The organism is Halomonas sp. CKK8 (assembly GCF_029625235.1).
In the GTDB taxonomy this organism is placed as follows: domain Bacteria; phylum Pseudomonadota; class Gammaproteobacteria; order Pseudomonadales; family Halomonadaceae; genus Halomonas; species Halomonas ventosae.
The window spans coordinates 1466165-1578428 of the sequence record NZ_CP121193.1 but is presented as its reverse complement, the minus strand read 5'-3'; the positions used below and the strand labels follow the sequence as shown (position 1 = coordinate 1578428).

108 protein-coding genes and 2 pseudogenes (2 of these 110 cut by a window edge) are annotated in these 112264 nt (G+C 67.4%); 43 read left to right on the top strand and 67 right to left on the bottom strand.

What is annotated here, in order from left to right:
- Both P8934_RS07450 and P8934_RS07445 read left to right on the top strand, forming a co-directional pair.
- Positions 1-83, top strand: the 3' end of a protein-coding gene (locus P8934_RS07450; protein WP_278033612.1) for an acetyl/propionyl/methylcrotonyl-CoA carboxylase subunit alpha. 1978 nt of this gene lie to the left of the window's left edge; 83 of the gene's 2061 nt are visible here — the last part of the coding sequence; its start codon lies beyond the left edge, outside the window; the stop codon is at positions 81-83.
- Positions 84-331: 248 nt separating this feature from the next.
- Entirely contained in the window at positions 332-1231 is a 900-nt protein-coding gene (locus P8934_RS07445; protein WP_278033611.1) for a hydroxymethylglutaryl-CoA lyase, read from the top strand.
- Positions 1232-1387: 156 nt separating this feature from the next.
- On the opposite strand, the gene P8934_RS07440 is transcribed toward P8934_RS07445, so the two are convergent.
- Positions 1388-1867, bottom strand: coding sequence for a hypothetical protein (locus tag P8934_RS07440; protein WP_278033610.1), 480 nt, complete (start codon positions 1865-1867; stop codon positions 1388-1390).
- Between the two features lie 281 nt (positions 1868-2148).
- Between P8934_RS07440 and P8934_RS07435 the strand changes: the two are divergent.
- Positions 2149-2298 (top strand): annotated as a pseudogene (locus tag P8934_RS07435) (hydroxymethylglutaryl-CoA lyase); the annotation flags it as partial.
- 173 nt (positions 2299-2471) lie between these two features.
- Here P8934_RS07435 and P8934_RS07430 read toward each other — a convergent pair.
- From P8934_RS07430 to P8934_RS07395, 8 genes are all read right to left on the bottom strand, one after another.
- Complete coding sequence (locus P8934_RS07430) at positions 2472-5051, bottom strand: DEAD/DEAH box helicase (RefSeq protein ID WP_278033609.1); 2580 nt, start codon at positions 5049-5051, stop codon at positions 2472-2474.
- Complete coding sequence (locus tag P8934_RS07425; protein ID WP_278033608.1) at positions 5041-5994, bottom strand: DUF1837 domain-containing protein; 954 nt, start codon at positions 5992-5994, stop codon at positions 5041-5043. The genes P8934_RS07430 and P8934_RS07425 overlap by 11 nt, the downstream gene beginning before the upstream one ends.
- A gap of 940 nt (positions 5995-6934) precedes the next feature.
- On the bottom strand, positions 6935-7669 hold the full coding sequence (locus P8934_RS07420) for a hypothetical protein (RefSeq protein WP_278033607.1): 735 nt from the start codon (positions 7667-7669) through the stop codon (positions 6935-6937).
- 76 nt (positions 7670-7745) lie between these two features.
- Positions 7746-8045 carry a YciI-like protein gene (locus P8934_RS07415; RefSeq protein WP_278033606.1) on the bottom strand — a complete coding sequence of 100 codons (300 nt, stop codon included), beginning with the start codon at positions 8043-8045 and terminating at the stop codon, positions 7746-7748.
- Positions 8046-8178: 133 nt separating this feature from the next.
- Positions 8179-8646 (bottom strand): nucleotidyltransferase, encoded by a 468-nt coding sequence (locus P8934_RS07410; protein ID WP_278033605.1) that lies wholly within the window; start codon positions 8644-8646, stop codon positions 8179-8181.
- A 345-nt stretch (positions 8647-8991) separates the two neighbouring features.
- Positions 8992-9492 (bottom strand): VOC family protein, encoded by a 501-nt coding sequence (locus P8934_RS07405; protein WP_278033604.1) that lies wholly within the window; start codon positions 9490-9492, stop codon positions 8992-8994.
- Between the two features lie 202 nt (positions 9493-9694).
- Positions 9695-10396, bottom strand: coding sequence for an aspartate/glutamate racemase family protein (locus P8934_RS07400; RefSeq protein WP_278033603.1), 702 nt, complete (start codon positions 10394-10396; stop codon positions 9695-9697).
- 11 nt (positions 10397-10407) lie between these two features.
- Entirely contained in the window at positions 10408-11013 is a 606-nt protein-coding gene (locus P8934_RS07395; protein ID WP_278033602.1) for a LysE family translocator, read from the bottom strand.
- A gap of 95 nt (positions 11014-11108) precedes the next feature.
- On the opposite strand from P8934_RS07395, the gene P8934_RS07390 reads away from it, so the two are divergent.
- Positions 11109-12506 (top strand): PLP-dependent aminotransferase family protein, encoded by a 1398-nt coding sequence (locus P8934_RS07390; protein WP_278033601.1) that lies wholly within the window; start codon positions 11109-11111, stop codon positions 12504-12506.
- 625 nt (positions 12507-13131) lie between these two features.
- Here P8934_RS07390 and P8934_RS07385 read toward each other — a convergent pair.
- Both P8934_RS07385 and P8934_RS07380 read right to left on the bottom strand, forming a co-directional pair.
- Positions 13132-14664 (bottom strand): C69 family dipeptidase, encoded by a 1533-nt coding sequence (locus P8934_RS07385; protein WP_278033600.1) that lies wholly within the window; start codon positions 14662-14664, stop codon positions 13132-13134.
- A 346-nt stretch (positions 14665-15010) separates the two neighbouring features.
- Positions 15011-15823 carry an alpha/beta fold hydrolase gene (locus P8934_RS07380; protein ID WP_278033599.1) on the bottom strand — a complete coding sequence of 271 codons (813 nt, stop codon included), beginning with the start codon at positions 15821-15823 and terminating at the stop codon, positions 15011-15013.
- A 53-nt stretch (positions 15824-15876) separates the two neighbouring features.
- Between P8934_RS07380 and P8934_RS07375 the strand changes: the two genes are divergently transcribed.
- Both P8934_RS07375 and P8934_RS07370 read left to right on the top strand, forming a co-directional pair.
- Complete coding sequence (locus P8934_RS07375) at positions 15877-17613, top strand: BCCT family transporter (RefSeq protein WP_278033598.1); 1737 nt, start codon at positions 15877-15879, stop codon at positions 17611-17613.
- Positions 17585-18064: a universal stress protein gene (locus tag P8934_RS07370; protein WP_278033597.1), complete on the top strand. Its 480-nt coding sequence runs from the start codon at positions 17585-17587 to the stop codon at positions 18062-18064. The genes P8934_RS07375 and P8934_RS07370 overlap by 29 nt, the downstream gene beginning before the upstream one ends.
- A gap of 99 nt (positions 18065-18163) precedes the next feature.
- Here P8934_RS07370 and P8934_RS07365 read toward each other — a convergent pair.
- The 7 genes and pseudogenes from P8934_RS07365 to P8934_RS07335 form a co-directional block, all read right to left on the bottom strand.
- A pseudogene (locus tag P8934_RS07365) lies at positions 18164-20062 on the bottom strand (ABC transporter ATP-binding protein).
- 40 nt (positions 20063-20102) lie between these two features.
- Positions 20103-20339 carry an SHOCT domain-containing protein gene (locus tag P8934_RS07360; RefSeq protein ID WP_278033596.1) on the bottom strand — a complete coding sequence of 79 codons (237 nt, stop codon included), beginning with the start codon at positions 20337-20339 and terminating at the stop codon, positions 20103-20105.
- 193 nt (positions 20340-20532) lie between these two features.
- Complete coding sequence (locus tag P8934_RS07355) at positions 20533-21405, bottom strand: EamA family transporter (protein ID WP_278033595.1); 873 nt, start codon at positions 21403-21405, stop codon at positions 20533-20535.
- Positions 21406-21519: 114 nt separating this feature from the next.
- Entirely contained in the window at positions 21520-24564 is a 3045-nt protein-coding gene (locus P8934_RS07350; RefSeq protein ID WP_278033594.1) for an efflux RND transporter permease subunit, read from the bottom strand.
- Entirely contained in the window at positions 24561-25625 is a 1065-nt protein-coding gene (locus P8934_RS07345) for an efflux RND transporter periplasmic adaptor subunit (RefSeq protein ID WP_278033593.1), read from the bottom strand. Before P8934_RS07345 ends, P8934_RS07350 begins: the two co-directional genes overlap by 4 nt.
- A gap of 319 nt (positions 25626-25944) precedes the next feature.
- A complete protein-coding gene (locus P8934_RS07340) occupies positions 25945-28158 on the bottom strand; it encodes an OsmC domain/YcaO domain-containing protein (RefSeq protein WP_278033592.1) in 2214 nt (737 codons plus the stop codon).
- Positions 28159-28401: 243 nt separating this feature from the next.
- Complete coding sequence (locus P8934_RS07335; RefSeq protein ID WP_278033591.1) at positions 28402-28980, bottom strand: acyloxyacyl hydrolase; 579 nt, start codon at positions 28978-28980, stop codon at positions 28402-28404.
- 184 nt (positions 28981-29164) lie between these two features.
- Here P8934_RS07335 and P8934_RS07330 point away from each other — a divergent pair, with 184 nt between their 5' ends.
- The gene (locus P8934_RS07330; RefSeq protein WP_278033590.1) at positions 29165-29584 is read left to right on the top strand and encodes a DCC1-like thiol-disulfide oxidoreductase family protein; all 420 of its coding nucleotides are present in this window, start codon (positions 29165-29167) and stop codon (positions 29582-29584) included.
- Positions 29585-29606: 22 nt separating this feature from the next.
- Here the strand turns inward: P8934_RS07330 and P8934_RS07325 are convergent, their stop codons facing one another.
- The 10 genes from P8934_RS07325 to P8934_RS07280 form a co-directional block, all read right to left on the bottom strand.
- Entirely contained in the window at positions 29607-30266 is a 660-nt protein-coding gene (locus P8934_RS07325) for a cation transporting ATPase C-terminal domain-containing protein (protein ID WP_278033589.1), read from the bottom strand.
- Entirely contained in the window at positions 30233-32314 is a 2082-nt protein-coding gene (locus P8934_RS07320; protein WP_278033588.1) for an HAD-IC family P-type ATPase, read from the bottom strand. Before P8934_RS07320 ends, P8934_RS07325 begins: the two co-directional genes overlap by 34 nt.
- A gap of 91 nt (positions 32315-32405) precedes the next feature.
- On the bottom strand, positions 32406-33371 hold the full coding sequence (locus P8934_RS07315) for a universal stress protein (protein ID WP_278033587.1): 966 nt from the start codon (positions 33369-33371) through the stop codon (positions 32406-32408).
- The gene (locus P8934_RS07310) at positions 33368-35032 is read right to left on the bottom strand and encodes a cation:proton antiporter family protein (RefSeq protein ID WP_278033586.1); all 1665 of its coding nucleotides are present in this window, start codon (positions 35030-35032) and stop codon (positions 33368-33370) included. Before P8934_RS07310 ends, P8934_RS07315 begins: the two co-directional genes overlap by 4 nt.
- A gap of 457 nt (positions 35033-35489) precedes the next feature.
- Positions 35490-35780, bottom strand: a complete 291-nt coding sequence (locus P8934_RS07305) for a DUF1330 domain-containing protein (RefSeq protein WP_278033585.1) — start codon at positions 35778-35780, stop codon at positions 35490-35492.
- Positions 35781-36064: 284 nt separating this feature from the next.
- Complete coding sequence (locus tag P8934_RS07300; protein ID WP_278033584.1) at positions 36065-36772, bottom strand: ABC transporter ATP-binding protein; 708 nt, start codon at positions 36770-36772, stop codon at positions 36065-36067.
- Entirely contained in the window at positions 36765-37988 is a 1224-nt protein-coding gene (locus tag P8934_RS07295) for an FtsX-like permease family protein (protein ID WP_278033583.1), read from the bottom strand. The genes P8934_RS07300 and P8934_RS07295 overlap by 8 nt, the downstream gene beginning before the upstream one ends.
- On the bottom strand, positions 37985-39190 hold the full coding sequence (locus P8934_RS07290) for an efflux RND transporter periplasmic adaptor subunit (protein ID WP_278033582.1): 1206 nt from the start codon (positions 39188-39190) through the stop codon (positions 37985-37987). Before P8934_RS07290 ends, P8934_RS07295 begins: the two co-directional genes overlap by 4 nt.
- Positions 39191-39443: 253 nt before the next feature.
- On the bottom strand, positions 39444-40241 hold the full coding sequence (locus tag P8934_RS07285) for a CPBP family intramembrane glutamic endopeptidase (RefSeq protein WP_278033581.1): 798 nt from the start codon (positions 40239-40241) through the stop codon (positions 39444-39446).
- Positions 40241-41269 carry a nitroreductase family protein gene (locus P8934_RS07280; RefSeq protein ID WP_278033580.1) on the bottom strand — a complete coding sequence of 343 codons (1029 nt, stop codon included), beginning with the start codon at positions 41267-41269 and terminating at the stop codon, positions 40241-40243. Before P8934_RS07280 ends, P8934_RS07285 begins: the two co-directional genes overlap by 1 nt.
- Positions 41270-41405: 136 nt before the next feature.
- Between P8934_RS07280 and P8934_RS07275 the strand changes: the two genes are divergently transcribed.
- Positions 41406-41822, top strand: coding sequence for a CIA30 family protein (locus P8934_RS07275; protein ID WP_278033579.1), 417 nt, complete (start codon positions 41406-41408; stop codon positions 41820-41822).
- Between the two features lie 105 nt (positions 41823-41927).
- Entirely contained in the window at positions 41928-43235 is a 1308-nt protein-coding gene (locus tag P8934_RS07270) for a peptidoglycan-binding protein (RefSeq protein ID WP_278033578.1), read from the top strand.
- Positions 43236-43469: 234 nt separating this feature from the next.
- On the opposite strand, the gene P8934_RS07265 is transcribed toward P8934_RS07270, so the two are convergent.
- Positions 43470-44087 (bottom strand): class I SAM-dependent methyltransferase, encoded by a 618-nt coding sequence (locus P8934_RS07265; RefSeq protein WP_278033577.1) that lies wholly within the window; start codon positions 44085-44087, stop codon positions 43470-43472.
- 190 nt (positions 44088-44277) lie between these two features.
- The gene (locus P8934_RS07260; RefSeq protein WP_278033576.1) at positions 44278-44544 is read right to left on the bottom strand and encodes a hypothetical protein; all 267 of its coding nucleotides are present in this window, start codon (positions 44542-44544) and stop codon (positions 44278-44280) included.
- A gap of 214 nt (positions 44545-44758) precedes the next feature.
- Here P8934_RS07260 and P8934_RS07255 point away from each other — a divergent pair, with 214 nt between their 5' ends.
- Positions 44759-45427 (top strand): CIA30 family protein, encoded by a 669-nt coding sequence (locus tag P8934_RS07255; protein ID WP_278033575.1) that lies wholly within the window; start codon positions 44759-44761, stop codon positions 45425-45427.
- 30 nt (positions 45428-45457) lie between these two features.
- Here P8934_RS07255 and P8934_RS07250 read toward each other — a convergent pair whose 3' ends face one another.
- Together P8934_RS07250 and P8934_RS07245 are read right to left on the bottom strand one after the other, a co-directional pair.
- Complete coding sequence (locus P8934_RS07250) at positions 45458-46024, bottom strand: hypothetical protein (RefSeq protein WP_278033574.1); 567 nt, start codon at positions 46022-46024, stop codon at positions 45458-45460.
- Between the two features lie 106 nt (positions 46025-46130).
- On the bottom strand, positions 46131-46808 hold the full coding sequence (locus tag P8934_RS07245; RefSeq protein ID WP_278033573.1) for a VTT domain-containing protein: 678 nt from the start codon (positions 46806-46808) through the stop codon (positions 46131-46133).
- A 154-nt stretch (positions 46809-46962) separates the two neighbouring features.
- On the opposite strand from P8934_RS07245, the gene P8934_RS07240 reads away from it, so the two are divergent.
- The 3 genes from P8934_RS07240 to P8934_RS07230 all read left to right on the top strand — a co-directional run bounded on the left by P8934_RS07240 (position 46963) and on the right by P8934_RS07230 (position 50376).
- Positions 46963-48552, top strand: coding sequence for a BCCT family transporter (locus P8934_RS07240; RefSeq protein ID WP_278033572.1), 1590 nt, complete (start codon positions 46963-46965; stop codon positions 48550-48552).
- A 122-nt stretch (positions 48553-48674) separates the two neighbouring features.
- Complete coding sequence (locus P8934_RS07235) at positions 48675-49385, top strand: SIMPL domain-containing protein (protein WP_278033571.1); 711 nt, start codon at positions 48675-48677, stop codon at positions 49383-49385.
- A gap of 85 nt (positions 49386-49470) precedes the next feature.
- Positions 49471-50376: a cation transporter gene (locus tag P8934_RS07230; RefSeq protein WP_278033570.1), complete on the top strand. Its 906-nt coding sequence runs from the start codon at positions 49471-49473 to the stop codon at positions 50374-50376.
- 44 nt (positions 50377-50420) lie between these two features.
- Here P8934_RS07230 and P8934_RS07225 read toward each other — a convergent pair whose 3' ends face one another.
- The 6 genes from P8934_RS07225 to P8934_RS07200 all read right to left on the bottom strand — a co-directional run bounded on the left by P8934_RS07225 (position 50421) and on the right by P8934_RS07200 (position 55562).
- Positions 50421-52064 (bottom strand): MBL fold metallo-hydrolase, encoded by a 1644-nt coding sequence (locus P8934_RS07225; RefSeq protein ID WP_278033569.1) that lies wholly within the window; start codon positions 52062-52064, stop codon positions 50421-50423.
- Between the two features lie 14 nt (positions 52065-52078).
- Positions 52079-52525: a PaaI family thioesterase gene (locus tag P8934_RS07220; RefSeq protein WP_278033568.1), complete on the bottom strand. Its 447-nt coding sequence runs from the start codon at positions 52523-52525 to the stop codon at positions 52079-52081.
- A 169-nt stretch (positions 52526-52694) separates the two neighbouring features.
- Positions 52695-53048, bottom strand: coding sequence for a DUF1428 domain-containing protein (locus P8934_RS07215; RefSeq protein ID WP_278033567.1), 354 nt, complete (start codon positions 53046-53048; stop codon positions 52695-52697).
- The gene (locus tag P8934_RS07210) at positions 53045-53419 is read right to left on the bottom strand and encodes a YciI family protein (protein ID WP_278033566.1); all 375 of its coding nucleotides are present in this window, start codon (positions 53417-53419) and stop codon (positions 53045-53047) included. The genes P8934_RS07215 and P8934_RS07210 overlap by 4 nt, the downstream gene beginning before the upstream one ends.
- Positions 53416-54255 carry a YciI family protein gene (locus P8934_RS07205; protein ID WP_278033565.1) on the bottom strand — a complete coding sequence of 280 codons (840 nt, stop codon included), beginning with the start codon at positions 54253-54255 and terminating at the stop codon, positions 53416-53418. Before P8934_RS07205 ends, P8934_RS07210 begins: the two co-directional genes overlap by 4 nt.
- A gap of 77 nt (positions 54256-54332) precedes the next feature.
- On the bottom strand, positions 54333-55562 hold the full coding sequence (locus P8934_RS07200) for an RNA polymerase sigma factor (RefSeq protein WP_278033564.1): 1230 nt from the start codon (positions 55560-55562) through the stop codon (positions 54333-54335).
- Positions 55563-55785: 223 nt separating this feature from the next.
- Here P8934_RS07200 and P8934_RS07195 point away from each other — a divergent pair, with 223 nt between their 5' ends.
- Positions 55786-56220, top strand: a complete 435-nt coding sequence (locus tag P8934_RS07195; protein WP_278033563.1) for a RidA family protein — start codon at positions 55786-55788, stop codon at positions 56218-56220.
- A 15-nt stretch (positions 56221-56235) separates the two neighbouring features.
- Here P8934_RS07195 and P8934_RS07190 read toward each other — a convergent pair whose 3' ends face one another.
- A complete protein-coding gene (locus P8934_RS07190; protein ID WP_278033562.1) occupies positions 56236-57258 on the bottom strand; it encodes a helix-turn-helix domain-containing protein in 1023 nt (340 codons plus the stop codon).
- 98 nt (positions 57259-57356) lie between these two features.
- Here P8934_RS07190 and P8934_RS07185 point away from each other — a divergent pair, with 98 nt between their 5' ends.
- Positions 57357-58442 (top strand): methyltransferase domain-containing protein, encoded by a 1086-nt coding sequence (locus P8934_RS07185; RefSeq protein WP_278033561.1) that lies wholly within the window; start codon positions 57357-57359, stop codon positions 58440-58442.
- A 134-nt stretch (positions 58443-58576) separates the two neighbouring features.
- Here the strand turns inward: P8934_RS07185 and P8934_RS07180 are convergent, their stop codons facing one another.
- From P8934_RS07180 to P8934_RS07160, 5 genes are all read right to left on the bottom strand, one after another.
- Complete coding sequence (locus P8934_RS07180) at positions 58577-60322, bottom strand: mechanosensitive ion channel domain-containing protein (protein ID WP_278033560.1); 1746 nt, start codon at positions 60320-60322, stop codon at positions 58577-58579.
- A 45-nt stretch (positions 60323-60367) separates the two neighbouring features.
- The gene (locus P8934_RS07175) at positions 60368-61423 is read right to left on the bottom strand and encodes a L,D-transpeptidase family protein (RefSeq protein WP_278033559.1); all 1056 of its coding nucleotides are present in this window, start codon (positions 61421-61423) and stop codon (positions 60368-60370) included.
- Positions 61424-61554: 131 nt separating this feature from the next.
- Positions 61555-62565, bottom strand: coding sequence for a serine hydrolase (locus P8934_RS07170; protein WP_278033558.1), 1011 nt, complete (start codon positions 62563-62565; stop codon positions 61555-61557).
- Positions 62562-63689 carry an OpgC domain-containing protein gene (opgC, locus tag P8934_RS07165; RefSeq protein WP_278033557.1) on the bottom strand — a complete coding sequence of 376 codons (1128 nt, stop codon included), beginning with the start codon at positions 63687-63689 and terminating at the stop codon, positions 62562-62564. Before opgC ends, P8934_RS07170 begins: the two co-directional genes overlap by 4 nt.
- Positions 63689-64045 carry a hypothetical protein gene (locus P8934_RS07160; protein ID WP_278033556.1) on the bottom strand — a complete coding sequence of 119 codons (357 nt, stop codon included), beginning with the start codon at positions 64043-64045 and terminating at the stop codon, positions 63689-63691. Before P8934_RS07160 ends, opgC begins: the two co-directional genes overlap by 1 nt.
- Before the next feature lie 165 nt (positions 64046-64210).
- On the opposite strand from P8934_RS07160, the gene P8934_RS07155 reads away from it, so the two are divergent.
- The 5 genes from P8934_RS07155 (at position 64211) to P8934_RS07135 (ending at position 69484) form a co-directional block, all read left to right on the top strand.
- Positions 64211-65365 (top strand): ChaN family lipoprotein, encoded by a 1155-nt coding sequence (locus P8934_RS07155; protein WP_278033555.1) that lies wholly within the window; start codon positions 64211-64213, stop codon positions 65363-65365.
- 146 nt (positions 65366-65511) lie between these two features.
- Positions 65512-65982 (top strand): YbaK/EbsC family protein, encoded by a 471-nt coding sequence (locus tag P8934_RS07150; RefSeq protein WP_278033554.1) that lies wholly within the window; start codon positions 65512-65514, stop codon positions 65980-65982.
- A gap of 132 nt (positions 65983-66114) precedes the next feature.
- Positions 66115-66525: a glutaredoxin gene (locus P8934_RS07145; protein WP_278033553.1), complete on the top strand. Its 411-nt coding sequence runs from the start codon at positions 66115-66117 to the stop codon at positions 66523-66525.
- 87 nt (positions 66526-66612) lie between these two features.
- Positions 66613-68376 carry a chloride channel protein gene (locus P8934_RS07140; protein WP_278033552.1) on the top strand — a complete coding sequence of 588 codons (1764 nt, stop codon included), beginning with the start codon at positions 66613-66615 and terminating at the stop codon, positions 68374-68376.
- 31 nt (positions 68377-68407) lie between these two features.
- Positions 68408-69484 (top strand): extracellular solute-binding protein, encoded by a 1077-nt coding sequence (locus P8934_RS07135; protein ID WP_278033551.1) that lies wholly within the window; start codon positions 68408-68410, stop codon positions 69482-69484.
- 15 nt (positions 69485-69499) lie between these two features.
- Here P8934_RS07135 and P8934_RS07130 read toward each other — a convergent pair whose 3' ends face one another.
- Together P8934_RS07130 and P8934_RS07125 are read right to left on the bottom strand one after the other, a co-directional pair.
- A complete protein-coding gene (locus P8934_RS07130; protein ID WP_278033550.1) occupies positions 69500-69934 on the bottom strand; it encodes a GFA family protein in 435 nt (144 codons plus the stop codon).
- A 63-nt stretch (positions 69935-69997) separates the two neighbouring features.
- Positions 69998-71203: a methyltransferase gene (locus tag P8934_RS07125; RefSeq protein WP_278033549.1), complete on the bottom strand. Its 1206-nt coding sequence runs from the start codon at positions 71201-71203 to the stop codon at positions 69998-70000.
- Between the two features lie 145 nt (positions 71204-71348).
- Between P8934_RS07125 and P8934_RS07120 the strand changes: the two genes are divergently transcribed.
- Complete coding sequence (locus P8934_RS07120) at positions 71349-72215, top strand: SDR family oxidoreductase (protein WP_278033548.1); 867 nt, start codon at positions 71349-71351, stop codon at positions 72213-72215.
- A 33-nt stretch (positions 72216-72248) separates the two neighbouring features.
- Here the strand turns inward: P8934_RS07120 and P8934_RS07115 are convergent, their stop codons facing one another.
- Together P8934_RS07115 and P8934_RS07110 are read right to left on the bottom strand one after the other, a co-directional pair.
- On the bottom strand, positions 72249-73217 hold the full coding sequence (locus P8934_RS07115; RefSeq protein ID WP_278033547.1) for a DUF523 and DUF1722 domain-containing protein: 969 nt from the start codon (positions 73215-73217) through the stop codon (positions 72249-72251).
- A 128-nt stretch (positions 73218-73345) separates the two neighbouring features.
- Positions 73346-73816, bottom strand: a complete 471-nt coding sequence (locus P8934_RS07110) for a GFA family protein (protein WP_278033546.1) — start codon at positions 73814-73816, stop codon at positions 73346-73348.
- A gap of 221 nt (positions 73817-74037) precedes the next feature.
- Here P8934_RS07110 and P8934_RS07105 point away from each other — a divergent pair, with 221 nt between their 5' ends.
- Positions 74038-77517 carry an EAL domain-containing protein gene (locus P8934_RS07105; RefSeq protein ID WP_278033545.1) on the top strand — a complete coding sequence of 1160 codons (3480 nt, stop codon included), beginning with the start codon at positions 74038-74040 and terminating at the stop codon, positions 77515-77517.
- Between the two features lie 163 nt (positions 77518-77680).
- Positions 77681-78739, top strand: coding sequence for a Spy/CpxP family protein refolding chaperone (locus P8934_RS07100; protein ID WP_278033544.1), 1059 nt, complete (start codon positions 77681-77683; stop codon positions 78737-78739).
- A gap of 51 nt (positions 78740-78790) precedes the next feature.
- On the opposite strand, the gene P8934_RS07095 is transcribed toward P8934_RS07100, so the two are convergent.
- The 3 genes from P8934_RS07095 to P8934_RS07085 all read right to left on the bottom strand — a co-directional run bounded on the left by P8934_RS07095 (position 78791) and on the right by P8934_RS07085 (position 79896).
- Positions 78791-79075: a hypothetical protein gene (locus tag P8934_RS07095; protein ID WP_278033543.1), complete on the bottom strand. Its 285-nt coding sequence runs from the start codon at positions 79073-79075 to the stop codon at positions 78791-78793.
- Positions 79072-79515, bottom strand: a complete 444-nt coding sequence (locus P8934_RS07090) for a hypothetical protein (protein WP_278033542.1) — start codon at positions 79513-79515, stop codon at positions 79072-79074. The genes P8934_RS07095 and P8934_RS07090 overlap by 4 nt, the downstream gene beginning before the upstream one ends.
- A gap of 99 nt (positions 79516-79614) precedes the next feature.
- Positions 79615-79896, bottom strand: a complete 282-nt coding sequence (locus P8934_RS07085) for a DUF503 domain-containing protein (protein ID WP_278033541.1) — start codon at positions 79894-79896, stop codon at positions 79615-79617.
- Positions 79897-80026: 130 nt separating this feature from the next.
- On the opposite strand from P8934_RS07085, the gene P8934_RS07080 reads away from it, so the two are divergent.
- The 3 genes from P8934_RS07080 (at position 80027) to P8934_RS07070 (ending at position 81571) form a co-directional block, all read left to right on the top strand.
- Positions 80027-80692: a glutathione S-transferase family protein gene (locus tag P8934_RS07080; RefSeq protein ID WP_278033540.1), complete on the top strand. Its 666-nt coding sequence runs from the start codon at positions 80027-80029 to the stop codon at positions 80690-80692.
- A 97-nt stretch (positions 80693-80789) separates the two neighbouring features.
- Entirely contained in the window at positions 80790-81179 is a 390-nt protein-coding gene (locus tag P8934_RS07075) for a gamma-glutamylcyclotransferase family protein (RefSeq protein ID WP_278033539.1), read from the top strand.
- A 68-nt stretch (positions 81180-81247) separates the two neighbouring features.
- Positions 81248-81571 (top strand): hypothetical protein, encoded by a 324-nt coding sequence (locus tag P8934_RS07070; RefSeq protein WP_278033538.1) that lies wholly within the window; start codon positions 81248-81250, stop codon positions 81569-81571.
- Positions 81572-81627: 56 nt separating this feature from the next.
- Here P8934_RS07070 and P8934_RS07065 read toward each other — a convergent pair whose 3' ends face one another.
- From P8934_RS07065 to P8934_RS07040, 6 genes are all read right to left on the bottom strand, one after another.
- Positions 81628-82947: a hypothetical protein gene (locus P8934_RS07065; protein WP_278033537.1), complete on the bottom strand. Its 1320-nt coding sequence runs from the start codon at positions 82945-82947 to the stop codon at positions 81628-81630.
- Between the two features lie 121 nt (positions 82948-83068).
- Positions 83069-83533 carry a hypothetical protein gene (locus P8934_RS07060; RefSeq protein ID WP_278033536.1) on the bottom strand — a complete coding sequence of 155 codons (465 nt, stop codon included), beginning with the start codon at positions 83531-83533 and terminating at the stop codon, positions 83069-83071.
- A gap of 12 nt (positions 83534-83545) precedes the next feature.
- Entirely contained in the window at positions 83546-83899 is a 354-nt protein-coding gene (locus P8934_RS07055) for a hypothetical protein (RefSeq protein ID WP_278033535.1), read from the bottom strand.
- Positions 83900-83944: 45 nt separating this feature from the next.
- Positions 83945-84814, bottom strand: coding sequence for a PhzF family phenazine biosynthesis protein (locus tag P8934_RS07050; protein WP_278033534.1), 870 nt, complete (start codon positions 84812-84814; stop codon positions 83945-83947).
- Complete coding sequence (gene rhuM / locus P8934_RS07045) at positions 84811-85836, bottom strand: RhuM family protein (protein ID WP_278033533.1); 1026 nt, start codon at positions 85834-85836, stop codon at positions 84811-84813. Before rhuM ends, P8934_RS07050 begins: the two co-directional genes overlap by 4 nt.
- Positions 85833-86078, bottom strand: a complete 246-nt coding sequence (locus P8934_RS07040) for a type I restriction-modification system subunit M N-terminal domain-containing protein (RefSeq protein WP_278033532.1) — start codon at positions 86076-86078, stop codon at positions 85833-85835. The genes rhuM and P8934_RS07040 overlap by 4 nt, the downstream gene beginning before the upstream one ends.
- A 330-nt stretch (positions 86079-86408) precedes the next feature.
- On the opposite strand from P8934_RS07040, the gene P8934_RS07035 reads away from it, so the two are divergent.
- From P8934_RS07035 to P8934_RS07020, 4 genes are all read left to right on the top strand, one after another.
- Positions 86409-86687 (top strand): peptidylprolyl isomerase, encoded by a 279-nt coding sequence (locus P8934_RS07035; RefSeq protein WP_106229285.1) that lies wholly within the window; start codon positions 86409-86411, stop codon positions 86685-86687.
- 129 nt (positions 86688-86816) lie between these two features.
- Entirely contained in the window at positions 86817-87023 is a 207-nt protein-coding gene (locus P8934_RS07030; RefSeq protein ID WP_106229284.1) for a DUF6494 family protein, read from the top strand.
- A gap of 7 nt (positions 87024-87030) precedes the next feature.
- Complete coding sequence (locus tag P8934_RS07025) at positions 87031-87954, top strand: ABC transporter ATP-binding protein (protein ID WP_278034012.1); 924 nt, start codon at positions 87031-87033, stop codon at positions 87952-87954.
- A gap of 2 nt (positions 87955-87956) precedes the next feature.
- On the top strand, positions 87957-88727 hold the full coding sequence (locus P8934_RS07020) for an ABC transporter permease (RefSeq protein WP_278033531.1): 771 nt from the start codon (positions 87957-87959) through the stop codon (positions 88725-88727).
- Between the two features lie 4 nt (positions 88728-88731).
- On the opposite strand, the gene P8934_RS07015 is transcribed toward P8934_RS07020, so the two are convergent.
- Positions 88732-89640: a carbamate kinase gene (locus P8934_RS07015; protein WP_278033530.1), complete on the bottom strand. Its 909-nt coding sequence runs from the start codon at positions 89638-89640 to the stop codon at positions 88732-88734.
- 218 nt (positions 89641-89858) lie between these two features.
- Between P8934_RS07015 and yejK the strand changes: the two genes are divergently transcribed.
- The 3 genes from yejK to P8934_RS07000 all read left to right on the top strand — a co-directional run bounded on the left by yejK (position 89859) and on the right by P8934_RS07000 (position 93102).
- Positions 89859-90866: a nucleoid-associated protein YejK gene (gene yejK, locus P8934_RS07010; protein WP_278033529.1), complete on the top strand. Its 1008-nt coding sequence runs from the start codon at positions 89859-89861 to the stop codon at positions 90864-90866.
- A 94-nt stretch (positions 90867-90960) separates the two neighbouring features.
- Positions 90961-91545, top strand: coding sequence for an NAD(P)H-dependent oxidoreductase (locus P8934_RS07005; protein ID WP_278033528.1), 585 nt, complete (start codon positions 90961-90963; stop codon positions 91543-91545).
- Between the two features lie 243 nt (positions 91546-91788).
- Entirely contained in the window at positions 91789-93102 is a 1314-nt protein-coding gene (locus P8934_RS07000) for a GGDEF domain-containing protein (RefSeq protein ID WP_278033527.1), read from the top strand.
- Here the strand turns inward: P8934_RS07000 and trxC are convergent.
- Entirely contained in the window at positions 93017-93454 is a 438-nt protein-coding gene (gene trxC, locus P8934_RS06995) for a thioredoxin TrxC (protein WP_278033526.1), read from the bottom strand. The genes P8934_RS07000 and trxC overlap by 86 nt on opposite strands.
- Positions 93455-93613: 159 nt before the next feature.
- On the opposite strand from trxC, the gene P8934_RS06990 reads away from it, so the two are divergent.
- Positions 93614-95413, top strand: a complete 1800-nt coding sequence (locus P8934_RS06990; RefSeq protein WP_278033525.1) for an ABC transporter transmembrane domain-containing protein — start codon at positions 93614-93616, stop codon at positions 95411-95413.
- 14 nt (positions 95414-95427) lie between these two features.
- Here P8934_RS06990 and P8934_RS06985 read toward each other — a convergent pair whose 3' ends face one another.
- The 5 genes from P8934_RS06985 to P8934_RS06965 all read right to left on the bottom strand — a co-directional run bounded on the left by P8934_RS06985 (position 95428) and on the right by P8934_RS06965 (position 102172).
- Positions 95428-97833 carry a DNA polymerase II gene (locus P8934_RS06985; protein WP_278033524.1) on the bottom strand — a complete coding sequence of 802 codons (2406 nt, stop codon included), beginning with the start codon at positions 97831-97833 and terminating at the stop codon, positions 95428-95430.
- 5 nt (positions 97834-97838) lie between these two features.
- Positions 97839-98141, bottom strand: coding sequence for a DUF1294 domain-containing protein (locus P8934_RS06980; RefSeq protein ID WP_278033523.1), 303 nt, complete (start codon positions 98139-98141; stop codon positions 97839-97841).
- Entirely contained in the window at positions 98138-98908 is a 771-nt protein-coding gene (locus P8934_RS06975; protein WP_278033522.1) for a metallophosphoesterase, read from the bottom strand. Before P8934_RS06975 ends, P8934_RS06980 begins: the two co-directional genes overlap by 4 nt.
- Positions 98909-99052: 144 nt before the next feature.
- The gene (locus P8934_RS06970) at positions 99053-99367 is read right to left on the bottom strand and encodes a cupin domain-containing protein (protein ID WP_278033521.1); all 315 of its coding nucleotides are present in this window, start codon (positions 99365-99367) and stop codon (positions 99053-99055) included.
- 276 nt (positions 99368-99643) lie between these two features.
- Positions 99644-102172, bottom strand: a complete 2529-nt coding sequence (locus tag P8934_RS06965) for an HAD-IC family P-type ATPase (protein ID WP_278033520.1) — start codon at positions 102170-102172, stop codon at positions 99644-99646.
- 87 nt (positions 102173-102259) lie between these two features.
- Between P8934_RS06965 and P8934_RS06960 the strand changes: the two genes are divergently transcribed.
- The 8 genes from P8934_RS06960 (at position 102260) to P8934_RS06925 (ending at position 110271) form a co-directional block, all read left to right on the top strand.
- Complete coding sequence (locus P8934_RS06960) at positions 102260-103156, top strand: NAD(P)-dependent oxidoreductase (RefSeq protein WP_278033519.1); 897 nt, start codon at positions 102260-102262, stop codon at positions 103154-103156.
- Entirely contained in the window at positions 103153-103917 is a 765-nt protein-coding gene (locus tag P8934_RS06955; protein ID WP_278033518.1) for an SDR family oxidoreductase, read from the top strand. The genes P8934_RS06960 and P8934_RS06955 overlap by 4 nt, the downstream gene beginning before the upstream one ends.
- 266 nt (positions 103918-104183) lie before the next feature.
- Positions 104184-105038 (top strand): MoxR family ATPase, encoded by an 855-nt coding sequence (locus P8934_RS06950; protein ID WP_278033517.1) that lies wholly within the window; start codon positions 104184-104186, stop codon positions 105036-105038.
- Between the two features lie 3 nt (positions 105039-105041).
- The gene (locus P8934_RS06945; protein ID WP_278033516.1) at positions 105042-106220 is read left to right on the top strand and encodes a VWA domain-containing protein; all 1179 of its coding nucleotides are present in this window, start codon (positions 105042-105044) and stop codon (positions 106218-106220) included.
- A 118-nt stretch (positions 106221-106338) separates the two neighbouring features.
- Positions 106339-106974 (top strand): hypothetical protein, encoded by a 636-nt coding sequence (locus P8934_RS06940; RefSeq protein ID WP_278033515.1) that lies wholly within the window; start codon positions 106339-106341, stop codon positions 106972-106974.
- Entirely contained in the window at positions 106971-107726 is a 756-nt protein-coding gene (locus tag P8934_RS06935; RefSeq protein WP_278033514.1) for a DUF3307 domain-containing protein, read from the top strand. Before P8934_RS06940 ends, P8934_RS06935 begins: the two co-directional genes overlap by 4 nt.
- A 150-nt stretch (positions 107727-107876) precedes the next feature.
- Positions 107877-109598: a proline--tRNA ligase gene (locus P8934_RS06930; protein ID WP_278033513.1), complete on the top strand. Its 1722-nt coding sequence runs from the start codon at positions 107877-107879 to the stop codon at positions 109596-109598.
- A 157-nt stretch (positions 109599-109755) separates the two neighbouring features.
- Positions 109756-110271: a lytic transglycosylase domain-containing protein gene (locus P8934_RS06925; RefSeq protein ID WP_278034011.1), complete on the top strand. Its 516-nt coding sequence runs from the start codon at positions 109756-109758 to the stop codon at positions 110269-110271.
- A 166-nt stretch (positions 110272-110437) separates the two neighbouring features.
- Here the strand turns inward: P8934_RS06925 and ccoM are convergent, their stop codons facing one another.
- The 3 genes from ccoM to rfaH all read right to left on the bottom strand — a co-directional run bounded on the left by ccoM (position 110438) and on the right by rfaH (position 111774).
- A complete protein-coding gene (gene ccoM, locus P8934_RS06920; RefSeq protein WP_278033512.1) occupies positions 110438-110554 on the bottom strand; it encodes a cytochrome c oxidase subunit CcoM in 117 nt (38 codons plus the stop codon).
- A 128-nt stretch (positions 110555-110682) separates the two neighbouring features.
- Positions 110683-111189 (bottom strand): peptidylprolyl isomerase, encoded by a 507-nt coding sequence (locus tag P8934_RS06915; protein ID WP_278033511.1) that lies wholly within the window; start codon positions 111187-111189, stop codon positions 110683-110685.
- Between the two features lie 42 nt (positions 111190-111231).
- Positions 111232-111774, bottom strand: coding sequence for a transcription/translation regulatory transformer protein RfaH (rfaH, locus tag P8934_RS06910; RefSeq protein ID WP_133636269.1), 543 nt, complete (start codon positions 111772-111774; stop codon positions 111232-111234).
- A 251-nt stretch (positions 111775-112025) separates the two neighbouring features.
- Between rfaH and P8934_RS06905 the strand changes: the two genes are divergently transcribed.
- Positions 112026-112264 carry the beginning of an MFS transporter gene (locus tag P8934_RS06905; protein WP_278033510.1) on the top strand. 1123 nt of this gene lie beyond the right edge of the window, so the window shows 239 of its 1362 coding nt (coding positions 1-239); its start codon is at positions 112026-112028; its stop codon lies beyond the right edge, outside the window.

The window sequence follows — 112264 nt, the reverse complement described above, 5'->3', positions numbered from 1 at the left end:
GGCACGTGGCAAGCTTCCACTTCCAGGCCGGTGATACCGTGGGCCAGGGCGACGTGCTGCTGGAGTTCGCCCCCGACGAATAATCGGAGGTGCGCGGGAGCGCTGCCCTTTGTGGGAGCGCTGCTAGCAGCGCGATAGGGTTGCTCTTCCGGAGCAGTGCTCCCAGCGCAACGGAGCCGCCCTTCGTGGGAGCGCTGCTTGCAGCGCGATGGGAGGCCGCAGGCCTCCCCTGCTCCCAAACGCCACACATGTTACAGCCACGCGGGGGCCGGCCAAGCTGCAACATGAAGCCTCGACACCGGCCCGCCCTGAGCAAGACAGGAGAAGATTCATGGCATTTCCCAAGCAGGTGCGCCTGGTCGAGGTCGGCCCGCGCGACGGGCTGCAGAACGAGCCCGAGCCGATCAGCACCACCACCAAGCTCGAGCTGATCGAGCGCCTCGGCGCGGCCGGCATCACCTACATCGAGGCGGCGAGCTTCGTCTCGCCCAAGTGGGTGCCGCAGATGGCCGACCACCGCCAGGTGATGAAGAACCTCGCGCGGCGCGACGGCGTCACCTACGCGGCCCTAACCCCCAACCTCAAGGGGCTGGAAGGCGCGCTGGAGTGCGGCGTCGAGGAGGTGGCCGTGTTCGGCGCCGCCTCCGAGGCCTTCTCGCAGAAGAACATCAACTGCTCCGTGGCCGAATCCCTGGCCCGCTTCGAGCCGGTGCTCGAGCGCGCACAGCAGGCCGGCGTGCGGGTGCGCGGCTACGTCTCCTGCGTGCTGGGCTGCCCTTACGAGGGCGAGATCGCCCCGGCCAAGGTGGCCGAAGTGAGCAAGGCACTCTATGAGATGGGCTGCTACGAGGTCTCGCTCGGCGATACCATCGGTACCGGCACGCCGCTCAAGGCCAAGCGCATGATCGAGGCCGTGAGCCGCGACATCCCGATGGAGAAGCTCGCCGCCCACTTCCACGACACCTACGGCCAGGCGCTGGCCAACCTCTACGCGGTGCTGGAGGAAGGCATCGCCGTGGTGGACAGCTCCGTCGCCGGCCTCGGCGGCTGCCCCTACGCCAAGGGCGCCTCCGGCAACGTGGCAAGCGAAGACGTGGTCTACCTGCTCGACGGCCTCGGCATCGAGACCGGCATCGACCTCGACGCCCTGGCCGCCACCGGCACCTGGATCACCCAGGCCATCGGCCGGCCCAACCGCTCCAAGGTGGGGGTGGCGCTGGCGGCCAGGTAATCGCGTCCCAATTACGCAAAAGCCCCCGAGCCAGGTGACTGGCTCGGGGGCTTTGTTTTGGGCAGTTTAACGAACGCAGCATGAAATAAGTTGTAGCGCAGTGGGAATTTTATCCCTGCGCACGAACTTTTTTGATAATATCGACTGGGGCAACTATCAGCTCTCTACATTATCGACCTCTGTTCCCAAAAAAACTTTTCTTCGCTTGGCCACATGTTTTTTATAAATCAAAAGCACCGCCAACGAAATAAAAGAAAGCCAAACAAGAGACAAGGAGGTATTATACCAAGCCAACTTCCAGCTCATCTCGGAAGTTCGTACCATAAATTCTGAAACCGCTATTATCGGAGGAAAAATTATCGTAACGGGAGCCGTCGTAATCACTAAGGCTTGAGTTAGCTCTGAAAAATTACATCGTGGCGTAAATTTTCCAAACCTGTCCCAACCCACATTGCCCCAAACCACCCCCGTGACTAGATAAGAAACTTCAACAAAAGACTTCAAAAACACGCTAGTTAAGAGCTCCTCTTTAAGCAAAATCTGGATGTAATAATAGGACATAAATAAAACTGCAAAACCACCAAAAAAGTGCACAAAGAAGAAAGCATATCGCCAAAAATTTTTCTCTAGTCTCATTTACTTAAATCACTCCGATGTGAAATTTTAGTGCCCGGCTTTGCGGCGCATCATTCCAAGGGCAATAGAAACGCTATTGCCCCTACCAAGCAAGTTGTGATGGCCTCCTGCCATCCCTGTAGCAATCCCTGCTTACCAGTTATTTTTTATTCCGATTGTTATCCAGGCGACCTCAGAAGCCCACTATATGCGAATGTTTCGATGGATGCCACATCCCTTTTGGTCGCAAGCGCCGCTTCCACCGCCTGTTCGGCGTGGATGGCGGTGGTCTCGATGTCAACGCCAATGAAGATGTGGTCTACCTGCTCAACGGCCTCGGCATCGAGAGCGGCATCGACCTGAACGCCCTCGCCGCCACTGGCACCTGGATCACCGAGACCATCGGGAGACCCAACCGCTCCAAGGTCGGAGTGGCGCTGGCCACCAGGTGATCGCATCTCAATCACGCAAAAGCCCCGAGCCAGGTGACTGACTCGGGGCTTTTTTTGGGGCAGTTTAACGCCCGGCTCACGCGCCGGTTTGGAACTGCGCAGCAGTGGAAAACCGGTCGCCGTGTGTAGTGGTCAAGTGATTACCGTCATTGTACATGACGTCAATAACTGTACTAGGAACCAACATTCACCTCAGTTGCGAGAGATGAAATCTCCTCCTTCACCAAGGCTGGCAGGTCAGACGACGCAAGATCAATTTCCCTCAAGGCCACCCTTGCCCCTTCGTCGGTTAGGCTATCATCGGCTATAAGTGCGCTGACTGCAATAGCACTTGTTCTGGAAAGACCAAGACGAATCAGTGCTAGATGTGTTTGACTCGAGACCCCAAACTCCAATGAAACCTGGATCTGCTCTAAAGCGCTCGTGTCAATTTCTAATTGATTCTCCCTAGCGACAGCTTCAAGAACCTCTAGATAACAGGCCATATATTTTGGAACAATAAAACGAGCATATTTCTCAACGTCTTCTAGAACATTTCGAACGACAGTATTGATTGATTTATTTCGACCCTTCTTCCTTTCGTATTTCTCGCGATCCTTAATTAGCTTGGCTATCGGCTGACCTTGCATCCAATTCACAACTAACAGTGCAAGCATAAAAGAACGTTTATGATTTCCAAACTCGTCCCCAGACTGAGAAAGGGTTTTATTTACTCGAGAAAAAACTTTTACGTAGCTTTCCAAGGCATCCGGGCTGGAGGGGTCTGACGGCACCAATTCTTCGATACGGTTCTTCCTCTGAGTAAAATAATCGCGCAGGCTCAGAATTCCGGACGGGTTGACGCCAGGGTTCGTGACGGAAATATCCACATAAGAATCCATCAATTGGTACTGATGTCCTAACAAATCGTAAAGCGCATCAACGCTCTCGGATTCAACAAACCTATTTATATACTCTCTTAGCTCCCCTTTACCATACAGATCGAAAAAAAATGAAATGACATAATTAAACTGATAAAAATTACTATCATTTATCCGCGGGAGGCCGTCTTCGATGTACGAGATTAGCATTTCGGTTTTTCTTAGGCTTTTCTCAATCGCACTCTCAATTCTATATTCTTGCCGTTTCTTTGGCGGCCCATAAGGCCAAAGAGTCGAGTCGGACGTGTCGATACAGAAAATATTACCTTGAAACTCAATACCCCACCGTCCAGCTCTTCCCGCAAGATTCCAAAAGTCCTCCGGCAACATGTGATTACCGGCACCCTTCTTAGGCCCGCGAAGAAAAATATTCTTACAAGACATATTTACACCTTCAATAAGCGTGGAGGTGCAGGCCAAATATTTTAGTTTACCTTCCGCAAATAATTCCTCAATTTTTGATCTAATTATTTGAGGTAGATTGCCGTAATGAAATGCTAAGCCTTTTTTCAGTACCTTTGCCAGGCTGTAATCCCGATGTAGAACTCTTTCAGAGAGCTCTATAAGCTTTACAACCTCATCTTCTACTGTATCTGAAATATCGAGATAATCTGAGACCAGCTTACATACATTTTCGGCATCTGAGGGCCGATTGACATATATCAAGTTACCACTTTCGTCCCCTCCGAACTCAGCAGACAGAAAAGCCAATCTCTTAGTTTGCGTCGTCGGTCGAAACCTAAGCTCAATACTCTGCGCCCGAGTGTTATCACCAGCTAACTTAGCATTCCATTTTTTTGTTGATCGAGGCTCTTGATTTATCCAAAAAACGTTTTGGTTGACTGTTACCTCTGATGTATGGACGGCTTCAAACCGCTCATTTTCAAGATGAAACTGCTTAATTTTTTCTGGGTTCTCAGAAAATGGGCTAGTGTAAACAACTTTAGTATTACTACTTTCTGCTTTAGAGATCGCATGCTGAAGCAAAACCCCTCGATATGAGTCGCCTATTTTGTGAGCTTCATCGACAAAGATTACATCAAACCTTGGCTGAATCGACGCCAAAAGAATATGTAGCCGCTCTTGTGTGAAAATGAATATCTTTCTGCGCGAACTTCCCAAAAGAAACTCTAGGGGTAGAGTAACGATATCTACGTCTAAATCGAGAGCAGAAACCTCTGACTTAAGATCGGAGTATACCTGATTTATGAGGGCTCGAGTCGGAACCAAGTAAAGTAAATTTGCATAAACATTGTTAAGTAAGTAATCAATAATTATCTTGTAAAGTATGAAAGACTTACCTGCCGAAGTGGGAGCAGATGCACTTACCACCCTGTTGGAGTGAAAGCTATCCCAGAGCTCATTCTGAAAATTATTTCCAATAAAAAATCGATTCTCCCCAACAAAAATTTTGGAAAAAATCTCAATTCTTTTTTCTGCCAATACTTCAGATACAGTTGAGGTCTCATTGCCTCCATTCTGCTCAAGAATCCCTTTCTTCTTTGCTAGTTCAATTGTTCTAAAGTTTGACAACTGCTTTAGCAATGAAACCGATGAATCTTGTAAGCCATTATCTTTATCTGTGAAAAGCAAATTAGAAGTGGCAATTCTAAGCGCTTTCTCCCGGTCTTCGAAGTTATTCGAAAAAGTCAGAATGTTTGCAATTTTTAAAAGGTACTTCCAGTCAATGTCGGGAGTAACGTACTGCTCGAGAGTGCTAGAGCCTGAGTGATGGCGCAATTGTTTTGAGCCACTCCTTTCTATGACCTCATTATACTGCTCTATGAAATATTGGGTCGACGTTAAACTGGACAGCACCTGATCAAGTGACATCATTGCCTCCCAATTGTGCTAAAAATATCGATCGAAAGTCATCTGCAGAAGTAATCGGCACTAGAAAAAAATGAATATGGTAATTTTCGAGTTCGTGCTTACGAACTCTATGTGATAAAGATTTAATCCAAGAAGGAATCTTATCCTTTATTGCTACCTTTAATTTTTCGTTATCTACACCTTCTTCCTGGTACTTATCATAATCAAATGCAACGAGACAAAGCCCACAAGGCTCCAAATAATCGTATTTCTCAGATTCGGGATTAAAATATTCCAGGATTGCGGCGACCAACTCTGGATCATCAAAATCAATATTATCCCTTATTAACTCGATATCCCTTTTAGTCTCCTGTGAATACCTTAATATTTCCGCAAGACTTTTGATGCAGTCACTGATTGCGCCAGAGAATTCGCTATAAACCTTAGACTCCCCCCAAAAGATGGAGAGAGACTCGTTTCGAACGCTTAGAAATGTGCCATCAGCCCCATGAACATGCATATTTGAGTCAGTTTTCAAACTCATTTTAGGAACTACTTGGGGATACTTCAAGTAATATTCGGCAAGAACGAAGAGCAGCAGCTCACCACCTTCACCGGTTTTGGAGAGCGTGGTAAATAGCGATCTCGCTTCCCTGCTAAGACGCTGAAACCCTGCTGAGCTGCGCTCCTCAACTAGCTGCTTCATCGCAGAGTCAAGCTTTCGGCGGGGCATGGTGAAGTCGATTATCCTATCGAAAATTATATCAATCAATTCCGGAAGCTTAGGTCGTCCTGACCTATCCACTTTCAAAAAGTGGCATTCGACGATGCCGGGAGAACTCTCAGAAGGCTCTATTGGGATAGACTGAATACAACCGCTCAATGGCTTAATCTCGCCACGCGCTACAGCTTGCAATGCGGTTTCTATTTTTTCGAGACTAAAAGTCTCCTTGGAATCAGACATTTAAACATCCATGTGGTTAAAGCATGGAGTGATACTATGCTGTTGTTTTCCTGTACGCAAACTCAAAGAGCGCCAAGCGTCTACATGAGATGGAGGCCCTTAGCTAACAGGTATTTGACAGCGCGCTCGTTTATTGACTTGAACGAGGGGTAATCGGGGACAGATCCCCATTTTTAAGGCACGCTACCGCCCCTACCCGGCAAGCCGTGACGGCGTCCTGCCATCCCTGCGGTAGTCCCTGAGTTACAGCGAAGTCGGTATTCCGCCGGCTATCTAAGCAGCCTTAAGCCATCAGCGTATGCGAGAGTGCCGATGGATGCCACACGTCGATTGGTCTCAGACGTCGCTCGCCCCGGCGTCTGGGGGCCCGGACCAGCGGGCGTCCCAAGCCTTCCATAGCGGGCGTGGCACATGCCGCGAGGTGTTGGCACCGCTGCAAACAAAAGCCCCCGAGCCAGAGGACTGGCCCGGGGGTTTCGTGATGGTCACGCTCACCTACCCTTGCTGGAGCTTTGACCCTTGACACAGCGGGGTGGCCAAATGCCGCGAACTGTTACGACGTGGTGAATGTCGTCCAGGGTGCCGGCTCAACCCCCTGGCCGAGTGCCTGAACATTCGTTTGCCTCGTAGTCAAACCGCCCCCCGTTGTCTAAACAACGATCAATCGCCACCTGGCTGGCCACCCAGGGACCTGAAGCCAAGGCAAGGACAACGGTCACCATTACGATGACCAAGGCCATGATCACTGCTTTCCTATAGCGCATCGGGCAAGTCCTGGCGACGCGCGGTACCTGGAGGTGGAGGCCGCTCCGCTACCCCTGCCATGCGACGATCCTGACATTTCACCATGGGCATCACCGGGCGCCGGCTTGTCACTGCCACTTGAAAGTACACCATCACTAGCTCCGCGTTCATAACATGCGCCGTCTTCGCGGTGCGGTTAGCCATCACCTTGTCGACGGACGACTGAAGTGGTCAGGAAGTCGTTCAACTGACCGTCATCGATGAAATCCGACGTGCCCGCGGGGACAGAAACGATCATCGTCGAGTTGATGATACGACGTGCCGATTCGTCGGGTGACGTAATCGTCGCGGCATGCAGGGTGCCCTGCCATGCAGGTTGCGATTCGGAATATGGCGCACACGAGTTGTTGATGCAGAGGATCTGGTAGTCGGTGTTCGAGAAGCAGGGCACGCGAGTGGCATAGGGGCGCAAGATGTCGTGGCCAGGCTTGAACATGGGATTGTATCTGGCCATGAATTCATTCGGCGAGAGATCATGATCGAATGCGCATTTCGCGTAGTCGAAGATCTCGATGTCGGAATCGATGGCACAAGGCTCGTAGCCGAGCATCAAGAAGCATTCATCCGGCCCGCCATCGAGATGCGGCCGGGTGGATTCCTGTTGATCGAAGCGTGCGGCCGAGAGATACGCCAGCATGTTGCCGGTGGCGGCTTCGTGGATCGCCGCCATGTCGCGCTTGAGGTCCACCATCACGTGTCGAAAGGTGACGGAATCGATGTCTCGACCGAGATTGAGCACGCAGAAGCCTGGCATGTCGAAGTTGACGCGACACGTCCGGCGGTAGAGGTCGGCGGCGATCGACCTCAGGTCCCACGATGAGGGATCAAGGCAGATCGCGTCGCGCGACCATGTGAAGGAGTCATCGTTCATGGACGGTGGGATTTACCCATGGGATCACGATGCATGTCGCACATAAGAGCTGATCCCTTCCTGGTGAATGGGGCTTTCAAGGCACGACAGGGTGTTCGGCGTCCTTTCCCGCGACGGTGGTCCATTCACGGACATGCCAGGCGGTGACGAGACCGTTGATGACGTAGGGATCCGCTTCGGCGAAAGACGCGGCGACGTCTCTTGAATTCCCCTTGAAGACAATGGCGGCCCCATCCGCCGGGTCGGCAAACGCGCCCCCGAGGAAGAATTCGCCTCGCTCGATGGACGCCTTTGCCAGTGCCAGGTGCTGATCCCGGAATTCCCCACGCCGCTCCAGGTAGTCAGGGGCATATTCATAGAACAGGATATAGTGCATTTCCTCACCTCCACGTCATCCGTCGTGCTGTTTTGTGGTTCGGGCCAGCAGCTGACGTACCCCATGACGCCAGCCGTCGCCGGTGACCCCATCGCCGGGAAGCGGAGGGCCTGTCTACCGGTGCATGGCCCGGTCATGTGCTCCCACGCATGGCGCGAATATCCTCGATATCCACGGGCCGTGACAGCGCCGCCTTGTAGCGGATCAGGTCCTCCTTGAGCATGAGGGGCAGCGCCATGCCCAGCAACTGCCGGGTTTCCTGGCGGGAGACATCAATCTCCAGCGGGATCCAGGCCTGCTTGCCTGCATCCAGGATTCGCGGGCCCTCCGCGCTGCCCACCTCCACCTTGACGCCTTCGTAGGTGAACTGGACGTAGGTCAGGTCCCAGCCCTCCTCCCGGCGGTGAGCGGCCGCCTTGGAGACGAATGCCTGGCCGGCCTGTACCACTGACAGGAAATGCTCGCCGGGTACGAAGAGATCGATGTCGTTCAGGTCACGCTCGGAGCCGTACCCCTTTGCCGCGAGCCCTCCGACAATCAGGAACGGGATATTCCGCTCGTCCAGCAACCCCACGATCCACTGTAACGCGACGCGATGCATGCAACCTCCTATGGCGCATAACGCTGGCCTGCTGCGCCACTGTCCATGTGGCGATGGAGCTGAACCGGATGGAGACGCACCGCCAGCCACCGAACGCCCGATCATCATGGTGAGGACTGGCAAGGGCTTGGCCGGTATCAGTCTCGCGCGGGTTGAGCGGCCGCACGCTCGATGCCGCCACGCTACCGCCCCTGGCCGGCACGTCACGATGGCGTCTGCCAGCCCTGCGGTAGTCCCGGCGTTCCAACGATGTCGTCAGTGCGCCCGGTCGTCTCGGCGACCTTGCTTGTACGGTCAATACTTAGCAGGAGCGGCGGCACGCAGCCCCTTCCCCAGCAGTAGGGGTTAGCCCGCCGGCGTCTCGCCACGAACTGCCGCTTCGATCACGGCGATGTCGATCTTCTTCATCGTCATCATGGCATCGAACGCCCGCTTGGCGGCGGCGCGATCGGGGCTGGTATACGCCCTGGTCAGCGCAATGGGTGTGATCTGCCAGGAGACGCCCCACTTGTCCTTGCACCAGCCGCACTCGCTCTCCTGGCCGCCGTTGTCGACGATGGCATTCCAGTAACGATCGGTCTCGGCCTGGTCCTCGGTGGCTACCTGGAACGAGAACGCCTCGTTGTGCTGGATCCCTGGCCCACCATTCAGCCCCAGGCAGGAAATGCCCATCACGGTGAACTCGACGGTCAAGACGTCACCTTGCTTGCCCGCCGGGTAGTCGCCCGGTGCAAGATGGACCGCGCTGACGGAGGAATCGGGAAAAATCCTGGCGTAGAAGTTCGCCGCCTCTTCGGCATCACGTTCGTACCACAGGCAAATCGTGTTCTTGGCAATCTTTGTCATAGGCTCCTCCATCAGGGTTCCAGGTCGAGTACGGCCCGGTCGCTTCCCTCCAGGTACAAGGCCACGGCCACGTGGCCGAAGCTGATTCATCCTGATGCTCTACCGGGACATCTCACCCCGTAGTCGCGCGACGACGGCCCAGGTCGACAACCGGCGAGGATTTTCCATGGAAGCCGATCCGACGGTGCTTCGCCGGTATGTGCTACGACTCCGCGGTCCCAAGTGCCGCCTCCACCGCCTGCTCGGCGTGGATGACGGTGGTGTCGAAGAGGGGCACGTCCGTATCGCCAGGCTGGATCAGGAGCCCGATCTCCGTGCAGCCGAGGATCACGCCCTGGGCGCCCTGCCCGGCCAGCGAGGCCACGATTGCCAGGTAGGCCGCTTTCGAGTCCGCCCGGATCTCACCGCGACACAGCTCTTCAAAGATGACGGCGTGCACCCGTTCGCGCTGGTCGACATCGGGAATCAGCACCTGGATGCCCTGCGCCTCCAGGCGCTCCCGGTAGAAGGCCTGCTCCATGGTGAAGCGAGTGCCCAGCAGCCCCACCCGGGTCACACCCTGCCGGTGCAGCGCCTTGGCAGTGGCATCGGCGATGTGCAGCAGGGGAAGATTCACGGCCTGCTCGAGCTGCGGGGCGACCTTGTGCATGGTGTTGGTGCCGAGCACCAGGAAGTCGGCCCCGGCAGCCGCCAGGGACCGGGCCGCCTCGCCGAGGATGCGCGCGGTTTCCGCCCAGTCGCCGCGGCGCTGCAGCGCCTCGATCTCGGCGAAATCCACGCTGTAGAGCACCAGCCGGGCGGAGTGCAGCCCACCCAGCCGCGCCTTCACCCCCTGGTTGATGAGCCGGTAGTAGGTCTGGGTCGATTCCCAGCTCATGCCGCCGATCAGCCCTATCGTCTTCATCTTCCCTCCTCTTATCCCAGGATAAAGATCACACAGGCGGCGGTGAGCGCCCCCATCACGCCGTTGAAGACCCGCCAGGCGCGCGATGTGTCGAGCCAGCGGCCGATGGCCATGCCGAAGCCCGCCCAGAGCGCGATGCAGGGAAAGCCCACCAGCTCGGCGAAACCGGCCAGCAGCAGGGCGTTGACCAGGGTATTGCCGTCGCCGGGCAGGAAGCCCGCCATCAACGCCAGCCCCATCACCCAGGCCTTGGGGTTGGCGAACTGGAAGGCCGCCGCCTGCCAGAAGCTTAGCGGGCGCCCCTCGCCGCGCCGGCGCAGATCCGGCGGCGGCGCCGTGGCAATGCGCCAGGCCAGGTAGAGCAGGTAGCCGCTTCCCACCACCCGCAGGATCGTCTGCACCAGCGGGTAGCGCTCGAAGAGCAGGCCCAGCCCCAGGGCGATGCCGGCGAACAGCAGGAAGCAGCCCCCCAGGATGCCGAGCATATGCGGCAAGGTGCGCAGGAAGCCGAAGTTGGCCCCGGAGGCGGTGAGCATCACGTTGTTGGGGCCCGGGGTGATGGTCATGGAGATCATGTAGAGGGCCGCCGGCCCCAGGAACGCTACCGCTTCCAGCATATTGCACCCATACAATTTCGGGGTTATTGTCGATAAAGCCCGTGAATTTTCAGCTTAACGGGCGCAATTCTGGCGTCAAAGGTTTTATTGTCACCATGACAATCTGGACTCCCCGGCTCGATGCCGAGGGCCCCCGCTACCGGGCCATCGCCGAGGCGATCGCCCGGGCCATCCAGGCCGGCGAGCTGGCCCCGGGCGAGAAGCTCCCGCCCCAGCGCCGCCTGGCCGATGCCCTGGGCGTGACCGTGGGCACGGTGTCACGCGCCTACGCCGAGGCCGAGCGTCGGGGCTCGGTCTCGGCGCGGGTGGGCAGCGGCACCTTTGTGCGCGGCGCCGACCAGGCCGCCGCCGCCCCCTTCCTGGCCGCCGCCTCGCCAGAGGACGAGGGCCTGATCGACCTCAGCCTCAGCCTGCCCCCGCCCCACCCGATGCGCGCCGCTCTGCTGGGTCAGGCGCTCGCCGGAATCGCCGAGGATCGCGAGGTGCTGGAGCGCGCCGTGGCCTATCAGCCGGAGCGCGGGCTGGCGGGGCACCGCGAGCGCCTTGCCGCCTGGATGACCCGCCTGGGCATGCCGGTCTCGCCGGAGGCGCTGGTGATCACCCAGGGGGGCCAGCATGGCATCGACCTGACGCTGCGGGCGCTGACGCGCCCCGGCGAGCGCATCGCCGCCGATGCGCTCACCTACCCCGGGCTGATCGGCGCCGCCCGCCAGGCGCACCTCAAGACCCTGGCCGTACCCCTGGACGATGACGGCATGGACATGGAGGCCCTGGCACGGCTGTGTGCCCAGCAGCCGCCGCGGCTGGTCTACGTCACGCCGGACCAGAACAACCCCACCGGCGCCGTGCTCGGCGAGGCGCGGCGCGAACGCCTGGCCGAGCTTGCCCGGCAGCATGAGTTCTGGATCCTGGAGGATGGGGTGCAGTACCTGCCGGAAGCCGAGCGCGGCACCCCGCTCTACCGGTTAGCCCCGGAGCGCACCCTGTTCGCCTTCAGCACCGCCAAGGTGCTGGCGGGGGGACTGCGCATCGGCGCCCTGCGGGTGCCGGAGGCGCTGCAGGAGCCGCTGGGCGCGGCGGTGCGTGCCCAGAGCTGGATGGTTCCGCCGCTGATGGTAGAGGCCGTGTGCCGCTGCGTGGAGAGCGCCGATGCCGAGCGGCTGCTGGCCTGGCAAACTGAGGAGCAGGCCGAGCGCCAGCGCCTGGCCCGCCGGTGGCTGGCGCACTATGCCCCCTCCGGGCGGCCCCACGGCAACAACCTCTGGCTGACGCTGCCGGAGGGGCTGCGCGCCGCCGAGCTGCTCGCCGCCCTGGAGGAGCGCGGCGTGCGCCTGACCGGCCCGGAGCCCTTCTGCGTGGGCAGCGAGCCTGCCCCCCAGGCGGTGCGGCTCTGCCTGGGCGGGGCCCGCTCGCGGGAGGCGCTGGAAGCGGCACTCAAGGCGGTGACCGAGACCCTGCGGGCGCCCCCGCCGATCCCCTGGCGCACGCTCTGACCGCCGCCGATTGAGTGACGCGGGGGCCTTGTGGCGTTAGGTTCAGAGTAATCAGGGACAACCCCCCATTTTCCCGTGTCGCCCGCCAGGGATTGCAAGACCCATCTGCGAGACGACGCTCAAGCTCTGCTCCGCGCCGGCGCTTTTCGAGTTGCTTAAGCTCTTGCGCGAAGTTCTTCCACCGAACGTGGTTGATCTATTAATGGGTCAGTTGCGCCCAGTTTTCCTCGCCCAGCAGGCGTTGGTTTTGGGGCATACGCTCACCATCGACGTGCCCTAGTTCGACGCCCTCGCGTTTGCGGTGGCGCTCGAAACCGCGGCGATTCTCTGGCCGCAGCCCCTGCATGCGCCTGGCGTCTGGAAATTCTTAGCGCTCATTACCAATCTCCCGACCTCGCTCTTGGGAGGCCGGGAGATCAGTGCATCACGCCGGGAAAGGAAAACTACGTTGTCATGCTGCCGCGTTCTGCGCATCGCGAAGCTGCATCTCCGCGACGCACGTCACTGGTAGCAGGTATGCCAACAGGCTTCTTGATGGACCGCGCCACACAGCATGCGGCGAGCCATTCAGACCCCCGAATGTCCACCAGTACGGTGAGTGTTGGCCCGGGCTGACCTTCCGATCTTACTGCTGATCGGCGGGCTTGTCGGGGTTCGCACTCGCCAGGCAATTCGGGGTCTCGCCACCAGGGTCGTTGATCTGAGCCGTCTCCGGGTCGCGGAAGGCGCCGGAAAGCTCGATATGCACGCCGAGCGCATCCTTGATTGTTTCCCCGAGGTCCAGCGCTTCCATCGCGCGGCCAGTCGAGTAGTGAGTTAGCATGGTCTGCGCCGCGGCGCGCTGATCATTATCGATCAGTGTCTGTGCCGAGATCTCGACCCATTCCTGATCCTCGAAGCTGTCTTCCTCGAACCCTTCGAGATAGCTCACCACGGGATCGAGATACGTGTCCGGGTCCGAGCAGGTGTAGTAGAGAACCTGCTTGAACGTTCGTCCGGCGAAGTCCGTCGACTCCTGCAACTGGTAGTCCGGGTTGAGGAAAGACGAGGCCGCGCCCTTGGTGAGATAGCGGTGCATCCCGTATTCCGGCGGAACATCCTGTACGCCGAGATACCACGGGATGAACGGCGCGGTGACCGATCCGGTGGGCGCGACCCAGATCTGGATCATGTCGGGATCTGTGCCCTTTTCGAGACTGGCCACCTGGCCGTAGCCGGCCTCGTCATCCGCGACGCGTGGATCGCGGACCATGTCCATCATCTCGCGTTCGGAGACGGGTGCCATCTCCTTGAGCTCATCCTCGATATCGGCCTGGCTCATGTACTTGTAGCCGCCGGTACGCGCCTTGCGCCCATCCTGCGGGCCATAGACGTCGAACACGTTGAAAGTGTCGGTGGTGTCCGGATCGAACCAGCCCTGTTCCTCGGCGAAGCTGATGAGGTTCGGCGCGCCCATGAAGTCCTCGCTCTCCTCAAAGTCGAGCGGGAAATCCTCGATATATCCTGGGTAGAGGACCCGGACCTCGTCAGGCTCGAGGCGCTCGGCCGCCCAGAGCCCCTGACCTCCTGAGAACTCCCAGACGACCCAGGCCTCGTTTGGATCCGCGATTAGGTGCGTGTTGCCGCCGTAGGTCGAATAACCATGCTCCGCGATCAGCTCGCCAATCAGTTCGACGCCTTCGCGCGCGGTAGTGGCGCGCTCCAAGACAAGACGTGCCAGATCCGAATACTGTGGCCCGCGCTGCGGGTTCGGCGTCATGTCGGTCAGGTCGGAACGGTTCGTCGCCCAGATGTCACGCACAGCAACTTGATGCTGGTTGATGCCACCATTCGTCAGCGGCGCCGGAAAGCCCTGATAGTCCGAGTAATTCATCGTGAGGTAGCGGAACGTCTCCGCCGCCTGCGGGATGTCGATGAGCTCTCCGGGCATGGACGCCTCGTCCGTCACGCCCACGCTCACCGTCGCATCGTTGCCGTGGGTTTGCGCGGGGACGATCTCAAGCCAGTGGCTGGAGACCTCCTCGCCGGTGCCGCCGATCAGCACACCACCGGTCTCGCTGAGATCCTTGCCGACGTAAAAGCCATAACTTGCCAGCGCCGGGCCTGAGGCGGCGGTAACGGCGGCGGCGACTGCCGGTAAAATAAGACGGAATGTCATGAGCGGGTCCCCTCTGATCGTCGAGATTCGGAGTGTCCCGAAAGATGGTGTAGGAACTGTAGTCCACCTGTTTCTTCATAGCATAGTTGGCGTCGCTCATTCACTGAGCGGCGATCATCGTCGCTGGCTCGGGATCGTTGCACAGGGCAGTCAGCTTTTTCAACGGCATGTATCGGCGGGAGGCGGGAGGCGGACCACTCATCATTTTGCTCCAGCATGCTCCACCCCGATGAAGCAACCGGACTGGTGGCACGACAGTGCGGCGTAGCGGCCGTTTTGCTTCAGCAGCACCTGATGGATCGGGTGCGGGCTCTGCGGAGCGAGCCCGAACCGCACGGCGGCGCGGCTACTCCCGAGGGCGAGGGGGTGAAAGTGTCGCCAGGAACGCCAACACGGTCGCGTTGACCCTTTCCGGCTGTTCGAGGGGCGTCAGGTGGCCGGCGCCTGGGATCGTCGTTAGGCTTGCATCAACAAGCCCCTCCTGGATCCGACGGGAGAGCCGCGGCGGCAGCATGCGGTCCTCCTCGCCCACCATCACCAGTGCCGGCACGTCGATCTCGTGCAGGCGCTCCACCACCGAATCCCGCCGCGTCAGCGCCTCCAGGCACCTCAGCGCCGAGGGCACGTGGTTCCGGGCGATCATCGCCCGGGTCTCGCTGACCAGCGCGGGGTCATCGCGTCGGGTGGTGGTGCCGAACATCAGGCGGGTGACAAACGGCAGCAGCGGGCGGAAACCGAAGACGCGCACCACGATTCCCATGGCGCGATACTTCACCCGGTGCCAGGCGGTTTCCGCGCCGGCATCCGTATCCATCAGGATCAGGCCGGCCACCCGCTGCGGATGTCGGATCGCCCCGCGCAGCGCCACCATGCCGCCGATGGAAAGCCCGCACCACACCGCCCGCTCGATTCCCAGGGCATCCAGCACGGCGATGACGTCGTCGACGGCATCGTAGAGCGTAAACAACTCGGTGAGATGGCCGGAGCGGCCGTGGCCGCGCACATCGACGTTGATGACGCGGTGCTGCGCCGCCAGCACCGGCACCTGCGCGCGCCATATCTCGCCCGAGCCGAGGAAACTGTGGAGGAGAACGATGGGCAGCCCCGCGCCAGCCTCCTCAAAGACGATCGCGACTCCCTGGTTGTCGATGACGGGCATGCCGTTCTCCGAAAAAAACAGGACCGATACCGGGCGGCTAGGCGATCAGGCGCTTGTTGCAAGGCGCCGTGGTGTGCCGCTCGCTGACGGCCGCTTGCCTGCAGCCGCCCATCAGCTATGGTAGCGTGAAGACTCCGCCATTGGCCCTTTCCAACGCAACGGAGGCGCGTGTGCTGACATGGCTGCAACGTCGGCTAGGATTGCAGACCATACCGGGAGTCTTCTTCACCTCGGCTGGCATAGCGGCGCTGTTTGTCGCCATCGCGATTCCCTTTGACGAGGCCGTCGCCAACAATTTCGGCCTGCTCACCGGCTGGGTCGCCGCCAACCTCGGCTGGTTCTACATTCTGGCGGTCAGCGCGCTGCTGGTCTTCCTGCTCGGCCTGGCCGCAAGCCGCTATGGTAATATCCGCCTGGGCGACGACGACAGCCGCCCCGATTACTCCAACCTTACCTGGTTCACCATGCTGTTTGCCGCCGGCATCGGGACCATCCTGATGTTCTGGGGCGTGGCGGAGCCGATTTCCCACTTCGCCCATCCGCCCTTCGATGGCGTCACGCCAGGCTCGGAGCGGGCGGCCAGCGATGCCATGACCCTCGCGCTGTACCACTTCGGCCTGCACACCTGGACCATCTTCGCCATGCCGGGCCTGGCGATCGGATACTTTGCCTACCGCCACCATCTCCCCATGCGCATCAGCAGCCTGTTCTACCCCATTCTGGGCGAACGCGCCTTTGGGCCCTGGGGCTGGGCCATCGATGTAATCGCCGTGCTGGGCACGCTGTTCGGGGTCGCCACCTCGCTGGGGCTGGGCACGCTGCAGCTGAACAGCGGCCTGAACTATCTGGTAGGTGCGCCCACCAGCCCACTGGTCCAGGTCGGCCTGATCACCGTCATCACCGGCATCGCCGCTACCTCGGTCGCCCTCGGGCTAGACAAGGGCGTTCGCCGCCTCTCCCAGGTCAATATCGTCCTGGCCATGCTGCTGCTGGCGTTCGTGAGTCTTGTGGGCCCCACGGTGTTCATTGCCGAGGGCATGGTGCAGAGCGTGGGCGACTACCTCAGCGCCCTGCCCTGGCTGGCCTTCTGGACCGAAACCTACAGGGAGACCGACTGGCAGCGGCAGTGGACCCTGTTCTACTGGGCCTGGACCATTTCCTGGGCGCCCTATGTCGGCATCTTCATCGCCCGCATTTCACGGGGACGCACCATTCGCGAGTTCGTGGGCGGCGTGCTGTTTGCCCCCACGGCCTTCACGCTGGTGTGGTTCGGCATCTTCGGGCTCTCGGCCATCCAGGGGGAAATGAGCGGCCAACTGTCGCTGGCGGACCAGGTGCAGCAGGACCCCTCGGTGGCCATCTTCGCCTTCCTGGAAGGCTTTCCGCTGACGAGCGTGGCCGCGGCCTTGAGCGTGGTCATCATCGTGATCTTCTTTACCACGTCGTCGGATTCCGCCTCGCTGGTGATCGATCTGTTGACCCGGCGCGATGATCAGCCTTCGCTGGTGCGCCAGCGTATTTTCTGGGCCGTTGCGCAGGGCGGCATTGCCGCCACGCTGTTGCTGGCCGGCGGCCTGGACGCCCTGCAGAATGTGATCACCGCCCTGGGGCTTCCCTTCTGCATTCTGCTGGTGTTCATGGGTATCGCACTGCTTCGGGCGCTGCGGGCAGACTATCGCGGCTTCAGCGTCGACGAGCTGGTTCAGGGCAGAGCCTTTCCCGAGGTAGAGGGCTCCGCTACGCCGAAACAGGAGACCGCTGATGTATCAGAAACTATTGCTCGCCATTGACCCGGAAGACGATGGCGAGGGCAAGTGCGCCATCGCGGCGGCCGTGGAACTGCTTGCCGACAACGGCGAGCTCCACCTGGCCAGCGTCTTCCATCCCGGCGGCGGCGGCTTTTTCCCCCATGTGACAGACGAGGCACCGCAGGAGAAGGAAGCCGAGGTCCGCAAGACCCTGGATCTGCTGGTGCGCAAGTACCTGCCGATGGATCGCACCGCCACCCTGCATGCCTTGGCCGGCAATGCCGGCGAGAAGCTGGTGGGCCTGGCGGCGCAGCTCGGTGCCGACCTGATGATCCTGGTGTCCCGCGGCAGCAGCGGGCGCTGGCCACTGCGCCGTGCCACCGTGGAGTACGTAGCGGTGAACGCCCCATGTCGGGTGCTGGTGCTGCCGGCGATGGAGAAGCAACAGGACGCTCAGGCCGATGAAGGGGCCAAGCACGACGGGGGGCGGTAGCCGAATCGCCCATACGCCCCACGCGGTGGCTCAGGACTGAGGGGGGGCTCACGGCTCAGGCGCGGCACCGCTAACGCCGCCCTGCCCTGGCAAGAGCCCTCAGTCCTGTCCGTCGCGCCCGGACGCCGGCTGAGCCTGGCCCGGCTTGGCCTCGGCATCGATATCCTCGCCGATAAAGCCACCGGACTGGCGCCGCCACAGGGCGGCATAGAGGCCGTCATTGGCCAGCAGCTCGCCGTGGGTGCCGCTCTCGACGATCTGTCCCTCGTCTAACACCACCAGGCGATCGAGCATGGCGATGGTCGAGAGGCGGTGGGCGATGGCGATCACCGTCTTGCCTGCCATCAGCGCATAGAGCTGCTCCTGGATCGCCGCCTCCACCTCGGAGTCCAGCGCCGAGGTGGCCTCGTCGAGCACCAGGATCGGTGCGTCCTTGAGCAGCACCCGGGCGATGGCGATGCGCTGGCGCTGGCCGCCGGAGAGCTTGACGCCGCGCTCGCCGACGTGGGCATCCAGGCCACGCCGCCCCTGGAGGTCCACCAGCTCGTCGATGAAGGCGTCGGCATGGGCCCGGCGCACGGCCTCACGGATCGACGCCTCGCTGGCCTGGGGGCTGCCGTAGCGGATGTTGTCGCGCACCGAGCGGTGCAGCAGCGAGGTGTCCTGGGTGACCATGCCGATATGCCGTCGCAGCGATTCCTGGGTCGCGGCGGTGATCTCCTGGCCGTCGATCAGGATGCGCCCGCCCTCCAGATCGAAGAAGCGCAGCAGGAGACTGGCAAGGGTCGACTTGCCGGCCCCGGAGCGACCGATCAGCCCCACCTTCTCGCCGGGGGCGATGGTCAGGTCCAGGCCGTCGAAGACGCGCACGCCCTCGCCGTCGGGGCGGGCATAGCCGAAGCGCAGCCCCTCGAAGCGGATCTCCCCATGCGGCACCACCAGCTCGGTGGCGTCGGGGCGGTCCCTGACCGCGGGCTCCCGGGCGATGGTATTGATGCCGTCCTGCACCGTGCCGATGTTCTCGAACAGCCCGGCCACCTCCCAGAGGATCCAGTTGCTCATGAAGCGGATGCGCATCACCAGCGCGATGGCCACGGCGATGGCACCCAGCGACACCGCCTCCAGGTACCAGGCACCGATGGCCACGGCGGCGATCCCGGTTGAGCAGGGTCAGGCTCACGGTGAGGCCGGTGGCCAGGCGCATCTGGCGGTGCACGGTGACCATGAAGCCCTCCATGGCGTCGCGGGCATAGGCCTGTTCGCGGCGGGTGTCGGCGAACAGCTTGATGGTCTGGATGTTGCTGTAGCTGTCGACGATGCGCCCGGTCATCAGCGCCCGGGCGTCGGCCTGGGCCATGGAGACCGCCCGCAGCCGCGGCACGAAGCCCCACAAGATGGCGTTATAGCCGGCCAGCCAGAGCACCAGCGGTAGCATCAGCCAGGGCTCGGCCTGGCCCATCAGCAGCATGGCGCCGGCGAAGTAGACGACCACGTAGACCATCAGGTCCATCAGCTTCATCACCGTCTCGCGGATCGCCAACGCCGTCTGCATCACCTTCTGGGAGACCCGGCCGGCGAACTCGTCCTGGTAGAAGGCGAGGCTCTGGCCGAGCATGTGGCGATGGGCCAGCCAGCGACCGATCATCGGGTAGTTGCCAAAGATGCTCTGGTGGGTCACCAGCGCCTGGAGCAGGGTCAGCAGCGGCAGGCCGACCACCACCAGCGCCGCCATGCCCGCCAGGCGCCAGCCGTACTCGGCCAGAAAGCCCTCGCGCTCGGCATCGGCCAGCCAGTCCACCAGCTCGCCCATGTAGTGGAAGAACAGCACCTCCGCGGCCGAGACCAGCGCCGTGACCAGCGACATGGCGACCAGCAGCCCCAGCACCGGGCGCGAGAAATGCAGGATGAAGGCGAACAGCCCCCGGGGCGGTGTTTCCTGGTTTCCCTCGGGATAGGGGTTCACCGGGTCTCGAAGTAGCGCAAGAGAGCGCGAAACATGGCAGCAGTCCGATTGCTTGGGATGACGCAGGCGTGTTGACTACCCTTCTAGATCCCGGCGCTTGCGCTCATATTCATCCCGCTCGATTTCGCCCCGTGCATAGCGTTCTTGCAGGATGTCGAGCGCTGTTTTCCGAGACGCGTTGCCACTGTCCTTGCCACTCACCCACAGCCACCGTAAAAGCGCGACGGCTCCCAGGATGACCAGCCCCCAGAACAGGATCATGAAAATCCCGCCAAAGCCCATCCATCCATGCCCATTGCCCCAACCCATCATGCTGATCTCCTGAAACCCGTGGGAAACCGTCCTATCCGCCGCGTGGATCTTGCCGTCAGCGGAGCGGCCCGGGTATCCGGCCCGAGCGGCCTGACCGTGCCTAGGTAAAGCCCGCCAGGCGATGCCACTTCCGCGCGCTTGCGGATGTTGCCGATACCCACGGTACCGGATATCTGTCCAGATGACAGGAAGCCTACCGAGTGCTCGAGGAGACGCTCAACGCCGTCACCGTGAGCAGGATCAGGCCCATGCCGACCAGTTCGAGCCCGACCAGGCGCTCGTCGAGCAACAGGATGCCGAACAGCGAGGCCGTGACCGGCTCGACCATGGCCACGATGGCGGCCACAGCCGGGGCGGTATCGTTGAGCCCGACGACATAGAGGATGAACGACACGCCGGCGCCGAGCACCCCTAGCGTGACGAAGAGCGGCCAGCTCGGGGTGCCCAAGGCCGAGAGGGTCTGGCCCGTGTCGCCCAGCGGGAAGAGGATCAGCGAGAGGACCGCGAAGGCGATGACGAGGGTGGCCTGGGGGCTGCCGTGGGGGGCGGCGTACTTGAAGCCGAAGATGAAGAGCGCATAGGAGAGCCCGGCGAGCAGCCCGGCGATGACGCCGATGGGGGTCACCCCGCCCGGCTGGATGTCGTAGATGCGCGTCAGCAGCACGATCCCCAGCATGACCATTGCGATGGCGGCCCACTTGAGCGGCGTGGGCCGTTCGAGCCTGAGGGCGAAGGAGACGAGAAAGACGAACACCGGGGCGCAGTACATCAGCGTCGCCGCCACCGCCACGCTGCCCTGGGAGATGCTCACGAAGTAGAAGGTGAAGTTGCCGGCCACGCCCAGGCCGGCCATCAGCGACCAGCCCCATAGCCGGCGATCGGCCAGGCCGCTGCCGCCCGGGCGCAGCGCCAGCCAGGCGAGCACGAACAAGAGGCCGATGGCGCCGCGGTAGAACGAGACGACCAGCGGGTCCCAGCCGTCGGCCATGAGCATGCCACCAATGCCGCCGGACAGCCCCCAGAACAGGGCGGCCAGCATCACGCATGCGGTACTCACCCCTGCCATCTGACCTCCTGCTGGCGCCGCTGCGTCCATGGCTCGCGCCGCGGCCGGTGGCGCGAGCCGATCGGGGCCTGCAGGATGCCGCCTACCTCGCCGGCGTGACAACCCGGCCAGGCGTCACTCGGCACGCGAGGCGATGCGGTACCAGAGGGCATAGAGCGCCGGCACGAACAGCAGGGTGATCAGGGTACCCACGGCCACGCCGCCGATCAGCACGTAGGCCAGCGGCCCCCAGAAACTGTCCAGGGTCAGGGGAACGAAGGCCAGCATCGCCGCCACCGCCGTGAGCACCACCGGGCGGGCGCGCTGCACGGCCGCCTCCACCACGGCGTCGCGCATCGCCATCCCGGCGTTGGCGTTATCCGCGACCTGCTGGGTGAGGATCAAGGTGTTGCGCATCAGGATGCCCGCCAGGCCGATCAGCCCCAGGGTCGCCACGAAGCCGAACGGCTGCTGGAACAGCAGCAGCGCCGCCACCGCGCCGATCAGCCCCAGCGGCGCCGTGGCCACCACGATGAAGGTGCCGGCAAAGGAGCGCATCTGCAGCATGATGAAGATCAGCATCAGCACCACCATCAATGGCTGCAGGGCCTGGATCGAGGCCTGTGCCTTGTCCGACTGCTCCACCGAGCCACCGATCTGCAGCTCGTAGCCGGCGGGCAGGCGCTCCCGCACCCCCGCCAGCGCCTCCCAGACCTCCAGGGTCACGTCGTTGGGCTGGGCGCCCTCGATCTCGGCATTCACGGCCACGAAGGGTCGGCGGTTGTAGCGCTTGATCACCGGCTCTTCAAAGACGGTTTCCAGCTCGCCGAGCTGGGTGAGCGGCACCCGCTGGCCGTCGCGATTGACCACCTCGAGGCTCTGCAGGTCGGCGATGTCCTGGGCGGCCCCGCGCCCCACGGCGGGCACCAGGCGGATGCCGTCGCGCAGCTCGGTGATGGTGATACCGTCCAGCTGGAACTGCAGCTGTCGCGCCACCTCGTCCGGCGTCAGGCCGATCAGCCGCAGCCGGTGATGGTCGATCGCCAGGTGCAGCCGGGGCACGCGCTCGTCCCACTCCAGGTGCGGGTCGCGGGTGGCGGGATGTTCGGCGATCACCTCGCGCACCTCGTGGCCGATCTCGCGCAGACGGTCGGGGTCGTCGCCGAGCACGCGGATGCTCACCGGCCAGTCCACCGGCGGGCCATAGAGCAGCTTCTGCACGCGAACCCGCGCCTCGGGGAAGGCGCCGGCCGCGATGCGCTCGTTGAGCCTCTCGATCAGCCGCTCCCGGGCCTTCACGCCCTCGGTCACGGCGATCAGTTTGGCAAACGCCGGGTTGGGCTGCTCCGGGTTGGCGGAGATGAAGAAGCGCGGTGCGCCGGCCCCCACGTAGGCGGAGAGCGAGGCCACGCCCTCGGCCTCGCCGATCATCGCCTCGAGGCGCCGGGTCGTGTCGTCGGTTGCGCCGATGGCCGTGCCCTGCGGATGGTAGACGCTGACCAGCACCTCGGGGCGGTCCGAGCTGGGGAAGAACTGCTTCTCCACCGGCCCAGCCATGCCCGCCACGGCGGCCACCAGCAGGGCCACCGTCACCACCACCACGCTCTTGCGGTAACGCACGCAGGCGCTGATGGCCGCGCGCAGGCGCCGATAGCCGCGGGACTGGTAGGCCTCGTGGGTCGGGTGGGCGACCTTCTGCTCGGGCAACAGCTTGACCCCCAGGTAGGGCGTGAAGACCACGGCGACGACCCAAGACAGCAGCAGCGCGATGCCCAGCACCCAGAAGATGTTGCCGGCATACTCGCCCACGGCGGACTGGGCAAAGCCGATCGGCACGAAGCCGGCCACCGTGACCAGGGTGCCGAACAGCATCGGCGCGGCGGTGACGTTCCAGGCGTGGGCGGCGGCCTCGAGTCGGTCCCAGCCCTCCTCCATCTTCACGATCATCATCTCGATGGCGATGATGGCATCGTCGACCAGCAGCCCCAGGGCGATGATCAGCGCGCCCAGGGTGATGCGATCGAGGTTGATGCCCATTGCCAGCATCACCACGAAGGTCAGCGCCAGCGTCGCCGGAATGGCGATGCCGACCACGATGCCGGCGCGCAGCCCCACGGCCAGCATGGTGACCAGCATCACCACCAGCACGGCAACCAGGAACTTCACCTGGAAGAGGTTCACGGCCCCGGCGATGGCATCCGCCTGGTCGGTCATCACGTCGAGCGACATGCCCAGCGGCAGCCGCTCGCGCTCCTGCTGCCAGAAGGCGCTCAGGCGCTCGCCGAATTCGAGGCCGTTCTCGCCGTTCTGCATCACCACGCCCAGCAGCAGTGCCTGCTCGCCGAAGGCGCGCACCAGATAGCTCGGGGGGTCTTCATAGCCGCGCGAGACCTCGGCGATGTCGCCCAGACGGATCAATCGCTCACCGATGCGAATGGGCACCTCGGCCAGCGCCTCGGGGTCCGAGAGGTCCTGGTTCAGGCGCAGGTACAGGCGCGGGCCATCGGTATCCACGCGCCCGGCGGGCAGCAGGCGGTTGTGCGCCTCGATGGCGGCGAAGACGGCCTGGGGAGAAATCCCCAAGCTCTGCAGCCTGGCCAGGTCGAAGTCGAGATGCATGCGCTCCTGGCGCTCGCCCAGCACCTGCGCCTTGTTGACGCCCTCGACCCGCTGCAGGCGATCGCGAATATCCTCGGCCTCGCGCACCATCTCGCGCATCGGCATGTCCGGGGCGCGCAGGGCGACCAGCGAGAAGTAGACGTCGCCGAAATCCTCGTTGAGCAACGGGCCCACCACGCCGTCGGGCAGGCTCGGGGCGGCGTCCTGCATGCGGCGGCGCACCTGGTAGAAGCGCTCGGACATCTCCTCGCCGGGGGTGTAGTCCTCGAACTCCACCTTGAGATCGGCGCGCCCCGGACGAATGGTGGTCTCGATGCGGTAGAGATCGTCGACCTCCTGGATGCGCTTCTCCAGCGGGTCCACCACGCTCTCCTGGATCTCTTCCGGCGAGGCGCCGGGCCATACGGCCGAGACCATCATCACCCTCACGGTGAAGTCGGGGTCCTCCGCGCGCCCCATGGAGGCGAAGGCATAGAGGCCCGCCAGCAGCGCGATCACCAGGAAGAACAGCGTAACGGCGCGCTCGCGGACGGCCAGCGCGGAGAGGTTGGGAAAGCTCACGGTGTGCCCTTCTCCTCCAGCGGGCGCACCGCCATGCCCGGCGTGAGCAGGTGGGTCCCCAGGCTGATCACCGCCTGCCCCGCCTCGAGCCCCTCGCCGCTGACCCAGGCCTGCTCGCGGGTGATGCGCTCAACGGTCACCGCCAGCGGCTGCGCCTGGCCCTCCACGATCCGCCATAGCTGCGCTCCGTCGCCGCGCTCGTCCAGCGCCGCCACCGGCACCCGGAAGTGCCCGGCACCCTCGCCGTCCGCCAGCGGGAAACGAGCCTCGACGATGTCGCCCAGGCCGCGTTCCTCGAGCGGCTCCTCCAGCCGGTAGCGGGCGCGCCAGGTGCGGCTCGCGGGGTCGGCGGCACCGGCCACCTCGCGGCGGGCCAGGGCGATGCGGCGCTCGTCCAGCCGCAGCTCGCCGGTTTCCGGCGGGCGCAACCGGGCAGGAAAATTGACCTCGACCTCGCGCATGCCCTCCTGGGCCAGGCGCGCCACTGCCTGGCCGGTGCCCACCACCTGCCCCGGCTCGCCGCTGACCTCGATCAGCACACCATCGGCCTCGGCGCGCAGGGTCGCGTAATCCAGCGCATTGCGGGCCTGGGCCACGCGGGACCTGGCGGCGTCACGACGGGTGGTGGCCTCGCGCACGCGAAGCTCGGCGCGCTCGAAGGCCTGGCGGCTGAGGTAGTCCTTCTCCAGCAGCTGCCGGTCGCGGGCGAGGTCCGCCTCGGCCACGGCCAGCGACGCCTCGGCCGCGGCCAGCTCCGCGCGGGCCGCGGCCAGCGCCTCTTCCAGGTCGCTCGGGTCGAGGGTAAACAGCACCTCCCCCTGGCGAACCGCCTGCCCGGCATCGACATGGCGCGTGGCAATCCGGCCGCTGACCTGGAAGGCCTGGGGGGTTTCGTAGCGGGCGCGCAGCACCCCGGTCAGCGAAAGCGTGGCGGCCGAGTTCGCCGTCAGCGTGGCGGTCCTGACCCAGCGGGGCTCGCTGTCCGTCGATGGCGCCGGGGCCTGCTCCTGACAGCCCGCCAACAGCAGCAACATCAACAGCGGTAGGACGAGGTTAGGCATCGAGCATCCTTGGCAGTGGCGGTGACAGTGGAGCCGCGCAGAGAGTCAAGGCGCGGACCGGGCCGTGGCCGCGTAGGGCTCGCCACGGGGGTATGCCACCAATAGATTCAAACAGTTATTTTAAACAATCATACCAGCTGCAGTCTTGAGACAATCGGACGCAGCGTTATCCCGGACGCGGCAACTTTCTCTGCCGAACGCCTGTCGCACCCGGCCCACCCAGCGCCTGGCCGCGCATGACCATAACGCAACGCCCCCACGCCAGGCAGCTGGCGCGGGGGCGTTGTGATGCAGGGCGTCGTCGGCTCCCGACGGCGCGTTACGCCTGCGCCATGGCGACCCCGGCCCGGGCCGCGCGGTGGGCGTGGAGCTTCTGGTAGCTCTCGATCAGGCGCTGGTGCTTCTCCAGCCCCTCCAGCGCCATGCTGGTCGGGGCCAGGCCATGGAAGCGCACGCTGCCGTTCACCGAGCCTATCACGGCCTCCATGGTCGCCTCGCCGAACATGCGCCGGAAGTTGTGCAGGAAGTCGTCCAGTGCCAGCTCGTCGTCGAGGAGGACCTCCAGTACCGCACTCACCGCGCGATAGAAGAGGTTACGCGCCACGGTGTTGTCGTTGTATTGCAGGAAGATGTCGACCCGCTCCAGCGCTTCCTCGTGCTGGCCCAGCGCCAGGTTGATCAGCAGCTTCAGCTCGAGGATGGTGAGCTGGCCCCACTCGGTGTTCTCGTCGAACTCGATGCCGATCAGGGTGATGATGTCCTGGTGGTCGTCGATCTGGCTCTCCTCCAGGCGCTCGAGCAGGTCGCCCAGCTGGGCGTCGCTGAGCTCGTGCAGGTGCAGGATGTCCTCACGGAACAGCAGCGCCTTGTTGGTGTTGTCCCAGATGAGGTCCTCCACCGGGTAGACCTCGGAGAAGCCGGGCACCAGGATGCGGCACACCGGCGCGCCCAGGTCCTCATGGACGGCCATGTAGGATTCCAGCCCCAGTTCCTCGAGGATGCCGAACAGGGTCGCGGCCTCCTGGGCCGTACTGTTGGAACCGCTGCCGGAGAAGTCCCAGTCGACGAACTCGACGTCCGCCCGGGCGCTGAAGAAGCGCCAGGAGACCAGCCCCGAGGAGTCGATGAAGTGCTCGACGAAGTTGTTGGGCTCGGTGACGGCCAGCGTATTGAAGGTGGGCGGCGGGAAGTCGTTGAGGCCCTCGAAGCTGCGGCCCTGGAGCAGCTCGGTGAGGCTGCGCTCCAGCGCCACCTCGAAGCTCGGGTGGGCGCCGAAGGAGGCGAAGACACCGCCTGTCTTGGGGTTCATCAGGGTGACGCACATCACCGGGAACTGCCCGCCCAGCGAGGCATCCTTGACCAGCACCGGGAAGCCCTGGGCCTCCAGCGCCTCGATGCCCTCGACGATGGCGGGATAGCGCGCCAGCACCGCCTGGGGCACGTCCGGCAGCGCCAGTTCCTCCTCGATGATCTGCTTCTTCACCGCCCGCTCGAAGATCTCCGAGAGGCACTGCACCTGCGCCTCGTGCAGGGTGTTGCCGGCGCTCATGCCGTTGCTGAGGTAGAGGTTCTCGATCAGGTTGGAGGGGAAGTAGACCACCTCGCCGTCCGAGTGGCGCACGAAGGGCAGCGAGACGATGCCGCGCGCCTGCTGGCCGGAGTTGGTGTCGATCAGGTTCGAGCCGCGAAGCTCCCCCTCCGGGTCGTAGATCGCCCGGCAGTACTCGTCGAGGATGCCCGCCGGCAGCTCATCGTTCGGCCCCGGCTGGAACCACTCCTCGTTGGGGTAGTGGACGAAGGCACTGCCGGCGATCCGCTCGCCGAAGAACTGGTCGTTGTAGAAGAAGTTGCAGCTCAGCCGCTCGATGAACTCGCCCAGCGCCGAGCAGAGCGCGCTCTCCTTGGTGGCACCCTTGCCGTTGGTGAAGCACATCGGCGAGGCGGCGTCGCGGATGTGCAGCGACCAGACGTGGGGCACGATGTTGCGCCAGGAGGCGATCTCGATCTTCATGCCCAGGTCGGCCAGGATCGCGGTCATGTTGGCGATGGTCTGCTCCAGCGGCAGGTCCTTGCCCTCGATCCAGGTGGCGCCCTCGCCGGTCGCCTTGCCCAGCAGCAGCGCCTGGGCGTCCTCGTCGATGTTGTCGACCGCCTCGACCTGGAACTCGGGCCCGGTCTGCACCACCTTCTTCACCGTGCAGCGGTCGATGGAGCGCAGGATGCCCTGGCGATCCTTGTCCGAGAGGTCCGCCGGCAGCTCCACCTGGATCTTGAAGATCTGGTTGTAGCGGTTGTCCGGGTCGACGATGTTGTTCTGCGACAGCCGGATGTTCTCGGTGGGGATATCGCGCGCGTTGCAGTAGACCTTGACGAAGTAGGCCGCGCACATCGCCGAGGAGGCCAGGAAGTAGTCGAACGGCCCCGGCGCCGAGCCATCCCCCTTGTAGCGGATGGGCTGGTCGGAGATGACCGTGAAGTCGTCGAACTTGGCCTCCAGCCGGAGGTTGTCGAGATAGTTGACCTTGATTTCCATGGACAAAGCACCGGGTGTCGATTCAGGGGGCGTAAGCGCAACCGGCCATTATCCAGCTTTTTCCGGGCTTCGTCTTGGGGTGGTGGTCAAAAATTCGCCAATCCGAGTGCCCCGGGGGCCATGCCCTGCTCGTCCCGGGGCCCTGAGATTGGCGGGGAACGGCATGCCGATGGCGGCTCAGGCCAGTGAGCGGGTGCCTGCCGCCTGCGTGAGAGACGCCGCCAGGCGCCATGCCGCCGATGCTCAATACCGGTAGCGGAACTCGATCATGTGGAAATCCGCCCCGGTCGTATCCGATCCATTGACGCCGGCATCGGAATAGTGAAGAAACCGATAGCCGAGCCCCAGCTGTCGATACAAAGGCCCCCCGATGCCCAGGGTCAGGGCGAACTGGAAGGGGCCACCATAATCCTGCGTGCCGAAGCGATGCCGACTGAACAGGGCCCCCCCCGCGCCCAGGTCCAGGAGGAATCGCCCGTCCTGGCTCCCGAGCGTCAATTCCGGGATGGCCGACACGACGAGCGCGTTTTCCCCCGCCCCCCGCAACAGGCCGGCACTCGCCATCAACCGGGTGCCCATCCCCCAGCCCGAGGTGGAGTAGCTCTCCCAGGGCAGCGCGACATTGGCCGACAGGTCGTACTCCTTGAAATCCTCCGGCGCCTCATCCCCCAGCAGGGTCTTCTCCGAGAGTCGGGCACGCAGGCCGAGACTCTGCAATGCCAGGTCATCGGCGAAGCTCGGCGGGGTAGCGAGCAGGCAAGCGAGGACGATGGGTAACAGCCCGAAAGATACTGAATGGTGAGGCATTCCGCTCACTGGCATCGTCGGCTCACCTGAAGGAAAGGCTTACGGATCAGGGTCATGTTAGCGGCGGGAAGCGAGCCGGGCGAGTCGATTATTCCTGGGAACCGCGGCCGCCTCGGTCGCCCAAAGGTCACGCAGCGGTGGTTTCCCGGCACGCGGGTCGGGCGTAGGCTGGACGGGCACCCGCGCGGAGGAGCACGCATTGTCTCGATCGAACGATTTCCAGGCACCCGACGAGGCCCGACGACTGCGGCTGGTCTACGATGGCGACTGCCCGATGTGTCGGCGCTATGTGAGCTGGCAGCGCATTCACCGCGACGTCGGCGAACTCGAGCTGATCGATGGGCGCCAGGCCAGCGAGGCACGCCGCGAGCTCAGCGCCCAGGGCATCGACCTGGACCAGGGCTTCGCCCTGCAGGTCGGCGATCGCTGGTATCACGGCAGCGAGGCCCTGCATCGCCTCACCCTGCTCGGCACGCGAAGCGGCGTGTTCAACCGGCTGATGTATCGCCTGTTCGCCAGCCCCCGGCGCGCCGCCCGCCTCTACCCTGGGCTCAAGGCCTGTCGCAATGGCCTGCTGCGCCTGTGCCGCATTCCGCCCATCGACAACCTGCGCCGGTGAGCGGCACCGGCGGCACACGCCTTCACGGGCGGCCGGCTCTCCGTCGCAACCAGAGCTTCTCCAGCTCCAGCACCGCGAACAGGCCGATGCCGATCAGCACGATCTCGAGGCCGTGGACGAAGTCCACCGGCCGGGTGTCGAAGAAGCGTTCCATGAAGGGCGCGTAGGTGAATATCAGCTGCAACACGGCCACCACGGCGACGGCGATGAGGGCGGCGCGGGAATCGACCATGTGCACCCAGCTCAGGGAGGGCGTGCGCAGGAAGCGGACGCTGAACAGGTAGAAGATCTCCATCACCACCAGGGTGTTGACGGCGTAGGTGCGGGCCTCCTCCAGGCTTGCCCCCTCGGCAAGGGCCAGCCGGAATATCCCGAACACGCCGGCCGCCATCAGCACGGCCACCAGGGCGATACGCCACAGCAGGAACCCCGAGATCATGGCCTCGTCGGCCGGCCGAGGTGGCCGGCGCATGGTATCCGGCTCGGTGGCCTCGAAGGCCAGGGCCATCGCCAGCGCCACGGAGCTGACCATGTTGACCCAGAGGATCTGCACCGGGGTGATCGGGAGAGTAAGGCCGAACAGCACCGCGACCAGGATGCTCATGGCCTCCCCGCCGTTGATGGGCAGCAGGAAGACGATCGCCTTCTTCAGGTTGTCGTAGACGGTACGTCCCTGTTCCACCGCGCGCACGATGGAGGCGAAGTTGTCGTCGCGATGACCATCTCCGAGGCCTCCTTGGCCGCCTCGGTGCCCTTGCGGCCCATGGCGATCCCCACGTCGGCCCGCTTCAGGGCAGGGGCATCGTTCACGCCGTCGCCGGTCATGGCGACGATCGCACCCTGGGCCTGCAGGAGGGTAACCAGGCGCAGCTTGTGCTCGGGGCTGACCCGGGCATAGACGTCCACATCCGCGACGCGCCGGGCCAGGGCCTCGTCGTCCATGCTTTCTAGGTGCTGCCCGGTGATCACCTCATCGCAGTTGGAAAGGTCGAGCTGGGCGGCGATCGCCCGGGCGGTGCCGGCATGGTCCCCGGTGATCATCTTGACCCGGATCCCCGCCTCCCGGCAGTCGGCGACGGCCCTTATGGCCTCCTCACGGGGCGGATCGATCAGGCCGAGCAGCCCGAGCAGCACCAGGCCCGATGCCACATCGGCGAAATCCACCGACTGGGCCTGCGCGGGCATGGGCTTGCAGGCCACCGCCAGCACGCGCTGCCCTTCCGCCGCCAGGGCCTCGATGTGCTGCTCCCAGGCCTCGAGGTCCAGCGGCGCCTCGCCCTGCTCGCCCCATACGGCGTGGCAGGCCCGCAGCACCGCCTCCGGCGCGCCCTTGACGTAGACGAATGCCTCCCCCTGGTGGTCGTGATGCAGGGTGGCCATGAACCGGTGCTCGGCATCGAAGGGAATGAGGTCGGTGCGCGGGTTCGCGGCGCGTTCGTCATCGGCATCCAGCCCGCCCTTCAGCGCGGCGGTGATCAATGCCCCCTCCATGGGGTCGCCATGCACCTGCCAGCCCTCCTCCGCCTGCTCCAGGGTGGCATCATTGCACAGCAGGCCCGCCCGCAGGATCCGACACAGCCAGGGGTGTCGGGCCGGGTCGAGGGCCTCCTCGCCATGCAGGAAGCCGCCGCGCGGGCGGTAGCCCTCGCCTTCCACCCGGCAGCGGCCCGCGGCCGAGACCAGGCTCTGGACCATCATCTCGTTGCGGGTCAGGGTGCCGGTCTTGTCGGAGCAGATCACGCTGAGTGAGCCCAGCGTCTCCACGACCGGCAGGCGGCGGATGATGGCATGGCGACCGGCCAGACGCTGGACACCGATGGCCAGGGTCACGGTGAGGATGGCCGGCAGCCCTTCGGGAATGGCCGCGACGGCCAGGCCCACCACCGTCATGAACATCTCGGCGGGCGCCATGTCGCGCCAGAGGATGCCGAACAGGAAGATCAACAGGGCCAGCCCCAGCACGGCACCCGTCAGCCAGCGCGAGAAGGTCGCCATCTGGCGCAACAGCGGCGTGGTGAGGGTCTCGACCTGCGACACCAGGCGGCTGATGCGGCCGATCTCGGTATCCGCCCCCGAGCCCACCACGATGCCGGCCCCCTGGCCGTGGGTCACCAGGGTGCCGGAGTAGGCCATGTCGAGGCGATCGCCGAGCACCGCATCGGGCGGGACCGGGTCGATGGACTTCTCCTGGGCCACCGACTCGCCGGTCAGTGCCGCTTCCTCGATCTGCAGGCCACGGGCGCGCCACAGGCGCAGGTCGGCCGGCACCCGGTCACCGGCCTGCAGCAGCACGACGTCGCCGGGCACCAGCGCCTCCGCCGGCACGGTGTACTGACGCCCTTCGCGAACGACCATGGCCCGGGCAGAGAGCATGTCCCGAATCGCCCTCAGGGCGTCCTCGGCCTTGCCCTCCTGGACGAAGCCGATGACGGCATTCACCAGCACTACCCCCACGATCACGGCCGTATCCACCCAGTGACCGAGCAGGGCCGTGATCAAGGCAGCCCCGAGCAGCACGTAAATCAGCAAATTGCGGAATTGGGCCAGGAAGCGAACCAGCGGCCCCCGGGGCCTGGCCTCGGGCAAGCGGTTGAGGCCGTAGCGTTCGCGGCGTCGGGCCACCTCCGCTTCATCCAGCCCCGTCTCCGGCGAAACGGCCCAGTGCTGCGCCACGGCATCGGCCGGCCGTGAATGCCACTGGGGCGTGCTTGAGCTTGCCGAGTCGTTCATTGCGCCCTCATCACTCAGCTCGCTCGCCGACGACGCCCTCAATGCCACGCGAGCCCGACGTTTGATCGGGTGACGAGACATGGGGCCAGGGTCACTTTAGGGTGACCGGCGAGACAAACCCCGGCGGCTTCAGCGCCAGCACCGAACACTGCAGTTGATGGAGCACCGCCTCGGCCGTGTTGCCGATGATGAAACCCGGGATACCGGTTCGCGCCACCGTCCCCATCACGACCAGGTCCGCCTTCAGCTTCTCGACCAGTTGGGGAATCTGCTGGCGCGCCCGCCCCATGGGCAAGTGGACCCGGGGAGACAGGTAGTCATAGGCTTCCGCGCCGATGCGCTCGCGAAGTCGATAGGTCAGCCTATCCATGCCGACCTGGTGACGGGACTGCTCCATCTCGACGATGTGACGCTCGGTCGTGTCGGGATCGTTGGCCCAGAGGCCCACGAAACCGGCTTCCGGCGCATCCCAGGCATGCACGAGATGCAGCTCGGCGAAGTCCGACAGGGCCAGAGAGAAGGCAAGGTCCAGGATACTGTCGTTGAGCACCTGCTCATCGGGCACGGCTCGGTGGACGTCGACATCGACGGCCGCGACGATGCAGCGGTAGTTGGGCTTCTCCTCCGGCTTCATCAGCCAGACCGGACAGGGGCACTTGCGCATCAGGTGCATGTCATCACTGCCGAACAGCAGCCGGCTCCACTCCGGGTTTTCTGCCGTCTTGATCACGAGATCATGGTCATCCCGCAGCACCGCCCGAATGACCTCGATGAACGTGATGCCGGTCAGCACCTCGAGATGGCAGGCGACTCGGTCGGCATGGGGGGCGATCAGCGACTCGATCCATCCCCGGCGCTCGGCCATCACCGAATCCCGGAACTCCGCGGGGGATGGCCCCCGAGGCGCCAGGGAGAGGTCCAGCATCTCCTCGGGGATGACATCAATGAGGGTCAGCTTCGCCTGGTTGTTCTCTGCCAGCGATACCGCCCGGGCGAGCCCGGCCTCCTGGGGGACCGAGGGCTCGACGACATAGAGGATGTTCCGGAAACGATTCATGCGTTCTCCCCTCCCCGGGATTCGACCGACGCCTGGGAGGCCATCACCCGGATGGCGGCTTCCCTCGCGGCGTCTGCGTAAGGCACCAGCACCAGGTCCACCCCCTCCTGCTCGAACCGTTGGGCCTCCCGAGGCTGGGAGACGGCGACCGCCACCTTCCCCGGGAACCCCTGATGGCGCAGGCCATGCAACAGCGTACGGTTGATGGCGGGGTCCCGGAGGGTACTGACGACCCAGCATGCCTGCTGCAACGGCAGGGTGGCCAGGAACTCCGGATCTTCGGCGTCCCCGTAGCACACCCGGTATCGGTCGCGGACATGCCGCTGGACGGTGGTGGGATCGAAATCCACTGCCAGCAGGCGACAACCGCGCCCCCTGAGGTCGGCTGCGAGTGCCGCGCCGTAGCGGCCCAGCCCGATCAGCAGGACATCCACCTCATTGTTGGCATCCTCCGGGTCGTCGAGTTCCCGGTGCGGCACCCGACGCTCGAAGAGCGAGAGGTGGGGCGCCAGGCGCTCATAGAGGACATGCGAGTAGAGGATCATGTAGGTGGAGACGCTGATGGTGATCAGGCCGACGAGAGTGACCAGCCCCACCGTCTCCTCCTGCAGATGGCCCAGGGCCAGGCCCATGGCCGCCAGGATCAGGGAGAACTCGCTGATCTGGGCCACCGTGAGGCCGGCGAGGAAACCGGTGCGCTTGCGATAGCCCATGTAGCCCATGATGGCCATGACGATCAGCGGGTTGCCGATCAGGACAAAGAACGAAAGGATCAGCGACGCGCCGAGCTGTGCGCCCAGCATGCCAAGGTCCAGGGTCGCCCCCAGCTCGATGAAGAAGAACAGCAGCAGGAAATCGCGCAGGCTTACCAGGCGCGAGGCCACCTGCTCGCGGTAGGGGGTGGAGGCGATGGACACCCCGGCGAGGAAGGCGCCGACCTCCTTGCTGAAGCCGAGGGCTTCGCCGCCCAGGGCGCCAATGACCGCCCAGGCGATGGCAAAGAGCATCAGCAGCTCCGAGGAGTGGGCCAGCCGATGCAGCAGTCTCGGCAGGACGTAGCGCATCAGCAGGGCCAGCCCCGCCAGCATGGCGGCGCCCGTCAACAGCACCCTCAGGGCCTCCCAGGCCATGTTGACGTCGCCGCCGGCCTGGCCGTATGCGGTCAGGCCGATCATCACCAGCACCACGACGATGTCTTGGACGATCAGGAACCCGACCGCGATGCGCCCGTGCAGGGAGTCCACCTCCCGCTTGTCGGACAGCAGCTTGACGATGATGATGGTGCTGGAGAAGGTCAGGGCCACGGCCACGTAGAGGGCCGTCACCGGTGACATGCCGAGCCACAGCGCGATGAGATAACCCATCGCCGAAGTGAAGACCACCTGGCCCAGACCGGAGGCGAGCGCCACCGGCCCCACGGTCCGAATGATGTGCAGGTCGAGCTTCAGCCCCACCACGAACAACAGCAGGGCTATGCCGAGCCGGGCGAACAGCTCGATCTCGGTGCGCTGCTCCACCAGGCTGAAGCCCGAGGGCCCGAGCAGGATGCCCACGCCGATGAAGGCGACGATCAGCGGCTGACGCAGCAACTGCGCCAGTGCGCCTCCCAGCACGGCGAGACCGAGGACCACCCCGATCTGGGCAAACACGCTCTCGAGCATCTTGACTGCCCTCGAATTTGACAACCCAACTCACTGATTTTTCTTTCTTTTAAGGCCCACCTTCGGCCTGCTCTCAAGAGTATACCCTAGCCCATCGCGGGCGGTGTGACCGGATCGAAACACCAGACGGCAGCGTGACGATGGCGCCACGTCGTCTACCCGGCCTGCTCGACGCCCAGGTCCATCGTCCTGAGCCATTGCGACTCACCGGCAGCAGTCGGGAGCCGTCCCTTGCGCCTGTGATTATCGGCCAGCCCAGGATGCACCAGGCCCCGAGCCAGTTGACCGACTCGGGGCCTTTCGTGAATCACTACGGCGAGGGGGTCCCGCCTGGATCCCCCTTGCCAGGCGGGCCCCCTCGCCGTAGCGAAGGAGGGCACGGTCCCGGCGGCCATGGCACGGTGCTGCATGTTGCGTCGGCTGTCGGCCCTCGGGGCAGCGAGGCTACGCTCGCGATTCAGCTTCCAACCCCGTTTGCCAGGACGGCCAGGCCATCGCAGTTATCCAGGCGCAACCCGATGACCTCCTGGTACTCGGGTGAGTCATACCATCCCTTCGCCGCTTCCTTCGAAGGAAACCGCAGCACCACCGTCACATGCCCGGCATCGCCTTCCACGGCGTCGCTTTCGAAATCTGCCGCGAGAATCTCTGCACCATGGGCTTCCAGGATGCTCGGCACAGCCGCAAGGTAGGGATCGTACGCTTCCCGATCATTGATCCGATAGTTGAAGACAAGATAAGCGGACATGTCGTGTTCCCCTTTCCTTCAGGACCCTGAGCCACGAGAAATGTGGCCACCCCCCAGTGGGCGGTCCAAGCCTGTACATTCTAGTCGGCTTCGCGGTCCTGGCCGGCAGATCCTGCCGGGCTCTTCTGGGCGGCCTGGCCGCTTAAGCCCTCGAAGAGGCCCGCAGCGTTATCCAGCAGCTCGTGCGTCCACTGGCTCACCTATGGACGGGTGCATCTCGAAGAAAGCGGCCGGCGCCGAGGTGGTCTCTCGCTGCACGACTGCCGACGCACGCCGCACCCACGTCAGGCATTCATGGCATCGCTGACGATGTTGCCGTCCACCAGGTCAATGGTGCGGTCGCAGGTGGACGAGAGACGCGGGTCATGGGTCACCAGCAGCACCGCACAGCCGCGTTCGCGATTGAAGCGCCGGAACAGCTCGAACACTTCGGCCGCGGTGCGGGTATCGAGGTTGCCGGTGGGCTCGTCGGCCAGCAGCAGCGCCGGCTCGCTGATCAACGCCCGGGCAATGGCCACGCGCTGCTGCTGGCCACCGGAGAGCTGGTTGGGCCTGGCGTCGGCAAACCTCTCCAGCCCCACGGCGGCGAGCAGCTCGCGGGCGCGCTCGAGGGCCGCCCGGTCGGGCTTGCCCCGGGTCAGCATCAGCGGCATCAGCACGTTGTCGAGGGCGCTGAAGGCCTGAATCAGGTGGTGGAACTGGAAGACGAAGCCGATGGCGCTGCCGCGCAGCGCGGTGCGCCCGGCATCGTCCATCCCGCTGGTGGCCTGGCCGAGCAGGGTGAGCTCGCCGCTGCTCGGGGTGTCGAGCAGGCCGAGCAGGTTGAGCAGTGTGCTCTTGCCCGAGCCGGAGGGGCCGACCAGGGCGGCGAAATCGCTGCGGCCGATGGCCAGGTCGATGCCATGCAGTACCTCGGCCTCGTTGGGCCGCCCCACGTTGTAGGACTTGCGCAGCGCCTCCAGGCGCAGCACCTCGCTTGCCGCATCAGACATAGCGTATCGCCACCACCGGATCCAGTCGCGCGGCACGGCGCGACGGCACGGCGGCCGCCAGCAGGCCGGTCAGCGTGGCCAGCAGCAGCGCCGCCACTACCAGTGTCGTCGGCACCGGAATGTAGAACAGCCCCGGCCCGAAGGTGTTGAACACCCACACCAGGAGGTAACTGACCGCGATGCCCATGACCGAACCGAGCAGGCCGAACAGCGCCCCCTGGATCAGGAAGACCCGCATGATATGCCGCCGGGTGGCGCCGGTGGCCCGCAGGATGCCGATTTCCCGGGTGCGCTGTACCACGCTCACCGACAGCACGCTGGCGATACCGAACGCCACCGAGATGGCCACGAAGACGATGATCATGTTGGTGGAGAGGCTCTGGGCCGTGAGGGCATTCATCAGCTGAGCGTTGGTCTCAATCCAGCTTTCCGCCTTGAGCGCGGTCAGGCGTCCCACCTGCTCGGCGATCGTCTCCGCCGCGAAGATATCCGCGACCGTCAGGTCGATGACCGTCACCCCACCGGGCAGGTCCAGCAGCGACTGGGCCTGCTTGAGGTCCAGATACACATAGCGCGAATCCAGCTCGCGAACGCCCAGCTCGAAGATGCCGGCGATGTTGACCACCCTGCTGTTCTGCTGGCCGGTTTCCAGCCGCAGCTTCATGCCCACCTTGACGCCCAGGTCGTCGGCCAGCAGCTTGCCGAGCATCGCCTCGTCGGCCCCCACGCGAAGCCGGCCGCTGACCAGGTAACGCTGCAGTGGAATGATCCGCCGGTAACGCGCCAGGTCGATCCCGGTCAGGGCCACCGACTGCACGGCCTCGCCACGGCGGGCAAAGGCCGGGCCCGACACCACCGGCGACACCGCTGTCAGCTCCGGCAGCCGATCGAGGGTGGCGCTGACCTGCTGCCAGTTGTTGATCGAACGCAGGCGTTGTGCGCGCCGGTCTTCCTGAACCAGTTGCAGGGTCCCGGGGGCGGCCGGCAACACCCGATTGACCTCGTCCGGCGACAGCAGGCGAATATGGGCCTGGGTCCCCAGGGTGCGCTCGATGATGTTGGACTGAAGCCCCTGGATCAGGGCCGCGATGAACACGATCACCGCCACGCCCACCGCCACACCCACGGCGATCATCACCGATTGCGCGCGCCCCTCGCGCAGGAAGGCGATCGCGATGGTCCACTCGGTCCACAGACCCCGCAGCGGGCGACTCAATTGAAGTTCACCGGCAGTTCATTGCGGGTGGCGGCGTCCTCGCCACTGCCGGCCACCGGCGCTGCCCGCTGGGTGAAGCGTACCCGCGAACCCTCCGCAAGGGAGGCCGTGGGGTTCGCCAGCACCCGGTCGCCCGCCTTCAGCCCGTCGAGGACTTCGGCCATCGCCAAACCGCGCAGCCCCAGGGTCACCTCTCGGCGTTGCACCTTGCCCTCGCGCACCACCAGTACCCGCGCCTGCTCCCCATGACCCTGGTCGAGGGCATCGTTGGGCACGGCCAGCCCCTGCTCGCGCCGGCCGGTCTCGATGTTCACCGACACCGTCATGTCCTGGCGCAGGAAAGCGGGAACCGGATCGACCGCCAGCCGAACCTCCACGGTGCCGCGCTGGGGGTCGATGCTCGGTGCAATGAAGATGACGCGGGCGGGGAACGGGCGCTGGGGATAGGCATCGGCGACGGCCATGGCGTCCTGCTGCAAGGCCAGCAGGGCAAGGTTGCGCTCATCGAGCGGCACACGGATCTCGGTGGCGCCGCTCAGCGCGATGGTGAACAGCACCTGGCCGGGCTGCACCAGGTCGCCGGGCGCCACGTCACGAGTCAGCACCGTGCCGGCCACTTCGGAGCGGACCACGGTCTTGGCGAGCCGGGCCTGCAGGGCGGCAAGGCGCTCTCGCAGCAGGGTCTCCTCGACGTTGCCCGGCGCCAGCGCCGTCGCCGTCAGCCGGGCGGCATCAAGGGCATTGCGCGCCAGCGTCTGTGCCTGCTCGGCCTGCTCCAGCGCCTCGGTGGAGAGCAGCGAGCGCTCGGCCAGCGTGCGCCGCCGGGCCGTCTCGCGACGCGCCTGGGCCAGCTCGGATTCGGCGCGCTCGAGCGCCACCTCGGCCTGCGGGCGTCGGCTGGTGGCAAGCTCCTTCAGTGCCGCCTCGGCCTCGCGCACCTGGGCGGCGAGCTCCTCCGAGCGCAGCACCAGCAGCGTATCGCCGGGCATCACGGTGTCACCTTCCTCGACATGGCGCTCCAGCACGACCCCGGTGATTTCACTGCCCACCCGGGCCCGGGAGGTCGTCACGACTCGCCCGGTCGCCACCACCGTCTGCACCAGCGGCTGCTTCTCGAGCACATAGCCCTGCACCTGGGGCCCCTGCCACCAGCGCCACACGCCTACGCCGACAGCGAGTGCCAGGGCCAGTATCACGAGCACGGACGTGTAACGGACGCGGCCGAAGGTGTGTCTCCTTATCAGAATCGCCTCCACTCCCCCCCTGAATTCACGCTATATGCGCAGCAGCTGCGCTGCCCTGGGCTCCCGGGCATTCCCCGGTACCGCCTTGCCGGCCTTCGAGCGCCGCGACACCTCACGGCGTGGGCAGTATAGGTAGTCGCCCCGTCAGATCGCGTCATCGACGGGTGCTGAAGCGAAGGATACCAGCAACAGGCCAACGGGGACCCGACCCTCACGCCCCCTCATGCGGCGTCACCGCCGTGACGGCCCCCTCGCGGCGGAACATGGTCCGGCGGTGGCGCCAGACGACGCCCAGGGCCACCGCCAGGAACAGCAGGTTCTCGAGCGGCTGGGCATCCGGCCACAGGGGGTTGATCAGCTGGAAGTGGAAGAGCACCGGCAGCAGCAGGCTGCCCCGCGAGGCATTGAACATCGGCGTGACGATGAGGCTGAGCGCCACGGCGCCGACCAGGAACGGCAGGAAGGACCAGGCCCCCTGGGGCGTGCCGCCGAGCAGGAACGCCGGCAGGTGCCAGAGGCCCCAGATCAACCCCAGGAGGATCGCGGCCGAGAAGGGCGTGAAGCGACGCTGCAGCAGCGGAAGCGCCACGCCTCGCCAGCCGAGCTCCTCCACGGGCCCCTTGATGGCCATCAGCAGCGCGGCCACCAGCCAGCCGGACAGCGACGCGAAGTGGGGCGGGTCACCGAACCGCCACCCCTGCCACAGGGCCGCCACATAGAAGACCAGCGGCACTCCGAGGAACAGGAACGCATACCAGCCGAAGGAGGCGCGCCATAGCAGCAGCCGCGCCAGCAGGCGACGCACGCCGCCGGGCCCCTCGCCGTGAAAGACGACAAGCAACGCCGCGATGGCGGGCGCATAGACAGCCAGGTAGAACAGCGGATGCTGGCCGGTGATGGGGCCGAACATCCGGCTCATCGGCTCGTTGAGGAACAGGTAGCCCGCCAGGATGCCCCAGGCGATCGCGAAGGTGACAAGCAGGAAGGGCAGCAGCGCGCGCTCGCGCATCACGCCTCCCCCTGCGGCATCACGCTCTCCACCGGGCGTCGCAGCGAACGGGGCATGGCCGGGGCACGGCCGACGCGCACCACCAGGTCTGGGCGACCACCTGGCAGTCCCAGCGACCGGGCGAACCCGGGGCGCACGCTCGCCTCCTCCACCGGCTGGTTGACGAAGGCATTGCGAAGGCCCAGCGCCGTGGCCTGCAGGGCGAAGCGCTGGTAGCAACGACCGGCCTCGACCCAGTGGGCCCGGTCATCCACGGCCGAGACGAACACCGCCAGACCGGCGGAGCTTCGCACCTGGCGGGCCAGCTTGGCGTTCTCCGGCTTCGGCCGCAGCATGGCGCGCATCAGGTACTTCCCCAACCAGCGCGGCGCCTGGGGGTTGCCGGTCGCCCGGCCACTCAGGCCATCGCCCTTCTCCACCGCCTCGGCGTCGTTGAAGCGGATCCAGGCCTCGAGCTCCCGCCGGAAGTCAGGATTCTCCAACTGCCGCGTGTTGGCGTCCAGGATGAACGCCAACGCCCGTTCGATCGCCTCGCGCTCGGTAAGCAGCACCACCGAGACGCCGTTCCCGCTGCCCGCCGCCTCGAGCCGGCGCCGCTCCTCGGCAGAGAGCGGCGTGCCGTCGTAGTCGCTGCGCGTGCACTGCCGCGAGGCGATGGCCTCGAACAGCGGCGACCTCTCGGACTCGCCGGGCGTGAGGGTCACCCGGACCTCGCCAGCGCCCTCCGGCTGGAACTCGGCCTCGGCAGAGAGCCCCATCGCCCGGGCCGCCAGGCAGAGGTTCTCCGTGGCGCAGCCGAGCGACACATGGAGGTGATGGTCGTCGGGGTCGACCACCGGCGTGCGCCGGGTCAGGTCGGGCAGGATGCGGATGGCGTCCTCCTCCACCCGGAACCGCCAGCACTGGGTGTTGTGGCCCGAGGGCGCCAGGGTGGCGTAGCGGATGAGCGTCTTGAAGCGCTCGGCCTCTTCCTGCGCCGGTGCCTTGTCCACGCGCCAGGTGCGCTTCACCGCCTCGTCGTAGTTCATTGAGCGTCCTCAACTCGCTGGCCGATGCCTCTCAGAGTATGTCGCATTTCTTTCGCGGCGGTGACGCCGCACAAGACAGCGGATGTCATGGCAGGCAAGCTGGGCACCTGACGACGTCCAACCCCGGAGGCCCCCAATGACGGCACGCCTGATCGACTTTCGCCACACGGACGAGGCCACGCGCTGGCGGGCCATCAACGATGACGTGATGGGCGGCGTCTCCCGCGGCGGCCTGCATGGGGAAGACGGCATCGGGGTGTTCAGCGGCGAGACGTCCCTCGAGAATAACGGCGGTTTCGCCTCGGTGCGCCGCGAGCCCGAGCCGTTCGACCTGAGCGACACCCCCAGTATGGTGCTGCAGGTGCGCGCCGACGGGCGCCGCTACCAGCTTCGCCTCTATACCGAGCAACTGCCACAGGGCGCGGCCTACCGCGCGATCTTCCAGCCCCCCGCCGGCGAGTGGCAGCGCGTCGCCCTGCCCTGGCACGACTTCGAGGCGGTATTCCGCGGCCGACGGCTGGAGGTGGCGTGGTTGGGGACGTTGAACAGCTAAGCCATTCACCTGACTCGCCCCGTCAGCACCATTCGGCCTGCGTCATCACGCATCTTGCCTATCCTGAGGTTACGGATGACAAGCCCGTTCAATGGAGGCACGACCGTGATCATCAAGGGACTCGTACTCAGTCTTATCCTCGTCGGTTCCGTCGGACTGGCCAGCGCCGATTACGCCGACGGCATGCGCTACTACGAACGGCAGGAGTACCGCCAGGCACTGCAGGAGTTCGGCGCAGCAGCCAGACGCGGCGATGCCGATGCCCAGTACATGCTGGGCCGCCTGCACGAGGCCGGCAACGGGACCGCCCAGGATTACGTGCAGGCCCACAAGTGGTACAACCTGGCCGCGGCCCGCGGCCACCGCCATGCCGCCGAGGCACGCGATTCACTGGCCGAACGCATGACGGCCGGACAGGTCGCCGAGGCGCAGCGGGCGACACGCGGCTGGCAACCCGAAGAGGCGCCTGTTTCACAGGCGACTGAGCGAGCGCGGCCCGACATCGAGACCCTGTCGGACCGGCAGGGCGTGGCCGAGATACAGCGCGAGCTCAATCGGCTCGGCTATGACGCCGGCCCGGTGGATGGCGCCATGGGACGCCGCACCCGCAGTGCGATACGCGAGTACCAGGCGGACAGGGACATGGCCCAGGACGGCCGCGCAACGGCCGAGCTGTTGAGACGCCTGCGTGAGACGGAGAGACAGGAAGTGGCGTCATCCTCCGAGCCGCCACCCGCTGCCGAGTCCCGGGTCGCCCTGCAGGACGACTTCAGCGACGGCGATTACCGTCGTGATCCGCCCTGGACGGTGCTCAGCGGCGACTTCGAGGTGGATGAGAACGGGTTGCGGAGCATCGTGGAGACGAGGCGGTCGACCGCTCGCGAATCACGCCAGCTCAGCGCCGAAAGTCCGGAGGAGATCGGTCTGGCAATGCTCTCGCTGATCCTCGAGCAAACGGGCAATACCGGGCAGGAGGGGGTGACGGTCCCCGTGGAACCGGCGCACATCTTCGTCAATGCCCCCGTCGACAACGCCTTCAGGATGGAACTGGAGGTCGCCTCCCGGCAGCGGCCCGGCAGCCTGGAGCTCGGGGTCTTCCAGGGCAACCGACCCAGCGGCACCGGCTATCGCCTGGTCTACACGCCCGGCTCGCGCCCGGGGCTCAGCCTGGTCAGGCTGGTTTCCGGAGGCGCCGAGGTGGTCGCCCGCCACGCAGGCAGCCTCGACCTCGAGGACGGCCGCTTCCACCGCATCGTCTGGACCCGTGACGAGGACGGACAGATGCAGGTTCGCGTGGATGACCAGCGGCTGCTGCGTGTGCAGGACAATGGCCTGCGCGATCCCTTCCAGGGCTTCGTGCTGGCCAACCAGGGGGGCGACTACACCCTGCGCCGGATCAGGCTGGAGGAATAGGCGCCGTGTGACGAACAGCCCGATGAAAGAACGAGGGCGACGATCACAGGATACCAGGCAGCACTGACTGAGCGCTTCATCGGCGATTTCACTCGAAAGCAAAGGGGGGCATGCACCCGGTTATCGTCCGGCACGGGAGGGGTGCCGCTTCCTGTCATTGACCCCGACGGTTGCCTCTACCATGTAGATGCTGCCATCCCATGAGAGAGGTGGTGAAGAGGCTGCTGGAGCCCATCAGGATGACTTACGGAAATGGCAATACAGGTACATTTGCCTTACCCCTCCCGGCGTCAGGTGCAGGGATTTGCGCTGGTTCATCAGTTCGAAACTCGCGCCCAGTGTCGCTTCCAGCTGTTCCGGACTGTACCGCTGCACCGGTAGCCCACTGCAGGATGGTGGCGCTTCCGGCGCAAAGGTGCCGACCACGAAGTGCCCACGCAGCGCTAGCGCATTCAGGAGCTTGTCCCGATAGTTACGCTGCTGTTCAACGTCGGTGAGGAAATGAAACACGGCGCGATCATGCCACACATCATACTGACCCTCGGGCAGGTCAATATCTTCAATATCACCCACCCGCCATGTCACGGACTCTGCCCTTGTTCCCAGCCGCTTTCTTGTCAGAGACAGGGCTCTCGCGGAGATATCGAGCACCGTGATGGACCGATAGCCCGCGTCCAGCAGGTCATCGACGAGGGTTGACGCTCCCCCACCGACATCGATGATTGAGGCGTCCAGGGACAGACCAAGGCCCTGGATGAGATCCAGGGAGGTCTGCAAATGTGGCTCATACCACCCCGTCTCCTCAGACGCCTTGCTCGCGTAGACCTTCTCCCAGTGATCCTTTTGACTCATTTCATGCCATCCTGTGTCGATGCTCATATGGACAAAGCAGCAAGGGACGGAACGCGCTTTCGCGCATCATGCCTGCTCCTGCTCCATCACACGCTCCACCGGGCGACCCAGCGAACGGGGCATGGCGGGACCCCGGCCGAAGCGCTGCACCAAGTCCGGGCAGCCGCCAACGAGCCCCTGCATCCGAGGGCTATTCGCTACGCTGGCTTGCCCGGAGAAGCTGGTTCTGCTCTCTCAGGAGGGCAAGGATCTCCTCATTCTGCTCCTGCAAGCGCGGCATGACCGACGAAATCACTTTCGGTGGCGAGTCTTCGGGCATGGCCGCCAGCATTCGCTGCATCATGGAACATCGTTGCCTGATCGGGGCCTTCTTTCTCATCCTGCGGTTATTGAAAAGATAGCCACCGGCGACAAGTGCTGCGCAAGAAAGCACAGCAACGATAGGTTTGCGACGCATCAGAGCCTCCTTTCTGTCTGAATACTGGGTTCAAGCCATTTCGAGCGCGCTGAGCAGTCGGTGAGGACCGGAAAAACCACGGAGGTGACATAGCGCCACGAATGCCGGGTGCACTTTCTCCCTGTGGCTCAGTTCTTTCATGTCTTGCTAATCTCAGCATGCGACACTCTGCCAACCAGGTCGACCCGTTTTCCGCCCCCCATGAGGAACCGTGATGACGCGATGGCACCTGACAACTCGGATGCTGGCAGTTGTCAGCCTGGCGGCCGCCACCATGATTGGCATGGCCCTCGCCGAAGGTCACGCCCTCAAGCCGCAGGTGACCGTGATGGGACAGGAAAAACGCGAGACCACTCCAGATTGCATGCGACAAGGTGAGCCCATGACCTATCTGATCGACTTCCAGGATCCTGATGAGGCCGGCCGCTGGCGGGCCATCAACGACGCCGTGATGGGCGGTGTCTCCCGCGGCGGCCTGAGGGTGGAAGGCGGCATCGGCGTCTTCAGCGGCGAGACGTCGCTCGAGAACAATGGCGGCTTCGCCTCGGTACGCCGCGACCCCGAGGCCTTCGACCTGAGCGAACACCCTGGGCTTGAGCTTTACGTTCGCGGCCACGGGCGTCGCTACCAGCTGCGTCTGTATACCGACCAGTTGCCTCAGGGCGCGGCCTACCGCGCCAGCTTCCAACCCAGAACCGGCCAGTGGCAGCGAGTGGTGTTCACCTGGAGCGAGTTCGAGCCCGTCTTTCGCGGCCGGCTTCTCGAGGATGTTCCGGCTGTCGACCCTGCGAGGATCGAGCAGCTGGGGCTGATGATCGTCGACCGTCAGGCGGGTCCGTTTCGGCTGGAGGTGGCGTGGCTGGCGACAATGAAAGATTTGTAGCCTCTGGACAACGCGACATGCTCTGTGCCCCTACTCCACCGGCGGGAAGCGGTGCCACTCGGTCGAGCTACCGGCAATGGGCACCACAAAGATCACGCCGAGCGCGGAAGCACTCACCTGTACCACCAGGGCGCCATCGTTCGCCCTGCGAAAACGATAGGTCATGGACTCGAAGCCACTCACTTGTTCCGCCACCCAGCGAGACGACTCAAGCAACAGCCACCCGTCCTCGCATCGATAATCCTCCTGCTGCTGCAGGATCCGTGGCTCGAGGGAAGCGGCCTCGCCGAGCGCTTCTACCATGAGCTCTGTGTTCGCATCGCCCGTGATTCGCACACGCGTCGCCCGCGCTGCCGCGGCGGTGTCCGCAAGGAAATAGCTGGAGAGATAAGGCGGGGAATATTGCGGCGAGCCACCCTCCGGTACGGCTCGCTCACCCGCGTTCTGAAACTCCCCCGCAAGCGAGGGGCAGCTATCGCCTGGGGGTGCCGAGAGGCCGCCCCATTCGACGGGATAGGCGCCGTGCGACGAACAGCCCGATGAAAGGACGGCGGCTACGAGAACCGGATACCAGGCAGCACTGACTGAGCACCTCATGGGCGCTTTCCTTCAGAGAACAGTGAGGTCACGACCCAATTCACTCCAGCGCTCTTGCGCGACCGCGATTCCTGCCTACCCCCGCTCAAGGCGAGGCACTAACCTTCTACCCCAACGGGTGACCGTGGGCCTCGACGCGGCGCCTGAGCCAGGCACCGATCAGCAGCAGCAGGGTCAGGGCGACCAGCGGCAGGATCACGCTCGGACTCACGGCCTGCTCGGTCTCCACCGCCTCCAGCGCGCCGTAGATGGCGCTGGAGTAGACCCCCCATTTCGCGCTCAGGCCGATGATGCCCGCCATCACGAAGGTTGCCAACGGCAGGCGCAGCAAGCCGGCGGCGAAGTTGACCACGGAGTGGGGGAACCCCGGCAGCACGCGCAGGGCGCACTGGGTCAGCAAGTCACTGCGCTTCTCCAGCTTGCCCATGACATTGCGAGTGAGGCCCCTGGGCTTCCAGCGGTCGCTGAAGCGGGAAGCGAGGTAGTAGGCCCCCAGGGCGCCCGCCACGCTGCCGACCGTCAGCATCAGGGTGGCCGCCAGGGGCGTATAGAAGGGCGCGATCAGCCACAGCCCGATGCTGCCGGGCAACCCGATGGCCAGGGTCACCGCCATGATCGCGATCACCGAGACGATCACTGCGGGGTGGTGGGAGGCCTGGTCGGCCCAGCGCTGGAGCTCGGCCAGATCGGGCGAGTGCCAGATCCACAGGTAGCCGGCCATCAGCAGCGTGGCGCCGAGCGCCACCCAGCGCCAGGGGCGGCTTGGCGGACTGTCGTTGAGCATCAAGGCGCCTCGGTCATGCATCGAGGACCATGGTGGCATGCCCGCCGAGCCGGGTCATCCCTTTAGACCTAAGTAGAAGATTGTTAGAATGCCATCGCTCTAGTCGGCGTCACGTCCCATCGACGCACACATCCTCCGCAACTAGAGCGTCCCCATGCCTTCGAACCATACCCCTGCACCCGTCAGGGCCTCGGCGCTGTCGCGCCTGGGCGATCCCATCGTGCTGCTGCTAACGGTCGGCTTCATCGTCGCCTTCGTCGGCCTTTCGCTTTACGACATCGACCTGGTGGCCGACAGCATCAGCGCCGGCTTCGCCTGGACGGCGGCCACCCTGGGCACCTACTTCCAGCTCCTGCTGCTGCTGACCTTCCTGATCGCCATCGGCGTGGCCATCTCGCCAGCGGCCGGCGCCCGGGTCGGCAACCTGGATAGCCCGCAGATCAGCACCTTCAAGTGGCTGTCGATGATCATGTGCACGCTGCTGGCCGGGGGCGGCGTGTTCTTCGCCGCGGGCGAGCCGGTCTACCACTTCGTGGTAACCCCGCCGGCCTTCGACACCGAAGCGGGCACCGCCGAGGCCGTGGCCGGCGCCCTGGCCCAGTCGTTCATGCACTGGGGCTTCCTGGCCTGGGCGGTGCTGGGCTCGCTCTCCGCCATCGTGCTGGCCCACGCCCACTACGTGAAGGGCCAGCCGCTGCAGCCGCGCACCCTGCTCTACCCGGTGCTCGGCGAGCGCGTCATGAAGGGCGCGCTGGGCAGCGTGGTGGATGCCTGCTGCGTGATCGCCGTGGTCGCGGGCACCGTCGGCCCGATCGGCTTCCTCGCCACCCAGATGAGCTTCGGCCTGCACGAGCTGTTCGGCGTCAGCGAGGGCTACGCCACCCAGCTCGGTATCCTGGTGCTGCTGGCGGGAGTCTATGTCACCTCGGCGATGACCGGCATCCACAAGGGCATCCAGCTCCTGTCGCGCTTCAACGTCTTCCTGGCGCTGGCCATCGCGGCGGTGATCCTGATAGCCGGCCCCACCCTGTTCCTGGTCAACGCCTTCAGCCAGGGCTTCGGCGAGTACCTGTCGTCGTTCTTCACCATGGCCACCATGAGCGCCGAGACCGCACCGGCCTGGTGGATGCAGTGGTGGACGGTGTTCTTCTTCGCCTGGTTCATCGGCTACGCGCCACTGATGGCGATCTTCGTGGCACGCATCTCCCGCGGGCGCACCATCCGCGAGATGATCCTCGCCGTAGCGGTGATGGCCCCGGTGGCCACCGCGATCTGGTTCACCCTGCTGGGCGGCTCCGGCATCCACTACCAGCTGACTGGAGCGATCGACCTCGCCGAGGCGCTGAACAACTTCCAGTTCGACGTGGCAACCCTCACCGTGGCCCAGGCGCTGCCGGGCGGGTCCCTGATGGCGCTGGCCGTCCTGCTGCTGACCAGCATCTTCGTGGCCACCACCGGCGACTCCATGAGCTACGCCATCGCCGTGGTGTGCGCCGGCCACGACGCGCCGAGCCCGCTGGTACGCGCTTTCTGGGGCATCGCCATGGCGCTGATGGCGGGTATCCTGCTCTACATGGGCGCGGGACAGATCGGCGCGCTGCAGCAGTTCATCGTGATCACCGCGATTCCCGTCTCGCTGGTGCTGCTGCCCTCGCTGTGGGCCGGCCCCCGGGCGGCCTATGCCATGGCGCGGGAACAGGGCATCATCGTGTCCAGTTCGGTGGCCAGCGCCGGGGCCGAGTGAGCCTGCGGGGAACGGCGGACTGACGGCCAAATCCTGCAGCCTTGGCGTATCATGGAGGCATCGGGTGCGGTGCCTCCCGCCCCTGCTGGCCATTGGCCGGCCATCCTGCAGAAGGAGCCGTCATGAAAGTCCTCCCCGCCCTGATTCTGGGTATCGCCGCGATCGTGGCGGCGTCGCTGGTCGCCGAGGGGCTGATCGGCCTGCGCACCGGCGACCGCTACGTCACGGTCAAGGGCCTGGCCGAACGGGAAGTTCAGGCCGACCTCGCCCTCTGGCCGCTCCATTTCGTGGCCACCGGCGAGACGCTGCAGCAGGCCAGCGACGAGGCCAGTGCCAGCCGCGAGGCGGTGCTCGCCTTCCTGGAGGACCACGGCATCGATACCGCGCAGGTGGAGCTGCAGCGCCTCAATGTCAACGACACTGCCGCCAATCCCTACCAGGGCGGTGATCGCGAGCAGAAATTCATCATCAACCAGACGCTGACGGTGCGCAGCGAGGAGATCGCGCGCATCCGCGACACCGCCCAGGCGGTGGGCGAGCTGCTCGACGCCGGGGTGGTGCTCTCCTCCGACTACGGCCCCGGCGGCCCGCTCTATCTGTTCAGCGGGCTCAACGACATCAAGCCGGAGATGATCGCCGAGGCCACCGCGGCGGCGCGGGAGGCCGCCGAGCAGTTCGCCCGCGACGCCGATGCCGACGTGGGCGACCTGCGCCGCGCCAACCAGGGGGTGTTCGAGATCCGCGCGCGGGACCAGGCCATGGGCATCACCGAGGCGCAACAGCCGGTGAAGACGGTGCGGGTGGTAACCACCGTGGACTACTACCTGCGCTGAGGCGACGACAGCGGCCATCGTCGCCCCCTCGCCCGCCCCACCCCGCTCGGCTAGACTGGAAGGCTTTCCGCCCCAGAGACCCGTCATGCAAGCCACCCTCGAGCAGCGCGCCCTCAAGCTCTCCATCCTCATGACCCTGGGGGTCTCAAGCCTCGGGGTCACCTTCGGCCTGCTGGCCGGCTCGCAGTCGATCCTCTTCGATGGTGTCTTCTCCACCATCGACGCCGCCATGTCGGGGCTGGCGCTGCTGGTGGCGCGGCTCGCCGTGCGCGAGGCCAGCGAGCGCTTCCAGCACGGCTACTGGCACCTGGAGCCGCTGGTAGCGGCGCTCAACGGCAGCATCCTGATGCTGCTCTGCTTCTATGCCTTCCTCACCGCCCTGCTCGACCTGCGCGAGGGCGGCCGCGAACTCGCCTTCGACCTGGCGATCGGCTATGCGGTGGTGGTGGCCATCGTCTGCTTCGCCATGACCGCCTACCAGCGGCGCATCAATCGCACGGCCGACTCGGAGTTCGTGCACATCGACATGCAGGGCTGGCTGATGGCGGCGCTGATCACCACCTCGCTGCTGGTGGCCTTCATCATCGCCCGCTTCCTGCAGGGCACCGCCTGGGCGCACCTCACCCCCTACGTGGACTCGGTGCTGCTGATGGTGCTGACGGCCAGCTTCATGCCAGTGCCCATCGGCATCGTGCGTCGCGCCATGAAGGAGGTGCTGCTGATCGCGCCGAGCGAGATCGACCGCGAGGTGCATTCAGCCATGGCCCCGGTGATGGCGCGCGAGGGGCTGCTGCGCTACTACAGCCACGTGGCCAAGGCCGGACGCGGCCACTACATCGAGATCCATATCGTCACCACGCCCGAGTACGGGCAGGGCCAGGGCATCGCCGTGCTCGACGAGATCCGCGAGCAGATCAGCGCCGGGCTGAGCCCGCCGCCGGAGCGGCGCTGGTTCACCGTGGCCTTTACCGCCGACGAGCGCTGGGCCTAGGCCAGGCGACTCGTCCTGAAGGCCGCCCAGCCGCGAGCCCGCCCTTAGTCCTCCCGCGGGACCCACTGCCCCGCCTGCTGCGCGGCGCGCCCCTCGGCCTCCAGCTTGAGCAGGTGGGCCAGCGCCGAGCGCGCCGCCACCCCAAGCTTCTCCGCCGGCACGTCGTCGTAGGCGTGGCGTGTCAGTGCCTCGAGGCTCGCCGGGGCGTGGCGCGCCAGGGCCCGGCACACCTTGTGCTCGCGGGCCAGGCGATGGGTGACCAGGAAGTCGATGGCGGCGTGGGCCTCGCCGATCAGGAAGCCGTGGCCCGGGGCGATGGTATCGAAGGACTCCTCGCCCAGGGCCTGCAGGGCGGCAAGGTAGGCGGCCATGTCGCCGTCCGGCGGGTTGATCACCACCGTGGAGCCCTGCATCACCTGATCGCCCGAGAACAGCAGCCGCGCGGGCTCCAGCAGGTAGCAGAGGTGGTTGGAGGCGTGGCCTGGCGTATGCAGCACCTTGAGCGGGCCCGCGGGCGTCTCGAGGCACTCGCCGTGGGCTGGCCGGTGGTCGGGCACGAAGCCGGCGTCCTGACTGGCCCCGGGCGGCGGCGGCAGGCCCACCAGCCGGGCGCCGGTGCGCGCCTTGAGCCAGGCCGCTCCCGGCGAGTGGTCGACATGGGTGTGGGTCACCAGCACCCGGGAGATCTTCCCGGCGGTCAGCGCCAGCAGCCGCTTCAGGTGGGCCGGATCCGCGGGGCCGGGGTCGATCACCAGATGGTCATCGCCGTCGCCGAGCAGGTAGCTGTTGGTGCCGGGGCCGGTCATCGCGCCGGGGTTGGGCGCCGTCACCCGGGTCACCCCCGGCGCCAATTCGACAGGCCGGCCGGGTGCGATCTCGGCGCTGGCCGTGCCCCGCCGGTGGGGGTCCAGGCGGCGCACCTCCGCATAGGCCGGGGCATCCGGCTCCACCTGCCAGGCGACGCCGCCCTTGCGGGCCGGCCAGGGGCGGCTGGGGCGCGGCGTCGGCGGGTTGGCGTGGGCATGGCGCAACAGCCCCTCGGCGGTGGCGAAGTCGGCGAGCAGACGCAGGGTGCGCAGGGTCGGATAGCCCAGCGCCATGCGGCCCTGGCGATGCGCGGCCAGCACCTCGGCGGGGGTCAGCCAGGCGTGGTCGATGGTCTCGCTGCCGTCGTGCGCCGCCTGCTGGCCCGGCGGCGCCAGGGCCACGAAGAAGCGCGTGTCGAAGCGTCGTGGTGCGCCCCGCGGCGTGACCCAGTGGCCCAGGTAGGCCAGCCGGTCCAGCGGCAGCACCAGCCCATGATGCTTGCACAGCGCATGGAAGCTGGTCGCCTCGCGTCGCAGGGCCTCGCGCCCTTCGGTCAGCACCGGATGGTCCCCCGGCGGCAGGCGTCCCTGGCCGTCCACGGCCAGCAGCAGGCCCGCCTCCTCGAGGCACTCGCGCAGTGCGGCGATCATGTAGTCGGCCCCGCCCTCGTCGAGGCTCAGGGTCTGGCTGATGGCGGCGTCTCCGCGGCCGGAGGTGAAGGCGCGCACGTCCGGGTCCTGGGGGTCGACGGCCCCGCCGGGGAAGACGAAGTGGCCGGGCAGGAAGGCCGCCTGCCAGGTGCGCTGCAGCAGCAGGACCTCCAGCCCCCTGTCGCCATCGCGCACCAGGGCGAGGGTCGCGGCGGGACGGATCTCGGTCATGCGCTCCCCCACCATCAGCGCGGCGTGACCACCGCCAGGGTCACGGTGGCCTTGGCCACCAGGGTGGCGCCCTCCTCGCCGGCGTAGACCTCGGATTCGGCGACGATCAGGGTGCGCCCGGGCTTGAGCACCCGCCCCACGCAGCGAAGTTCGCGCCCGCGGGCCGAGCGCAGCAGGTTGATCTTGAACTCGGCGGTGAGCACGATCGCGCCCGCCGGGATCAGGGTGGCACCCGCGGCGCCGGCGGTGTGGTCGGCGATGGTGGCCAGCACGCCGGCATGCACGAAGCCATCCTGCTGCTGGTGCTCCTCTCGCACCGCCAGGCGCGTCACGCACAGGCCCGGGGCGATCTCCACGGCCTCGACGCCGAGCGAGCGGATGAAGGGCGCCGCCTGGAGGATACGCTCCACCTCGGTGCGATAATCGGGGTTGGCCGGCGGGAAGTCGGGGGCCTGGGGCATCACGGGGTCCTGATGGTGATTGGCTCGGCCACCAGCAATACCATGCCGGAGGCGCCCGGCCCATTGGTCGATGGCAGGGGGCAGGCCTGTCCGCCCCCGCCATGCGCCCGTCCCTGCTCGTCCAGGACTAAGTGTCCACCACTATGCGTCCAACACTATGCGTCCAATACTATGCGTCCAGCACCACGTCGAAACCGCCATAGATCAGGCGCTTGCCATCGAAGGGCATGGGGTTCGCCTCGGGCTGCAGGCGCGGGTCCCCCATGACCTTGGCCATGCCCCGGTCGCGCACCTCACGGGAGGGCCAGGTGATCCAGGAGAAGATCACGGTCTCGTCGGGCTGGCACTTCACCGCCATGGGGAAGGAGGTGAGCTTGCCCTCCGGCACATCGTCTCCCCAGCACTCCACCATCGTGAGGGCGCCGTGCTCCTTGAACACCACGGCGGCGTCGCGGGCGTGCTGGAGGTATCGCTCGCGGTTGGCGGTGGGGACCGCGGCAACGAATCCATCGACATAGGTCATGAGGCGTCTCCCGTATCTCGAGGGGGAAGTTCCCGCACCGGGCGCACCTCGATGGTGCCGAACCGCGCGGGGGGAATGCGGCTGGCAAGCTGCAGGGCCTCGTTGAGGTCGCGGGCGTCCAGCAGGTAGAAGCCGGCCAGCTGCTCCTTGGTCTCGGCAAAGGGGCCGTCGGAGACCAGCACTTCGCCATCGCGCACCCGCACGCTGGCGGCGCGCTCCACCGGCTGCAGCGCCTGGCCGGCCAGGAAGTGCCCCTGGTCGGTCAGGCGTTCCACCCCGGCCAGGCACTCCTGGTTGAGGTCGTGCCACTCCTGCTCGTTCATGGCCTGGATGAGGCGTTCCTGGTAGTAGACCAGCGCGGCGTATTTCATGGTTGGCTCTCCTCCTCGCTCATCGGACATTGGCCAGTCTGGCAGCCGATCATCCAGTGCACGCCGAAGCGGTCGGTGAGCATGCCGACCCCCTGCGCCCAGAAGGTGGCGCCGAAGGGCATGGTGACCTCACCGCCCTCGGCCAGCCGGTTGAACACCGCCTCGGCCCGATCGAGCGTCTCGTAGTCGAGATGCACCTGGGCGCCCTGCGGCGGCTGGTAGCAGTCGCCGGCCATGTCCGCGCCCATCAGGCGGCGGCCGCGAATGTTGAGCGAGGCATGGATGATCCGGTCGTGGCGTTCGGGCGGGGTGTCCCGGGCGGCCGGCGTCTCGCCGAAGGTGATCAGTGCCTCCAGCCGACCGCCGGTGACCTCGGCGTAGAAGGTCATGGCCTCGCGGCAGTTGCCAGGAAAGCACAGGTGCACGTTGAGCTCGCTGGGCAGGCGCGCCATGGCGCGGTGCTTGTCCAGGCCGGGGCCGGGCTCGAAGTCCTCCAGGCTGAAGTAGCGGCGCAGCTCCAGGGTGACGTTGCCGTCTTCGGCGGGCCACTGCCGGGCCCATTCGATGGCGGCCTCGAGCGAGTCCACCTCCAGCACGCTGTAGCCGGCAAGCAGCTCCCCGGTGTCGCCGAAGGGGCCGTGGGTGACCCGCACTTGCCCGTCGCGCCGCTCGAGCCGGCAGCCTTCGCGGCTGGGTCGCAGCCCGTCGCCGGTGATGAAGACCCCCGCCTCGAGCATCCGGTTGTTGTAGTCGGCCATGGCCTCGAGCACGCCCTGCCCTGGCAGCTCGCCGGCCTCGGTGGCCGGGTCGGCCTTGCGCATCAGCATGTATCGCATGAGTTCCACCTCTATTGGCTGGTTGCCTCCCTGAGTCGGGCGACGGCGGTGCAGATCGACAGACCCGCGCGATTTTTCTATCGCGACGAGGAGGCCAGTTCGGCCAGCCGGCGCTGCAGGAAGCGACGCTCCGGCTGCTGGGACGTCAGCGCCAGGGCCCGCTCATAGGCGAGCCGGGCCTCCCGAGGGGGGCCGGCACGGCGATGCAGGTCGGCCCGGGCGGCATGGAAGAGGTGGTAGTTGACGATCGCCTTGTGGGCCTCCAGCGCCTCCAGCAGGCGCAGGCCGACCTCCGGGCCGTCGCGCATGGCCACCGCCGCCGCCCGGTTGAGGGCGATCACCGGCGAGGGCTGCTGGCGATATAGCGCCTCGTAGAGCATCACGATCCGCCCCCAGTCGGTCGCCTGGGCGCTGGACGCGCGGACATGTTCGGCGGCGATCGAAGCCTGCAGCGTGTAGGGGCCGGTGGGCGTCAGCGCCAGTGCCTGGCCGAGATGTGCCAGGCCATCGTGAATACGCTGCCGGTCCCAGCGGCCACGGTCCTGCTCTTCCAGGGGGACCAGCTCCCCGCACGGCCCCTGGCGGGCGTCGCGTCGGGCGTCGTGGAGCCACATCAACGCCAGCAGGCCGTACACCTCCCCCTCGGGCAGCAGCCGGGCCAGCGCCTGGGCCAGTTCCATGGCCTCGGCCGAGAGACTGACGTCGACCAGGGCATCGCCGGCACTCTGCGAGTAGCCCTCGTTGAAGACCAGATAGATCACTCGCAGCACATCGGGCAGTCGCCTCGGCAGCTCCCTGGCATCCGGGACCTCGTAGGGAATGCCGGCATCGCGGACCCGGCGCTTGGCCCGCACGATGCGCTGGGCCAGGGCGGCGGGCCTTTGCAGCAGCGCCCTGGCCACCTGCTCGGTAGTCAGCCCGCACATCTCGCGCAGGGTCAGGGCCACCCGCTCGTCCAGGGCCAGGCCGGGGTGACAGCAGGTGAACAGCAGCCTCAGCGGGTCGTGCTGGATGCTGCGCTCGTCGAGGCTCGCCGCCGGTTCATCGGACGCCACGAGATGGACATGCTGGCGTGAGGTCTGGCGGCGGCGAATCTGGTCGATGCCGCGCCGCTGGCCGGTGCGGATCAGCCAGGCGGCAGGATGCTCCGGCACGCCCTGCGCCGGCCACTGCTGCACGGCGGCCATGAAGGCCTCCTGAAGCGCCTCCTCCGCCAGCTCGAAGTCGCCGAGCAGGCGAATCAGCGTCGCCAGCACACGCCGCGAGTGCTGCCGATAGAGCCGTTCGATGGTGGCATCGTGATTCATGACGCTGGCTGTCTCGCCCGGGATGCTCACTGCAAGCTTAGCCGTCAGGCGCGAGAACGCCGCACGGGCAACGGCATGGGGTCAGTGGGGGCTTCATCGTCGATAAGCAGGAGCATCGCACCAGGCTGGAGGACTGGCATGGAAGCGCACGGGGATGGAAATCCGTGTGCGCCTGGACGACGCTTGACCAGATGACGACCCACCCGTTCCGGAGTGCGCCACCATGCCGCAATACCACAACGATGCCACCCTGCCCCTACCGCTCTTTCCCGGCAGCCATATGGTGATCGACGACGACTACGTCTTCCTCTCGGGGCTCACCGCCGAGGATATCCAGGGCGGCGAGACGGTGATCGGCGACATGGCCGAGGAGACCCGCCTGGTGATGCGCAGCCTCCAGCGCATGCTGGCCACCGCCGGCTGCGACATGGCGGACGTGGTGCGGGTCGACGTGCACATCACCGACCTCGACATGATCCGCGACATGGACGCCGCCTACGCCGAGTTCTTCGACGCACATCGCTACCCGGCACGCACCTGCACCCAGTCGCTCCGCCTCTATGGCGGCGCCCACGTGGAGATCACCGTGATGGCGCGCCGCCCCGCCAGGCGCGAGGAGAGCGACCCGGCGCCGGAGGCGGACAGTTCAGGAACCTGAGGAGCGGCGCGGGAGTCACTGCAGCGTCAGGCGCAGGCCGCGAAAACGCCGGCGATACTCTCGCGGGATGAGCCCCACGCGCCGGCCGAACAGGCGCCGGAAGAAGCTCGGGTCGGCGTAGCCGACCTGCTCGGCCACCGCCTCGATGGGCTCGTCGCCACTCTCCAGGATCTGCTTGGCCTCCTCGAGGCGCAGGGTATGCACATAGTCCATGGGCGTCATGCCGGTGGCGGCCTTGAAGCGACGCTTGAAGGAGCGCTCGGTCAGCCCGCTGCGGCGGACCATGCCGGCCACCGGCGAGTGGGTGTCGTAGTGCAGGGCGACCCACACCTGAGCCTCGCTGATCAGCGCGTCCTCCACCTGCCGGGCGGTGGTCAGGGCCGCATAGGGCTGCTGGCCCTCGTGGTGCCAGTCGATCAGGAAGATCCGCGACAGGTGCATCGCCTCGTCCACCCCCACCAGCCGGGCCACCAGGAACAGCGCCAGGTCGATCCAGGTGGTGCCACCGCCGGCCATGATCAGGCGGCCCCCCTCGCCGCTGACCACCAGGGCGCGATGGGCATGCACGCACACCTCCGGATGCTGGCGGGCCAGGGCATCGCAGTAGGCCCAGTGGGTGGTGGCGTCCTGCCCGGCGAGCAGCCCCGACTCGGCGAGCAGCAGCGAGCCGGTGCAGGCCGCGGCCAGCAAGGCCCCGCGCCCATGGCAGGCCAGCAGCCAGGCCAGCTCCGGGTCGTAGTGCCCCGCAAGCTCGGCGCCAGGCACCACCAGCAGCTCGGGAATGCAGATGGCCGTCGGCGCCCGACAGTCGACCAGGGCCGCGTCCGGCTCGATCCAGGCCCCGTTGCGGGTGCGAAAGCCGCGACCGTCGCGGGAGACGATCAGCGGCTGCAGCAGCGGCGCACCGGGACGACCGTGCATCAGCAGCCCCCAGTCGCGGCCGGCCGACCCGAAGAGGTCGAACATGCCATACAGGGTGCTGGCGGTAGTCTCGGGTACCGCCAGGATGGCGACTTGCGTGGTGGATAGCGTGGTCATGGCAGAAAACACCCCTTTACGGCGCATTCCCCTTTCGTTGACGCTCTTCTTCCGCCGTACCGTTCTCCTGCACCCCAACAACAAGCAGGAGAACACCCATGTGCAACGTCCATTCCCTTTCCGTGGCCGAGGCCGACAGCGGCGCCTTCGAGGCCCGACTGGTCAATGCCCTGAACGAGAGCGGGCTGATGCTGCTCACCGCCATCGGCCACCGCACCGGCCTCTTCGAGGCCCTGGCCGGCCAGGCGCCCCTCACCAGCCGGGAGTTGGCCGAGCGCACCGGGCTTGACGAGCGCTACGTGCGCGAGTGGCTCGGCGGCATGGTCGCCGGCGGCGTGATCGACACCGACCCGGCCGCCGGCACCTATCGCCTGCCCGATGCCCACGCCGAACTGCTCACCGACCGGGGCCCGGCCAACCTCGCCGTCTATGCTCAGTTTATCTCGCTGCTGGGCAGTGTGGAGGATGACGTGGTCCGCTGCTTCCGCCAGGGCGGTGGCGTGCCCTACTCGCGCTATCCGCGCTTCCAGGAGGTAATGGCCAGCGACAGCGGCCAGACCGTGCTGCCGGCACTGTTCGACGCCATCCTGCCGCTGGCGCCTGGGCTCACCGAGCGGCTCGATGCCGGTATCCGGGTGCTGGACTGCGCCTGCGGCCGGGGCCGCGCCCTGCTGGCCATGGCCGAGCGCTTCCCGGCCAGCCACTTCGTCGGCTATGACCTCTCCGACGAGGCCATCGCCTGGGCGCGGGACCAGGCCGAGCGGGCCGGGCTCGACAATCTGGCCTTCGAGGTCCGTGACCTGAGCGACTTCGATGTCAGCGCCGAGCCCGGTGCCTTCGACCTGGTGACCACCTTCGATGGCATCCATGACCAGGCCCGGCCGCGTCGCCTGCTCGCGGGCATCCATCGCAGCCTGGCGCCTGACGGCATCTACCTGGTCCAGGACATCCACGCCTCGAGCCACCACCACCTGGACCGCGACCACCCGCTGGGGACGATGCTCTATGCCGTCTCGGTGAGCCACTGCATGACGGTCTCGCTGGCCCAGGGCGGCGAGGGGCTCGGCACCATGTGGGGCCGCGAGCGGGCCCTGGCCTACCTGGAGGAGGCGGGTTTTCGCGACATCCGGGTCCACCAGCTGGAACACGACATCCAGAACGACTACTTCATCTGTCGCCCCTGACGAGGCGACGGAGGACGAAGAAGGCGCGGCAGGGACCGGGCCGTCCGGCAGCACCGGACGGCCCTTCAAGATGGTCCTAAAAAATGGCCCTTCAGAATGGTGCCGAGGGGCACATCGGGGTTGCCCTCTCCGGCCTATTCGGACGATGGCTCGCCCTCGGGAGATGGCGTCTCGTCGACCTCCTCCACCGTGGCTGGTCGCCGGATCCGTCGCTTGGGCGGGGTGTCGCCCCGGGTGATGTCGTGGTGGCTGAGCACCACCACTCCCCTGGGCCACCATTCGGGATGATGGTCACGGATAAAGGCCAGCAGCTTCTCGCGGACCTTCATCTCCGCTTCCCAGGCCTCAAAGGTCTCGGGACCCATGAGGTAGAACGAAATCTCCTGGGTGGCCTCGTGCTGCCCCGTGACGAAGCAGGTCAGCTTGTGGTGGTCGATAACCTGCTCCTCGGCCATGGCGAACTCCTTGAACTTTTCCCTGAGGGTCGCTACATCCGCGCTGAGGTGGAGGGTCAACACGATGGTCCGGTATTGCTTGGAGTTCTTCGCGGAGAGGTTCTGGAAGGGCTTGGAGACGAAGTATTTCACCGGCACGATCAACCGTTGTTCGTCCCACCGCCGCAGGCGGATGAAGGTGTAGTAGATGCCTTCCACGTAACACCACTGGTCCTCGAAGACCAACAGGTCGCCGATACGGATCGGCTTGGTCAGCGAGATCTGGAAGGAGGCCAGGATGTTGCCGAGCACGGCCTGGCCCGCGATACCCACCAGCACCGTCACCACACTGGCCGAGGCCAGCAGGGTCACGCCGAGGGTCTCGAAGAGGCTGACCTGGGCGATCACATAGATCACCACGACCGTCACGGTGACCAGGATCACGAAGCGACGCAGCGCATGGAGGGTGGTCAGCAACTGACGATCGTCGCGACTCTTGGAGTCGTCGATCTCACCCACCAGGCGACGCGTCATCCTGATCAGCAGGGTATCCACGAGCCGTACCGCAATCAGGCCCACGCCCCAGGCCAGTATGATGATCAGCAGCCCGCGGAAGATGGCGGTGACCACGCCCGAAAAGGAGACCACATAGTCGAGCAGCCATTGCGCCAGCAACGACATGGTGATGAAGGCCATGGGCAGCCGGATCATCTGCGCGAAGACACTGGTGAGTCCCGCGGGCAGGCGGCTCGCCAGCAGGCCCATCAGGCCATGGATGACCCATCCCACCGCGCTGGCGATAGCCAGGAAGATCGGGATGGCAAACCACTCCCAGAGCTTCAACTTGCCGAAGGATCCTTGTAAACCTTCCGGCATATGGTCTTCCAGCCAGGAAGGGCCATATTTCTCGTAGAGCTTGGGGATCGCGGTGATCGTCTCGGGGGCGATCAACCAGACGGGGTCCTGCTCTCCCATCCGGTAACGGGCAATGCGTACCTCGTAGCTCTGCCCATCGAGCTCAAGGGAGGCGAGCTTGAGATTGCGTCGTGCCTGGCCGACGCGGGCACTCTGATCCGCGCCAGCCTCGATCATGGCATCCTGACGCGCGGAAATATCAGAGACGTTGATCCACTCTCCTCGCTGGAGGACGGCGGCAAGTTGCCTGGCCAGCACAGCCCCTCGCTCGGCCTGCTCCTCAGGGGCCAGGTCGAGAAGGTTGAGCAGATGGGCCGCGGCCGAATAGTCCTCCTCCTTGGTCAATTCCAGGAAGCTACGTACCGCGTCGCGCGGCGTCCTGCGCTCGACCTTGTCGGGCGGCTGGCCGAGGCCGGCATTCAGCGAGTCGACGCTGAACCAGCGGGTCTCCCCGCCCTCCTCCTGAGCCACGCCCAGGCCGGAGGGGGCCAGCAGCAACACGAACAGCATCCACGCAAGCGGGATCTTCATAAGCGTCCTTCCCTGAGTATCGGAAAATCCCTTTTCCGGCTGTTGTTACCCTTCCTGGCGGGTCTCCAGCTGGCCGTGCCAGGGCCGCATGGCCAGGATCTCGTCGAACCACTGCAGCGGCTCGGGCTCGATGGCCTCTTCCGGCAGGGGTGCCAGCGCGACCGGCTGCCAGCTGCTGGCCTCCAGCGACTCGCGCAGCCGGGCATAGTCCACCGGAATGTTGGCCGCCGCCTCGTTCGCCTGCAACTGGCCGAGTGCCTCCAGCAGGTCGCCCATGCCGTTCTCCTGCTCCTCGAGCGGCTTGAAGGACTGCACGTAGAGGCGCTGGCCCTCCTGGCCCACCTTCACCGGCATCTCGATGATGTTGACCCGTTCACCGACCTCGATGCGCGAGAAGAGCGCCTCGATGGTCTCCGGCATCATGCGGATACAGCCGCGGCTGGCCCGCATGCCGATGCCGTCTGGCCGGTTGGTGCCGTGGATCAGGTAGCCGGGGATGTCGAGCATGATGGCATGCTGGCCCAGCGGGTTGTCCGGGCCGGGCGGCACCACCTCGGGCGGCGGCTCGCCGTTCTCCCTGGCCTCCTGGCGGACCGACTCGGGCGGGTACCAGGCCGGGTCCTTGAGCTTCATGGTGGTCTTGGTCACGCCCAGCGGGGTGTTGAAGCCCTCCCGGCCGATGCCGATGGGGTAGGTCTCCACCCGGGGCGTCTCGCCCTCGGCGGTATCCGGATAGTAGTAGAGGCGCAGCTCGGCCACGTTGATCACCACGCCCTCGCGCTGCGCCGGGGGCAGGATGTAGCGCGCCGGGATCACCACCTCGGTGCCGGGGTCGGGGGCCCAGAGGCTGACCTCCGGGTTGGCATTGCGGATCTCCTCGTAGCCGACATTGTGCTCGCGGGCGATGTCGAGCAGGGTCTCGCCCTCGCGCGTCTCGACGGTATAGACCTCGCCGACCATGTTGCCCGTCTCGGGCAGCGGGTAGTGGCCACGGGGCCACTCCGGCTCGGCCAGGGCCACCGCCGGCAGGAGCAGCAGCGCGAGGGAGAGCGCCAGGGGACGGCAGCGCCTGGCCAGGGGGTAGAGCGTGGAAGAGGTCATGGTATGCATGGGCTCGGGGATGTCATCGGGGAAAGGGGACTCTTTGCGAACAGTGTTTCATGGCGCCCGCGTGACGGCAACCGGCTGTGAGGCCAGGCCCGCCAGCCCTGCGCCAGGAGAGGAGCGCCTGCTCACCAGTGCTCCTGCAGCACGCGCCCGATGTCGCGCAGGGCGCGTTCGGCCATCGCCACCTCCGCCATGCCGCGGACACAGGCGACCACCACCTGGCGGCGCTCGCCGGTGTCGACGATGCCCGCATCGCAGGCCCGCCGACGCTGGGTTCCGGTCTTGTGGGCAAAGGAGGTAGCCGGCCCGAAGCCTGCCTTGAGGCGGCGCTCCCCGCTGCGGGTCCGGGCCATCAGGCCCAGCAGTCGCGCGGTGGCCTCGGGACCCAGTGCCCGACCCTCGGCGAGCGCGGCCAGCAGCTCGGCGAAGGCATCCAGCCGGCCGCTGTTGAGAGGCCCGGCATAGTAGGTGTCGAAGGCGGCATCCAGCGACGGCAGCCGCCATTCCGAGTGCGGCACCCCGAGACGCCGCGACAGCCAGTCAAGCCGCGCCGGGTCGTCGCCGCGCTTCTGTAGCTCGATGAAGTCGAGCCCGTCCAGGGCAAAGGCCTGGTGGTGCAACCGGGCGTAGACCTGACGACGCACATCCACCAGGGCGGTGATCGGGCCCAGCCCCTCGGGCACCAGGGCCCGGGCCCGCGCGTTGACCGCGGCGAGGCCGAGATGACGAATCAGCATGTCGGTGGCGGTGTTGTCGCTGACCGTCAGCATCGCCTCGAGCAGCACCGCAAGCGACAGCCGGGTGCCTGGCGGCGCCCAGTTGGTGGGCCCCGCCCCGTCCACGTAGTCGCTCTCGTCAAGCGTCAGCCGGTCGTCGAGCGACAGCGCCCCCGCTTCCACCCGGGCCATCAGCTCGATGGCCACCGGCACCTTGACCAGCGAGGCCAGGTACCAGGGCTCCTCGTCCCGCCAGCCCAGGGTCCGTCCGCCGTCGAGCTCCCGGACGTGCACCCCCAGCTCGCCGGGAAAACCGGCCTCCAGTGCCGCCAGGCGCGACTCGAGGGGCGCTGCAGCACCCGGCAGCCCCCACAGCGAGAGCAACCCCGCCCCGACCAGGCGAGCGAGCCAGCACCTCATGACCGCGCTCCGATCCAGCGGGTCAGGGCGATCCAGGCCGCGGTGGCCGGCACCAGCGCCAGGCCGATGCCCAGCACCTGGGGATAGCCGTAGGCCTGCCAGGCCTCGAGCAGCAGGCGGAAGACCCCGAAGATCACCACGATATGGAAGATGAAGGCCGCCAGGGCATCCGACCCGACCACCGTGATCGGGCGCAGCCAGGCCGCGGCCCGCGCGCCTCCCGCCAGGCAGAGGGCGAGCACCAGCAGCGCCCCGCCGAGGCTGAAGAGCATGAAGGCGAGCCCCGGCGGGTGCTTGCCCGCGTTGCGGGCCACCGCCATCAGCGCCGCGTCGAGCTCGGGCAGCGAAAGCGCCAGGAACCCCAGCAGCATGGCCGCGCCGACCGCGGCCAGGGCCGACACCAGGCGGTGGCGCACCGCGTCGCGCTCGCGGCAGCGCAGCACCCCTTCGCCGATCAGCAGGCCGAGCATCACCAGTGGCAGCCGCGAGAGCTGTCCCCAAGTGTAGTGATCGTCGTCCTCGACGAGGATCGCCTTGAGCGGCTCGATGCCCCAGAAGCCGACATGGCGCTCCAGCCAGCCGGCCAGCAGCGCCACGACCAGCGGGGCGGCCAGCCGCGACCAGAGCGGCATCCTGCGCCAGAGCGGCAGTACCCAGGGGATCCACAACAAGGCGATGGCGTAGAAGCCGAGGATCTCCACCCAGATGGGGAAGCGCTGGTAGAGCAGGGTGTCGAGGATGTCCTGGGGGGCGTAGAGCGGCAGCATCTCGACGACGGTGAGCACCTTGTACCAGAACAGCACCTCGACCCCGCGCAGCATCAGTTTCAGGCGCCGCCTTGGCCAGTCGGAGGCGTCGGTCTTCGGCAGGAAGGCCACCGCCAGGGCAATGCCGAAGACCGTGATAAACAGCGACGAGGAGAACTTGGTGAGCAGGTGGATGGGTACCATTCCCCACGCCGGGACCTGGCCGATGCCCAGTAGCCCGCTCACCGCATGGCTGACGATCATCAGGGCGATGGCCACGCCACGGGCCAGGTCGATCGCCGCGATGCGCCCCTGCCCCGGCGGGAGACAGGGGCGCTCCCCCAGCCGCTTCCGGATCGCGTCGCCGGCCGCTGGCATCAGTCGCCCTCCAGGCGCTCGACGCTCTCCAGTGTCAGCCGCCTTCCCTCACGAGGCGAGAAACGGAAGTGACCCTCGACCCGCACGGCCTCGCCCAGGTGGGGCGCGATCCGCTCGTGGGGGAAGATCTCGACCCGGTTGAGGTCCTCGTCCTCGATCCAGTAGTGCAGCGGGTCCTCGAAGTGGCGCACCACGCCGCGGGTGGCGACCCGGCTGTCGTCATGGGCGGCGGGATTGTTGGCCAGCACGGGCAGGGGCACCTCGCTGGCCGGCGTCTCTCCTCCACAGCCCGTGAGCAGCAGCCCGGCGAGCAGCGTCGCCGCCAGGCAAGCGGCGCGTCTCCGGTACGGTCCCATCCTCTCTCCCCCGCTGGTCGATGGTCGTCCACCATGGACGACGCCGGCGCCAGTATCGCCCAGGCGCCGCGGCTCCGTCACCGCCAGGGGGATCTCGCCAGGGTGCTTTTCGCCCGCCTGGCCTCGGGGTAGGCTGGGCGGGTTCCCGTCCACCGAGAGTCGCCCATGTCGCGATCCCGCGCCTTCCCCGTCCGCTCCCTCTGCCTCGGTAGCGCCCTGGCCTGGCTGGCGCCGCTCGCCGCCCTGGCCGACGACTGCCCGGCACCCGGACAGTGGCAGGTCGCCGGCGGCGAGACGCTGACCACCGCCGGGCTGATGGCGGAGCTCGCCGGGAGAGACGTGGTGTTGCTCGGGGAGCAGCACGACCGCCTCGACCACCACCGCTGGCAGCTCCACACCCTGGCTGCCCTGCATGCCCATCGCCCGGGGATGGTGATCGGTCTGGAGATGCTGCCCCGGGAGGCACAGCCGGCGCTCGACGCCTGGGTGGCCGGCGAGCTCGACGAGGCGGCCTTTCTCGAGCAGAGCGACTGGTACCGCGCCTGGGGCTTCGATCCCGAGCTCTACCTGCCGATCCTCCACTTCGCGCGCATGCAGCGGATCCCGCTGCTGGCGCTCAACGTCACCCCGGCGCTGCGCGGTCGTCTGGCCACCGAGGGCTGGGAGGCGGTACCCGAGCAGGAGCGCTTCGGCATCACGCCCCCGGCCCCCGCGACGCCTGCCTACCGGGCGTCGCTGGAGGCGATTTACGCCGAGCATGCCGACCGCGACGACGACCCGGCGGACCTCGAGCGCTTCATCGCGGCCCAGCTGGTCTGGGACCGCGCCATGGCCACCGCCCTGGCCGATGCCGCCACGCAGGGCCCCTTGGTGGCGGGACTGATGGGCCAGGGGCACCTGGCCGACGGCGACGGTGTGCCCTACCAGCTCGACGACCTGGGCCTTCGCGACCATCGCAGCCTGCTGCCCTGGACGCCGGGCCCCGACTGCGAGCCGCCCGCGATCCGGGCCGATGCCCTCTACGTGCTGGGCGACGAGTCTGCCTTCCAGCCCCCCGAGCCACCGCGCCTGGGCGTGCTGATCGGCGAGCACGCGGAGGGCGTGCTCGTCCAGGGCATTGCCCCCGGCAGCGTGGCTGAGGCGGCCGGCCTCGCCGAGGGGGATGTCATCGTCACCGCCGCCGGCCGGCCCATGGCGCAACCCGCCGACCTCACCGCCGTGATCGGCCGCCAGGCCCCCGGCACCCTGCTGCCGCTGGAGATCCGTCGCGACGGCGAGCGCCAGGAGGTGCTGGCACGCTTCCCGCCCCCCGCGAGCTGAGCGCCCGGCAGGGCGAGCCGCTGGCCCACATCGAGCATCCCGACGTCGGTCGGGAACGGCTATGCTGAAGGCATGGAAAGCACCATCGACGCAAGGGAGGCAATCACTGTCGTTCCCGGCCCAGCGTGGCCGAAGGAGGAAGTGTCATGAGCATGCCCATGACGATACGGGAGTACCTCCGAGCCTGTGACATCGACTTCGAGGAGGTCCCCCACTCGCGTGAAGTGACGACCAGCCGCATCGCCCAGCAGGTCCACATTGCCGGCAACCAGCTGGCCAAGGCGGTCATGCTGCACGGCGATACGGGCTACCGCCTGGCCGTGCTTCCGAGCACCCGCGACGCCGACCTCGAGCGGCTCTCGGAGCTCTTCCACGAGAAGGTCGAGCTCGCCTCGGAGGACGAGATCGCCGACTGCTTCAAGGACTGCGACCCCGGCGCGACCACCCCGGTGGGTCAGGCCTATGGCCTGCAGGTCTATATCGATGACCTGCTGCGTCACCAGCCCGATATCTACTTCGAGGCCGGTGACCACGAGACCCTGGTGCACATGAGCGGCAGCGAGTTCGACCGCTTGATGACCGCCAGCCCGCACGGCCAGATCAGCCGCCACCACTGAAAAGCCACCTGGAGGCCAGACGGGCCGCGACCGGCAGGGTCGCGGCCCGTCGACGTTCTCGCAACCCGAGGCCACGACAGGCATCATGGGCGCCCCTGACCCATCCATCGTCCGCGAGGTTCACCACCGCCGATGAGAATCCTGATTCGTACCTTCTTCCGCGGCCTGCGCCTGGTGCTGGCGCCGGTCATGTTGGTCTCCGAGAAGCTCTCCACCCCCCAGGCCGTCGAGCGCAGCCCGGAGGAACAGGCCCGGGTCGACGAGGCTTGCCGCAACCTGACGCTCTACCAGTTTCGCACCTGCCCGTTCTGCATCAAGGTGCGCAAGGAGATCGCCCGCCTGGGCCTGGACATCGAGCTGCGCGATGCCCAGCGCGACCCCGACCACCGTCAGGAGCTCGCCGAGGGTGGCGGGCGGGTCAAGGTGCCCTGCCTGAAGATCGCCCACGACGACGCCCCGACCGAGTGGCTCTACGAGTCCGACGACATCAACGCCTGGCTGCACCATCGTTTTGCCGCGGCCGACCACGCCCGGGCCGCCTGACCCGTCGCGCCCGGGAGGGCGCACCAGCAGGCCCCGGCAGGCGGGACATCACTTGCCCTGTGCCGAGGGGCCGCCTACACCTTGGGGATGGACACCCTTCCGGCACGCCCCGCTTCCGGTCGCGGCCCGCTGGCCGTGGTCCGCTTCCTGGGCCTCGTGCTCCTGGGGGCGCTGGTCGGCGCGGTCGCCGCCCTCGCCGCCGTGGCCTTCGTCAGCGCCGTGCTGGCCCTCAACGAGCTGCTGCTGATCTCGCCGCGCAGCCGCATGATGTTCAACCACCCTGGCCTGCTGCTGGCCGCCACGGTCGCGGTGCCGGCGCTGGGCGGCCTGGTGGTCGGCCTGTTGCACCGCGCGATCCCCGAACGGCGCCCCCATGCCCCGGCCGACGTGATCGCCGCGGTGCAGACCCGCCGCGGCCGGCTGCCGGCCCGGGCGGGGGGCATCTCGGCGCTGAGTGCCCTGGTCTCGCTGGGCAGCGGGGCCTCGGTAGGCCAGTACGGCCCGCTGGTGCACCTGGGCGCCACCCTGGGCTCGCAGGCCGCCCGGCTGCTGCACCTGGGGCGCTCGGATGACAACATCACCATCGCCTGCGGGGTGGCCGCGGCCATCGCCACCGCCTTCAACGCGCCCCTGGCGGGCATCGTCTTCGCCCACGAGGTGGTGCTGCGCCACTACGCGCTGCGTGCCTTCGCCCCGGTGGCCGCGGCGGCCCTCGTCGGCTACGTGATCGCCACCAATGTGCTCGAGCACGGTGCCCTCTTCCATGTGGCCGACACCGCCGTGCCCCGTCCCTGGGAGTTCGTGGCCTTCCTGGCCATCGGCGGCCTGGGGGCGCTGGTCGCCGGGGCCTACATGCACGCCATCCTCGGGGTCACGCGCCTGGCCGGCGCCCTGACGCTCGCGCCGTCGCTGCGCCCCGCCCTGGCCGGTGCCCTGCTGGGCCTCACCGCCCTCTGGGTGCCCGACATCCTCGGCATGGGCCAGGAGACGCTGCGCTTCGCCACCATCGCCGGCGCCTTCGGCAGCGCCGAGCTGCTGCTGGTGCTGGTGCTCAAGATCGCCGCCACGGGACTCTGCCTGGGCATGGGCTTCAGCGGCGGGGTGTTCAGCCCAGCGCTGGTCATCGGCACCCTGTTCGGCGCCCTGTGCGGGAGCCTGGTCGGCCAGCTCAGCGGTGCGCCCCAGGAGACCTTCGTGTTCTATGCCGTGTGCGGCATGGTGGCGGTGACCTCGCCGGTGATCGGCGCGCCCCTGACCAGCCTGCTGATCGTCTTCGAACTGACCGGCAGCTATGCGCTGACCACCGCCGCCCTGGCCAGCGTGACCCTGGCCAGCCCCATCGCCGCCCAGCTCTTCGGCCGCTCGCTGTTCGACATCCAGCTCGAGCAGCGCGGCCTGGACCTCTCCGCCGGGCGCGGGCGCGCCGTGCTGCGCACCACCCCGGTGGCCGAGCACCTGACCGACGACTGCGTGACCCTGCACCCGCAGACCCCCGTGGCCGAGGCGGTCACCGCCCTGTGCCGGGCCCGGCATGGCGAGGGCTACCTGGTCGATGGCCGAGGGCGCTACCGGGGCTGCGTGGGCCTGGCCGACCTGGAGGCCGCCCGGGAATCGGCGACGGGGCCGATGCGGGTCGGCGAGGTGGCGACCCTGGCACGGCCGGTACTGCAGCCTGACACCTCGCTGTGGGACGCCATGGCCGAGCTGCAGGACGTCACCGGCGAGGCCCTGCCGGTGATCGACCCCGCCGCGGATGACGCCTTCCGAGGCGTGGTCTTCGAGTCGAGCATCGCCCGTGCCTACCTGGCGCACAGCGACGAACTGAGGCGTGAGGAACATGGCACGGGTTAAGCGCAGCCGGTGGCCGGCGAGCGCACCGAGGTTGGCGCTACTGGGGCTGGCGCTGTTCGCCGCCGAGCCCGGGCGGGCGGACGATGACGCCCTCACCGTGCTGAGTTGGGGCGGGGCCTACGAGCGCGCCCAGCAGGCCGCCCTCTTCTCCCCCTATACCGCCGCCACCGGCACGCCCATCGAGGTGGCGCAGTACGACGGGGGGCTCGAGGGCCTGCGCCGCGCCGTGGCCGAGGGCGAGGTCCCCTGGGACCTGATCGACATGACCCGCAGCGAGGCCATGGCCGCCTGTGCGGAGGGGCTGCTGGAACCGCTCTCCCCCGCGCTGCTGTCGCCGGCCCCGGACGGCACGCCGCCGGAAGAGGACTTCCTGCCGGACTCCTTCGGGCGCTGCGCCATCACCCACAGCATCTTCGCCACCGTGGTCGCCTACCGCCGCGATGCCTTCCCCGGCAAGCGCCCCGACAGCATCGCGGACCTCTTCGACCAGCAGCGCTTCCCCGGGCCCCGGGCGCTGCAGCGCACCCCGGCGGTCAACCTGGAGTGGGCGCTGCTCTCCTACCGCGTGCCCCACGAGGAGCTCTACGACCTGCTGAGCACGCGGCGCGGCCTGGACCTGGCACTGGCGCGCCTCGACGAGCTGGAGGCGATCCGCTGGTGGGAGGCCGGCGACGCCCCGCCGCGGCTGCTGGCCGAGGGCGAGGTGGTGATGGCCTCGGGCTACAACGGCCGCTTCTTCGATGCCATGGTCAACTGCGGGGCGCCCATCGAGATCCTCTGGGACGGCCAGGTCCAGGAGCACGAGACCTGGGCGATCCCCCGCGGCGCCGCCAACCCCGAGACGGCCCGCGACTTCCTGCGCTTCGCCACCACCACCGAGCGCCTCGCCGACCTGTCGCGTCACATCCCCTACGGCCCGGCCCGTCGCTCGGCGGCACTCCTTGTCACCACCCACCCCGAAACCGGCGTGGACATGCGCCTGCACACGCCCACCCATCCGCTGAACGCCGAGAACGCCCTGGCCAAGGACGAGGCCTGGTATGCCCGCACCCTGGGGCGCATCCAGGACTACTTCCGGGCCTGGCTGGCGACGCGGGAGGGGCAGTGATGCCCCACGATCACCTCACTCGTCGAGGGTCTCCCCCGTACCGCCCATCTCGGCAGGCACGTCGCGCATCTTGGGCAGCCCATCGACAATGCGCAGCACCGACTCCTGATAGTGGACATGCAGGGCCGGCTCGAAGGTCAGGTCGGGGAGGATCGCCGCATAGACGTCGACCAGCCCCATGCCGGGATGGTCGGTCAGTACATGCCCGCCGCAGCTGCGGCACCACTGGCGCAGGCTGGCCGGCGTCCTGTGGTAGCTACCCAGCGTATCGGCCCCCTGGACCACCTCCACTGCCTCGGGCTTCCAGAGCGTGAAGGCGTTCACCGGCCCCGCCGACCAGTGGCGGCAGTCCTCGCAGTGGCAGTAGCCCATGGCCTCCGGCTCGCCGGTTACCTTCAGCTGGACGGCACCGCAGAAACAGGCGCCGTGATAGGTCTTGATCTCACTCATGCCCCACCTCCCGGGAAGGTTCCTCCACGCAAGGGAATCCCCTGCAGTGTAGGAGGCCACGATCTAGTCCCGCGAGGCTCGCAGCAGCAGGTTGCGCGGGGTCAGTTCGCGGGCACAGAAGGTGCCGAGTTCCACCCGGAAGCCTGCCTCCTCGAGCCGTCGCTGGCGGTCCAGCACCAGCCACACCTCCAGCGGGCGGCGGAAGAGGTGGCGGACCAGCTCCAGGCGAGTGACCTCGGCCTGGCGCCGCCGGCCCTCCTGCTCGAAGGCGTGCCAGTCGATGCCCGCCGGCAGGTCCAGCCCCTTGCGCTCGGCGGCCCAGCGGCAGAAGCCCGCGAAGCTCTCGGGCAGGCGGCCATAGGCGAGGCTCGGCACCGGCAGGTAGGCATCCCGGCCCCGCGCCTGGCGCTGCAGGGCATCGAAGCCCAGCCGCCAGGCGTTGGCCCGCTCGCGATGGCGGCGCACATGGCGCGGGGCGGTCACGGTCTCCTGCACCGCCATGGCCAGGTCCTCGCGGGAGAGCGACAGGCCGTGTTCGGTGACCAGCGCGCGACCGAGTCGCGAGAACGGCCGATAGAGCGCCTCCGCGGTGCGATGATAGCAGCAGGGCGCCAGGGTCACGGCGCTGCCCTGCTCGGCGGCCAACTCGATCAGCCGCCCGTGCAGGTCGCCGCAGGCATGCAGGGCCGCCACCTGGGTGTCCGCCGTGAGCCAGCGGGCGGCATCCGGGGCCAACACATCCTGCTGGGCCAGCTGCACCCGAGCCCCCTGCCGCTCGGCCAGCGCCTGGCCGTCACGGCAGAGCGCGGCCTGCCACTCCAGGCCGGTGACCTCGCGGTCGAGGCGGCGCGACAGGGTCCGCGCCAGGTGGCCCTTGCCCGCGCACCACTCCAGCAGCGAGGCCCCCGGCAACGGGGCCATGCGAGGCACGAAGGCCGCGACCTGCTGCCACTTGCGCCCGCCCATGTGCTCGGCCCAGGCGGCGGGCAAGCACGCTCCCTCGGCCGGCAGCTCGGGAAGCGCGACCAGGGCGGCGAGCTCGGCCACCGGCAGGTGCTCGGCCAGGGGGGAGGCGGTGAAGGGCTGGGCCTGCAGCCGTGCGCAGGCGTCGTCATCGAGTGAGCGCAGGCGGTCGGCAAGCCCGGGATGCGCCTCCGCCCAGGGAAGCCGGCGATGCTGGAACGGCATGGGCCGCCACAGCGGCTGCCACTCGGCCAGCAGGGCGGTCAGTCGCGCGAAGCGCTCGGCATGGGAAGGGATAGCGGGCATGGCGGTTCGATCTCGGAACAAGGGCGCATTGTAGGGGCTTCGCGGCCGGCTTGCATGGCCGGGCGCCAGGCGACAGAGTGCGGGGTGCACTCGCCGGCCATCCGCAGCGCCGGCCTCTTCTGTTCCCCTGCCTGGAGCCCCGCCGATGCCAGTCTCTCCCGATGCCTCACCCCGCAGCGTGCTGGTCACCGGCTGCTCCAGCGGTATCGGCCACGCCGCCGCTCACGCCCTGGCACGCCGCGGCTGGCGCGTGTTCGCCACCGCCAGGCGCGAGGCGGACCTGGCCGGGCTGCGGGATTCGGGCCTCACGGCCGTGGCGCTGGAGCTGGACGACAGCGCCTCGATCGAGGCCTGCGTCGCGACGGTGCTGGAAGCGACCGGCGGGCGGCTCGATGCGCTGTTCAACAATGCCGCCTACGGCCAGCCCGGGGCCGTGGAGGACCTCGGCCGCGAGGTACTGCGCGCCCAGCTCGAGACCAACCTGCTCGGCACCCACGAGCTCACCTGCCGGGTGCTGCCGGCGATGCGACGCCAGGGCCACGGACGCATCGTGCAGAACAGCTCGGTGCTGGGCCTGGCCGCCCTGCCCTACCGCGGCGCCTATGTCTGCTCCAAGTTCGCCCTGGAGGGGCTCACCGATACCCTGCGCCTGGAGCTCACCGGCAGCGGCATCCAGGTCAGCCTGATCGAGCCGGGGCCCATCGCCAGCCGCTTTCGCGAGAATGCCTACCGCGCCTTCAAGGCGCATATCGATACCGCCCACAGCGCCCATGCCGACACCTACCGTGCCGTCGAGGCACGGCTGGCCGGTGACGACAGCGGCGGGCGCTTCACCCTCGGCGCCGAGGCAGTGGTCGACAAGCTGGTTCACGCCCTGGAGAGCCCGCGCCCCAGGGCGCGCTACTACGTGACCCTGCCGACCCACCTCTTCGGCACCCTCAAGCGCCTGCTCGGTACCCGGGCCCTGGACCGGGTGCTGCTGCGCTCGACCCGCGGTGAGCGCCAGCCCTGACTGAGAAAGCCGCTCCGAGGGCCGGGAACACCGTCAGATGGTATTGCGCAGCCCCAGCTCGTAGGGGTGCGGGTCCAGGTAGGTCTGCTCGCGGATATAATCGGAGCCGTGGCGCTTCACGTAGTGGTTCAGCAGGCGGATCGGCACCACCAGGTGCACGTGCCCCAGGCGGTAGTCCTCGATGGCCGCCAGCAGGTCCTGGCGGGTCTCGGCGTCCACCGCCTCCCTGAGGTAGCCCAGCACGTGCATCAGCGCATTGGCGTGGGTCTTGCGGGTCGCCGGCCGGCCCAGCGCCGCCATGAAGCGCTGCAGGTAGTGGGCCATGGCCTCCTCCAGCGGCAGCTTGCTCGACTCGGCCAGGTAACGCCCCAGTTCACGATAGGCCTCCACGTGGTGGGCCATCAGCAGGTACTTCTGGCGGCTGTGGAACTGCAGCAGGGCATGATAGCTCGGGGCGGCCTCCACCCGACGCTTCCAGTCGTCGAAGGCGTAGACCCGGGTGATGAAGTTCTCGCGCAGCACCGGGTCGTTCATGCGCGCCTCCTCCTCCAGCGGCAGCTCCGGGAAGTGGCGACGCAGGGCGCGCACGAAGGCGCCCGAGTCGGCATGGCTGGGCATGCCATTGGGGTGGTAGACCTTGACCCGCTCCAGCCCGCAGCTCGGCGAGCCCTTCATCAGGATGAAGCCGCGCAGGTGACGGTGGTGGGCGGCAAAGTCCTCGCTGACCTCGGCCAGCCGCTCGGTGACGTCGAGGCTGGGGTCCCGGGTGCCCTGCACGCGGGGCTCCTCGCCCTGCAGGCCCACCAGTCGGATGGGATCGCGGGGCACGCCGAGGCCGGCCTCGAGCTCGGGACAGAAGGGCTCGAAGGCGAAGCGGTCCTGCAGGACCTCCAGACAGTAGCGGGAACGCTTGTGCCCGCCGTTGTAGCGCACCTGCTCGCCCATCAGGCAGGCGCTGATGCCCACCGGGATCCCTTCCCTGCTTGCCGCCGGTTCCGCCATCGTCGCGAATCTCCTCTCGCCGTGCATCGCTCATCGTGCCTCGCTTGCCGGGTACCTCCCAGCCCCCATAGGGGCAGCGCCATTGTGGCACAGCCATACCGCGCTGCCAGTCCCGGCGCGCCGGGCCGCTAGCGTTCCAGCCCCAGGCGCCGGTGCCACTCGGCAAGGCTCTCCTCGGGGTAGCCGGCGAAGCAGCGGTCGTTGTCGCGGGCCTCGACCTCCACCCAGGCGGCCTTGCTGTCGAGCAGCAGGTGGACCCGCTCGGGCGGGACCGGCAGCTCGCTGTCGATCGCCGAGGCGAAGGGATGGACCAGTTCGGGCCAGCCCGGGTCGAAGACCCACAGCGCACTGGCGCAGCGGCTACAGAAGTGGCGCTCGCCCGCGCTCTGCTCGCCGTCGATCACTGCATGGTAGACCCGGGTGTGCTCGGCGCCCTCCACCTCGAGGGTCTCGGCACGGGCGCCCAGGTTGATGGCGTAGCCGCCACCGCCGGCGGTCTTGCGGCAGATCGAGCAGTAGCAGCGCTGATAGGGGTAGGGGTGGGGGGCGTCGACGCGGAAGCGCACCGCGCCGCAGTGGCAGGAGCCTTCGAGCAGCATGACGATACCTCGCTGGGGGACACGGGCAGGTGGGTTCATTGGCCGAGCCGGGCAGCCCGGTGAACCCGGGGGTCACCGAGGGTTGAAGGAGCCCCCGGAGTGCATCCGCGGCCGGTGCTTGCCAAGCCGGACCCTGCCCCTCAGGATGACCATCCTGACCGATTGGTGCAATGCAATAACGGCCATGAATACCACAATAACACCAGGACATGGATGACCGGATGGAGCTGAACAACCGCGATCTCGCCCTACAGGCCTGCCTGCTGATCCTGCTGGCCGGAAGCCTGCTGATGGGCCTCGGCGGCCTGCTGCTCGACCTCTTCCCGCGGTTCCCCGTGCCACCGCAGCTGGACATCAGCCTGGACGGCTCGCTGGCCATCCTGATGATCGGCGGCGGCCTGACCGGGGTGGTGCGCGGCAGCCGCTGCTGCCGTGTCGCGGCATTGCTCGGCATGCTGGTCTTCGCCGGCTACAGCCTGGGCCACAACCTCCTGGCGGGAGCCGATGACGCCGGCCTCTCCTGGCTGACCGGCCGGCCCCGGCTGAACACGACCCCGGCGCTGCTGACCCTGCTGGTGGCGCTGTGCTGCGCGATAGGGCTCGGGAGCCGGTGGCGGCGTCGCGTCTGGCGCACGGCCGGGGGGCTGGCCCTGGTCCTCGGCCTGCTGGGGGTGGCGGCCCTGCTGAGCCCCGACACGGGCCCCCTGCTCGCCTGGCTGGCCCACGACTTCACCCTGCTGGGGGCCCTGTTCAGCGGAGTGCTGGGGGCCGGCATGCTGATCATCGCCGAACACCGGACCCTGCCCATCCTGGCCCTGCCACGCCGCGCCGTCACCGTCGGCGTGACCGGCGTCGCACTGAGCATGGCCCTGTGGCTGCTGGGCAGCTGGACCCAGCACAACGAGCAGCTGGCCAACGCCGAGAAGCTCGCCGGCAACCTGGCGATAAGTCTCGAGGAGGTCACCCGCTCACGGGCCGAGCTCATCCAGCGCATGGCCAATCGCTGGCAGGCGACCGGGGGCGTTCCCGACAAGCGGGTCCGCGAGGAGGAAGCGCGCAACTACTTCAGCGACGAGGCGAGCCTGCAGGCCCTGGCCTTCCTCGGCGGCGAGGAGCAGTCACTGTGGCGCCGCGGCCGCCACCCCCGGGCCCTGCTGTGGCTGATGGACCGGCTGGTGGAGCCGGAGACCCTGGCCTGGCTGCGCGAGATCGAGCGCCAGGGCAGCGAGATGGCCTGGCGCTTCCCCGACCCCGCGCGGCCGCGGATGGTCACCCTGGCCGTGCGCGCCAGCGGCGGCAGCGACCAGCTGATGCTGGCGGCCTTCGACCTCGACGTGCTGATCCATGAGACACTGCGCCGCAACACCGGCGACTTCCGGATCACCATCGCCGGCGCCGGCCAGCCGGTCAGCGTGCTGCCGGCCCCGTCGCCGAACGATGGCTGGCACAACCTGGCCACCGCCGAGGCCCGCCTGCCCGAGGGGCCCCGGCTCACCCTGACCGCGGCCGCCACGCCCCCGCTGTTCGCCTCGCTGCCCGGCAGCCTGCCCCTCGGGGCCGGCCTGGTTGGGCTGCTGCTCACCTACCAGCTGATCATCGGCCGCTCCCTGGTGGCGATCCGCGACGAACAGGCGCGCGCCCTGAGCACCAGCGAGCAGCGCTTCCGGTCGCTGTTCACCCAGAATCCGGATGCGGTGTTCGCCATGGACCGCCACGGCACCTATCGGAACCTGAATCCCATGACCCAGGCCATCATCGGGATGGGGGAGCGCGACTGGCGGGGGCTGACCTTCCGCGACATCGTGCACGAGGAGTCGACGACTGCCGCCGACCTGCAGCGCGTGGAGGCCGGCTTCCAGACGGCCGCCAGCGGGCGGCCGGACAGCCTGACGATGCGCTACCACCGCCAGGACGCCGCGCCCCAGGACCTGGAAGTGACCTTCCTGCCGATCCTGGTCGATGGCCATGTCGACGGGGTCTTCGGCATCGCCAAGGACATCAGCGAGCGCCTGGCCGCCGTCCAGCGCCAGCGCATCCTGGAACGCAGCCTGGAGGCCAGCAGCAACGCCGTGGTCATCACCGACGCCCGGCAGCCGGGCCACCCGGCGGTCTACGTCAACCCCGCCTTCACCCGCATCACCGGCTACCTGGCCCGGGACGTGCTGGGCCACTCGCCCCGCTTCCTGGGGGGACCGGACACCGACGAGCGGGATGTCGCGCAGATCCGCGCCGCCCTGTCCGAGGGACGCACCCTCTCGATCACCCTGCGCGCCCACCGCCGCGACGGCTCGCCGTTCTGGAATCAGGTCTTCCTCTCGCCGGTCCACGATGACGACGGTGCGGTGACTCACTTCGTGGCCATCATGAACGACATCTCCGAGCGCAAGGAGCAGGAGAATCAGCTGGCCTACCAGGCCACCCACGACGCCCTGACGGGGCTCGCCAATCGCGCCCTGTTCGGCGACCGCCTGGTCCACGACTTCGCCCTGGCCCGCCGCCACGCTCAGATCCTGGCGGTGCTGTTCATCGACCTGGACGAGTTCAAGCCGATCAACGACACCCTGGGCCACAAGGTGGGTGACCAGCTGCTGATCAGCGTCGCCCGGCGCCTGGCGGCGGGACTGCGTGCCGGAGATACCCTGGCCCGCTTCGGTGGCGACGAGTTCGTGCTGCTGCTGCCGGACCTCGACCATCCCGGCGAGGCCGAGGAGGTAGCCGAACGCCTGCTGCTGGAGCTGACCCGCCCCCACAAGGTCAACAGCCACGAGCTGCATATCTCGGCGAGCATCGGCATCGCCATCAACGACGAGCCCCTGGAGGACCCCGAGAAGCTTCTCCAGCATGCCGACATGGCCATGTACAAGGCCAAGCAGCAGGGGCGCAACGCCTACCAGTGCTATACCGGCGACCTGGACAGCAAGCTCTCCCAGCGGGTGATGCTTCGCAACGAACTGCAGGAGGCCATCGATCGCGACCAGCTGGTGCTGTACTACCAGCCGCTGCTCGATGCCGCCGGTCGCGTCGACGGGCTGGAGGCGCTGGTACGCTGGCGCCATCCCGTCAAGGGGTTCATCTCCCCCGCCGACTTCATCCCGCTCTCCGAGGAGACCGGCCAGATCATTCCGCTGAGCCGCTGGGTGATGGCGCGGGCCTGCCGCGACGCCCGGACCCTGGTCGACCAGGGGCTGCTAGTGGGGCGCATGGCGGTCAACCTCTCGCCGATGCAGTTCCACCGGCCGAGCTTCCTGGCCACCCTGAGGGGAGTACTGGACGAGACCGGCCTGCCGCCCTCCCATCTGGAGCTGGAACTCACCGAGGGCATCCTGATGCGCGATACCGAGGGCGCCATCGACATTCTCAACGCCCTGAACGGCATGGGCATCAGCACCGCCATCGACGACTTCGGCACCGGTTTCTCGAGCCTGGGCTACCTGCGCACGCTGCCCATCGACAAGATCAAGATCGACCGGACCTTCGTCAGGGACGTGACCGCCAGCGACAAGGATGCCGCCATCTGCCAGGGGGTCATCACCCTGGCCCGCGAGCTCGACCTGAGGGTGGTCGCCGAGGGCATCGAGACCCGCGACCAGCACGACTACCTGAGGCATCACGGCTGCGAGGTCTTCCAGGGCTTCCTGTTCGCCCGACCGATGCCCCTGGATGCGCTGGTCGCGTGGCTCGAGGCGCGTCCACGGCCGTGACGCGCATCACGAGGTTCCACATGCCTCCGGGTTGATTGATATGCATCAAGGGGGCCGGGACCTGACGGACTATGCTGGAGGGCAGGTCACCACCGCGGACTCGGCGCCGCGGTGGTCAGGCACGACGACACGCCGGCAACATGAATCCCAAGGGAGATGCCTCATGAACCTTCGCAAGCAGTCGCTCGCCATCGGATTAGCCATGGCCGTGGGAACAGGCGCCAGCGGCACCGCCCTCGCCCAGGGGATGATGGACGATGCCCGGGATGGCCAGGGGTATGGCCAAGGTCAGGGCCAGATGGGCCCCGGCATGATGATGGGACCGGGCCAGGGCCAGGGGTACGGTCGCGGCTATGGCCCGGGTCAGGGCCAGATGGGCCCCGGTATGATGGGACCGGGCCAAGGGTATGGTCACGGCTATGGCCCAGGTCAGGGCCATATGGGCCCCGGCATGATGATGGGGCCGGGCCAGGGCCAAGGGTACGGTCACGGCTATGGCTATGGCCCAGGTCAGGGCCAGATGGGTCCCGGCATGATGGGGCCGGGCCAGGGGTACGGTCGCGGCTATGGCCCAGGTCAGGGCCAGATGGGCCCCGGCATGATGATGGGGCCGGGCTATGGCCAAGGGTATGGCCAAGGATCCGGCCCGGGTCAGGGCCAGATGGGCCCCGGCATGATGATGGGGCCGGGCTATGGCCAAGGGTATGGCCAAGGATCCGGCCCGGGTCAGGGCCAGATGGGCCCCGGCATGATGATGGGGCCGGGCTATGGCCAAGGGTATGGCCAAGGATCCGGCCCGGGTCAGGGCCAGATGGGCCCCGGCATGATGATGGGGCCGGGCTATGGCCAAGGGTATGGCCAAGGCTATGGTCAAGGCTACGGCCCGGGTCAGATGGGACCCGGCATGATGGGCTTCGGCCCGGGTGGCCTGGAGCAGCTCTTCGACGAGGAGCAGCGCCGCGCCGCGCGGGAGCTGATGCAGGAGCACCGTCCCGCTCAGGTCGAGCGCATGAACCGCATGATGGAATTGCGCGAGGAGATGTTCACCCAGATGCAGCAGGAGCGCCCCGACCCCGAGAAGGTGCAAGCACTGCACACCCGCATGGCCGAGCTGCAGGGCGAGATGATGGCCGAGCAGCTGCGCCTGCATCAACAGATGCAGGACCTGCTCACCGACGAGCAGCGCCAGCGGCTGCGCGAGGCCATGCCCTACAACCGGTAACGTCCAGCGTCGCACCGGGGCGGGATGCGCCGCCCCGGCACCCTGAGGCGATTAGAGTGCGGCGAGGGGGCCGAGCAGGCCCTCCGGCAGGTCGGCACCCAGCCGCCTGAGCCCGGCCCACAGGGTCACCTGGTTGGCGGTCAGCAGCTCCCGGCCGGTCTCGCGGCTCAGGGCCTCGCGCAGGAACAGCGAGTTGACCGCCGTATCGGGCACCAGCAGCGGCCGCGAGGCATCGGGATAGCGGGCGCAGAAGCGGCGAACCTCTGTGCAAAGGTCGGCACGGTGCGAATCGGCGGCATAGGGACAGTCCAGTGTCTTGTCGTTGACCACGGTCACGCCCCCTCCCTCAGGAAGCTCACCAGCCGCAGGGTCACGTCGTCCGGATAGGGGCTGAGCAGGTCCACCCGGGCATGGCCGAGGGCCGCCAGCGCCTCATGGAAGGCCAGCGCCGTGGTGGTGACCGGCACGCCCAGCCGGGATGCCAGGGCCTCACTCTGCTCCCGGGCCCACTCCAGCCCGCCGATGAAGCTGGCGCTGGTGCAGGCCCATACCACCGCCTCGGCGCCGCCCTCCTCCACCAGCGTCCGGCCCACCGGGGCCAGCCGGGCCACCTCGCCCAGCGCCAGCAACGCCACCGGCGCATGGTGGCCGTCGCTTGGCACCCTGCCCACCTGGATCCGCGGCAGCCCGGCCACCTCGTCGCCGAGGGTGTACCACTCGTAGTCATCCGGGCCATCGTCGGGCAGCAGGATGCCCAGGCAGGCTTGTTGCGACATGCGATGACCTCCCGGTCTGGCTATAGACATTGCACAACTGGTCAGGACTGACCCTAGGCTACCGCAGGTTCCCCGGCCGCTGGCAATGCCCCTTATGGCTCACAGGAACTCGCGGGTGGCCTCCAGCACCCGGCCGTCGACCGTGCGCTGCAGCCTGTCCTCGATCTCGCTGCACAGCGATGCCACGTCCCGCGAGGAGGTGCCCACCACCACGAAGGTCCACTCGCTGGCATCGTGGCGGTCGAGCTCGCCGCTCTCGCAGACCGCGATCGACGGCTGGCGTCCGAAACGCTCATGAAGGCCGCCCATGCGCTGGCGCTTCTCCTTCAGCGAGCGGCAGCCCGGCAGGGCAATCCTGAGGGTGAGGACAGCGATGTGCATGGCGGACTCCTCTGGCCAGCGGGGGGAGTTCTCGGGTTGGCAGCGGGTGAGCTACCCAGGCTAAGGGCAGCATAGTAGCCTTTTCCCATCGCCTGCCCCGACGGGGATCACGATCACACCAGGAGAGCCCATGATCTGCCTGCACCACTGCATCAGCGCCCGCTCCTTCCGCCCCCTCTGGATGCTCGAGGAGCTGGGGTTGCCCTATGAGCTGATCCTGCACGACTTCCCGCCGCGGGTGCACGACGAGGCCTTCCTGGCGGTCAACCCGCTGGGCACGGTGCCTGCCTTACTCGACGGCGAGGTACGCATGACCGAGTCGGCGGCAATCTGCCAGTACCTGGCCGCCCGCCACCCCGAGGCCGGCCTGGACGTGGCCAGCCAGGACCCCGCCTACGGCGACTACCTCAACTTCCTGCACTTCGGCGAGGCGACCCTGACCTTCCCCCAGACCCTGGTGCTGCGCTACGGCCAGTTCGAACCCCCGGAGCGCCGCCTGCCCCAGGTGGTGGAGGACTACAGCCGGTGGTTCCTCTCCCGGCTGCGGAGCCTGGAGCCCAGGCTGGCGACCCAGCGCTGGCTCTGCGCCGAGCGCTTCACCGCCGCCGACGTCTCGGTGGGCTACGCGCTGCTGCTGGCCAGCCACCTGGGGCTGGACGAACGCTTCAAGCCGAGCGTGCGCGACTACTGGGCACGCCTGCAGGGCCGCGAGGCCTTCCGGCGCGCCCTGGAGGCCCAGCATACCGCCGCCGTGGCCCAGGGCGTCTCACCGACGGCCGCCATGGAATGGCGTTGAACCTGGATAACGGAAGCCTGGCATGTCATGGCATCGAGCCAGGCGCCGGGGGTATCCTCCCGACAGGTACATGACAGCGTTCCGGAGCCGGCCCGCCATGCACACTCCCGCCCTCGCCATCACCCGCACGCCCCTGGTTGCCGTCTACGGCACCCTGAAGCGCGGGCTGCGCAACCACCACTGGCTGGAAGGCGCCCACTTCCTGGGGGCCGACCGCCTCACCTCGGCGACCCTCTACGACCTCGGGCCCTATCCCGCGGCCAAGCCCGAGGCCTCGCGGGGCATCGAGGTGGAGGTGTTCGAGGTCAGCGCCCGGCTGCTGGCCGGGCTGGATCGGCTCGAGGACTACCGGGTGCGGACGCCGAAGCATGGCGACTACGAGCGCGTCATCCAGGCCACCGCCTACGGCCCCGCCTGGCTCTACCTCTACAACCGCGAGGTGGCCGGCTGCCCGGTGATCCGCGAAGGGGCCTGGCGGCCCCGATAACCCTGCAGTTGTGGTATAAACGCGGACGCTAAGGAACCCCTACCCGGAATGTCACCAAGGAGACGGCCATGGTCCGCTTCATCTTCACGCTCGCCGCGCTGGGCGGCCTGGCCTACGGCGGGCTCTACTTCTACTACGACGTGGAGATCAAGCGCGCCCTCGACCAGCGCCTCGACGACCTCGGCCTCACTGCCGTGGAGGTCAGGCGCGTCGACTTCGCGCCCATGGCCCCCCTGGCCAGCGACACCCATGTTACCGCCGAGGTGACCTACGGCGGCGCCGAGGCGAGCCTCGACATCCGCGTCATCGGCCATCCGGTGTTCTCCGACGAGACCCGCCTGGAGCTCGACAGCCTGCAGGCCCTGCGGCTCAGCATCGGCGCAGGCGGTTGAACCGCGGGACGGCAGGCGGCCACCGTTATCCCGCACCACCAGCGCCGTTACCCGGCTCACGACGAGGGTAGGCAGCCGACGGGGCTCGCACCGGCGGGCAGCTCGCGCAGGCGAACCTCCAGGTCGTGGCGCCGATAGTCGGTATCGAAGGCCATCACCGCGAAGACGGTATCGTCGCGCGGCCCCACCAGCCTCGCGCCGGAATGATGCACGAAGGTCCTGCCGTCCAAGGTCAGCGCCACCCTCGGCAGGGATTGCTCGTCGTACGCCAGCCGCAGCGACGCGAAGCGCCACGTCAGCGGCGCATCCACGGCACAGCTCGACAGGTCCAGCGGCGAGCCCGGCTCAAGCTCGACGCGCTGCCGCTCGAGTACCCTGCCCTCAGCATCGGTCACCGTCAGCCAGTAGGCACGCGGCCCCATATGGGGCTCGCCCTCCCCGGGCAGGGTCGCCAGCAGCGCGGCGCGCACCGGCTCCACGGGATGGAGGGGCGGCTGGAACGGCAGGTCTCGGCCCGGCTCGGGACGGTAGACGAAGCGCAGCGAAAGCAGCCGTTCGCTGGAGGCATCCAGCCCCGGCACGAAGCCCGACATCGCGGTCACCGCGCCAGGCTCCCAGGCGAGCTTGGCGTGGCGATCCTGCGCGGTGCGCAGGAAGAGCGTGCCGGGGGTAGCGTCCAGCGTCAGCCGGCCTGCGACAGTCGGCTCGGGGGAAGCATCCAGGTAACGCAGCAGGGAGTCCCAGGAGTCGTGGGCGATCCCCTGCGCCTCGGCCGAGACGAAGGACATCCCGCCACCCTCGGCGACGGCCAGGGTGACCGCGAAGGGCTCGCGCCGCATGGCGACGGGATAGAGATCGGCCCGTGCCGTGTCGCGAACCGGGGCGTGGTCGATGAAGGACCAGCCGAAGGGGTCGCCCGCCTCGTCCCAGCCCAGGTAGGCGGTGCCGCCGGGCAGGCGCTCGTCGCGGTTGGCCACCGTCTGCAGGCGCAACTCCGCTCCGGGCGGCACGTAACCGGCGTCAAGGGAGTGGAATCCCTCCGCCTCGACCTGCAATTGGCCAGAGCCGCTGGCAAGCAGCCATGCTGGCCCGGGCATGGGTACCCGAAAGTGCCCGTCGGCATCGGTGGTGGCACTGGCCACGTAGCGCTTGTCCCAGACCAGTTGGCGATCCGGACCGCTCAGTCCCCAGCCGTGACGACTCAGGGTCACGGTGGCGCCGGCCACCGGCGCAGCACTGTGGTACTCGACCAGTTGTCCCGACACAGGGGGCGGTGTCAGCCGCCAAAGCACCAGCCACGCTGCAAGCACAAGCCCCAGCGCCACTGCACCCGATACCACGACCCACCGCCAGCGACGCCCGGGTTTCTTGCTCATGCTCACCCTCCCCTCCTAGCCCTTGGCAGCGTAGCACCCGTGGCATGGACCAGATGTTGCTGCGCTCGACAAGGGACGAGCGGGAGTGACGGCGAGCGGCGGTTCTGAGGGCAAAGGCGGCCTACCGATCCAGCCCCCAGTACCTGATCCGGCGGTAGAGCGCGGCGATGGCGCCACTGCCCAGCATCATGCCAAGGCCCGCCACCACCACGAACAGGGCGTCGTAGGCGACGGCATCCGCGCCCGTGTAGGCTGCCACCAGCATGCCGACGTGACGCACCACCAGGTACACGCCGATCAGGAAGGTGCCGGCCCGCACCAGGTCCTCGTCCGCGATTCGCGCGCCGGCATCGGCCTCGACGCCGCCATGCAGCCTCTCCGCCAGCCGGCCGGCGAAGCACCACAGCAGCACACCGCCTAGCATCGGCACCCCCACCGTCGCCACGTAGATCAGCAGCAACTTCCCGACCCCGGGCTCGGCGGCATTGGGCCCCAGCAGCGCCAGCGCCGGCACCACCGCGAACAGCGTCTTCAGGAAGAGATAGAGACCCAGAAGGCGGATCAGCAGAATGGAGAAGGGCTTCATGGTGGCTCCCGGTCAGTCCTCCGCCTCATCGTCCTCGATGGGCGTCCCAAGCGTATCGACCAGCATGCTGTGGCACTCGACATCGAACCACTCGTCGAAGCGCTTCAGGGTGCGCTTCGGCCACAGCGTGGGGTCGGTGTACCAGCCCTCCAGCTCCGACTCGAACAGGCTACGCCAGTTGGCCTTGACCCACCGCCTGACCTCCTCCGGCGAATCCGCTACTTCGTCGCTGACCAGATAGACGGTCAGGTCGCTATTGACCTCTTCCAGGGTAACGCTGCTGCCACCCGTCGCGGGGTCGGCGTCGTTGATCCACTTCACGGCCGGGGTCTTGTAGCGCAACATCAGGGCGGAACGGTTGAGCATTGATGTCTCCCTTGGAATGCGTACGAGTGCAGATTTCCAGCCAGGTCAGCTTGGCAATTGTAGTGAACCGGTTCCCACGATCAGTGCCTGTCCCGCAATGCGGATCGTCAGACCGTCTTCGCCGCGCTCAGCCTCGGCAAGGATGCGGCTTGGGCGCCCCAGCTCGATGCCCTGCTCGACCTGCCAACGCCATCGGCCATTTCCCTTTTTCTGCACCAGATACCCTGCCAGGGCCGCGGCAGCACTGCCGGTCGCCGGGTCCTCGCGCACACCACCCTGGGTGGAAAACATACGGGCTCTCACGACGCGTGTTGCATCAGCCTCGTCACCAGCCACATAGAGATAGACCTGATCCTGACCGCTGGGTGACACACATGCCGTCCAGGTACCCGGCGATGGGAGTGCCCGCTCGAGGGCCTCCTGTGACGCGAGCTCGACCAGATGATAAGGCAGCCCGCAGGAGGCGAGCACTGGCTCGCTCAGGACCTGGTGTGCCTCCAGCCCCAGCAGCTCAGCGGCGGCGGCCTGGTTCAAGGTACTGGCCAGGATGCTGAACGGTGGTGCCGTGGTGAAACGAGCCAGTTCGTGCTCGAACTCCACGACCAGGGGGCCGACGCCGGCCTCAAGAACCAGAGGAAGGTCACGCTCTGCCATACCCAGTTCCACCAGCAGGTGGGCAGTGCCTACCGTCGGATGGCCAGCGAAGGGCAGTTCCTCGGTAGGCGTAAAGATGCGGACGGGATAACGATGTTGGCCGGTTGGTTGGCCGACGAACACTGTCTCGGAGAGGTTCAACTCGTTGGCTATGGCCTGCATAGTGCCGGACTCAAGGCCCTCGGCATGGGGAAAAACCGCCAGCGGGTTGCCAGCAAAAGCCCGATCGGTGAAGACATCGAGCAGGAAGTACTCAGTCATACAGCCTCGCCTGAAACCCGAGCTTCAGGGCTGGCGAGCATGTTCATGATCAGCCGGACCATCGTCTCCTTGTTGGCCGGGTCGGACTCGGCGATCAGCAGCGTCAGGGCGGCGAGGCCCACGTCGTTGACCACCACCTCGCCGTGGGCATCGAGCAGACGGTCGTTGTGATAGAGGAAGTCGACGAAGAGGTAGGCCGCGCTGCGCTTGTTGCCATCGGCGAAGGGGTGGTTCTTGACCACGAAATAGAGCAGGTGCGCGGCCTTGGCCTCCACCGAGGGGTACGCCGGCTCGCCGAAGACCGTCTGGTCGAGGTTGCCGAGCAGCGCATCGAGGCCGTCGCCGCGCTCCCGGGCGAACAGGTCTGTGGCCTCGCCCTTGGCAATCAACTCGGCCTTCAGCGACGCCAGCGCCGTGCGGGCCTCCTCCAGCGTCGGCAGTCGGCCGCCGGCCTGGGCATGAGGCTCGGTGAGCAGGCCCTCGTCGTAGCGCTGCAGCAGCAGGAAGGTCTGGGCATAGCGGGTGACGATATCCACCAGGCCCCGGCCGCTGGCGGCATCCAGCGCCGGGCTGCCGGCGGTCTTGCGCACCAGGGCCATGGCGGCCTCAAGCTCGCGGGCGTTCTCCTCGAAGCGCTGGCGATTCAGCGTCCAGCCCTTGGTGAGGTGCTCGCGCAGCACCCGGGTGGCCCACTGGCGGAACTGCACAGCGCGCCGGGAGTTGACGCGATAGCCCACCGAGATAATGGCATCGAGGTTGTAAAGCTCGATCTGGCGGCGAACCTGCCTGGCACCTTCTTCTTGAACTGTTGCATTTTTTGCAACTGTTGCCCGGCGCTCCAGTTCGCCTTCCTTGTAGATATTACGCAAGTGCCGAGAAATCACAGACTTATCGCGACCGAAGACCTCGGAGAGCTGCTGCAGGCTCAGCCAGACGGTCTCGTGTTCAGCATCCAGCCGTACCTCGACCGCCTGGTCAGCCTCCTGGTAGATAACGATGGGCGCCTGGCTCTCGGAACTCATGCCTTAGCCTCCTCCACCGACGCTTCGGACTCTTTGGCCGTCAGCTCGCCGGAGAAGGCCTTCTGCAGCAGGGACTGCTTCCGTTCACCAAGGTTGGCGTTGGCGACGCGGCTCTGTTCCAGGTCGTCCAGGTACTTGAGGAACAGCAGCCAGGAGGTCTGCTCGGTGTAGTCCAGCTCGGTGGCACAGCCGGCCTCTTTCCACAGCACATCGTCGATGTTCTTGAAGGTCTGCTCGAACATGGGGGTTCGCGGTTCCTTGCGATGAGAATCGTGGGGGCAATGCTACGCCGCGGCGTCGGGAGGCGCCAATCGCCTGTGGCGGAGGGAGTCGCGCTGAAAGCTTAATTACCACGAAGGCCCAAATCGCGAAGCAAGATTCGCTCCCACGAAGACCTGTTGGGTGCCGGGAATGAGTGCATTGGCAACCAGAGGGGTTCGCGCTGCAAGCAGCGCTCCCACGAATACCGGTCGTGTGCCAGGCGTGGGGGGCTCCCACGAAAACCGGGAAGTGGCGTGATATGCTCGGGGGCACATCAACCGGCATCCCTGCCGATCATCGAGGAGAGCAACATGGCTCAGGCAAGCGCACGTCATATCCTGGTGGACAGCGAAGCGAAGTGTAACGAACTCAAGGCCGAGATCGAGGGCGGTCGCGACTTCGCCGAGGTCGCCCGCGAGCACTCCTCCTGCCCGTCCGGCAAGCAGGGCGGCGAGCTCGGCACCTTCGGCCCGGGCCAGATGGTGCCGGAGTTCGACAAGGCGGTGTTCGAGGGGGAAGTGGGCAAGGTGCAGGGCCCGGTAAAGACCCAGTTCGGCTACCACCTGCTGGAGGTCACCGAGCGCAGCTGAACCCGTATCGCACCTGATCGACGCCGTGCATGGCCGCCATGCACGGCTTTTTCTTGTACAACCCCTGTATCATCCGGCCAGTCGCGCTAGGATGGGAGGCACCATCGATCACCACAGGAGAAGCCGCCAATGAACGACGAGGCCTTTCAACAGAGCATCCGCAAGCTGCTGAAGACGGTGGGCGTCACCACCCAGCAGGAGATCGAGAAGGCCGTGCAGCGAGCGCTCGCCGAGGGGCACCTCGAGGGCAATGAGAGGCTGCCGGCCCGGGTGACCGTGGAGGTGGACGGCCTGAGCCTGGCGCTCGACTTCGACGGGGACATCACCCTTGAGTGACGCGCCGATGATCCAGGTCGAGGGGCTATCGAAGACCTTCGCCGATGGCTTCAAGGCGCTGGTGGATGTCGACCTCACCATCCAGCGGGGCGAGATCTTCGCCCTGCTCGGCCCCAACGGCGCGGGCAAGACGACCCTGATCAGCGTGATCTGCGGGCTGGTCAACGCCAGCCGCGGCCGGGTCCTGGTGGATGGCCACGACAACGTCGGCGACTACCGCGCGGCGCGGTCGCTGATCGGCCTGGTGCCCCAGGAGCTGACCAATGAGGCCTTCACCACGGTGTGGGATACGGTGAGCTTCAGCCGCGGGCTGTTCGGCAAGCCCAAGGACCCGGCGCACATCGAGAAGGTGCTGCGCTCGCTGACGCTGTGGGAGAAGCGCAACAGCCGGCTGCTGGAGCTCTCCGGGGGAATGAAGCGACGGGTGCTGATCGCCAAGGCGCTCTCCCACGAGCCCCAGGTGCTGTTCCTGGACGAGCCCACCGCCGGCGTGGACGTGGAGCTGCGCCGCGAGATGTGGGAGGTGGTGCGCGGGCTGCGCGACCAGGGGGTGACCATCATCCTCACCACCCACTACATCGAGGAGGCCGAGGAGATGGCCGACCGCATCGGGGTGATCCGCCGCGGGGAGATCGTGCTGGTGGAGAACACCCATGCGCTGATGCGCAAGCTCGGCAGCAAGGAGCTGACCCTGCACCTGCAGGAGCCGCTGGAGGCGGTGCCGGAGTCGCTGGCGGGCCACGGCCTGGCGCTCGCCGACGAGGGCCATGCGCTGGTCTACAGCTACGATGCCGCCCGCCAGGAGGGGGGCTCGACGATCTCGGGGCTGCTGGCCGACATAGAGGCGGTGGGACTTCGGGTCAAGGACCTGCACACCCGCCAGAGTTCGCTGGAGGACATCTTCGTCAGCCTGGTCCAGGAGCGTCACTGAGCATGAAGCGTTTCAACCTGCAATCCGTCAAGACCCTCTACCTGGCCGAGATGGCGCGCAGCCTGCGCACCGTGCTGCAGAGCATCGTCTCGCCGGTGATCTCCACCTCGCTCTACTTCGTGGTGTTCGGCGCGGCCATCGGCACCCGGATCAGCGAGGTGGATGGCATCAGCTACGGCGCCTTCATCGTGCCGGGCCTCATCATGCTGATGCTGCTCACCCAGAGCGTCTCCAACGCCTCCTTCGGCATCTTCTTCCCGCGCTTCTCGGGCTCGATCTACGAGATCCTCTCGGCGCCGATGTCCTACGTCGAGGTGGTGCTGGGCTACGTGGGCGCGGCGGCGACCAAGTCGCTGATCCTTGGCGCCATCGTGCTGGTCACGGCGCGGCTCTTCGTGCCCTACTCAATCGACCACCCGCTGATGATGGTGGTGTTCCTAGTTCTCACCGCGGTGACCTTCAGCCTGCTCGGGTTCATCATCGGCATCTGGGCCGACGGCTTCGAGAAGCTGCAGCTGGTGCCGCTGCTGGTGATCACCCCGCTGACCTTCCTGGGCGGCACCTTCTACTCCATCGACATGCTGCCGCCCTTCTGGCAGACGGTGACCCTGGCCAACCCGGTGGTCTACCTGATCAGCGGCTTCCGCTGGAGCTTCTACGGCATCAGCGACGTCAGCCCGCTCGTCAGCCTGGGCATGATCCTGCTGTTCCTGGCCGCCGCACTCGCCGTGGTGGGCTGGATCTTCCGCAGCGGCTACCGCCTCAAGCCCTGAGCCCTCACGCGCGGATCAGGGTGCCGGCCTGGCCCGCCAGGACGCGGCAGGCGTCCTCCAGCGCCCCGATGCCGGCGACGCCGCCCCGGGAGAGGACGAACTCGCAGGCGGCCGCCACCTTGGGCCCCATGGACGCGGGGTCGAAGGTCCGGCTGGCCAGCTCGCCCGGGGTGACCGGGCCCAGCGGCCGGGGCGCCGGGCCGCCCCAGCCGTCGTAGACCGCCGCCACGTCCGTCAGCAGCAGCAGGGCATCGGCATCCAGCCGCGCCGCCAGCAACCCGGCGGCATGGTCCTTGTCGATCACCGCCTCCACGCCCTCCAGCCGCCCGCCGACGCCGCGCACCGTGGGAATGCCGCCACCCCCGGCGCAGATCACCACCACCCCGGCCTCCATCAGGCGGCGGATGATGTCGATGGGCAGGATGCGCCGCGGCAGCGGCGAGGCAACCACCCGTCGCCAGTGCCCGGTGGCCTCCTCGACGAAGGCCCAGCGCTTCTCGGCCTTGAGCCGCTGCATGGTGTCGCGGTCATAGCCGGGGCCGATGGCCTTCGACGGGGTCAGGAAGGCGGGGTCGTCGGCATCCACCTCGACCCGGGTCAGCAGGCTGGCGCAGCTGGCACCGGGCGGCATCTCGTTGAGCAGCTCGGCCTCGATCAGGTAGCCGATGATGCCCTCGGTCGCGGCGTCCAGCACGTCCAGCGGATAGGGGGCGACCTCGGCGTAGGCCTGCGCCTGGAGCGCCAGCAGGCCCACCTGGGGGCCGTTGCCATGGGTCACCACCAGCTGGTGGTGACCGGCGAGCTCGGCCAGGGCGGCCGCCGCACGCCGCACGTTATGGCGCTGGTTGTCGATGGTCATGGGCTCGCCACGTCGCAACAGGGCATTGCCGCCCAGGGCTACCACGATTCGCATGCAAGCCGCCTCCGGCGTGGGTGGGTTCGGGGCCTCGATGTCGGGTCACGCGGCAGGACGAGGCCCGGACAAGGCGCAGGCGTGCGTCCCCTTTCATCAGCATAGTCGGGTGCTGCGCTGCCACGTACCTCGACCTGCCCCGCGCCCCGGGGCCGGCTATCGAGGCGCGCCCGGGGCGGGTATCATCGCCCTCCTCGCCACCTCACCGCGGAGTTCCCATGCCGATCCTGCACAGCATCATCCATCGCATCGACAAGGCCGTCGGCGAGGCGCCGATGAGCCTGGTGCCCGCCACGGCGGAGCTGCCCCCCTCCCCGGCCCTGGACGACCTGCTGGCCGGCTTCAACGATGCCTTCAATGCCAAGCCCAAGGCCTGGGGCCACTTCGCCGAGACGACGCCCGAGGGCGAGGTGAGCTCGCCCTTCGCCAGCGAGCTTTCCGACTATCTCGACGGGGGCCGTGACTTCGTTGCCTTCTCCCGGGACCTGGCGGGCCGCATCGCCGAGCTGGTCGGCGCCCACCTCTCGCTCTCCGGCGACCTGCTGGTGCTCCACCACCAGGTCGGCGACACCCGCTACCTGAGCCTCGCGCTGCTGCACCACCGCGAGGGCTTCGGCATCGACGACCGCCTCGCCGTGGTGCCGGTGCGCCAGCTGAACCTGGCACAGATGACCCTGGCGGCACGCCTCAACCTGAACCAGTGGCAGGCCGGCGACTCGAGGCAGTACCTCGCCTGGACCCGCGACCGCGGCGGCAAGAAGCTCGCCGAGGGGTTCGCCGCCCTGCTCGGCGCCGAGGAGGGCGTGGACGCCAGCGGCGAGACCCGCACCCTGCTCAAGGCCTTCAGCGACTTTGTGGAGCAGGAGGACCTGCCCGAGGAGGCCAGCCGCGAGAAGACCGACGCGCTGATCGACTACGCCAGCGACCAGGCCCGCCGCGGCGAGCCGATGACCCTGGAGGCGCTCTCGGAGGTCCTCGACGAGCAGCAGCCGAAGGCCTTCTACGACCATATCCGCAACGCCGACTACGGCCTCTCCCCGGAGATCCCCCCGGACCGGCGCACCCTCAGCCAGTTTCGCCGCTTCACCGGCCGCGCCGGCGGCGTATCGATCAGCTTCGACTTCCACCTGCTCGGCTCCGGCGTGGAGTACGACGAGGACCAGGACCGGCTGATCATCAAGCAGGTGCCCAAACAGCTGCGCGAGCAGCTCAAGCGCCAGGGCTGAGCACGGGCCGGCACACGACCTCCGAGCCGTGTCACGCAGGGCACACATCCCGCTATGCTGAAGCCCTGACCCATATTGCTGAGGGAGAGTCGCCATGCGCCGCATCCTGATCCTTCAGGGCCACCCCGATGCCACCGCCCCCCACCTGCTGCATGTCCTGGCCGAGCACTACCGTCTGGGCGCCGAGACGGCGGGGCACGAGGTGCGCACGGTGAGGGTCGCCGACCTGGACTTCCCACTGCTGCGCAGCCAGCAGGCCTGGACGGAGGAGCGCATGCCCGCCTCGCTCGACGAGGCGGCGGACGCCATCCGCTGGTGCGAGCACCTGGTGCTGTTCTTCCCGCTGTGGCTCGGCGACATGCCGGCGCTGGTGAAGGGGTTCCTCGAGCAGGTGATGCGACCGCACTTCGCCTTCGAGTACGAAAAAGGCAACCCCCTGGGCCACAAGGGACTGACCGGACGCTCGGCGCGTGTCGTGGTGACCATGGGCATGCCCGCCGTGATCTACCGCCACCTCTATCGCGCTCACAGCGTCAGGTCGCTGGAACGCAATATCCTGGGGTTCGTGGGCTTCAAGCCGGTGCGCGAGACGCTGATCGGTTCGGTGGAGGGCCTCGACGCGGATGACTGTCGCAAGTGGTTCACCCGCCTGGAGAAGCTGGGTGCCGAGGCAGAATAACCGCTGAGCCCCCTCTAGTACGTGACTCACACTTGCTCTGTAAGCGATCGCTTACAAGAGCCGTGAGCCTACTGTGACACTTGCACGAGGTGGCTGGCGGGAAGCGCAATTTGTCGCCATGCTTCCCCGGTACCGCTGCCATGTGAGCAGGCACCGACGGCAGGACTTCCATAAGAACACCCACTCAAGGGAAGCGGACGGCCGTAGTCATCAAGACGGGCGCCGTCCCTCAAGGAAGTAGTAATGGCCACCAACGCAGGGGATGGCAACGAACTGGATTGGCGGGGCGAGTTCCGGGACGCCGCCCGGGAGGCCCTGTTCCGCCGCACCATGCAGGCCCATGACGCCTGCCAGCTGCGTCATGCGCTGGTGGTGGCCGCCGGGCTATTCCTCGCCTTCAGCCTGACGGACTTCAGCCTGCTGGGCACCAGCGACGCCTTCATGGTGCTGCTGGCCATGCGCGCCACCGTCGCCACGAGCTTCCTGTTGCTGGCCCTGGCGGTATGGCGGCGCCCCTCCCTGGCCCAGGCGCCACTGTCGATCAACCTGGTCTGCCTGCTGGCCGTCAGCGGCCTGCTGCTCACCATCCCCCTGCGGCCGGATGGCATCATGACCAACCTCGCCTCCATCGTGGCCGCCAGCATGGCCCTCTATCTCTTCATTCCGAACCGGCTGCCCTGGATGCTGGCCAGTAATGCCTACCTGATCGGCGGCTTCCTCATCTCGGTGGTGGTGTGGTCAGCGCTGCCCGGCGGGGTGCTGGTGAACAGCCTGCTGCTGCTGGGCTTCGTCAACCTGCTGTGCTGGCTGACCGTCTCCCGCATCCACCGGCTGCAGCGCGCCCAGTTCGCCAGCCTGCTGGAGGAACGCTCGGTCAACCGCCGGCTGAAGGAGGAGATCGGGGAGCGAAACCAGCTGGAGCAGCGCCTGCGCCATATGGCCAGGACCGATGAGCTGACGGGGATCACCAACCGCCGGCGCTTCTTCGAGCTGGCAGAGCAGGAGCGCCGCCGGGCACATCGTGACGGCACGCCCCTGTCGCTGTGCATGGTGGATGTCGACTACTTCAAGGCCATCAACGACGTGCATGGCCATGCCATCGGCGACCTGGCGCTGACGGTGGTCGCCGCCCGCTGCCAGTCCGTGCTGCGCGAGAGCGACATCATCGGCCGCTATGGCGGCGAGGAGTTCGTGATCGCCCTGCCCCTGGCCAACCTGATCACCGCCAGGGAGATCGCCGAACGCCTGCGTGAGGCGGTGTGTCGCCGGCCCCTGGAGGTCAAGGGCGTGGCGCTGGAGCTGACGGTCACGGTCGGCATCAGCCGGGTCGACGATGGCGAGACCAGCCTCGACCCGGGCCTCTTGCGCGCCGACCGGGCCCTGTATGCCGGCAAGGAGAGCGGGCGCAACTGCGTGGTGGTGACGCCCCAGGGCCCCGAGCTGACCCTGCTGGAGAGCGTGCCCGCGGGTGTCACGCCAGGTGCGGTTCGAGCCACTGCCGCAGCTGCGGCCCCTGCAGCACTCCCGGCTGGCGGGCGACTTCCCGGCCGTTCCTGAAGACGATCAGGGTGGGAATGCTGCGGATGCCGAAACGCGCCGCCAGCGCCTGCTCGGCCTCGGTATCGAGCTTGGCGAAGCGCAGGCGGGGCTCGAGCTCCCGGGCGGCCTCGGCGAAGATCGGTGCCATCATCTTGCAGGGCCCGCACCAGCTGGCCCAGAAGTCCACCACCACCGGCAGTTCGCTGCGCTCCACCAGGGCAGGGAAGTTGGCCGCGTTGAGCGCCACTGGCTCGCCGGTGAAAAGCGCCTGCTTGCACTTGCCGCACTTCGGCCCGTGGCCGAGGCGCGCCCTGGCGACGCGATTGATGGCCCCGCAGAGGGGGCAGCCCAGGGTCAGGGAATCGGCCATCTCGCTCTCCATCCGGAAAGGGTTTCCCGCACTATGCTGGCGACCGGCGGGCGCTTCAAGCGGCATCGCGTCGCAGGCTGCCGCGCCCCGCCATGCAGTGACCTGCGCGGGCTGCTATCGTCGGCGGCAACACCTCCCGTCCAAGCCGCCGAGACCTCCATGGCAACACGACCCGACCCCCGCGTGCTGCTGCGCCTGCTGACCCTGCTGCGCCCCTACCGCTGGCGCCTGGTGCTGGCCGCCCTGGCGCTGCTCGCCGCCGCGGCCAGCGTGCTTCTGCTCGGCCAGGGGCTGCGCCTGGTCATCGACCAGGGGTTTCTGGCCGAGGACCGCGCACGACTCGACCAGGCCCTTGGCCTGATGCTCGCGGTGGTGGCGGTGCTGGCGATGGCCTCGGCGCTTCGCTACTACCTGGTCACCTGGATCGGCGAGCGGCTGGCGGCCGACCTGCGGCGCCGGGTCTTCGACCACCTGCTCGACCTCGAGCCCGGCGTCTTCGAGGGCAGTGCCGGGGAGAGCGGCGGCGCCGGGGAGATCGCCTCGCGACTGACGGCGGACACCAGCGTGCTGCAGAGCCTGTTCGGCTCGTCGATCTCGCTGGCCCTTCGCAACCTGCTGATGCTGGTCGGGTCGGTGGCGCTGATGCTGGTGACCCAGCCATGGCTCTCGGCCATCGTGCTGCTGGGCATCCCCGCCACGGTGCTGCCGATCCTCTGGTTCGGGCGCCGGGTGCGACGCCTCTCGCGCTTCAGCCAGGACCGGGTGGCGGAGCTCGGCCGCTATGCCGGGGAGGCCCTGGCAGGGATCCGCACCGTCCAGGCCTTCACCCACGAGACGCAGGATCGCCGGGCCTATGGGGCTCGGGTCGAGGAGGCCTTCGCCACCGCCGTGGCCCGTACCCGCCAGCGCGCCTGGCTGACGGGCATTGCCATGCTGGCGGTCTTCGCCGCGGTCGGCGTGATGCTGTGGCAGGGCGGCCAGGCAGTCCTGGCCGGCAGCCTGAGCGCAGGGGAGCTCTCGGCCTTCGTCTTCTACGCGGTGCTGGCGGCGGGGGCCGTGGCGACCCTGGCCGAGGTGGCCGGCGACGTGCAGCGCGCGGCGGGCGCCGCGGAGCGCCTGCTGGAACTGCTGGATACCCGCCCGGGCATTACGCCGCCCCCCCATCCGCTGCCGCTGCCCGAACCGCTCTCCGGGGAGATCCGCCTGGAGGCGGTGGGCTTCACCTACCCGGGCCGGGAGACCCCGGCGCTGGATGCACTGGACCTCACCCTCCGGCCAGGGGAGCGGGTGGCGCTGGTCGGCCCCTCCGGGGCCGGCAAGAGCACCCTGCTCTCGCTGCTGCTGCGCTTCCACGATCCGGACCAGGGCACGCTGCGCCTGGACGGTCTCGACCTGCGTGACCTGGACCCGCGCGAGCTGCGTCACGCCCTGGGCCTGGTGGCCCAGGAGCCGGTGCTCTTCAGCGGCAGCGTGGCCGAGAACCTGCGCTTCGGCCGACCCACGGCCAGCCTCGATGAGCTGCGCCGGGCCGCCGGCGATGCCAATGCCCTGGGCTTCATCGAGGCGCTGCCCCGGGGGTTCGACACCTCGCTCGGCCCCGGCGGCGTGCAGCTCTCCGGCGGGCAACGCCAGCGCCTGGCCATTGCCCGGGCGCTGCTCAAGGCGCCCCGGGTGCTGCTGCTCGACGAGGCCACCAGCGCCCTGGACGCGGAGAGCGAGCGGCTGGTGCAGCAGGCTCTGGACCGGCTGATGGTGGGCCGCACCAGCCTGGTGATCGCCCATCGCCTGGCCACCGTGGTCGCAGCCGACCGCCTGCTGGTGCTGGACAACGGCCGGCTGGTGGCCAGCGGCCGCCATGATGAGCTGCTCGAAGCAAGCCCGCTCTACCGCCACCTGGCCGAGCTGCAGTTCGGGCGCCACCCCGCGGCTGCCATGACCGACGCGCCTGCGCCCTCCTGAGCCGACCTGCCGGCTCAGAACAGGCCCAGCTGGCGATCGATCAGGCTCTCGAAGTCGTCGCCGACGAAGGGCAGGATGGCGTCGGCCACCGGCTGCAGCTGCCGGGTCAGGTAGTGGTCGGTGTCGATGGGCGACGAGTGGGCCTCCAGGGGTTCGGGGCCGGCTACCGTCATCACGTAGCGGATCCAGCCGCCGTTCTGGTACTGGCGCGGCCGGCCCAGCCGGTCGTTTTCCGCGTCGGCCAGCCTGGCCGCCCGCACGTGGGGCGGCACGTTGCGGCGGTAGTCGTCGAGGCGCCGCCGCAGCCGCTTGCGATAGACCAGCTGCTCGTCGAACTCCCCCTCCCGGGCACGCCGCAGGAAGGCCTGCACATAATCGCGCACGTAGTCCCGCCAGGGCTCGCCGATGAAGACCCGCCGGTAGAGCGCCTGCTGGAACTCCTTGGCAAGCTCCGTCCAGTCGCTGCGCACCGTCTCCAGCCCCTTGAAGACCAGGTGCTGCTCGCCGTCGGCATCCTGCACAAGGCCCGCGTAGCGCTTCTTGCTGCCCGCCTCGGCGCCACGGATGGTGGGCATCAAGAAGCGCCGGTAGTGGGTCTCGAACTGCAGCTCCAGGGCACTCTCGAGGCCGTACTCCTCGGCCAGCTGCGCTCGCCACCAGGCGTTGACCCGGGCCACCAGCCGCCGGCCGATCGCCTCGGCCTCCGCTTCATCACAGGGACGACCCAGCCAGACGAAGGTAGAGTCGGTGTCGCCGTAGATCACGGTAACCCCCTCGGCTTCGATCAGCTCACGGGTGCGCCGCATGATGGCGTGGCCACGCATGGTGATCGACGAAGCGAGCCGCGCGTCGAAGAAGCGGCAGCCCCTGGAGCCGAGCACGCCGTAGAAGCTGTTCATGATGATCTTCAATGCCTGGGAAAGCGGCGCATTACCGGCACGCTTGGCGGCCTCGCGCCCCTCCCACACCCGCTCGACGATGGCCGGCAGCGCATGGCGAGTGCGCGAGAAGCGCGCGCCGCGAAAGCCCGGCACCGAGGCGGCCTCAGAGGGGTCGGCGAGCCCTTCTACCAGCCCCGCCGGGTCGATCAGGAAGCTGCGGATGATCGAGGGGTAGAGGCTCTTGAAGTCAAGTACCAGCACCGAGTCATAGAGCCCCGGACGCGAGTCCATGACGAAGCCGCCGGGGCTCTCGGCCCTCTCCCCCTCGCCGAGGTTGGGCGCCACCAGGCCCAGCCGATGCAGCCGGGGCAGGTAGAGGTGGGTGAAGGCCGCCACCGAACCACCGCTGCGATCGGCGGGCAGGCCGGTCACCGTGGCGCGTTCCAGCAGGAACTCCAGCAGCTCGGTTCTGGCGAAGATCCGTGTCACCAGCTCGCAGTCCTGGAGGTTGTAGCGGGCCAGCGCCGGCTTGTCCTCGGCGAACATGCGCAGGATGCCGTCGAGGCGCTGGTAGGGGTTGTCGATCGCCTTGCCCTCGCCGAGCAGCGTACGGGCGACGTTCTCCAGGCTGAAGGAGGGGAAGTGCCAGGTCGCCGAGCGCAGCGCCTCGATGCCGTCGATGATCAGCCGCCCGGCAGCCGAGGCGAAGAAGTGGCTGGACTGGTGGCCATGGGGGCGCCATTCCATCTCGGCGCCACCGCGCCCCAGCCGCAGCGGCACGCCGTGCTCGCGGGCATGCTCGTGCAGGATGCGCAGGTCGAACTGCACCAGGTTCCAGCCGATGATGGCGTCGGGATCGAACTCGGCGAACCAGGCGTTGAGCCGCTGGAGCAGCCCGGCCCGGCTGTCGCAGTACTCCAGCGCGAAGTCGAGCCCCTCCGCCGCTCCCCTCGGCGGCCCCAGCATGTAGACCTGGCGCGCCCCGCAGCCCTCCAGGGCAATCGAGTAGAGCTCGCCCCGGGCGCTGGTCTCGATATCCAGCGATACCGTACGCAGCCGTGGGCGGTAGTCCGGTGCCGACCGCAGGCGGGCCTCCGCCAGGCCGCCCTCCCCGTCCGGCGTGCCGGTCACCGTCACGGGCGCGGTGATGAAGCGCTCCATCAGGTAACGCTCCGGGGGCCGGATATCGGCCTCGTACAGCGCCAGCCCGGCCTCGGTGAGGCGGCGCTCGAGGGCACCCAGCTGGCGATGCTGCCGGCAGTAGAGGCCGAGCACCGGGCGGTGATGGAAGTCGCGCAGCGCAAGTTCGCGCAGCATTACGCCCGGCTCGCCGGCCAGCAGCGCCTCGGCCGACGCTCGCTGCTCGGCCGGCAGGAAGGCCACCGAAGGTTGCGGCGGCAGGCGCACCCTGAGCGGGCCCTCGTCGGTGGCCAGCCAGACCCTGACCTCGGTACCGCGGGGCGTCTCCTCCCAATGCCGGGTGAGGATGAAACCGTGGCGCGCCGTGCCGCCCCGTTCTGTCAGGCGATCGCTCGACAAGGGCGCTACTCGAGGCTTGCCAGCTGGCGCAGGCCAGCAGCGGCATCCGCCGTGGCAAGCCACGCCACCAGGCCGAGGTTCAGGGCCGCACAGCCCCACAGGATGATGCCGAAGGGCTGCTTGCGGGTCTTGTGGCGAAACCAGCGCCGGGCCAGCAGGGCGCCCGGCCAGCCGCCGACGAGGGCGACAAGCTGCAGGGTCGACTCGCGGATGCGCCGATCGCCCCGCCGGGCCGCGGCCTTGTCGACGCCGTAGAGGATCACCGCCGCCAGGCTCGCCAGCAGGTAGGCAACGATGAGCAGCGTCATGGGGCGTTCACCTCGATGATCAGGTCGGGCGTAAACAACGGCGGATCAAACTCGTCGGGGTAGCCACCGGGGTTGGCGATGACCCGGGTGCCGCCGGACGCGAGGCCCACCGGCTCGTGGACATGGCCATGGAGCCAGAGGTCCATGCGGCCCATCAGCTGCGGCAGGTGGGAGGCGAAGGCCGGCGACAGCGCATCGCCGCGGTAGCGCTCCGGGATGCACTCGTCCAGGGGCGCATGGTGGCTGATCACCACCCTCGGGCCGCTGAACGGCCGGGCCAGCTCGGCATCCAGCCAGGCCAGGGCCTCGGCATGCAGGCGGCGGCTCTCCGCCGGGGTGAACACCGCCCCCTCCGGCTGCTCGATGACATGGAAATCCGGCATCAGGGCCAGCGCCCTGGCCTCGGTGAGTGCCGGGTCGTGATCGGGCTGGCCGTCATAGAGGCCGAAGTCGGTCCACAGCGTGGTGCCATGAAAGCGCACGCCGTCCAGGGTCAGCGAGCGGTTATCCAGCAGGTGGATGCCGAGCCGTGCGGCCTCGGCGGCCAGCTCCCGGCGCAGCGCGGGCATGCCGGTGCCGTAGAACTCGTGGTTGCCGGGGACATAGAGGATCGGGGTGCCGGCGAAACGCTCCGCTGCCCAGCCGAGCCCCTGGCTGCCGGCGTGGATGTCGCCGGCAAGGATCACCGCATCGGCGCTGGCCTCCGGCAGTTCCGGTGGGCTGTCGAAGTGTTCCAGGTGGAGGTCGGAGAGAAGCCTCAGGCGCATCGTCGGTTCCCTGTGCAGCGAGCCATCCGCGCCAGTGTGAGGCACGGACCGGACGAACACTAGCGTCCGCTCCGCACCTGGCGGCCTCTCCTTGCGCCCTGCCGGCTATGCTGCCAAGGGTCGCCAGCCCCGCCGGGGCCGGCCTCAGTCGTAGTGCACCGCCAGCCAGATGGTCTCCTCGTCCGGGGCGGTCCAGGCGACACGATGCCGGCGGTGGGCGGGAATCGTCAGGTGGTCGCCCGGGCCGAGCGTCACCGACTCGCCATTCTCGAAGGCCACCACCCCCTTCCCCTTGAGCACCAGCACCCACTCGTGCCGCGGCTGGTCGTACCAGCCGGTGTCGGGCGAGGTGTGGCCGCGCGACACGATACGCTCCACCGTCACCCCGCGGCCGCTCACGACCTCATCGAACCGCTCCTCGGGAAGGCCTTCGGGTATCGCCGCGAACAGGTTTGCCATCGACTGCTGCTCCTGCATCTGGAGGGTCATGCGCCGAGGCATGACCGGAGTGTTCCTTTCACCACAGTCTTGACCTTAGCAGCCCGGCCGACGAGGGCGGGACTCGCCCCATCCGGCCAGGCATAAAAAAGGCCCCCCGAAGGGGACCAGTTGGAGCACGCCAGCTCACTCGGTGATTCGCCATGCAGTTCGGCGATGATGGCCATACCCTTGCGAGGATCGCGCCAGGAATATGATCTTTCCAATCAATACAGCATGTTATAGAAACCATGCGTTTCAGGGACCTGGCCCGGACCGGGGGATAGCATGCGGCACTGCACCATGCGAGCGCCTTGACGACGCGGGATGCGCCATGGCGAGGCAGTGTCGCACCGGCTCAGGCCCGTGAACCGGCCCGCTCACGCCACCTGAAGAGGGCCTTTTCCAGCTCCACCAGGATGAAGAGCACCACGCCGAAGGCCAGGATGCCGGCCCACTCAATTGCACCCAGGGGTGCGGTGCCGAACAGGAACTGCAGCGGTGGCGCATAGGTGAAGAGCGCTGCAGGATGACCAGCACGCCCACGGCGAGTAGCACCACACGGTTGCCCAGCAGGCCGGCGCGGTTGCAGGCAGGCTCGAGGATGTAGCGGCTGTTGATGAGGTAGGCGACCTCCCCCATCACCAGGGCGTTGATGGCCACGGTTCGGGCGAGCTCGATCTCCACGCCCTGCTGTTGCATCCACAGGAAGTGGCCGAAGGTCCCCGCCAGCAGCAGCAGCGAGACGAAGAGCACCCGCCAGATCAGGAAGCCGGAGAGGATCGGCGTACCGGGATCCCGCGGGCGACGGCGCATGACGCCGGGCTCGGCGGGTTCGAAGGCCAGGGCCAGGCTCAGGGTCACGGTGGTGACCATGTTCACCCACAGTACCTGGGCCGGCAGCAGCGGCAGGGTCATGCCCAGCAGCACGGCGGCCAGGATCGTCAGCGCCTCGCCGCCGCTGGTGGGCAGGATATAGAGAATGGCCTTACGCAGGTTGTCGTAGACCGTCCTCCCCTCCTCCACGGCGTGGGCGATGGAGGCGAAATTGTCATCGGCTAGCACCATGGCGGCCGCTTCCCGGGCGGCCTCGGAGCCCTTGATGCCCATGGCGACCCCCACGTCGGCGCGCTTGAGGGCCGGGGCATCGTTGACGCCGTCGCCGGTCATGGCCACCACCTGGCCACCCGCCTGGAGCGCGCGCACCAGGCGCAGCTTGTGCTCCGGCGTGGCACGGGCGAAGACGTCCACTTCGCGCACCAGGCGTTCGAGGTCCGCATCGGAGGCCTGCTCCAGGGCATGCCCCGGGATCACCCCGCCCGCGGTGGCGATGCCGAGCTCGTCGGCGATGGCCAGGGCGGTGACCGCATGGTCGCCGGTGATCATCTTCACCACGATGCCGGCCTGCTGGCACTGCTTCACCGCGGCGATCGCCTCCTCACGGGGCGGGTCGATGAGGCCGCAGACCGCCACCAGGGTCAGGCCCCCCCGCTCGATGTCGGGAAAGGTCAGGGTGCGCTGATCCGCGTCCACCCGCTTGACTGCCACCGCCAGCAGCCGCTGCCCGCGAGCGGCGACCGCCTCCATGCGTCGCTCCCAGGAGGGCCGGTCGAGCGGGCGGTCGCCCTCCCGGGTGCGTTCATGGTCGCAGACGGCCAGCACGCGCTCGGGCGCCCCCTTGAGGAAGAGCAGGCCATGATCGCCCTGGTGATGTTGGTGGAGGGTGACCATGAACTTGTAGAGGGACTCGAAGGGGATCACGTCGGCACGGGGATAGCGCCTGGCGACCTCCCGGACATCCAGCCCCGCCTTGAGCCCGGCGACCACCAGCGCGCCTTCCGTGGGATCGCCCTCCAGCTGCCAGCCACTGTCCCGTTGCTGGAGCTCGGCATCGTTGCACAGCAGGATGCCCTCGAGCGCTTCGGCCAGCACCGGGTGGTCCGCGACCTCCACCGCCTCGCCGGCGCGACTGAAGCCACCCCGGGGCTCGTAGCCGACTCCGCTGACCTCGAAATGCTCCTCGGCGGTGAGCAGGGTCTTCACGGTCATCTCGTTGCGGGTCAGGGTGCCGGTCTTGTCGGTGCAGATGGTGGTGACCGAGCCCAGGGTCTCCACCGCCGGCAGGCGGCGGATGATGGCATTGCGAACCGCCATGCGCTGCACGCCGATGGCCAGGGTGATGGTCATGATCGCCGGCAGGCCCTCGGGGATGGCCGCCACTGCCAGGCTGACGGCGGCCAGGAAGGTCTCCACGAGGTCGTAGTCGCGCACCCCGTAGCCGATGGCGAAGGTGATGACGGCCAGCACCACGATGGCGCCCGAGAGCCAGCGCCCGAAGGTGGCGATATCGCGCAGCAGCGGCGTGGTCAGGGTCTCCACCTCGCCGAGCAGCGCCGAGATATGTCCGATCTCGGTGTTCGCGCCGGTCTCCACCACCACGCCGCGTCCCTGGCCGAAGGCCACCAGGGTGCCGGAGAAGGCCATGCAGCGTCGGTCGCCCAGGTCGGCATTCGCCTCCACGGCCGCGGTCTGCTTGTCCACGGCCACCGACTCGCCGGTGAGCATCGCCTCGTCGATGCGCAGGTTGTGGCTTTGCAGCAGGCGCAGGTCGGCGGGCACCCGGTCCCCGGCCTGGAGGAACACCAGGTCGCCGGGTACCAGCTCCTCGGCGGGAACCGTGCGCCGTTTCCCGTCGCGCAGCACCTGCGCCCGGGGCGAGAGCATGCCGCGGATCGCCTCGAGGGCCGGCCCTGGCGCCGGTCCCGCCCTCCTTCGCTTCTCGCACATTCCCGCCGCGCCCGACAAGCCGAGTTGCCGAAAAACCCGTCCATCACGCATGCTGCCTCTCCAGTCCACTTCGCCAGGAGACCCTCCATGACCCAGCCTCGCCTCGGCTTCATCGGCATCGGCCTGATGGGCAACCCCATGACGCGCCGACTGCTGGGCGCGGGATTCGACGTGACCGTATGGAACCGCACCCCCGCCAAGGCCGCCCCCCTGGGCGAGGCCGGCGCCCGGGTGGCCGGCTCCATCGCCGAACTGGTGGAGGGAGTCGACGTGGTACTGCTCTGCCTGGCCAACACCGCCGTGGTCGAGGACGTGGTGTTCGGCGACGGGGGCGTGGCCCAGCATGGCCGTGCCGGCCAGCGGCTGGTCGACCTCTCCAGCAGCGACCCCGCCGCGACGCGTGACTTCGCCGACTGGCTCGAGAGCGAATGCGGCATGCGCTGGGTGGATGCGCCGGTCTCCGGTGGCGTTGCCGGCGCCGAGGCGGGCAGCCTGGCCATCATGTGCGGCGGCGACGCCGAGGATATCGAGAGGATCCGGCCGGTGCTGACGCCCCTCTCCGCCCGGGTGACCCACATGGGCCCGGTGGGCAGCGGCCAGGTGACCAAGGTCTGCAACCAGATGGTGGTCGGCTGCCAGGCGGCGGTGCTGGCCGAGATGGTGGCCCTGGCCGAGGCGAGCGGCGTGGATGCCAGCCGCCTGACCGAGGCACTGGCCGGTGGCTTCGCCGATTCCAAACCCTTTCGGATCCTCACCCCGCGCATGGCGGCGAGCGACTTCGCCGACCCGCCCTGGCACCTGCGTACCCTGCTCAAGGACCTGGACATGGCGGTGGCCCAGAGCCAGCGCAGCCACAGCGCCACCCCCATGAGCGGCCTGGCCGCCCAGCTGATGCGCGCCCATGCCAGCCGCGGCCACGCCGGGCACGACCCGGCGATCCTGGTGGAGGCCTATCGCCCCGTCGGCGAGGGGGATGAGGCATGAGCGCGCCCAGGGTGGTCTACCTCACCGGCGGCGCCCAGGGGATCGGCCTGGGCATCGCCGAGCACCTGCTGGCCCGCGGTGACTGCGTGGCGCTGACCGACATCGACGATGCGGCGCTGGCCGAGTGCCGCGAGCGTCTGGGTCATGCCGAACGCCTGCTGGCCATGGTCTCGGACGTGCGCGACGAGGCTCGGGTCGCGGAGAGCCTCGAGGCGACGGTGGCACGCTTCGGCCGGCTCGACGGGGTGATCCACAATGCCGGCCTGGCCGACCCCTTCCAGGGCCCGGTGGAGTCGCTGCCGCTCGCCACCTGGCAGGCCTACCTGGACACCAACCTCACCGGCGCGATGCTCTGCGCCAAGCATGCCGCGCCCCACCTGCGCGCGAGCCGCGGCGCCATGGTGCTGATGGCCTCCACCCGGGCCCTGCAGTCGGAGCCCGACACCGAGGCCTATGCCGCCAGCAAGGGCGGCGTGGTCGCGCTCACCCATGCCCTGGCGGTGAGCCTCGGCCCCGAGATCCGCGTCAACGCCATCAGCCCGGGATGGATCGAGGTCGGCGACTGGCAGAAGGCCGCGAATCGCGCCCCGGCCGAGCATCGCGACATCGATCGCGACCAGCACCCGGTCGGGCGCGTCGGCCGCCCCGAGGATATCGCCGCCATAGCGGCCTTCCTGCTCTCCGACGAGGCGGGCTTCATCACCGGCCAGAACCTGGTGGTGGACGGCGGCATGACCCGCCGGATGATCTACGCGGAGTGAGGTGCCGGCAGGATTTGTCGCTTCTTGCCCCCTTCCGTACACTCGTTTGATTACTAACCTTTCCCGACGATTCAGGGAAACGCTGAACAAATCGGCGAGCGGACTAGGCGCCCCCGAATGAAGCGCAAGGCGCGCGCAGCGCAGACGCCGGAGCCTATGCGGTACTAGGTGAGGATGTCGACCGGGCTGGCGCACCAGCAGCGCGCAACGAAGCGATTCGCCCGCGCAGACATTTGTGCAGTGCTTCCCCAGCCGAGGCATGACCCATGGCATTTGATTCCACTTCCACCTACGTGGCCACCGAGGCCCTCAAGCAGGCGGTCAACGCCGCCGTGACCCTGGAGCGCCCGCTGCTGATCAAGGGCGAGCCGGGCACCGGCAAGACCCTGCTCGCCGAGGAGCTGGCGGCCTCGCTGGGCACGCGACTGCACACCTGGCACATCAAGTCCTCCACCAAGGCCGCCCAGGGGCTCTACGAGTACGATGCGGTGAGCCGCCTGCGCGACTCCCAGCTGGGGGTCGAAGGGGTGGAGAACGTCGCCAACTACATCAGGCCCGGCAAGCTGTGGGAGGCCTTCACCGCGGACGAGCGGGTGGTGCTGCTGATCGACGAGATCGACAAGGCGGACATCGAATTCCCCAACGACCTGCTCCAGGAGCTGGATCGCATGGAGTTCCATATCTACGAGACCGGCGAGACCATTCGCGCCAGGCACCGCCCGATCATCGTCATCACCTCCAACAACGAGAAGGAGCTCCCCGACGCCTTCCTGCGTCGCTGCTTCTTCCACTACATCGAGTTCCCCGACCGCGCGACCATGCAGGCCATCGTCGACGTGCACTTCCCCGAGATCGCCCCGACGCTGGTCGGCGAGGCGCTGGAGGTGTTCTTCGACCTGCGCCAGGCGCCGGGCCTGAAGAAGAAGCCCTCGACCTCGGAGCTGGTGGACTGGCTGAAGCTGCTGATGGCCGACGACCTGGCCCGGGAGGCGCTCTACCAGCGCGATCCTGCCAGGGCGATCCCGCCGCTGGCCGGGGCCCTGGTGAAGAACGAGCAGGATACGCAGTTACTGGAACGGCTGGCCTTCATGATGCGCCGCCAGGGCAACCCGAGGCGCTGATCCATGTTCATCGGCCTGTTCGAGACCCTGAAGCGTGCCGGGGTGCCGGTGTCGCTGCGCGAGCTGCTCGACCTCCATGCGGTGGTGGCGCGTGGCGTGGTATTTGCCGACATGGAGGCCTTCTACCGGATCGCCCGCACCGTGCTGGTCAAGGATGAGCGCCACTTCGACCGCTTCGATCGCGCCTTCGCCGCCTGGTTCGAGGGGCTGGAGGACATGGACGCCGCCATCGAGGCGCTGATCCCCGACGACTGGCTGCGCCGGGAGTTCGAGAAGCAGCTCTCCGAGGAGGAGAAGGCCCGTATCGAGTCCCTGGGCGGGCTCGAGAAGCTGATCGAGACCTTCAAGCAGCGCCTCGAGGAGCAGAAGGAGCGCCACGCCGGCGGTAACAAGTGGATCGGCACCGGCGGCACCAGCCCCTTCGGCGCCTACGGCTATAACCCCGAGGGGATCCGCATCGGCCAGGAGGGCTCACGCCATCGGCGGGCGGTGAAGGTGTGGGACGAGCGGCGCTTCCGCGACTACGACGATTCCCTGGAGCTGGGCACCCGCAACATCAAGATGGCACTGCGCCGGCTGCGCAAGTTCGCTCGCCAGGGGGCCGCGGAGGAGTTCGACGTCGACGCCACCATCCGCGAGACGGCCCGGGATGCCGGCCTGCTCAACGTCCAGATGCGACCGGAGCGCCACAATGCCGTGAAGGTGTTGCTGCTGCTCGACGTGGGCGGCTCCATGGACGACCACATCCGCACCTGCGAGGAGCTCTTCTCCGCGGCGCGCTCGGAGTTCAAGCACCTGGAGGCCTACTACTTCCACAACTGCCTCTACGAGGGGCTATGGCGCGACAACGCTCGTCGCCACCATGAGCGCATCCCGACGATGGACGTGCTGCATACCTATGGCGACGACTACCAGGTGGTGATCGTCGGCGATGCCGCCATGTCGCCCTACGAGATCACCCATCCCGGCGGCAGCGTGGAGCACTTCAACGACGAGGCCGGCGCGGTTTGGCTCGGGCGCCTCGCCGACAAGTTCCCGCGCCTGGCATGGCTCAACCCCATGCCGCGGTGCGCCTGGGAGTTCACCCACTCCACCCGGCTGATCCGTGAGATGATCGACGACCGCATGTACCCCATGACCCTCGGAGGACTCGAGAGCGCCATGCGGGAGCTGGCCCGGTAGACCTTATATAGCCCTCCTAGGCTATTTATTGAAAATATAGCCATTAAAGGCTATTAGAGTGACAAATAGCCCTGAAGGGCTATACTCGAGGCACGCCCCCGGAGGAGGGAGAAACCTCATGTCACAGTGCATCGCGGTGCTGACCGGCGACGTGATCGACTCGCGCAAGGTCGAGGACCGACCTCGCCTCTACCGGCTGCTGGAGGAGAGCCTGGCCGAGCTGGCCGCCCGGCATGGCGGTCACGGCGAACGCTTCCGGGGCGACGGCTTCCAGCTCGCCCTGCCCCGGGCGGCGCCGGCCATGGAGGCGGCCGTGGCCCTGCGGGCGGCGCTGATCGAGCACTCCGAGCCCGACCAGCGCTGGGATGCCCGTATCGCCGTGGCGGTCGGGCCGGAGGAACACGGCGTCGCGGCGGCCGACGGCGCCACCTTCGTCGCCTCGGGGCGCGCCCTGGATGCCCTGGCCGATACCAGCGCCCACCTGTCGCTGACCCGGCTCGAGGCACCCGAGGACCCCGGCCTCGCCCTGCTGGTCCGCTTCATCGACGACCTGCTGGACGGCTGGTCGCCCTACTCCGCCGAGGTCATCGGCCTGAGCCTGCATCACGACGCCTCCCAGCAGGCCCTGGCCGAGCGTCTCGGCATCCGCCAGCCCAGCGTGCACAAGCGCCTGCGCGCCGCCCGCTGGGCCCTGCTCTCCGACACCCTCGACTACCTGCGACAGCGCCTCGCCGACGAGGAGGGCACGCCATGAGCGCCGATGCCCTGTCGCTGCTCATGGGGCTGGTACTGGCCCACCTGGTCGGCGACTTCCTGCTGCAGCCACGGCCCTGGGTGGAGGAGCGCTATCGGCTGCGCCACCGCTCCCCGCGCCTGCTCCAGCATGCCGGCCTGCACGGCCTGCTCGCCGGGGGCGTGCTGCTGGTGGCGAGTGCGGCCATGCCCCGGGGCCTGGCCGCGGTGCTGCTCGGCGCCCTGGCGGTAGCCGCCAGCCACTGGCTGATCGACCTGGTCAAGGCCCGGCTGCCGGCCGGCGAACTGCGCTGGTTCCTGCTCGACCAGGCCGCTCACCTGCTGGTGCTGCTGGGGCTCTGGCTGGCCTGGCTCGCCAGCCTGGCCCCGCTGCGCGAGCTCGCCGCCTGGCTCACCTCACCGACGGTGCTGGGGTTGGCGGCCGCCTACCTGCTGGTGACGCGCCCGCTGTCGATTGCCATCGCCCTGGTCATGCAGCGCTGGAGCGAGCAGCTCGAGGAGACCGGCACCCTGGCCAGCGCCGGGGCGCGCATCGGCGTGCTGGAACGGCTGCTGGTGCTGACCCTGGTGCTGCTGGACCAGCTCACCGCGGTCGGCTTCCTGCTCGCCGCGAAGTCGGTGCTGCGCTTCGGCGACCTGCGCGACTCCCGCGACCGCAAGCTCACCGAGTACGTGCTGCTCGGCACCCTGCTCAGCGTCTCCACCACCCTGGTGCTGGGCATGCTGGTGCGCCTGCTGCTGCTCGAGGGCTGAACGAGCCGACGGCCCCGGCCCGCCGCACCGGGAAGACACAAGCTTTTGCCGCCCCGGACGGCGGGCCGTACAATGCTCGGTCATTGCCGCCGACCTGCGCGGCCCCGCTTCCGTCACCCGCACGAACACGCTCGAGGAACCGCCGGACCCATGCGCGCTAGCCAACTGTTGATCGCCACCCTGAAGGAAACCCCCGCCGACGCCGAGGTCGTCAGCCATCAGCTGATGCTGCGTTCGGGGATGATCCGCCGCCTCACCTCCGGTCTCTACACCTGGCTGCCGCTGGGCCTCAAGACCCTGCGCAAGGTGGAGCGCATCGTGCGCGAGGAGATGGATCGCGCCGGCGCCCAGGAGGTGCTGATGCCGGCGGTGCAGCCCGCCGAGCTGTGGCAGGAGTCGGGCCGCTGGGAGCAGTATGGCCCGGAGCTGCTGCGCCTCAAGGACCGTCACGAGCGCGACTACTGCGTCGGCCCCACCCACGAGGAGGTGATCACCGACCTGGTGCGCAAGGAGATCGCCAGCTACAAGCAGCTGCCGGCCAACTTCTACCAGATCCAGACCAAGTTCCGCGACGAGATCCGGCCGCGCTTCGGGGTGATGCGCTCCCGCGAGTTCATCATGAAGGACGCCTACTCCTTCCATGTGGACGAGGCCTCGCTGATGGAGACCTACCAGGTGATGTATGACGCCTATGTGCGCATCTTCACCCGCCTGGGCCTGGACTTCCGCCCGGTGATCGCCGACAACGGCGCCATCGGCGGCACCGGCTCCCACGAGTTCCACGTGCTGGCCGACTCCGGCGAGGATGACATCGTCTTCTCCACCGAGTCCGACTACGCCGCCAACATGGAGAAGGCCGATGCGCTGCCCGCCCCGCTGGGCAGCGACATCCGGCGCCCGGCCCCCAGCGAGGAGCTGCGGCTGGTCGATACCCCGAATGCCCGCACCATCGCCGCCCTCGTGGAGCAGCATGGCCTGCCCATCGAGAAGACCCTGAAGACGCTGATGGTCCACGCCGCCGAGGGCGGCCTGATCGCCCTGCTGGTGCGCGGCGACCACGAGCTCAACGAGGTCAAGGCCGAGAACCTCCCCGAGGTGGCCACCCCGCTGACCATGGCCAGCGAGGAGGAGATCCGCGCCGCAGTGGGCGCCGGCCCCGGCTCGCTCGGCCCGGTGAACCTGGACATGCCGATCATCATCGACCGCTCGGTCGCCCTGATGAGCGACTTCGGCGCCGGCGCCAACGTCGATGGCAAGCACTACTTCGGGATCAACTGGGAACGCGACGTGGCGCTGCCCCCGGCCTACGACATCCGCAACGTGGTCGAGGGCGACCCCTCGCCGGACGGCAAGGGCACGCTTTCCATCAAGCGCGGCATCGAGGTGGGCCACGTCTTCCAGCTGGGACGCAAGTACAGCGAGGCGATGAATGCCACCGTGCTCGGCGACGAAGGTCGTGCCGTGCATCCCTGGATGGGCTGCTATGGTATCGGGGTGACGCGCGTGGTGGCCGCCGCCATCGAGCAGAACCATGACGATGCCGGCATCATCTGGCCGGATGTCATCGCCCCCTTCCAGATCGCGATGGTGCCGATGAACGCCCACAAGTCGCAGCGGGTGCGCGAGGAGTCCGAGCGGCTGTACCAGGCCCTCACCGCCGCCGGCTTCGAGGTGCTGCTGGATGACCGCGACCTGCGCCCCGGCGTGCGGTTCGCCGACCACGAGCTGATGGGCATTCCCCATCGCCTGGTGGTCGGCGACCGCGGCCTGGACAAGGGGGAACTGGAGTACAAGGGACGCCGTGACAGTGACGCTACCATGGTACCGGCCGAGCAGATCCTCGACTTCCTGGGCGAGAAGGTCGCTCGCTGAGGGTGGCCGGGCCGCCGCCCTGGCGGCGGCCTGCTGCCTCTTCACCACCGCCGCACTGGCCCGGGGCGACGGGGACTTCATCGCCGCCCTGCCCGCCTCGCTCGCACCCGAGACGCCCGCACCCTTCGTACGGGCCCTGCCGGAGACTCCCGCCAGCCTGCGCGGCACCCTCGACAGCATTCGCGGCGCACCCGTGGCGCCCGCCGAGATCTGGGCCGCCCGCCAGTGGCTCAATGACATGGAACCGCGTCTTGCCCGCTACCTGCCAGACCCGGCGCGGCGTCGCGAACTGCTGGGGCGCATCCACCATGAGGCGAGGCTGGCCGGCCTGGCACCGGAGCTGGTGCTGGCGGTGATCCAGGTGGAGAGCGCCTTCCAGGCCGAGGCCGTCTCCTCGGCAGGCGCCGTGGGCCTGATGCAGATCATGCCGTTCTGGATCCGCGAGCTGGGCCTGCCCGCCGACGACCTCAAGGACCCGCGGCGCAACTTGCGCTATGGCTGCACGATCCTCGCCCACTACCTGGCCGTGGAGGACGGCGACCTGACCCGGGCGCTGGCCCGCTACAACGGCAGCCTGGGCAAGACCTGGTACCCGGAGCGGGTGATGCGGGCCCTGGCCCGCCACTGGTCGCCGGCGAGTCCCGCCCCGGTTCGCTCCACCGCCGAGCGCTGACCCCCGCACGACTCTGCCGCTCGGTGGCCTCCTGGCCCTGCCTGGGACGGATGGCCATGTTGCTGGACGGGTGGGACTTCCTGCCGACGAAAAAAAGCCGACCCAAGCGGGTCGGCTACTGGGGGGAAAGCTCCCCCCTCCCCTGACGACTCTTGAAGCGGCTGGATCAGTGCTTCTTCTTGCGATGGTGGTCGCGGACGATGAACGCGACCCAGCCCCCCATGAAAGCGACCATCATCGCGACGGTTACGAGCCCGAAGATTACGGCGTCATCCAGATACATGGTGGTGTCCTCCCGTCCCGATGTGATGGGTGAACTGTAGCCTCTCGGGTGGGGAGGAAAGCTGACCTGCATCAAGTTTCTCCGCGACCTCGCCGGGTCGCGGGAAATCCGTTGATCCAGGTCAGTTTTCACGGCACCTTCTTGTCCTCGACCTCGCCGGGATCGGTGCCTGGGGGCAGCGGATGGCCCTTGGCGAGCTCGGCACGGGTGGCGTCGCGGACCTCCAGCACCTCGAGGCGGTAGCGCAGGACCTGCCCGGCCAGCGGGTGGTTGGTGTCGATGACCACGGCGTCATCGCGGACCTCGAGTACGGTGACGATCTCGGGGCCGTCGTCACCCGGGGTCTGGAAGCGCATGCCCGGCGCGACCTCTTCCACCGGGAAGGCATGGCGGCCGACCTCGCGCACCAGTGCCTCGTCGCGCAGGCCGTAGGCCTCGACCGGCATCAGGGTGACGGAGAGCTGGGCGCCGGCGTCCTGGCCTGCCAGGGCGTTCTCCAGGCCGGCCATGATGTTGCCGTGACCATGCAGGTATTCGAGGGGCTGCCGGCGGGCACGGGAGTCATCGAGGACACTGCCGTCCCGATCGCTGAGCACATAGTGCAGGGTCACGACCCGTTGCGGGGCGATGGTCATGGGGTCTCCTGAGGCGAGTGGCGGTATGAAGGATGCGACTGCCTAGTCGCGGCGACGCAGCTGGCCGACGGGCATCTCCAGGCGCTGCTGCTTGTGCAGCATGTTGAGCAGCACGATGGCGCGTTCCTCGCCCTTGTGGCTGGCGAACACGGCCTGGAGGTCCTTGAAGGGACCCTCGGTGATCTCCACCGCCTCTCCGGCGCGGAAGTAGACGTTCGAGGTCGCGTCCTCTTCCCCGCTGCCGTGGGTGAGCAGCGTCTCGACCAGCTCGTCGCTGACCGGCACCGGCATGTCCAGGCCGAAGGTGACGATCTTCAGCACGCCGCGGGTCGAGCGGATGGGCCGCCAGTTGCTGGCCAGGCGATCGAGCCGGATGAACAGGTAGTAGGGGAACAGCGGCTCGCTGACCCACTCGAGCTTGCCGCGGCGCTTCTTCTGGACCTGGAGCACGGGGTGGAAGATCTCGTAGCCCTGGTTGGCCAGGTGCTCGGCCGCGCGGAAGGACTCTCCGCCCTTGCACTGGATCACGTACCAGCGGGGCACAGCATCATCGGCCTCGGCCTGGCGAATCTCGGAATCGCTCATGTCGCTCCTGATAAGGGTTCCTGCAAGGAGCCTGTCGGATGTGACGGATCTCGTAGCAGATCAGTGACAAGTCCGACAGGCGCCTAGTATCACTGCCGGGGCTCTGCAACAATCCCACCGCATGCCAGCCCGGCTGGCACGGCTCGGATGACAGGGATCGGACGCTGCCCGGCTGCCGATCCAGGATTTTACCATCGATGCTGGAGGCCTGCGTGGCCCCGTCGAGTCCCATGCAAGGAGTGCTGCCCGACATGCCGTCCCCCACCGCCCGACGCAGCTGGCGCGAAGCCCTGGCCATCTACCTGCGTGCACCGGTCATCACCATGCTGTTCCTGGGCTTCTCCGCCGGCCTGCCCTTCCTGCTGGTCTTCTCGACCCTCTCGGCCTGGCTGCGCAGCAGCGGGGTCGAGGTGGCGGCCATCGGCTTCTTCGCCTGGATCGGCATGCTCTATTCGATCAAGTTCTTCTGGGCCCCGGTGGTGGACCGGCT

Coding starts and splice junctions, on each gene's coding strand:
- P8934_RS07445 (WP_278033611.1), top strand. CDS start 332: ATGGCATTTCCCAAGCAGGTGCGCCTGGTCGAGGTCGGCCCGCGCGAC.
- P8934_RS07440 (WP_278033610.1), bottom strand. CDS start 1,867: ATGAGACTAGAGAAAAATTTTTGGCGATATGCTTTCTTCTTTGTGCAC.
- P8934_RS07430 (WP_278033609.1), bottom strand. CDS start 5,051: ATGTCACTTGATCAGGTGCTGTCCAGTTTAACGTCGACCCAATATTTC.
- P8934_RS07425 (WP_278033608.1), bottom strand. CDS start 5,994: ATGTCTGATTCCAAGGAGACTTTTAGTCTCGAAAAAATAGAAACCGCA.
- P8934_RS07420 (WP_278033607.1), bottom strand. CDS start 7,669: ATGAACGATGACTCCTTCACATGGTCGCGCGACGCGATCTGCCTTGAT.
- P8934_RS07415 (WP_278033606.1), bottom strand. CDS start 8,045: ATGCACTATATCCTGTTCTATGAATATGCCCCTGACTACCTGGAGCGG.
- P8934_RS07410 (WP_278033605.1), bottom strand. CDS start 8,646: ATGCATCGCGTCGCGTTACAGTGGATCGTGGGGTTGCTGGACGAGCGG.
- P8934_RS07405 (WP_278033604.1), bottom strand. CDS start 9,492: ATGACAAAGATTGCCAAGAACACGATTTGCCTGTGGTACGAACGTGAT.
- P8934_RS07400 (WP_278033603.1), bottom strand. CDS start 10,396: ATGAAGACGATAGGGCTGATCGGCGGCATGAGCTGGGAATCGACCCAG.
- P8934_RS07395 (WP_278033602.1), bottom strand. CDS start 11,013: ATGCTGGAAGCGGTAGCGTTCCTGGGGCCGGCGGCCCTCTACATGATC.
- P8934_RS07390 (WP_278033601.1), top strand. CDS start 11,109: ATGACAATCTGGACTCCCCGGCTCGATGCCGAGGGCCCCCGCTACCGG.
- P8934_RS07385 (WP_278033600.1), bottom strand. CDS start 14,664: ATGACATTCCGTCTTATTTTACCGGCAGTCGCCGCCGCCGTTACCGCC.
- P8934_RS07380 (WP_278033599.1), bottom strand. CDS start 15,823: ATGCCCGTCATCGACAACCAGGGAGTCGCGATCGTCTTTGAGGAGGCT.
- P8934_RS07370 (WP_278033597.1), top strand. CDS start 17,585: ATGTATCAGAAACTATTGCTCGCCATTGACCCGGAAGACGATGGCGAG.
- P8934_RS07360 (WP_278033596.1), bottom strand. CDS start 20,339: ATGATGGGTTGGGGCAATGGGCATGGATGGATGGGCTTTGGCGGGATT.
- P8934_RS07355 (WP_278033595.1), bottom strand. CDS start 21,405: ATGGCAGGGGTGAGTACCGCATGCGTGATGCTGGCCGCCCTGTTCTGG.
- P8934_RS07345 (WP_278033593.1), bottom strand. CDS start 25,625: ATGCCTAACCTCGTCCTACCGCTGTTGATGTTGCTGCTGTTGGCGGGC.
- P8934_RS07340 (WP_278033592.1), bottom strand. CDS start 28,158: ATGGAAATCAAGGTCAACTATCTCGACAACCTCCGGCTGGAGGCCAAG.
- P8934_RS07335 (WP_278033591.1), bottom strand. CDS start 28,980: ATGCCAGTGAGCGGAATGCCTCACCATTCAGTATCTTTCGGGCTGTTA.
- P8934_RS07320 (WP_278033588.1), bottom strand. CDS start 32,314: ATGAACGACTCGGCAAGCTCAAGCACGCCCCAGTGGCATTCACGGCCG.
- P8934_RS07315 (WP_278033587.1), bottom strand. CDS start 33,371: ATGAATCGTTTCCGGAACATCCTCTATGTCGTCGAGCCCTCGGTCCCC.
- P8934_RS07310 (WP_278033586.1), bottom strand. CDS start 35,032: ATGCTCGAGAGCGTGTTTGCCCAGATCGGGGTGGTCCTCGGTCTCGCC.
- P8934_RS07305 (WP_278033585.1), bottom strand. CDS start 35,780: ATGTCCGCTTATCTTGTCTTCAACTATCGGATCAATGATCGGGAAGCG.
- P8934_RS07300 (WP_278033584.1), bottom strand. CDS start 36,772: ATGTCTGATGCGGCAAGCGAGGTGCTGCGCCTGGAGGCGCTGCGCAAG.
- P8934_RS07285 (WP_278033581.1), bottom strand. CDS start 40,241: ATGCGCGAGCGCGCGCTGCTGCCCTTCCTGCTTGTCACCTTCGCGATC.
- P8934_RS07280 (WP_278033580.1), bottom strand. CDS start 41,269: ATGAACTACGACGAGGCGGTGAAGCGCACCTGGCGCGTGGACAAGGCA.
- P8934_RS07275 (WP_278033579.1), top strand. CDS start 41,406: ATGACGGCACGCCTGATCGACTTTCGCCACACGGACGAGGCCACGCGC.
- P8934_RS07265 (WP_278033577.1), bottom strand. CDS start 44,087: ATGAGTCAAAAGGATCACTGGGAGAAGGTCTACGCGAGCAAGGCGTCT.
- P8934_RS07260 (WP_278033576.1), bottom strand. CDS start 44,544: ATGCGTCGCAAACCTATCGTTGCTGTGCTTTCTTGCGCAGCACTTGTC.
- P8934_RS07255 (WP_278033575.1), top strand. CDS start 44,759: ATGACGCGATGGCACCTGACAACTCGGATGCTGGCAGTTGTCAGCCTG.
- P8934_RS07250 (WP_278033574.1), bottom strand. CDS start 46,024: ATGAGGTGCTCAGTCAGTGCTGCCTGGTATCCGGTTCTCGTAGCCGCC.
- P8934_RS07245 (WP_278033573.1), bottom strand. CDS start 46,808: ATGCTCAACGACAGTCCGCCAAGCCGCCCCTGGCGCTGGGTGGCGCTC.
- P8934_RS07240 (WP_278033572.1), top strand. CDS start 46,963: ATGCCTTCGAACCATACCCCTGCACCCGTCAGGGCCTCGGCGCTGTCG.
- P8934_RS07235 (WP_278033571.1), top strand. CDS start 48,675: ATGAAAGTCCTCCCCGCCCTGATTCTGGGTATCGCCGCGATCGTGGCG.
- P8934_RS07230 (WP_278033570.1), top strand. CDS start 49,471: ATGCAAGCCACCCTCGAGCAGCGCGCCCTCAAGCTCTCCATCCTCATG.
- P8934_RS07225 (WP_278033569.1), bottom strand. CDS start 52,064: ATGACCGAGATCCGTCCCGCCGCGACCCTCGCCCTGGTGCGCGATGGC.
- P8934_RS07220 (WP_278033568.1), bottom strand. CDS start 52,525: ATGCCCCAGGCCCCCGACTTCCCGCCGGCCAACCCCGATTATCGCACC.
- P8934_RS07215 (WP_278033567.1), bottom strand. CDS start 53,048: ATGACCTATGTCGATGGATTCGTTGCCGCGGTCCCCACCGCCAACCGC.
- P8934_RS07210 (WP_278033566.1), bottom strand. CDS start 53,419: ATGAAATACGCCGCGCTGGTCTACTACCAGGAACGCCTCATCCAGGCC.
- P8934_RS07205 (WP_278033565.1), bottom strand. CDS start 54,255: ATGCGATACATGCTGATGCGCAAGGCCGACCCGGCCACCGAGGCCGGC.
- P8934_RS07200 (WP_278033564.1), bottom strand. CDS start 55,562: ATGAATCACGATGCCACCATCGAACGGCTCTATCGGCAGCACTCGCGG.
- P8934_RS07195 (WP_278033563.1), top strand. CDS start 55,786: ATGCCGCAATACCACAACGATGCCACCCTGCCCCTACCGCTCTTTCCC.
- P8934_RS07190 (WP_278033562.1), bottom strand. CDS start 57,258: ATGACCACGCTATCCACCACGCAAGTCGCCATCCTGGCGGTACCCGAG.
- P8934_RS07185 (WP_278033561.1), top strand. CDS start 57,357: ATGTGCAACGTCCATTCCCTTTCCGTGGCCGAGGCCGACAGCGGCGCC.
- P8934_RS07180 (WP_278033560.1), bottom strand. CDS start 60,322: ATGAAGATCCCGCTTGCGTGGATGCTGTTCGTGTTGCTGCTGGCCCCC.
- P8934_RS07175 (WP_278033559.1), bottom strand. CDS start 61,423: ATGACCTCTTCCACGCTCTACCCCCTGGCCAGGCGCTGCCGTCCCCTG.
- P8934_RS07170 (WP_278033558.1), bottom strand. CDS start 62,565: ATGAGGTGCTGGCTCGCTCGCCTGGTCGGGGCGGGGTTGCTCTCGCTG.
- opgC (WP_278033557.1), bottom strand. CDS start 63,689: ATGCCAGCGGCCGGCGACGCGATCCGGAAGCGGCTGGGGGAGCGCCCC.
- P8934_RS07160 (WP_278033556.1), bottom strand. CDS start 64,045: ATGGGACCGTACCGGAGACGCGCCGCTTGCCTGGCGGCGACGCTGCTC.
- P8934_RS07155 (WP_278033555.1), top strand. CDS start 64,211: ATGTCGCGATCCCGCGCCTTCCCCGTCCGCTCCCTCTGCCTCGGTAGC.
- P8934_RS07150 (WP_278033554.1), top strand. CDS start 65,512: ATGAGCATGCCCATGACGATACGGGAGTACCTCCGAGCCTGTGACATC.
- P8934_RS07145 (WP_278033553.1), top strand. CDS start 66,115: ATGAGAATCCTGATTCGTACCTTCTTCCGCGGCCTGCGCCTGGTGCTG.
- P8934_RS07140 (WP_278033552.1), top strand. CDS start 66,613: ATGGACACCCTTCCGGCACGCCCCGCTTCCGGTCGCGGCCCGCTGGCC.
- P8934_RS07130 (WP_278033550.1), bottom strand. CDS start 69,934: ATGAGTGAGATCAAGACCTATCACGGCGCCTGTTTCTGCGGTGCCGTC.
- P8934_RS07125 (WP_278033549.1), bottom strand. CDS start 71,203: ATGCCCGCTATCCCTTCCCATGCCGAGCGCTTCGCGCGACTGACCGCC.
- P8934_RS07120 (WP_278033548.1), top strand. CDS start 71,349: ATGCCAGTCTCTCCCGATGCCTCACCCCGCAGCGTGCTGGTCACCGGC.
- P8934_RS07115 (WP_278033547.1), bottom strand. CDS start 73,217: ATGGCGGAACCGGCGGCAAGCAGGGAAGGGATCCCGGTGGGCATCAGC.
- P8934_RS07110 (WP_278033546.1), bottom strand. CDS start 73,816: ATGCTGCTCGAAGGCTCCTGCCACTGCGGCGCGGTGCGCTTCCGCGTC.
- P8934_RS07105 (WP_278033545.1), top strand. CDS start 74,038: ATGGAGCTGAACAACCGCGATCTCGCCCTACAGGCCTGCCTGCTGATC.
- P8934_RS07100 (WP_278033544.1), top strand. CDS start 77,681: ATGAACCTTCGCAAGCAGTCGCTCGCCATCGGATTAGCCATGGCCGTG.
- P8934_RS07090 (WP_278033542.1), bottom strand. CDS start 79,515: ATGTCGCAACAAGCCTGCCTGGGCATCCTGCTGCCCGACGATGGCCCG.
- P8934_RS07085 (WP_278033541.1), bottom strand. CDS start 79,896: ATGCACATCGCTGTCCTCACCCTCAGGATTGCCCTGCCGGGCTGCCGC.
- P8934_RS07080 (WP_278033540.1), top strand. CDS start 80,027: ATGATCTGCCTGCACCACTGCATCAGCGCCCGCTCCTTCCGCCCCCTC.
- P8934_RS07075 (WP_278033539.1), top strand. CDS start 80,790: ATGCACACTCCCGCCCTCGCCATCACCCGCACGCCCCTGGTTGCCGTC.
- P8934_RS07070 (WP_278033538.1), top strand. CDS start 81,248: ATGGTCCGCTTCATCTTCACGCTCGCCGCGCTGGGCGGCCTGGCCTAC.
- P8934_RS07065 (WP_278033537.1), bottom strand. CDS start 82,947: ATGAGCAAGAAACCCGGGCGTCGCTGGCGGTGGGTCGTGGTATCGGGT.
- P8934_RS07060 (WP_278033536.1), bottom strand. CDS start 83,533: ATGAAGCCCTTCTCCATTCTGCTGATCCGCCTTCTGGGTCTCTATCTC.
- P8934_RS07055 (WP_278033535.1), bottom strand. CDS start 83,899: ATGCTCAACCGTTCCGCCCTGATGTTGCGCTACAAGACCCCGGCCGTG.
- P8934_RS07050 (WP_278033534.1), bottom strand. CDS start 84,814: ATGACTGAGTACTTCCTGCTCGATGTCTTCACCGATCGGGCTTTTGCT.
- rhuM (WP_278033533.1), bottom strand. CDS start 85,836: ATGAGTTCCGAGAGCCAGGCGCCCATCGTTATCTACCAGGAGGCTGAC.
- P8934_RS07040 (WP_278033532.1), bottom strand. CDS start 86,078: ATGTTCGAGCAGACCTTCAAGAACATCGACGATGTGCTGTGGAAAGAG.
- P8934_RS07035 (WP_106229285.1), top strand. CDS start 86,409: ATGGCTCAGGCAAGCGCACGTCATATCCTGGTGGACAGCGAAGCGAAG.
- P8934_RS07030 (WP_106229284.1), top strand. CDS start 86,817: ATGAACGACGAGGCCTTTCAACAGAGCATCCGCAAGCTGCTGAAGACG.
- P8934_RS07025 (WP_278034012.1), top strand. CDS start 87,031: ATGATCCAGGTCGAGGGGCTATCGAAGACCTTCGCCGATGGCTTCAAG.
- P8934_RS07020 (WP_278033531.1), top strand. CDS start 87,957: ATGAAGCGTTTCAACCTGCAATCCGTCAAGACCCTCTACCTGGCCGAG.
- P8934_RS07015 (WP_278033530.1), bottom strand. CDS start 89,640: ATGCGAATCGTGGTAGCCCTGGGCGGCAATGCCCTGTTGCGACGTGGC.
- yejK (WP_278033529.1), top strand. CDS start 89,859: ATGCCGATCCTGCACAGCATCATCCATCGCATCGACAAGGCCGTCGGC.
- P8934_RS07005 (WP_278033528.1), top strand. CDS start 90,961: ATGCGCCGCATCCTGATCCTTCAGGGCCACCCCGATGCCACCGCCCCC.
- P8934_RS07000 (WP_278033527.1), top strand. CDS start 91,789: ATGGCCACCAACGCAGGGGATGGCAACGAACTGGATTGGCGGGGCGAG.
- trxC (WP_278033526.1), bottom strand. CDS start 93,454: ATGGCCGATTCCCTGACCCTGGGCTGCCCCCTCTGCGGGGCCATCAAT.
- P8934_RS06990 (WP_278033525.1), top strand. CDS start 93,614: ATGGCAACACGACCCGACCCCCGCGTGCTGCTGCGCCTGCTGACCCTG.
- P8934_RS06980 (WP_278033523.1), bottom strand. CDS start 98,141: ATGACGCTGCTCATCGTTGCCTACCTGCTGGCGAGCCTGGCGGCGGTG.
- P8934_RS06975 (WP_278033522.1), bottom strand. CDS start 98,908: ATGCGCCTGAGGCTTCTCTCCGACCTCCACCTGGAACACTTCGACAGC.
- P8934_RS06970 (WP_278033521.1), bottom strand. CDS start 99,367: ATGGCAAACCTGTTCGCGGCGATACCCGAAGGCCTTCCCGAGGAGCGG.
- P8934_RS06965 (WP_278033520.1), bottom strand. CDS start 102,172: ATGTGCGAGAAGCGAAGGAGGGCGGGACCGGCGCCAGGGCCGGCCCTC.
- P8934_RS06960 (WP_278033519.1), top strand. CDS start 102,260: ATGACCCAGCCTCGCCTCGGCTTCATCGGCATCGGCCTGATGGGCAAC.
- P8934_RS06955 (WP_278033518.1), top strand. CDS start 103,153: ATGAGCGCGCCCAGGGTGGTCTACCTCACCGGCGGCGCCCAGGGGATC.
- P8934_RS06950 (WP_278033517.1), top strand. CDS start 104,184: ATGGCATTTGATTCCACTTCCACCTACGTGGCCACCGAGGCCCTCAAG.
- P8934_RS06945 (WP_278033516.1), top strand. CDS start 105,042: ATGTTCATCGGCCTGTTCGAGACCCTGAAGCGTGCCGGGGTGCCGGTG.
- P8934_RS06940 (WP_278033515.1), top strand. CDS start 106,339: ATGTCACAGTGCATCGCGGTGCTGACCGGCGACGTGATCGACTCGCGC.
- P8934_RS06935 (WP_278033514.1), top strand. CDS start 106,971: ATGAGCGCCGATGCCCTGTCGCTGCTCATGGGGCTGGTACTGGCCCAC.
- P8934_RS06930 (WP_278033513.1), top strand. CDS start 107,877: ATGCGCGCTAGCCAACTGTTGATCGCCACCCTGAAGGAAACCCCCGCC.
- ccoM (WP_278033512.1), bottom strand. CDS start 110,554: ATGTATCTGGATGACGCCGTAATCTTCGGGCTCGTAACCGTCGCGATG.
- P8934_RS06915 (WP_278033511.1), bottom strand. CDS start 111,189: ATGACCATCGCCCCGCAACGGGTCGTGACCCTGCACTATGTGCTCAGC.
- rfaH (WP_133636269.1), bottom strand. CDS start 111,774: ATGAGCGATTCCGAGATTCGCCAGGCCGAGGCCGATGATGCTGTGCCC.